Annotated in this window: 109 protein-coding genes, 1 tRNA gene and 1 pseudogene (2 of these 111 only partly in view); 68 read left to right on the forward strand and 43 right to left on the reverse strand. The window is 66.5% G+C overall.

Annotated features, from left to right (window positions below; all coding sequences use genetic code 11):
- Positions 1–113: the final stretch of a glutathione S-transferase gene (locus tag ACYAF3_RS17020; RefSeq protein WP_003100574.1), read on the forward strand. The gene continues 499 nt to the left of window position 1, outside the view; only the last 113 of its 612 coding nucleotides appear in the window; its start codon lies beyond the left edge, outside the window; the stop codon is at positions 111–113.
- Positions 114–188: 75 nt separating this feature from the next.
- Positions 189–428, forward strand: a pseudogene (locus tag ACYAF3_RS17025) (DUF2165 family protein); the annotation flags it as partial.
- 289 nt (positions 429–717) lie between these two features.
- On the opposite strand, the gene ACYAF3_RS17030 reads toward ACYAF3_RS17025, so the two are convergent.
- Complete coding sequence (locus ACYAF3_RS17030) at positions 718–1,068, reverse strand: CesT family type III secretion system chaperone (RefSeq protein ID WP_003111148.1); 351 nt, start codon at positions 1,066–1,068, stop codon at positions 718–720.
- A 187-nt stretch (positions 1,069–1,255) separates the two neighbouring features.
- Here ACYAF3_RS17030 and exoS point away from each other — a divergent pair, with 187 nt between their 5' ends.
- Positions 1,256–2,617 carry a T3SS effector bifunctional cytotoxin exoenzyme S gene (gene exoS / locus ACYAF3_RS17035; protein ID WP_003113791.1) on the forward strand — a complete coding sequence of 454 codons (1,362 nt, stop codon included), beginning with the start codon at positions 1,256–1,258 and terminating at the stop codon, positions 2,615–2,617.
- 89 nt (positions 2,618–2,706) lie between these two features.
- On the opposite strand, the gene rlmF is transcribed toward exoS, so the two are convergent.
- The 5 genes from rlmF to ACYAF3_RS17060 all read right to left on the reverse strand — a co-directional run bounded on the left by rlmF (position 2,707) and on the right by ACYAF3_RS17060 (position 8,508).
- Positions 2,707–3,717, reverse strand: coding sequence for a 23S rRNA (adenine(1618)-N(6))-methyltransferase RlmF (rlmF, locus tag ACYAF3_RS17040; RefSeq protein WP_003092887.1), 1,011 nt, complete (start codon positions 3,715–3,717; stop codon positions 2,707–2,709).
- 91 nt (positions 3,718–3,808) lie between these two features.
- A complete protein-coding gene (locus ACYAF3_RS17045) occupies positions 3,809–5,641 on the reverse strand; it encodes an SLC13 family permease (protein WP_023088091.1) in 1,833 nt (610 codons plus the stop codon).
- A gap of 118 nt (positions 5,642–5,759) precedes the next feature.
- Complete coding sequence (locus ACYAF3_RS17050) at positions 5,760–6,554, reverse strand: ABC transporter ATP-binding protein (RefSeq protein ID WP_003092883.1); 795 nt, start codon at positions 6,552–6,554, stop codon at positions 5,760–5,762.
- Positions 6,555–6,556: 2 nt separating this feature from the next.
- Positions 6,557–7,447 (reverse strand): ABC transporter permease, encoded by an 891-nt coding sequence (locus tag ACYAF3_RS17055; protein WP_003092881.1) that lies wholly within the window; start codon positions 7,445–7,447, stop codon positions 6,557–6,559.
- Positions 7,448–7,530: 83 nt separating this feature from the next.
- A complete protein-coding gene (locus ACYAF3_RS17060; protein WP_003092876.1) occupies positions 7,531–8,508 on the reverse strand; it encodes an ABC transporter substrate-binding protein in 978 nt (325 codons plus the stop codon).
- Positions 8,509–8,702: 194 nt separating this feature from the next.
- On the opposite strand from ACYAF3_RS17060, the gene ACYAF3_RS17065 reads away from it, so the two are divergent.
- A complete protein-coding gene (locus ACYAF3_RS17065) occupies positions 8,703–9,116 on the forward strand; it encodes a putative signal transducing protein (protein ID WP_009876983.1) in 414 nt (137 codons plus the stop codon).
- A 37-nt stretch (positions 9,117–9,153) separates the two neighbouring features.
- On the opposite strand, the gene ACYAF3_RS17070 is transcribed toward ACYAF3_RS17065, so the two are convergent.
- The 4 genes from ACYAF3_RS17070 to ACYAF3_RS17085 form a co-directional block, all read right to left on the reverse strand.
- Positions 9,154–12,006, reverse strand: coding sequence for a valine--tRNA ligase (locus tag ACYAF3_RS17070; protein WP_003092872.1), 2,853 nt, complete (start codon positions 12,004–12,006; stop codon positions 9,154–9,156).
- Positions 12,007–12,126: 120 nt separating this feature from the next.
- Complete coding sequence (locus ACYAF3_RS17075; RefSeq protein ID WP_003112023.1) at positions 12,127–12,495, reverse strand: hypothetical protein; 369 nt, start codon at positions 12,493–12,495, stop codon at positions 12,127–12,129.
- A gap of 11 nt (positions 12,496–12,506) precedes the next feature.
- The gene (holC, locus tag ACYAF3_RS17080; protein ID WP_003100593.1) at positions 12,507–12,935 is read right to left on the reverse strand and encodes a DNA polymerase III subunit chi; all 429 of its coding nucleotides are present in this window, start codon (positions 12,933–12,935) and stop codon (positions 12,507–12,509) included.
- The gene (locus tag ACYAF3_RS17085; RefSeq protein ID WP_009313447.1) at positions 12,932–14,419 is read right to left on the reverse strand and encodes a leucyl aminopeptidase; all 1,488 of its coding nucleotides are present in this window, start codon (positions 14,417–14,419) and stop codon (positions 12,932–12,934) included. Before ACYAF3_RS17085 ends, holC begins: the two co-directional genes overlap by 4 nt.
- Before the next feature lie 336 nt (positions 14,420–14,755).
- Between ACYAF3_RS17085 and ACYAF3_RS17090 the strand changes: the two genes are divergently transcribed.
- The 4 genes from ACYAF3_RS17090 to lptG all read left to right on the forward strand — a co-directional run bounded on the left by ACYAF3_RS17090 (position 14,756) and on the right by lptG (position 18,948).
- Positions 14,756–15,568, forward strand: coding sequence for an AraC family transcriptional regulator (locus ACYAF3_RS17090; RefSeq protein WP_003100594.1), 813 nt, complete (start codon positions 14,756–14,758; stop codon positions 15,566–15,568).
- Positions 15,569–15,651: 83 nt separating this feature from the next.
- Positions 15,652–16,575, forward strand: coding sequence for an alpha/beta hydrolase (locus tag ACYAF3_RS17095; RefSeq protein WP_121377835.1), 924 nt, complete (start codon positions 15,652–15,654; stop codon positions 16,573–16,575).
- A gap of 191 nt (positions 16,576–16,766) precedes the next feature.
- Positions 16,767–17,885: an LPS export ABC transporter permease LptF gene (gene lptF / locus ACYAF3_RS17100; protein ID WP_003092864.1), complete on the forward strand. Its 1,119-nt coding sequence runs from the start codon at positions 16,767–16,769 to the stop codon at positions 17,883–17,885.
- Positions 17,878–18,948: an LPS export ABC transporter permease LptG gene (lptG, locus tag ACYAF3_RS17105; protein ID WP_003100598.1), complete on the forward strand. Its 1,071-nt coding sequence runs from the start codon at positions 17,878–17,880 to the stop codon at positions 18,946–18,948. The genes lptF and lptG overlap by 8 nt, the downstream gene beginning before the upstream one ends.
- Positions 18,949–19,087: 139 nt before the next feature.
- Here the strand turns inward: lptG and ACYAF3_RS17110 are convergent, their stop codons facing one another.
- Positions 19,088–19,585, reverse strand: a complete 498-nt coding sequence (locus tag ACYAF3_RS17110; RefSeq protein ID WP_003110924.1) for an RDD family protein — start codon at positions 19,583–19,585, stop codon at positions 19,088–19,090.
- 129 nt (positions 19,586–19,714) lie between these two features.
- Between ACYAF3_RS17110 and ACYAF3_RS17115 the strand changes: the two genes are divergently transcribed.
- Positions 19,715–21,295 (forward strand): EAL domain-containing protein, encoded by a 1,581-nt coding sequence (locus ACYAF3_RS17115; protein WP_023088093.1) that lies wholly within the window; start codon positions 19,715–19,717, stop codon positions 21,293–21,295.
- A gap of 324 nt (positions 21,296–21,619) precedes the next feature.
- Here ACYAF3_RS17115 and ACYAF3_RS17120 read toward each other — a convergent pair.
- Positions 21,620–21,706: transfer RNA gene (locus tag ACYAF3_RS17120), tRNA-Leu, on the reverse strand.
- Positions 21,707–21,808: 102 nt separating this feature from the next.
- On the opposite strand from ACYAF3_RS17120, the gene queA reads away from it, so the two are divergent.
- From queA to ACYAF3_RS17150, 6 genes are all read left to right on the forward strand, one after another.
- The gene (gene queA, locus ACYAF3_RS17125; RefSeq protein ID WP_023088094.1) at positions 21,809–22,852 is read left to right on the forward strand and encodes a tRNA preQ1(34) S-adenosylmethionine ribosyltransferase-isomerase QueA; all 1,044 of its coding nucleotides are present in this window, start codon (positions 21,809–21,811) and stop codon (positions 22,850–22,852) included.
- A 12-nt stretch (positions 22,853–22,864) separates the two neighbouring features.
- The gene (gene tgt, locus ACYAF3_RS17130) at positions 22,865–23,983 is read left to right on the forward strand and encodes a tRNA guanosine(34) transglycosylase Tgt (protein WP_003100607.1); all 1,119 of its coding nucleotides are present in this window, start codon (positions 22,865–22,867) and stop codon (positions 23,981–23,983) included.
- A gap of 43 nt (positions 23,984–24,026) precedes the next feature.
- Positions 24,027–24,365 (forward strand): preprotein translocase subunit YajC, encoded by a 339-nt coding sequence (gene yajC, locus ACYAF3_RS17135; RefSeq protein ID WP_003092856.1) that lies wholly within the window; start codon positions 24,027–24,029, stop codon positions 24,363–24,365.
- Positions 24,366–24,424: 59 nt separating this feature from the next.
- Positions 24,425–26,287 carry a protein translocase subunit SecD gene (gene secD / locus ACYAF3_RS17140; protein WP_105579081.1) on the forward strand — a complete coding sequence of 621 codons (1,863 nt, stop codon included), beginning with the start codon at positions 24,425–24,427 and terminating at the stop codon, positions 26,285–26,287.
- A 10-nt stretch (positions 26,288–26,297) separates the two neighbouring features.
- On the forward strand, positions 26,298–27,218 hold the full coding sequence (gene secF / locus ACYAF3_RS17145) for a protein translocase subunit SecF (RefSeq protein WP_048520820.1): 921 nt from the start codon (positions 26,298–26,300) through the stop codon (positions 27,216–27,218).
- A gap of 183 nt (positions 27,219–27,401) precedes the next feature.
- Positions 27,402–27,950, forward strand: coding sequence for a glycine zipper 2TM domain-containing protein (locus tag ACYAF3_RS17150; protein ID WP_003092848.1), 549 nt, complete (start codon positions 27,402–27,404; stop codon positions 27,948–27,950).
- A gap of 104 nt (positions 27,951–28,054) precedes the next feature.
- Here the strand turns inward: ACYAF3_RS17150 and suhB are convergent, their stop codons facing one another.
- On the reverse strand, positions 28,055–28,870 hold the full coding sequence (suhB, locus tag ACYAF3_RS17155) for a type III secretion system regulator SuhB (RefSeq protein ID WP_003122098.1): 816 nt from the start codon (positions 28,868–28,870) through the stop codon (positions 28,055–28,057).
- Between the two features lie 151 nt (positions 28,871–29,021).
- Between suhB and trmJ the strand changes: the two genes are divergently transcribed.
- From trmJ to ACYAF3_RS17265, 22 genes are all read left to right on the forward strand, one after another.
- A complete protein-coding gene (trmJ, locus tag ACYAF3_RS17160; protein WP_003113799.1) occupies positions 29,022–29,795 on the forward strand; it encodes a tRNA (cytosine(32)/uridine(32)-2'-O)-methyltransferase TrmJ in 774 nt (257 codons plus the stop codon).
- Positions 29,795–30,571 carry a serine O-acetyltransferase gene (gene cysE / locus ACYAF3_RS17165; protein WP_003100615.1) on the forward strand — a complete coding sequence of 259 codons (777 nt, stop codon included), beginning with the start codon at positions 29,795–29,797 and terminating at the stop codon, positions 30,569–30,571. The genes trmJ and cysE overlap by 1 nt, the downstream gene beginning before the upstream one ends.
- 144 nt (positions 30,572–30,715) lie before the next feature.
- Positions 30,716–31,207 carry a Fe-S cluster assembly transcriptional regulator IscR gene (gene iscR / locus ACYAF3_RS17170; protein WP_003092836.1) on the forward strand — a complete coding sequence of 164 codons (492 nt, stop codon included), beginning with the start codon at positions 30,716–30,718 and terminating at the stop codon, positions 31,205–31,207.
- A 29-nt stretch (positions 31,208–31,236) separates the two neighbouring features.
- Positions 31,237–32,451 (forward strand): IscS subfamily cysteine desulfurase, encoded by a 1,215-nt coding sequence (locus ACYAF3_RS17175; RefSeq protein WP_003092832.1) that lies wholly within the window; start codon positions 31,237–31,239, stop codon positions 32,449–32,451.
- A 35-nt stretch (positions 32,452–32,486) separates the two neighbouring features.
- Positions 32,487–32,873 (forward strand): Fe-S cluster assembly scaffold IscU, encoded by a 387-nt coding sequence (gene iscU, locus ACYAF3_RS17180; protein ID WP_003092829.1) that lies wholly within the window; start codon positions 32,487–32,489, stop codon positions 32,871–32,873.
- 27 nt (positions 32,874–32,900) lie between these two features.
- Positions 32,901–33,224, forward strand: a complete 324-nt coding sequence (gene iscA / locus ACYAF3_RS17185; protein WP_003100617.1) for an iron-sulfur cluster assembly protein IscA — start codon at positions 32,901–32,903, stop codon at positions 33,222–33,224.
- A gap of 7 nt (positions 33,225–33,231) precedes the next feature.
- Entirely contained in the window at positions 33,232–33,753 is a 522-nt protein-coding gene (hscB, locus tag ACYAF3_RS17190; protein WP_003092824.1) for a co-chaperone HscB, read from the forward strand.
- A 42-nt stretch (positions 33,754–33,795) separates the two neighbouring features.
- The gene (gene hscA, locus ACYAF3_RS17195; RefSeq protein ID WP_012613648.1) at positions 33,796–35,655 is read left to right on the forward strand and encodes a Fe-S protein assembly chaperone HscA; all 1,860 of its coding nucleotides are present in this window, start codon (positions 33,796–33,798) and stop codon (positions 35,653–35,655) included.
- A gap of 6 nt (positions 35,656–35,661) precedes the next feature.
- Positions 35,662–36,000, forward strand: a complete 339-nt coding sequence (gene fdx / locus ACYAF3_RS17200) for an ISC system 2Fe-2S type ferredoxin (RefSeq protein WP_003092818.1) — start codon at positions 35,662–35,664, stop codon at positions 35,998–36,000.
- Positions 36,001–36,025: 25 nt separating this feature from the next.
- Positions 36,026–36,226, forward strand: coding sequence for a Fe-S cluster assembly protein IscX (gene iscX / locus ACYAF3_RS17205; protein WP_003092814.1), 201 nt, complete (start codon positions 36,026–36,028; stop codon positions 36,224–36,226).
- A gap of 243 nt (positions 36,227–36,469) precedes the next feature.
- A complete protein-coding gene (gene ndk, locus ACYAF3_RS17210) occupies positions 36,470–36,901 on the forward strand; it encodes a nucleoside-diphosphate kinase (RefSeq protein ID WP_003092811.1) in 432 nt (143 codons plus the stop codon).
- A 24-nt stretch (positions 36,902–36,925) separates the two neighbouring features.
- A complete protein-coding gene (gene rlmN, locus ACYAF3_RS17215) occupies positions 36,926–38,065 on the forward strand; it encodes a dual-specificity RNA methyltransferase RlmN (protein ID WP_003092809.1) in 1,140 nt (379 codons plus the stop codon).
- Between the two features lie 17 nt (positions 38,066–38,082).
- A complete protein-coding gene (gene pilF, locus ACYAF3_RS17220) occupies positions 38,083–38,841 on the forward strand; it encodes a type 4a pilus biogenesis protein PilF (RefSeq protein ID WP_003092804.1) in 759 nt (252 codons plus the stop codon).
- Entirely contained in the window at positions 38,838–39,881 is a 1,044-nt protein-coding gene (locus tag ACYAF3_RS17225; protein WP_003115257.1) for a RodZ domain-containing protein, read from the forward strand. The genes pilF and ACYAF3_RS17225 overlap by 4 nt, the downstream gene beginning before the upstream one ends.
- Complete coding sequence (gene ispG, locus ACYAF3_RS17230) at positions 39,878–40,993, forward strand: flavodoxin-dependent (E)-4-hydroxy-3-methylbut-2-enyl-diphosphate synthase (protein ID WP_003092800.1); 1,116 nt, start codon at positions 39,878–39,880, stop codon at positions 40,991–40,993. Before ACYAF3_RS17225 ends, ispG begins: the two co-directional genes overlap by 4 nt.
- A gap of 18 nt (positions 40,994–41,011) precedes the next feature.
- On the forward strand, positions 41,012–42,301 hold the full coding sequence (gene hisS / locus ACYAF3_RS17235) for a histidine--tRNA ligase (RefSeq protein WP_073654446.1): 1,290 nt from the start codon (positions 41,012–41,014) through the stop codon (positions 42,299–42,301).
- Between the two features lie 26 nt (positions 42,302–42,327).
- Positions 42,328–42,972 (forward strand): YfgM family protein, encoded by a 645-nt coding sequence (locus ACYAF3_RS17240; protein ID WP_003106650.1) that lies wholly within the window; start codon positions 42,328–42,330, stop codon positions 42,970–42,972.
- 1 nt (position 42,973) lies between these two features.
- The gene (gene bamB, locus ACYAF3_RS17245; RefSeq protein ID WP_003092789.1) at positions 42,974–44,116 is read left to right on the forward strand and encodes an outer membrane protein assembly factor BamB; all 1,143 of its coding nucleotides are present in this window, start codon (positions 42,974–42,976) and stop codon (positions 44,114–44,116) included.
- 77 nt (positions 44,117–44,193) lie between these two features.
- Entirely contained in the window at positions 44,194–45,675 is a 1,482-nt protein-coding gene (gene der, locus ACYAF3_RS17250) for a ribosome biogenesis GTPase Der (protein ID WP_003092786.1), read from the forward strand.
- 307 nt (positions 45,676–45,982) lie between these two features.
- Positions 45,983–47,131 carry a pyridoxal phosphate-dependent aminotransferase gene (locus ACYAF3_RS17255; protein ID WP_003106648.1) on the forward strand — a complete coding sequence of 383 codons (1,149 nt, stop codon included), beginning with the start codon at positions 45,983–45,985 and terminating at the stop codon, positions 47,129–47,131.
- Entirely contained in the window at positions 47,119–47,913 is a 795-nt protein-coding gene (locus tag ACYAF3_RS17260; RefSeq protein ID WP_003106646.1) for an amidohydrolase, read from the forward strand. The genes ACYAF3_RS17255 and ACYAF3_RS17260 overlap by 13 nt, the downstream gene beginning before the upstream one ends.
- A 133-nt stretch (positions 47,914–48,046) precedes the next feature.
- On the forward strand, positions 48,047–48,634 hold the full coding sequence (locus tag ACYAF3_RS17265; RefSeq protein ID WP_105579082.1) for a YidB family protein: 588 nt from the start codon (positions 48,047–48,049) through the stop codon (positions 48,632–48,634).
- Positions 48,635–48,721: 87 nt separating this feature from the next.
- Here the strand turns inward: ACYAF3_RS17265 and ACYAF3_RS17270 are convergent, their stop codons facing one another.
- Positions 48,722–49,672 (reverse strand): aldo/keto reductase, encoded by a 951-nt coding sequence (locus ACYAF3_RS17270; RefSeq protein WP_105579083.1) that lies wholly within the window; start codon positions 49,670–49,672, stop codon positions 48,722–48,724.
- Positions 49,673–49,852: 180 nt separating this feature from the next.
- Here ACYAF3_RS17270 and ACYAF3_RS17275 point away from each other — a divergent pair, with 180 nt between their 5' ends.
- Both ACYAF3_RS17275 and ACYAF3_RS17280 read left to right on the forward strand, forming a co-directional pair.
- Entirely contained in the window at positions 49,853–50,308 is a 456-nt protein-coding gene (locus ACYAF3_RS17275) for a hypothetical protein (protein WP_003107363.1), read from the forward strand.
- A 53-nt stretch (positions 50,309–50,361) separates the two neighbouring features.
- Positions 50,362–50,694 (forward strand): DUF5629 family protein, encoded by a 333-nt coding sequence (locus ACYAF3_RS17280; RefSeq protein ID WP_003092770.1) that lies wholly within the window; start codon positions 50,362–50,364, stop codon positions 50,692–50,694.
- A gap of 68 nt (positions 50,695–50,762) precedes the next feature.
- On the opposite strand, the gene leuA is transcribed toward ACYAF3_RS17280, so the two are convergent.
- Positions 50,763–52,433: a 2-isopropylmalate synthase gene (gene leuA, locus ACYAF3_RS17285; protein WP_003092766.1), complete on the reverse strand. Its 1,671-nt coding sequence runs from the start codon at positions 52,431–52,433 to the stop codon at positions 50,763–50,765.
- A 479-nt stretch (positions 52,434–52,912) separates the two neighbouring features.
- Between leuA and ACYAF3_RS17290 the strand changes: the two genes are divergently transcribed.
- From ACYAF3_RS17290 to ACYAF3_RS17300, 3 genes are all read left to right on the forward strand, one after another.
- Complete coding sequence (locus ACYAF3_RS17290) at positions 52,913–53,374, forward strand: DUF2946 domain-containing protein (RefSeq protein ID WP_003158780.1); 462 nt, start codon at positions 52,913–52,915, stop codon at positions 53,372–53,374.
- A gap of 120 nt (positions 53,375–53,494) precedes the next feature.
- On the forward strand, positions 53,495–55,666 hold the full coding sequence (locus ACYAF3_RS17295; RefSeq protein ID WP_017148415.1) for a TonB-dependent copper receptor: 2,172 nt from the start codon (positions 53,495–53,497) through the stop codon (positions 55,664–55,666).
- A 64-nt stretch (positions 55,667–55,730) separates the two neighbouring features.
- Entirely contained in the window at positions 55,731–57,146 is a 1,416-nt protein-coding gene (locus tag ACYAF3_RS17300) for a PepSY-associated TM helix domain-containing protein (protein WP_003105378.1), read from the forward strand.
- A gap of 17 nt (positions 57,147–57,163) precedes the next feature.
- Here the strand turns inward: ACYAF3_RS17300 and ACYAF3_RS17305 are convergent, their stop codons facing one another.
- Entirely contained in the window at positions 57,164–57,559 is a 396-nt protein-coding gene (locus ACYAF3_RS17305) for a DUF4345 domain-containing protein (RefSeq protein WP_004345627.1), read from the reverse strand.
- Between the two features lie 85 nt (positions 57,560–57,644).
- A complete protein-coding gene (locus tag ACYAF3_RS17310; RefSeq protein ID WP_003092745.1) occupies positions 57,645–58,493 on the reverse strand; it encodes a M23 family metallopeptidase in 849 nt (282 codons plus the stop codon).
- 171 nt (positions 58,494–58,664) lie between these two features.
- On the opposite strand from ACYAF3_RS17310, the gene ACYAF3_RS17315 reads away from it, so the two are divergent.
- The 3 genes from ACYAF3_RS17315 (at position 58,665) to ACYAF3_RS17325 (ending at position 60,289) form a co-directional block, all read left to right on the forward strand.
- Positions 58,665–59,054 carry a DUF2946 family protein gene (locus tag ACYAF3_RS17315; RefSeq protein ID WP_003105383.1) on the forward strand — a complete coding sequence of 130 codons (390 nt, stop codon included), beginning with the start codon at positions 58,665–58,667 and terminating at the stop codon, positions 59,052–59,054.
- 129 nt (positions 59,055–59,183) lie between these two features.
- Positions 59,184–59,660: a copper chaperone PCu(A)C gene (locus ACYAF3_RS17320; protein WP_003105385.1), complete on the forward strand. Its 477-nt coding sequence runs from the start codon at positions 59,184–59,186 to the stop codon at positions 59,658–59,660.
- A gap of 56 nt (positions 59,661–59,716) precedes the next feature.
- Positions 59,717–60,289: a putative natural product biosynthesis protein gene (locus tag ACYAF3_RS17325; RefSeq protein WP_003092738.1), complete on the forward strand. Its 573-nt coding sequence runs from the start codon at positions 59,717–59,719 to the stop codon at positions 60,287–60,289.
- 36 nt (positions 60,290–60,325) lie between these two features.
- On the opposite strand, the gene ACYAF3_RS17330 is transcribed toward ACYAF3_RS17325, so the two are convergent.
- Positions 60,326–60,955 (reverse strand): cysteine hydrolase family protein, encoded by a 630-nt coding sequence (locus ACYAF3_RS17330; RefSeq protein ID WP_003105389.1) that lies wholly within the window; start codon positions 60,953–60,955, stop codon positions 60,326–60,328.
- A gap of 120 nt (positions 60,956–61,075) precedes the next feature.
- On the opposite strand from ACYAF3_RS17330, the gene ACYAF3_RS17335 reads away from it, so the two are divergent.
- A complete protein-coding gene (locus ACYAF3_RS17335) occupies positions 61,076–62,029 on the forward strand; it encodes a GlxA family transcriptional regulator (protein ID WP_034082529.1) in 954 nt (317 codons plus the stop codon).
- Here the strand turns inward: ACYAF3_RS17335 and ACYAF3_RS17340 are convergent.
- From ACYAF3_RS17340 to ACYAF3_RS17370, 7 genes are all read right to left on the reverse strand, one after another.
- Complete coding sequence (locus ACYAF3_RS17340; protein WP_023083327.1) at positions 62,026–62,787, reverse strand: M15 family metallopeptidase; 762 nt, start codon at positions 62,785–62,787, stop codon at positions 62,026–62,028. The genes ACYAF3_RS17335 and ACYAF3_RS17340 overlap by 4 nt on opposite strands.
- Before the next feature lie 4 nt (positions 62,788–62,791).
- On the reverse strand, positions 62,792–64,072 hold the full coding sequence (locus ACYAF3_RS17345) for a TRAP transporter large permease (protein ID WP_003105394.1): 1,281 nt from the start codon (positions 64,070–64,072) through the stop codon (positions 62,792–62,794).
- A complete protein-coding gene (locus ACYAF3_RS17350; RefSeq protein ID WP_003162603.1) occupies positions 64,069–64,563 on the reverse strand; it encodes a TRAP transporter small permease in 495 nt (164 codons plus the stop codon). Before ACYAF3_RS17350 ends, ACYAF3_RS17345 begins: the two co-directional genes overlap by 4 nt.
- 73 nt (positions 64,564–64,636) lie before the next feature.
- The gene (locus ACYAF3_RS17355; RefSeq protein WP_003105399.1) at positions 64,637–65,677 is read right to left on the reverse strand and encodes a TRAP transporter substrate-binding protein; all 1,041 of its coding nucleotides are present in this window, start codon (positions 65,675–65,677) and stop codon (positions 64,637–64,639) included.
- Between the two features lie 151 nt (positions 65,678–65,828).
- Positions 65,829–66,764, reverse strand: a complete 936-nt coding sequence (locus ACYAF3_RS17360) for a LysR family transcriptional regulator (RefSeq protein ID WP_003092728.1) — start codon at positions 66,762–66,764, stop codon at positions 65,829–65,831.
- Positions 66,765–66,770: 6 nt separating this feature from the next.
- Entirely contained in the window at positions 66,771–68,150 is a 1,380-nt protein-coding gene (xseA, locus tag ACYAF3_RS17365) for an exodeoxyribonuclease VII large subunit (protein ID WP_003113813.1), read from the reverse strand.
- 36 nt (positions 68,151–68,186) lie between these two features.
- The gene (locus ACYAF3_RS17370) at positions 68,187–69,095 is read right to left on the reverse strand and encodes a LysR family transcriptional regulator (protein WP_128669554.1); all 909 of its coding nucleotides are present in this window, start codon (positions 69,093–69,095) and stop codon (positions 68,187–68,189) included.
- A 107-nt stretch (positions 69,096–69,202) separates the two neighbouring features.
- On the opposite strand from ACYAF3_RS17370, the gene ACYAF3_RS17375 reads away from it, so the two are divergent.
- Positions 69,203–69,985, forward strand: a complete 783-nt coding sequence (locus ACYAF3_RS17375; RefSeq protein WP_128669556.1) for a sulfite exporter TauE/SafE family protein — start codon at positions 69,203–69,205, stop codon at positions 69,983–69,985.
- Here ACYAF3_RS17375 and ACYAF3_RS17380 read toward each other — a convergent pair.
- From ACYAF3_RS17380 to ACYAF3_RS17395, 4 genes are all read right to left on the reverse strand, one after another.
- A complete protein-coding gene (locus tag ACYAF3_RS17380; RefSeq protein WP_003113816.1) occupies positions 69,970–71,112 on the reverse strand; it encodes a class II histone deacetylase in 1,143 nt (380 codons plus the stop codon). The genes ACYAF3_RS17375 and ACYAF3_RS17380 overlap by 16 nt on opposite strands.
- A gap of 29 nt (positions 71,113–71,141) precedes the next feature.
- The gene (locus tag ACYAF3_RS17385) at positions 71,142–72,299 is read right to left on the reverse strand and encodes an MFS transporter (protein ID WP_058153675.1); all 1,158 of its coding nucleotides are present in this window, start codon (positions 72,297–72,299) and stop codon (positions 71,142–71,144) included.
- A 12-nt stretch (positions 72,300–72,311) separates the two neighbouring features.
- The gene (locus ACYAF3_RS17390; RefSeq protein ID WP_003118318.1) at positions 72,312–73,208 is read right to left on the reverse strand and encodes a transporter; all 897 of its coding nucleotides are present in this window, start codon (positions 73,206–73,208) and stop codon (positions 72,312–72,314) included.
- Between the two features lie 134 nt (positions 73,209–73,342).
- The gene (locus tag ACYAF3_RS17395; protein ID WP_003119304.1) at positions 73,343–74,320 is read right to left on the reverse strand and encodes a helix-turn-helix transcriptional regulator; all 978 of its coding nucleotides are present in this window, start codon (positions 74,318–74,320) and stop codon (positions 73,343–73,345) included.
- A 263-nt stretch (positions 74,321–74,583) separates the two neighbouring features.
- Here ACYAF3_RS17395 and guaB point away from each other — a divergent pair, with 263 nt between their 5' ends.
- The 4 genes from guaB to tadA all read left to right on the forward strand — a co-directional run bounded on the left by guaB (position 74,584) and on the right by tadA (position 79,806).
- Positions 74,584–76,053 carry an IMP dehydrogenase gene (gene guaB / locus ACYAF3_RS17400; protein ID WP_003092702.1) on the forward strand — a complete coding sequence of 490 codons (1,470 nt, stop codon included), beginning with the start codon at positions 74,584–74,586 and terminating at the stop codon, positions 76,051–76,053.
- 79 nt (positions 76,054–76,132) lie between these two features.
- Positions 76,133–77,710 carry a glutamine-hydrolyzing GMP synthase gene (gene guaA, locus ACYAF3_RS17405; protein ID WP_003105901.1) on the forward strand — a complete coding sequence of 526 codons (1,578 nt, stop codon included), beginning with the start codon at positions 76,133–76,135 and terminating at the stop codon, positions 77,708–77,710.
- Between the two features lie 165 nt (positions 77,711–77,875).
- Entirely contained in the window at positions 77,876–79,267 is a 1,392-nt protein-coding gene (locus ACYAF3_RS17410) for a multicopper oxidase family protein (RefSeq protein ID WP_049243343.1), read from the forward strand.
- On the forward strand, positions 79,258–79,806 hold the full coding sequence (gene tadA, locus ACYAF3_RS17415) for a tRNA adenosine(34) deaminase TadA (RefSeq protein ID WP_003092697.1): 549 nt from the start codon (positions 79,258–79,260) through the stop codon (positions 79,804–79,806). The genes ACYAF3_RS17410 and tadA overlap by 10 nt, the downstream gene beginning before the upstream one ends.
- Before the next feature lie 86 nt (positions 79,807–79,892).
- On the opposite strand, the gene ACYAF3_RS17420 is transcribed toward tadA, so the two are convergent.
- A complete protein-coding gene (locus ACYAF3_RS17420) occupies positions 79,893–80,132 on the reverse strand; it encodes a hypothetical protein (RefSeq protein ID WP_152959661.1) in 240 nt (79 codons plus the stop codon).
- Positions 80,133–80,194: 62 nt separating this feature from the next.
- On the opposite strand from ACYAF3_RS17420, the gene ACYAF3_RS17425 reads away from it, so the two are divergent.
- Complete coding sequence (locus ACYAF3_RS17425; RefSeq protein WP_003105913.1) at positions 80,195–81,451, forward strand: aromatic amino acid transport family protein; 1,257 nt, start codon at positions 80,195–80,197, stop codon at positions 81,449–81,451.
- A 125-nt stretch (positions 81,452–81,576) separates the two neighbouring features.
- Positions 81,577–82,161: a DUF2239 family protein gene (locus ACYAF3_RS17430; protein ID WP_003113820.1), complete on the forward strand. Its 585-nt coding sequence runs from the start codon at positions 81,577–81,579 to the stop codon at positions 82,159–82,161.
- Between the two features lie 13 nt (positions 82,162–82,174).
- Here ACYAF3_RS17430 and mltF read toward each other — a convergent pair whose 3' ends face one another.
- On the reverse strand, positions 82,175–83,647 hold the full coding sequence (mltF, locus tag ACYAF3_RS17435; protein ID WP_003104806.1) for a membrane-bound lytic murein transglycosylase MltF: 1,473 nt from the start codon (positions 83,645–83,647) through the stop codon (positions 82,175–82,177).
- A 286-nt stretch (positions 83,648–83,933) separates the two neighbouring features.
- On the opposite strand from mltF, the gene purL reads away from it, so the two are divergent.
- The 4 genes from purL to ACYAF3_RS17455 all read left to right on the forward strand — a co-directional run bounded on the left by purL (position 83,934) and on the right by ACYAF3_RS17455 (position 89,855).
- Positions 83,934–87,830, forward strand: coding sequence for a phosphoribosylformylglycinamidine synthase (purL, locus tag ACYAF3_RS17440; RefSeq protein WP_003104809.1), 3,897 nt, complete (start codon positions 83,934–83,936; stop codon positions 87,828–87,830).
- A gap of 6 nt (positions 87,831–87,836) precedes the next feature.
- Positions 87,837–88,115 carry a CDGSH iron-sulfur domain-containing protein gene (locus ACYAF3_RS17445; RefSeq protein ID WP_003113822.1) on the forward strand — a complete coding sequence of 93 codons (279 nt, stop codon included), beginning with the start codon at positions 87,837–87,839 and terminating at the stop codon, positions 88,113–88,115.
- A 179-nt stretch (positions 88,116–88,294) separates the two neighbouring features.
- Entirely contained in the window at positions 88,295–88,612 is a 318-nt protein-coding gene (locus tag ACYAF3_RS17450; protein WP_003092679.1) for a YqfO family protein, read from the forward strand.
- Positions 88,613–88,838: 226 nt separating this feature from the next.
- The gene (locus ACYAF3_RS17455; RefSeq protein WP_128570011.1) at positions 88,839–89,855 is read left to right on the forward strand and encodes an IS110-like element ISPa11 family transposase; all 1,017 of its coding nucleotides are present in this window, start codon (positions 88,839–88,841) and stop codon (positions 89,853–89,855) included.
- 330 nt (positions 89,856–90,185) lie between these two features.
- Here the strand turns inward: ACYAF3_RS17455 and nagE are convergent, their stop codons facing one another.
- The 7 genes from nagE to ACYAF3_RS17490 form a co-directional block, all read right to left on the reverse strand.
- Positions 90,186–91,898, reverse strand: coding sequence for an N-acetylglucosamine-specific PTS transporter subunit IIBC (nagE, locus tag ACYAF3_RS17460; protein WP_003117449.1), 1,713 nt, complete (start codon positions 91,896–91,898; stop codon positions 90,186–90,188).
- A 24-nt stretch (positions 91,899–91,922) separates the two neighbouring features.
- Complete coding sequence (gene ptsP, locus ACYAF3_RS17465; protein ID WP_031688710.1) at positions 91,923–94,451, reverse strand: phosphoenolpyruvate--protein phosphotransferase; 2,529 nt, start codon at positions 94,449–94,451, stop codon at positions 91,923–91,925.
- A 16-nt stretch (positions 94,452–94,467) separates the two neighbouring features.
- Positions 94,468–95,490, reverse strand: coding sequence for an SIS domain-containing protein (locus ACYAF3_RS17470; protein WP_023085501.1), 1,023 nt, complete (start codon positions 95,488–95,490; stop codon positions 94,468–94,470).
- Positions 95,487–96,578, reverse strand: a complete 1,092-nt coding sequence (gene nagA / locus ACYAF3_RS17475) for an N-acetylglucosamine-6-phosphate deacetylase (RefSeq protein ID WP_030048687.1) — start codon at positions 96,576–96,578, stop codon at positions 95,487–95,489. The genes ACYAF3_RS17470 and nagA overlap by 4 nt, the downstream gene beginning before the upstream one ends.
- A gap of 16 nt (positions 96,579–96,594) precedes the next feature.
- On the reverse strand, positions 96,595–97,338 hold the full coding sequence (locus tag ACYAF3_RS17480) for a GntR family transcriptional regulator (protein WP_003117452.1): 744 nt from the start codon (positions 97,336–97,338) through the stop codon (positions 96,595–96,597).
- Positions 97,339–97,580: 242 nt separating this feature from the next.
- Entirely contained in the window at positions 97,581–98,081 is a 501-nt protein-coding gene (locus ACYAF3_RS17485; RefSeq protein ID WP_003092667.1) for a L,D-transpeptidase family protein, read from the reverse strand.
- 62 nt (positions 98,082–98,143) lie between these two features.
- On the reverse strand, positions 98,144–98,698 hold the full coding sequence (locus ACYAF3_RS17490) for an NUDIX hydrolase (protein WP_003092665.1): 555 nt from the start codon (positions 98,696–98,698) through the stop codon (positions 98,144–98,146).
- A gap of 140 nt (positions 98,699–98,838) precedes the next feature.
- On the opposite strand from ACYAF3_RS17490, the gene ACYAF3_RS17495 reads away from it, so the two are divergent.
- Genes ACYAF3_RS17495 through ACYAF3_RS17515 form a run of 5 tightly spaced genes read left to right on the forward strand, consistent with a single transcriptional unit; the run spans position 98,839 to position 102,173 of the window.
- A complete protein-coding gene (locus tag ACYAF3_RS17495; protein WP_031652511.1) occupies positions 98,839–99,450 on the forward strand; it encodes a CoA pyrophosphatase in 612 nt (203 codons plus the stop codon).
- A 37-nt stretch (positions 99,451–99,487) separates the two neighbouring features.
- Positions 99,488–100,012: a gamma carbonic anhydrase family protein gene (locus ACYAF3_RS17500; protein WP_003092662.1), complete on the forward strand. Its 525-nt coding sequence runs from the start codon at positions 99,488–99,490 to the stop codon at positions 100,010–100,012.
- Positions 100,009–100,203: a DUF1289 domain-containing protein gene (locus ACYAF3_RS17505; protein ID WP_003092660.1), complete on the forward strand. Its 195-nt coding sequence runs from the start codon at positions 100,009–100,011 to the stop codon at positions 100,201–100,203. The genes ACYAF3_RS17500 and ACYAF3_RS17505 overlap by 4 nt, the downstream gene beginning before the upstream one ends.
- 37 nt (positions 100,204–100,240) lie before the next feature.
- Positions 100,241–101,422 carry a formate-dependent phosphoribosylglycinamide formyltransferase gene (purT, locus tag ACYAF3_RS17510; RefSeq protein WP_003092658.1) on the forward strand — a complete coding sequence of 394 codons (1,182 nt, stop codon included), beginning with the start codon at positions 100,241–100,243 and terminating at the stop codon, positions 101,420–101,422.
- Between the two features lies 1 nt (position 101,423).
- On the forward strand, positions 101,424–102,173 hold the full coding sequence (locus tag ACYAF3_RS17515) for an SGNH/GDSL hydrolase family protein (protein WP_059317220.1): 750 nt from the start codon (positions 101,424–101,426) through the stop codon (positions 102,171–102,173).
- Between the two features lie 7 nt (positions 102,174–102,180).
- Here ACYAF3_RS17515 and ACYAF3_RS17520 read toward each other — a convergent pair whose 3' ends face one another.
- The 3 genes from ACYAF3_RS17520 to ACYAF3_RS17530 form a co-directional block, all read right to left on the reverse strand.
- Positions 102,181–103,494 (reverse strand): MFS transporter, encoded by a 1,314-nt coding sequence (locus ACYAF3_RS17520; protein WP_003113829.1) that lies wholly within the window; start codon positions 103,492–103,494, stop codon positions 102,181–102,183.
- 303 nt (positions 103,495–103,797) lie between these two features.
- Positions 103,798–105,090, reverse strand: coding sequence for an HlyC/CorC family transporter (locus ACYAF3_RS17525; protein WP_003111904.1), 1,293 nt, complete (start codon positions 105,088–105,090; stop codon positions 103,798–103,800).
- Positions 105,091–105,102: 12 nt separating this feature from the next.
- Positions 105,103–105,903 (reverse strand): cytochrome C assembly family protein, encoded by an 801-nt coding sequence (locus ACYAF3_RS17530; RefSeq protein WP_003092649.1) that lies wholly within the window; start codon positions 105,901–105,903, stop codon positions 105,103–105,105.
- A gap of 300 nt (positions 105,904–106,203) precedes the next feature.
- Here ACYAF3_RS17530 and ffh point away from each other — a divergent pair, with 300 nt between their 5' ends.
- From ffh to ACYAF3_RS17560, 6 genes are all read left to right on the forward strand, one after another.
- A complete protein-coding gene (ffh, locus tag ACYAF3_RS17535; RefSeq protein ID WP_003092645.1) occupies positions 106,204–107,577 on the forward strand; it encodes a signal recognition particle protein in 1,374 nt (457 codons plus the stop codon).
- Positions 107,578–107,786: 209 nt separating this feature from the next.
- Positions 107,787–108,038, forward strand: coding sequence for a 30S ribosomal protein S16 (gene rpsP, locus ACYAF3_RS17540; RefSeq protein WP_003092643.1), 252 nt, complete (start codon positions 107,787–107,789; stop codon positions 108,036–108,038).
- Positions 108,039–108,053: 15 nt separating this feature from the next.
- Positions 108,054–108,581 carry a ribosome maturation factor RimM gene (gene rimM, locus ACYAF3_RS17545; RefSeq protein WP_003092640.1) on the forward strand — a complete coding sequence of 176 codons (528 nt, stop codon included), beginning with the start codon at positions 108,054–108,056 and terminating at the stop codon, positions 108,579–108,581.
- Positions 108,582–108,587: 6 nt separating this feature from the next.
- Positions 108,588–109,346 carry a tRNA (guanosine(37)-N1)-methyltransferase TrmD gene (gene trmD, locus ACYAF3_RS17550; RefSeq protein WP_003119312.1) on the forward strand — a complete coding sequence of 253 codons (759 nt, stop codon included), beginning with the start codon at positions 108,588–108,590 and terminating at the stop codon, positions 109,344–109,346.
- A gap of 41 nt (positions 109,347–109,387) precedes the next feature.
- Positions 109,388–109,738: a 50S ribosomal protein L19 gene (gene rplS / locus ACYAF3_RS17555; protein WP_003092637.1), complete on the forward strand. Its 351-nt coding sequence runs from the start codon at positions 109,388–109,390 to the stop codon at positions 109,736–109,738.
- Positions 109,739–109,889: 151 nt separating this feature from the next.
- A complete protein-coding gene (locus tag ACYAF3_RS17560; RefSeq protein ID WP_003092635.1) occupies positions 109,890–110,315 on the forward strand; it encodes an acyl-CoA thioesterase in 426 nt (141 codons plus the stop codon).
- Between the two features lie 69 nt (positions 110,316–110,384).
- On the opposite strand, the gene ACYAF3_RS17565 is transcribed toward ACYAF3_RS17560, so the two are convergent.
- Together ACYAF3_RS17565 and ACYAF3_RS17570 are read right to left on the reverse strand one after the other, a co-directional pair.
- Positions 110,385–111,071 (reverse strand): hypothetical protein, encoded by a 687-nt coding sequence (locus ACYAF3_RS17565; protein ID WP_003092633.1) that lies wholly within the window; start codon positions 111,069–111,071, stop codon positions 110,385–110,387.
- A 112-nt stretch (positions 111,072–111,183) separates the two neighbouring features.
- A protein-coding gene (locus tag ACYAF3_RS17570) for a cation:proton antiporter (RefSeq protein ID WP_121377840.1) crosses the window boundary here: on the reverse strand, positions 111,184–111,559 show its 3' portion. It continues 1,460 nt past the right edge of the window; the window shows 376 of its 1,836 coding nt (coding positions 1,461–1,836); its start codon lies beyond the right edge, outside the window; it ends in the stop codon at positions 111,184–111,186.

Here is a 111,559-nt window from a genome sequence, read left to right on the forward strand (position 1 = left end):
TCAGCCAACTGGTGGTCGCGGAGCGGGTCGCCGCCAGCGAATACCCGGAACTGGCAAGCTATTCGGATTATGCGGAGGGGTTGCCGGTGTTCCTCGATACGCCGCCGGTCTGAGCCCGCGAGGCGCCAGGCTGGCGCCCCTCGAACGGCTCGATTCCGCCTGCGCCCGGCCTCGGTTCGCTGTAGGTCGCTGCCGTCGTCACGGCCCGGACCGGTTGTTGCGAACTGCTGTTCGGCGCCGGCCTGGAGGCGGCCCGGCCCTGGCTCAGCCTGGTCCTGAGCGCGGCCCTCGGCTTGCTCTTCGGCATGCTGCTGGGCGGGCTCTGGTTCGGCTACTGGATCCGCCAGGAGGGATTGCAACTGACCCACCTGCTGCTGGTGGTCTGGGTGCTGGCAAACTTCTTCGTGCTCAACGTCCGCTGGAACTGATGGGGACTGCCGGTACGAGGAGCAGGACGCGAGGACGGCGACAGTGGAGCGAGCCGGACGCCCGTCGATAGCGCGAAGTCGCATCTCGCTCCTGCCACCCGATCCCTCGGCTCCCCTCTGTTCGCACGCGCTGCATGGGCTGACGCAGTTGGAACTGCCCCCGGGCAGTGGCAGCCGGCTGCCTCGAGGGCAGGTGCTCCGGCTGGCTCGGCATGGTCACTGGAGTTCAGCCCCGGGTTCTTCGAGAAAAGCAGAACCTGCTGCATCGGCTCCTTTCGCCCGACTGGGCTCAGCGCAGCTCTTCGGCGGCGGCGACCAGTTGTTCGAGTTGATGGTGGATCTGGGCCCTGTCCAGCAACTGCAAGGGCTGGCGGTTCCAGAGCAGCCGTTCGCCGCTTTCGGGGTCGCGGCCCAGGATCGGCTTGCAAGGGTCCTGGCTGAACAGGTTCTGCTCGCTGGCCGTAGCGTCTCCTTGTCCTTCCAGGCGGGTGAACATCAACAGGTGATCGGTCGGATGTTCTGCCAGATGGCAGAGATGCGGGCCCACCTGCAGGCTGAGTACGCTCTCCTCGTCATTGGGCGTCGGGAGATCGAGAGCGAGAAAAAGCTGGTGGATGGCGGCGCGGTAGAGTGGATTCATGGCGTGTTCCGAGTCACTGGAGGCGGCTATTAGAGCAGTGCCAGCCCGGAGAGACTGTTAATCGTGGTTCTCTTTTTTTAGGTTTTGCCGCTGCCGATTCCAGTGAAAAAACGGCGGCCAATCCTGATAGGCGATGGGGTTTCCCGTTCCTAGACTGGCGGAGAAACATCAGGAGAAGGCAACCATCATGCATATTCAATCGCTTCAGCAGAGTCCGTCTTTCGCCGTCGAATTGCACCAGGCCGCCAGTGGGCGTTTGGGACAGATTGAGGCCCGCCAGGTCGCCACCCCCAGTGAAGCGCAGCAGTTGGCCCAGCGCCAGGACGCGCCGAAGGGTGAGGGGCTGCTCGCTCGCCTGGGCGCGGCGCTCGTGCGTCCCTTCGTGGCGATCATGGACTGGCTGGGCAAACTGTTGGGCTCCCACGCCCGCACCGGCCCGCAGCCCAGTCAGGACGCGCAGCCTGCGGTCATGTCCTCGGCCGTCGTGTTCAAGCAGATGGTGCTGCAGCAGGCATTGCCCATGACCTTGAAGGGACTCGACAAGGCGAGCGAGCTGGCGACCCTGACACCGGAAGGACTGGCCCGGGAGCACTCCCGCCTGGCCAGCGGAGATGGGGCGCTGCGTTCGCTGAGCACCGCCTTGGCCGGCATTCGTGCCGGCAGCCAGGTCGAGGAGTCCCGTATCCAGGCTGGCCGCCTGCTCGAACGGAGCATCGGCGGGATCGCGCTGCAGCAGTGGGGCACCACCGGCGGTGCCGCGAGTCAACTGGTGCTCGACGCAAGCCCGGAACTGCGGCGCGAAATCACCGACCAGTTGCATCAGGTAATGAGCGAGGTCGCACTGTTGCGCCAAGCGGTAGAGAGCGAGGTCAGCAGAGTATCGGCCGACAAGGCGCTGGCGGATGGCCTGGTGAAGCGGTTCGGGGCGGATGCGGAAAAGTACCTGGGCAGACAGCCTGGTGGCATCCACAGTGACGCCGAAGTGATGGCGCTTGGTCTCTACACCGGCATTCACTACGCGGACCTGAATCGCGCTCTGCGTCAGGGGCAGGAGCTGGATGCGGGACAAAAGCTGATCGACCAAGGTATGTCCGCGGCCTTCGAGAAGAGCGGACAGGCTGAACAGGTAGTGAAGACTTTCCGTGGCACCCGTGGCGGGGATGCCTTCAATGCGGTGGAAGAGGGCAAGGTTGGCCACGACGACGGCTATCTCTCCACCTCCCTGAACCCCGGTGTCGCGAGGAGCTTCGGGCAGGGCACGATATCCACCGTGTTCGGCAGGTCCGGAATCGATGTCAGCGGGATATCGAACTACAAGAATGAAAAAGAGATTCTCTATAACAAAGAGACCGACATGCGCGTGCTGCTGAGCGCCAGCGATGAGCAGGGAGTGACCCGCCGGGTCCTCGAAGAGGCGGCCCTGGGGGAGCAGAGTGGCCATAGCCAGGGACTGCTCGATGCTCTCGACCTGGCAAGCAAACCGGAACGTTCAGGCGAGGTCCAGGAACAGGATGTACGCCTGAGGATGCGTGGCCTTGATCTGGCCTGACCGGTCGTAAAAGAAAGACGTCACGAACGGACACCTTGGGGTGTCCGATTCTTGGCTCGGCAGCGGATCTGGGTGGAGAGGCGTGCTGGCTATTCGCCCAGTGGTTCCAGGAGGGCTGCTGTCCAACGCTCCTTGCGCCAGGCCCGGCGCTGCTTCTTGTCGAGGTAGGTCCAGGCGACGAAGCGGCTCTGCTTCTGTCCCTGGGCCATGTCCACCACGCGGATATCGCTGGCGCCCAACGTCTTCAGGCGCTCCTGGAGGTTCGGCAGGTTGCTCGCCTTGGATACCAGGGTGGTGAACCAGAACACCTGCGTGGCGAACGCCCGGCTTTCCTCGGCCATGCCGGCCAGGAAGGCCGCTTCGCCGCCCTCGCAGTACAGCTCGGCGCCCTGGCCGCCAAAGTTCAGTAGCGGCAGGGTACGGGTCGGGTCGAGCTTGCCGAGGTTCTTCCACTTGCGCCGGCTGCCGCGCGTGGCTTCGTCCAGCGAGGCGTGGAAGGGCGGGTTGCAGAGGGTCATGTCGAAGCGCTCATCGACGCCGATCAGGCCCTGGAATATCTGCCTGCGATCAGGCTGCCGGCGCAACTCGATGGCAGCGGCGAAGCGTGGGTTGGCGGCGAGGATCGCAGCGGCCGAGGCCAGCGATTGCGGGTCGATGTCGGCGCCGACGAAGCGCCAGCCGTATTCGTGGTGGCCGAGCAGCGGGTAGATGCAGTTGGCTCCGGTTCCGACGTCCAGCGCACGCAGGCCGGGACCGCGTGGAATCAGGCCATCGTGGCTGGCGCCGAGCAGGTCGGCCAGGTAGTGCAGGTAGTCGGCGCGACCGGGGATGGGCGGGCACAGGTAACCATCGGGTATATCCCACTCGCGTACGTCGTAGAACTGTTGCAGCAGCGCGCGGTTGAAGGCTTTCACCGCCGCCGGATCAGCGAAGTCGATGCTCTGCCTGCCGTACGGATTGAGGATGACGAAGCGCTCCAGTTCCGGGCTGCCGGCGATCAGGCGCGGAAAGTCGTAGCGTCCCAGGTGGCGATTGCGCGGGTGCAGCGGGCTGGCGCTCTTGCGCTCGGCGTCGGGATGCGGGCTGGTCGGGCGGGGCATGTTCTCGGTTTCCGTGACGGCGAGGCGGGCATTATTCACATCCGCCGGAGGCTGGCCAGTGTTTCTGCCGAGCGGCGCGCTCCTGGCCCGGTCACAATGGAAACAGCCACGGAATCACCAGCACGCAGACGAACATCACCAGCAGGGTAAATGGCACGCCGATCCGGACGAAGTCGCCGAAGCGGTATTGGCCAGGGCCCAGCACCAGGGTGTTCACCGGCGAGGAAATCGGCGTCATGAAGGCTGCCGAGGCCGCCACCGCCACCACCATGGCGAAGGGGTAGGGCGAGGCGCCGATCTGCTTGGCGGTGGCGATGGCGATCGGCGCCATCAGCACCGCGGTAGCGGTGTTGGAGATGAACAGGCCGATGGCCGCGGTGAGCAGGAACAGGCTGGCCAGCAGCACGCGCGGGCCGGCGTCGCCGAGGGCGTCGACCAGCAGCGAGACCACCAGGTCGATACCGCCGGTCTTCTGCAGGGCCAGGGCGAAGGGCAGCATGCCGACGATCAGGACCAGGCTTTGCCAATGGATGGCGCGGTAGGCGCCGTCCATGTCGATGCAACGGAACAGGCCCATCAACAGGCAGCCGACCAGTGCCGCGACCACGTTGGGCACCACCCCGCTGACCATCAGCGCCACCATCACGGCCAGGCTGAGCAGGGCGTGCGGCGCCTTGCTCAGGGCCGGCGCCACCTCGTCGATCTCCGCCGGCAGGCTGAGCACCAGGAAATCGCGGTTGCGTCCCTGCAACTGGCGGATCGCCTTCCAGGCGCCGATCACCAGCAGGGTATCGCCCAGGCGCAGCTTCTCTTCCAGCATGCCGTCGGTGAGCGCTTCGTGGTCGCGACGCAGGCCGACCACGTTGAGCCCGTACTGCGAACGGAAGCCCAGTTCCAGGACGCTCTTGCCGAGCAGGGTGGAGTCCGGCGGCAGAGTCACCTCGGCCATGCCGACCTCCCGCGACTGGTCGATGAAGTAGCTGGCGCGGAACGGCAGGCGCACCAGGTTCAGCTCGGCGCAGCGCCGGTCCATGTCCTCCGGAGGGGCGAAGACGTCCAGCAGCAACACGTCGCCCGCCTTCAGCTCGGTGCTGCCGCCGACCTTGACCACCTCGCTGTGGAACTTGCGTACCCGCTCCAGGCCGACCACGTTGGCGCCCAGGCGGGTGCGCAGTTGCAGTTCTTCCAGGGTGCTGCCGATCAACGGCGAGCCGAGCTGGACCTGCAGGCGCCGCTCGCGGCCGGCCAGGCGATAGTCGCGGATCAGGTCGCGCAGGGTCCGCCGTGCCTTCGGCGCGCCGACTTCCGCCGGGCTGGCGGCGTTCAGCCAGTTGCGCGTGAGCAGCATGTAGGCCACGCCGATGGCGAGCACCATCAGGCCTATCGGGGTGAAGGCGAAGAAGCCGAAGCCGGCATGACCCTCGCGCGCCAGCTCGCTGTTGACCACCATGTTCGGTGGCGTGGCGACCAGGGTCATCATGCCGCTGATCAGTCCGGCGAAGGCCAGCGGCATCATCAGCCGGCCCGGAGGGATCTTCAGCTTGGCGGCGATGCTCAGGACCACCGGGATGAAGATCGCCACCACCCCGGTGGAACTCATCACCGAGCCCAGCCCGGCCACCGCCAGCATCAGCAGTACCAGCAGGCGCGCTTCGCTGCTGCCGGCGCGGGCGATCAGCCAGTCGCCGACCTGGTAGGCCACCCCGGTACGCACCAGGCCTTCGCCGATCACGAACAGCGCGGCGATCAGTATCACGCTGGGATCGCTGAAGCCGGCCAGGGCTTCGTTGAGGGTAAGGGTTCCGCTGACGCTGAAGGCCATGATCACCAGCAGGGCGATCACGTCCAGGCGCAGGCGGTTGTGGATGAAGAGGACGACGGTGGTGGCGAGCAGGCCGACCACCCAGAGCAGTTCGAGGTTCATGCGGGCATCTGAGCGGGAGGATGCCTGCGAGTGTGGCAGACGGACGCGGATCGCGCCTTGATCTGCTGCAGGTCGACGGCGCCTCCCCGCTTCGCAGCGGAGAGGCGCCGTGGCTCTGTCAGCCGAGGAGGAGGGCGTCGTCGGCGAGCTTCTCGCCGCGCACCTTCTCGAACATTGCCAGCAGGTCCGGTACGTCGAGGCCCTTGCGTTGCTCGCCGGAGACGTCCAGCACCACCTGGCCCTGGTGCAGCATCACCGTGCGCTCGCCCACGTCCAGCGCCTGGCGCATGCTGTGGGTGACCATCATGGTGGTGAGTTTCTTCTCGGCGACGATCCGTGCGGTGAGATGCAGGACGAAGTCGGCGGTGCGCGGGTCGAGCGCCGCGGTGTGTTCGTCGAGCAACAGGATGCGCGACGGCTGCAGCGCCGCCATCAGCAGGCTGACGGCCTGGCGCTGGCCGCCGGAGAGCAGGCCGATGCGGTCGCCGAGGCGGTTCTCCAGGCCGAGGCCGAGGGTCGCCAGGCTTTCCCGGAAACCGTCGCGCATCGATGCCTGCACCGCCCTGCCGAGACCGCGACCGGCACCGCGACGCTGCGCCAGGGCCATGTTCTCCTCGATGGTGAGGTCCTCGCAGGTACCCGCCATGGGGTCCTGGAACACTCGCGCGACGCGGTTGGCGCGGGCCCAGACCGGCTTGCGGGTGACGTCTTCGTCGTCGATCAGGATCTGCCCGCTGTCGATCGGCAGGTCGCCGGATACCGCGTTGAGGAAGGTCGACTTGCCGGCGCCGTTGGAGCCGATCACGGTGACGAACTGGCCGGCCGGGATGTCCAGCGACAGGCCGCGCAGGGCGCGGGTCTCGATGGGGGTGCCGGGGTTGAAGGTGATCTTCAGGTTCTTCGCGCTGAGCATGGTCAGGCTCCCTTCTTGCCGAGCAGGCGTTTCTTCATCATCGGAATCACCAGGGCGACGGTGACCAGCACCGCGGTGACCAGGTTCAGGTCCTGGGCCTGCAAGCCGATGAAATCGCTGTTCAGCGCCAGGGCGATGAAGAAGCGGTAGACGATGGCGCCGAGGATCACCGCGAGGGTCGCCAGGATCAGCCGGCGCGAGGGCAGGATGCTCTCGCCGACGATCACCGCGGCCAGGCCGATGACGATGGTGCCGATACCCATGGAGATATCGGCGCCGCCCTGGGTCTGCGCGAACAGCGCGCCGGCCAACGCCACCAGCGCGTTGGAGATGGCCATGCCGAGCAGGATCATGCCGCCGGTGTTGACCCCCTGGGCACGGGCCATCCGCGGGTTGGAGCCGGTGGCGCGGATCGCCAGGCCTTTCTGGGTGGTGAAGAACCAGTCCAGCAGCAGCTTCGCGGCGATCACGATGAACACCAGCAGCAGCGGGCGGAACACGTAGTCGCTGAGCCATTCCGGCTGCAGCAGGGTGAACAATGTCGGCTCGGCGATCAGCGGTACGTTGGGCTTGCCCATGATGCGCAGGTTGATCGAGTAGAGCGCGATCATCATCAGGATGCTGGCGAGCAGGTCCATGATCTTCAGCTTGACGTTGAGCAGGCCGGTGGCCAGCCCGGCCAGTGCACCGGCGGCGGTGGCCGCCAGGGTCGCGCTGTACGGGTCCCAGCCAAGGGCGATGAGGGTCGCGCAGACCGCGCCGCCGAGCGGGAAGCTGCCGTCCACCGTGAGGTCGGGGAAGCGCAGCAGGCGGAAGGAGATGAACACGCCGAGTGCCACGAGGCTGAAGATCAGGCCGATCTCCAGGGCACCGAACAGGGAAAACAGAGACATGACTTCGTAACCGAGTGCGTGAAGGCAGGATTATCGTGCCGTCCGGCCACGGGCGGAACGCCCGCGGCCGGCGGCCGCTTTTTTTACTTGATGACTTCCGCGGCTGACTTGAGCAGTTCGTCGGACAGGGTCACGCCTTGCTTCTGCGCGGCCCCGGGATTGACGAACAGCTGCAGGTTGTCGCTGGTCTCCGGCTTGATCTCGCCCGGCTTCTCGCCCTTGAGGATGCGCACCACCATGCGGCCGGTCTGCTTGCCCATCTCCTTGTAGTTAATGCCGAGGGCGGCGATGGCGCCGCGCTTGACGCTGTCGGTGTCGGAGGCGATCAGCGGGATCTTCGCGTCGTTGCCGACCTTGACCAGCGCCTCGTAGGCGGACACCACGTTGTTGTCGGTGTTGGTGTAGATCGCGTCGACCTTGCCGACCAGGCTGCGCGCCGCCGAGCTGACGTCCACCGAACGCGGTGCCGAGGCTTCGACCAGGCTCAGGCCCATCTTCGGCAGCAGTTCCTTCAGCTCCTTGACCACCACCACGGAGTTGGCTTCGCCCGGGTTGTAGACCATGCCGATGCGCTTGGCGCCCGGCACCACTTTCTTGATCAGCTCGATCTGCTTGTCCAGCGCGAGCATGTCGGAAACCCCGGTGACGTTGGTGCCGGAGGCTTCCCAGCTCGGCGTCAGGTGCGCGCCGACCGGGTCGGTGACGGTGCTGAAGACGATCGGGATGCTCTTGGTCGCGGCCACCAGCGCCTGGGCCGATGGAGTGGCGATGCCGACGATCACGTCGGGCTTGTCGCCGATGAACTTGCGGGCGATCTGCGCGGCGGTGCCGGTGTTGCCCTGGGCGCTCTGGTACTGCCACTTGAGGTTCTTGCCGTCTTCGTAGCCGGCCTCCTGGAGGGCCTCCTTGACCCCGTCGCGAGCGGCGTCCAGCGCCGGGTGCTCGACGATGGCGGTCACGGCCACCGACTTCTGCTCTTCGGCGTTGGCGCCGAAGGACAGGGCCATGCCAAGGGCCAGGGCACTGAGGGGCAACCATTTATTCTTATAGGCCTGCATCATGCGGCGATCTCCTGATTGTATTGGCGCGCTGTAGCGAATTGTTCTGATTGGGCGGTGCGGGTACAGCGTGGCCGAAACATCGCATTTTTCGCGCAAGTCGTCAGCAGGTTTGATGTTTTTTCTTGCGGTGGGATTACCGCTGGGGGTGATCCGGGTAAGGTGTCGGCGTCGGACCGTGACCGAAAGGAGGCGACATGCTCACGACCATCGGCCGTTTTTCCCATCCCCTGGAGGCGCAGATCGCTCGCGCCCGCCTGGAGGCCGCTGGAATTCCGGCGTTCGTCGCCGACGAGCACACCATCAACATGCAGTGGCTGTACTCCAACGCACTGGGCGGCGTGCGCCTGCAAGTGCCCATGGTCTGTCGCGAAGACGCGGTGGCGCTGCTGGCCACCGATGAAAGCGAGGCGCTGCGGGCCGAGCAGGGCAGCAGCGAGTTCCAGTGCTTGCGTTGTGGCGGCGACCAGGTGGCCTGGAAGGTGGACGGCCGCCGCCTGGCCTTCCTTGGGATCCTGCTGCTCAACGTACCGCTGTGGCCGATCCGGCGTCGGTTGGTGTGCGAGGTCTGCGGTTTCCGCAGCGAAGTACCGATGCCTCTAAGCGAGTGAAAGCAAAACGCCCGCCTCTGGGAGGCGGGCGCTGGAGTTAGAGCGCGGCGATCTTCTGCCGTTGCTCGGCCAGCTTGGCCAGGGCCTGTTCGGCCTCGGCGAGCTTGGCGCGTTCCTTCTCGATCACGTCGGCCGGGGCCTTGGCGACGAAGCCTTCGTTGGACAGCTTGCCGCCGACGCGCTTGACCTCGCCTTCCAGGCGCTGGATCTCCTTGTCCAGGCGCCCCAGTTCGGCGCTCTTGTCGATCAGGCCGGCCATCGGCACCAATACTTCCATGTCGCCGACCAGGGCGGTGGCGGACATCGGCGCTTCCTCGCCGGCTTCCAGCACGCGGATGCTTTCCAGCTTGGCCAGTTTCATCAGCAGCGGCTCGTTGTCGGCCAGGCGGCGGTGGTCGCTGGGCGAGGCGTTCCTGAGGATGATGTCGATGCGCTTGGCCATGGAGATGTTCATCTCGCCGCGGATCTGCCGCACGCCGAGCATCAGCGCCTTGACCCACTCGATGTCGCCTTCGGCGGCGGCGTCGATCCTGCCTTCGTCGGCCACCGGCCAGGGTTGCAGCATCAGGGTCGGACCTTCCTTGCCGGCCTGGCCCTTGATGCGCTGCCAGATTTCCTCGGTGATGAACGGCATGAACGGGTGCGCCAGGCGCAGGGCCGTCTCCAGCACGCGGATCAGGGTGCGACGAGTGCCGCGCTGGCGCTCGATGGGGGCGTTCTCGTCCCACAGCACCGGCTTGACCAGCTCCAGGTACCAGGCGCAGTACTCGTCCCAGATGAACTCATAGAGGGCCTGGGCGGCCAGGTCGAAGCGGAAGGCGTCGAGCTGGCGGGTGACTTCCTGCTCGGTGCGCTGCAACTGGGAGATGATCCAGCGGTCGACCGAGGACAGCTCGACCGGCTCGCCGTTGACCCCGGTGTCCTGGCCATCGGTGTTCTCGATGACGAAGTTGGCGGCGTTCCAGATCTTGTTGCAGAAGTTGCGGAAGCCTTCGACGCGGCCCATGTCGAACTTGATGTCGCGGCCGGTGGAGGCCAGCGAGCAGAAGGTGAAGCGCAGGGCGTCGGTGCCGTAGCTGGCGATGCCTTCGGGGAATTCGGCGCGGGTCTGCTTGGCGATCTTCTCCGCCAGCTTCGGCTGCATCATGCCGCTGGTGCGCTTTTGCAGCAGGGTATCGAGGTCGATGCCGTCGACGATGTCCAGCGGGTCGAGCACGTTGCCCTTGGACTTGGACATCTTCTGGCCCTGGCCGTCGCGCACCAGGCCGTGGACATAGACGGTCTTGAACGGGATCTGCGGGGTGCCGTCGGGGTTCTTCACCAGGTGCATGGTGAGCATGATCATCCGCGCGACCCAGAAGAAGATGATGTCGAAGCCGGTGACCAGTACGTCGGTGGGGTGGAAGGTCTTGAGGAACTCGGTCTGCTGCGGCCAGCCGAGGGTGGAGAAGGTCCACAGGCCGGAGCTGAACCAGGTGTCGAGAACGTCTTCGTCCTGGCGCAACTCGACCTCGTTGCCGAGCTTGTGCTTGGTGCGCACCTCGACCTCGTCGCGGCCGACGTAGACGTTGCCGGCCTCGTCGTACCAGGCCGGGATGCGGTGGCCCCACCAGAGCTGGCGGCTGATGCACCAGTCCTGGATGTCGCGCATCCAGGAGAAGTACATGTTCTCGTACTGCTTGGGCACGAACTGGATACGGCCGTCTTCCACGGCGGCGATGGCGTCTTCGGCCAGCGGCTTGGTGCTGACGTACCACTGGTCGGTCAGCCAGGGCTCGATGACGGTGCCGGAGCGGTCGCCCTTCGGTACTTTCAGCGCGTGGTCGTCGACCTTCTCGAGCAAGCCCATGGCCTCGAACTCGGCGACGATGGCCTTGCGCGCGGCGAAGCGGTCCATGCCGGCGTAGCTCTGCGGCAGGCTGGGGTCGAGGTTCGGGTTGACGCTGCCGTCGAGGTGGAACACCTGGGCCTGGGCCAGCACCGCGGCGTTCTTGTCGAAGATGTTGATCAGCGGCAGGTCGTGGCGCTTGCCCACTTCGTAGTCGTTGAAGTCGTGGGCCGGGGTGATCTTCACGCAGCCGGTGCCGAATTCGCGGTCGACGTACTCGTCGGCGATGATCGGGATGTGCCGGCCGACGATCGGCAGTTCGGCGAACTGGCCGATCAGCTTGGCGTAGCGCTCGTCTTCCGGGTGCACCGCGACCGCGGCGTCGCCCAGCAGGGTTTCCGGACGGGTGGTGGCGACCACCAGGTAATCCAGGCCTTCGCTGGTCTTCGCGCCGTTCACCAGCGGGTAGCGCAGGTGCCAGAGGTGGCCCTTCTCGTCGTGGTTTTCCACTTCCAGGTCGGAAATCGCGGTGTGCAGCTTGGTGTCCCAGTTCACCAGGCGTTTGCCGCGGTAGATCAGGCCGTCTTCATGCAGGCGCACGAAGGCTTCCTTGACCGCTTCGGAGAGGCCGTCGTCCATGGTGAAGCGCTCGCGCGACCAGTCCACCGAGGAGCCCAGGCGACGAATCTGCCGGGTGATGTTGCCGCCGGACTGTTCCTTCCATTCCCAGACTTTCTCCAGGAACTTCTCCCGGCCGAGGTCGTGGCGGCTCACGCCCTGGGCGCCGAGCTGGCGCTCGACCACCATCTGGGTGGCGATGCCGGCGTGATCGGTGCCCGGCTGCCACAGGGTGTTGCGGCCCTGCATGCGGCGGTAGCGGATCAGCGCGTCCATGATCGCGTTGTTGAAGCCATGGCCCATGTGCAGGCTGCCGGTCACGTTCGGCGGCGGGATCATGATGGTGTAGGGCTGGCCTTCGCCGCTCGGAGCGAAGTAGTCGTTGGACTCCCAGGTCTCGTACCAGGAAGTCTCGATGGCGTGCGGCTGGTAAGTCTTGTCCATGCGAAAGGGGACCAAAGCTGAATATGGCTGGGGAAAATGCGAAGAAAGTCCGGGAGTATAGCGGGGATGGCAGCCCGGGGGTAAGGCCGCGGGCCGCGGCGGGCGCCCGCCGCGTCCGGATCAGCCGTTGCGTTGGCCGAGCAGGCGACCCAGGCGGGCTTGCAGGCGGCGGCGCAGTTCGGCTTCGATCTGCGGGGCGAAGTCGTCGATGACTTCCTGCAGGATCAGTTCGGCGGACGCTCGCAACTCGTCGTCCAGGCGCTCCTGTTCGGCGGGCGCCAGCCCTGCCGTGGTGGCTGCCGCGGCCTGCGGCTCTGGCGCGCGCGGGGCGGTACCGGGGGAGACGACGTCGGAGAGCAGGGGAATGTTGTCCGGCTCGAAGGATTCGGTCAGCAAGGGCGGCTCGTTCCGTTCGTAGAGCAGGTCGTGGATCGACTCCAGGTCATCGAGCAACTGCTCCGGGGGTTGTGTCGGTTTGTGGCTGTCCATGGTCGTGCACTTCAGATACGCGGCAGGCGATGGTCCTGTAGAGGATAGCCCTGCTCCCGGTAGAAGCGGAATTTATCCCGTGCCGCCTGGCGGATCGCCGGCTCCTCGACCACCAGTTCGGCCACCCGCGAAAAGTTCGGGACGAAGCCGGGGGCCTCGAGGGTCAGGTTGATCAGCAGGTCGCGATGGTTCCCTGGGGGCTCGCCCAGGCCCAGGGCGACGGGCGCCTCGGCGTCTTCCTCGGCCAGGCTGTGAGGAATGAAGGCCTCGCCGCGGAAGCTCCACAGGCGGCCGTCCAACTCGCTGCGCTGTGCCTCGTCGGCGCAATGCAGGTAGACCTGCATGCCCTGCCGCCAGGCCTTCTCGGCCAGGCGGCAGGCGACCTGCAGGCGCGCCGACGGATCGGCGCTGGGGATCACGTAGAAATCGACCCGGGTCACTTGGCCCGTTCCAGCAGGTACTGGGTCAACAACGGAACCGGGCGGCCGGTGGCGCCTTTGTCCTTGCCGCCGCTGATCCAGGCGGTGCCGGCGATGTCCAGGTGCGCCCAGTGGTATTTCTTGGCGAAGCGCGAGAGGAAGCAGCCGGCGGTGATGGTGCCGGCCTTCGGCCCCCCGATGTTGGCGATGTCGGCGAACGGGCTGTCCAGCTGTTCCTGGTATTCGTCGAACAGCGGCAATTGCCAGGCGCGGTCGTCGGCGAACTCGCCGGCCTTGAGCAGTTGCCTGACCAGCGCTTCGTTGTTGCCCATAAGGCCCGAGGTGTTGCTGCCCAGGGCGACGATGCAGGCGCCGGTGAGGGTGGCGATGTCGATCACCGACTGAGGCTTGAAGCGCTCGGCGTAGGTCAGTGCGTCGCACAGCACCAGGCGCCCTTCGGCGTCGGTGTTGAGGATCTCGACGGTCTGCCCGCTCATGGTGGTGACGATGTCGCCCGGACGGGTGGCTCCGCCGCTGGGCATGTTCTCGGCGCAGGCGAGCAGGCCGACCAGGTTGATCGGCAACTGCAGTTCGAGCACCGCGCGGAAGGTGCCGAAGACGCTGGCGGCGCCGCACATGTCGAACTTCATCTCGTCCATGCCCTGGCCCGGCTTGAGGCTGATGCCGCCGGTGTCGAAGGTGATGCCCTTGCCGACCAGCACGTGCGGGGCCTGGTCTTTCTTCGCGCCGTTGTATTGCAGGACGATCAGCCGCGGCGGCTGGTCGCTGCCCTGGGCGACGGCGAGGAACGAGCCCATGCCCAGCTCGCGCAGTTTCTTCTCGTCGAGGACCTCGACCTTCAGGCCCTTGAACTCCTTGGCCAGGCCCTTGGCCTGCTCGCCGAGGAACGTCGGATGGCAGACGTTCGGCGGCAGGTTGCCGAGATCGCGGGTCAGGGCCATGCCATTGGCGATGGCCTGAGCTTCCTTGCTGCCTTGCTCGACGGCGGCGCTGTCGGCCTTGTCGGCGAGCAGGGTCAGCTTCTTCAGTTTCAGCGGCTCGGCTTTCTGGCTCTTGTAGCGATCGAACACGTACAGGCCATCGGCCAGGGTTTCCACCAGCAGACGCGCCTTCGCGTGGGCATCGCGGCCTTTCACCGCGAGATCGCCGAGGGCCAGCGCGGCATCGGCGCCGGCCAGGCCCTTGAGGGTCGACAGCACGGCGGAGGCCAGCTTGCGGTACTGGCGGTCGCCCAGTTCGCGCTCCTTGCCGGCGCCGACCAGCAGCACGCGCTCGGCCTTGAGATTGGGCAGGCTCTGCAGGAGCAGGGTCTGGCCGACCTTGCCGGCCAGGTCGCCACGCTTGAGCACTGCGCTGATGGCGCCGCCGGTGGCGTCGTCGACCGCCTTGGCGCTGGCGCCGAGCTTGCGGCCTTCGCCTACGGCGAGCACCAGGGTGGCGGTTTTCAGGGTTTCCGGGCGTACGCTTTTAACAAGGAATTCCATGGAAGAGGTCCCCAATACAGACAGTCGGGATGGCGCAAGGGGCGGCATCCGTTAGCGGTAAGCGATTGTTCCAAGCACGATTCGTCCCGAGGACTGACGGTCGCCGCCGGGGCGGTGACGCAGGCAGCGACAGCTTAGTCGTTGCGGCGGGGGTCGTTCCATGCCGAGGATGGCAACCGAGGTTCTACAGCGCCGGAGCCGGGTTGGCGGTGCCTCCCGGCCGTTGCCGCACATGGTCGCACAACTGCGGCGTGTCTGGCACGACTGTGTACGCATGGGAACCCGCGGCCATGCCGCGTCCCTATAATGAACGTTTCGTTCCGCAGGAGTCGCACCGTGCCCGCCAGCAAACCAGTCGCGGATCCCGCCCGGAGTACCGATCCGCGCGATTACCAGCGAGTCGGCCGGCCGCTCGGGGTCATGGCCAAGACCTTCCCGGCGGGTTTCGTGGTCGCCGAGCACCGGCACGAGCGGGCGCAGTTGATCCATGCCCTGTCGGGCGTGATCGAACTGCATGTCGGTCGCACGCTATGGCTGGTCCCGCCGCAGCGCGCGGTATGGATGCCGGCGGGGATGGCGCACGCGATGCTGGCGCGCGGCGAGGTCCGCTTGCACACTGTCTATGTCCGGCCGCAGTCCTGCCCGCCGGAATTCCCCCGGGTGCCGCGCGGAGTGATGGTCAGCCCATTGTTGCGCGAGTTGATCGTGCGCGCCGCCGGCCTGCCGTTGTTGTACGACGAGCGCGGCCGGGAGGGGCGGTTGATGGCGGTGCTGCTGGACGAACTGGAGTGGTCGCGGGAACAGCCCCTGGCCTTGCCCGACCCCGCGGACCGACGCCTGGGAAGAGTCTGCCAGGCGCTGCTGGAGAACCCGGCCGACCCTCGCGGGCTGGAGGAGTGGGCGCGCTACGTGGGGGCGTCCTCGCGGACCCTGGCACGGCTGTTTCTCTCCGAACTGGGAGTGACCTTCGTCCATTGGCGCCACCAGGTGCGCCTGGCCGCCGCCCTGCCACGCCTGGCGGCTGGCGAAGCGGTGGCGCGGATCGCCGTGGATCTCGGCTACCAGACGCCCAGCGCATTCAGTGCCATGTTCCGACGCCTGACCGGGAGCACGCCGAGCCGCTACTTCGCCTTGTCCGATTCGGCGTAGCCTTCGTCCGTTGGCGGGCGGCGCCGACGCGGCAGGATTCCTATGCTGGGCCCGTTTCCAGACGACTGCCCCGGGAGGCAAGCATGCAACGACTGAACGTGGAATTCTGCTCCGAGGGTGTCGCCCTGCGCGGCTGGCTGTATTTGCCGGAAGCGCGTGCCGAGCGGCCGGCGATCGTCATGACGCACGGTTTTTCCGGGGTGAAGGAGCAGTACCTGGACCGTTACGCCGAGGTATTCGCCGCCGCCGGCTTCGTCGTGCTCCTCTACGATCATCCGAACTTCGGCGACAGCGACGGCGAGCCGCGCCAGGAAATCGATCCGGTGATCCAGCGTCGCGGCTATCGCGACGCGATCACCTGGTTGGGCGCCCAGGCACGGGTCGACGCGAGGCGCATCGGCATCTGGGGAACCAGCTACAGCGGCGGACATGTGCTGGAAGTGGCCGCACTGGATCGGCGGGTGAAATGCGTGGTGGCGCAGGTGCCGACCGTCAGCGGCCATGCCTCGGCGTTGCGCCGGACCCGCGCCGAGCAGTTGCCGGCATTGCTGGCAAGCTTCGACGCGGACCGCCAGCGGCGCTTCGAGGGCTTGCCGCCGGCGCTGTTGCCGGCGGTCGCCGCGAGCCCCGACGAGCCTTGCGCGATGGCCGGCGCGGACGCCCACCGGTTCTTCACCGACAGCGCGGCGCTGGCACCGAACTGGTGCAACCGGGTGACCCTGCGTAGCGCCGAGCTGGCGCGAGAGAACGAGCCGGGCATTCACATTGGGCGGATCAGCCCCACGCCGCTGCTGATGATCGTTGCCGACCGGGACCTGCTTACGCCCACGGACCTTTGCCTGGAGGCCTACCAGCGGGCGTTGCCGCCCAAGCGGCTGCTGATGCTCGCCGGCGGCCATTTCACGCCGTACATCGAGCATTTCGACGCCACCAGCCAGGCTGCGGCAGACTGGTTCGTCCGTCATCTCGGAGAGGGCGGCGAGCAGCCAGCGACAGTCGTCGAATAAATCGGCAAGCGCTGAACGAGCGTTCGCCTCGACGGTCTATCGGGCTCTTGGTTCGGCCTGCGCAGTGACAGGCCCGCCGAATCGCAGGATAATGCCGGCTATTTTCTCCGCGCCATGCCGCCATGGCCGGAAACGCGTGATGACGGGGCCGACGGGCCCCGTCAGAGCCTGGCAACCCAGGAGTGTCCGGATTGATCGTTTTCCGTTATTTGTCCCGTGAAGTGCTGGTCACCATGAGCGCCGTCAGCGCCGTGCTGCTGGTGATCATCATGAGTGGCCGTTTCATCAAGTACCTGGCGCAAGCGGCGCAGGGGTTGCTCGACCCCGGTTCGCTGTTCCTGATCATGGCGTTCCGGATTCCCGGCTTCCTGCAGCTGATCCTGCCGCTTGGCCTGTTCCTCGGCATCCTGCTGGCCTACGGGCGACTCTATCTGGAAAGCGAGATGACCGTGCTCTCGGCGACCGGCATGAGCCAGAAGCGCCTGCTCGGCTATACCATGGCGCCGGCGCTGCTGGTGGCGATCCTGGTGGCCTGGCTGAGCCTGTTCCTGGCGCCCCAGGGCATCAACCAGTTCGCCCTGCTGTTGAACAAGCAGGATACCCTGACCGAGTTCGACACCCTGGTCCCGGGCCGTTTCCAGGCAATGCGCGACGGTACCCGGGTGACCTATACCGAGGAACTGTCGAAGGATCGCGGCGAACTGGCCGGCATCTTCATTTCGCAGAAGGACCTCAACAGTAGCAACCAGGAACGCGGCATCTCCATCCTGGTGGCGGAGAAGGGCACCCAGAACATCCAGGCGGATGGCAGCCGTTACCTGATCCTGCACAACGGCTACCGCTACGACGGCAATCCCGGGCAGGCCAACTACCGGGCGATCCAGTACGACACCTATGGCGTGATGCTGCCCAAGCCCGAGGCCAGCAGCGAGGTGAGCGAGCGTGACGCGGTGCCCACCGCCGACCTGTTCGGCAGCGACAACCCACGCTACCAGGCCGAATTGCAGTGGCGCCTGTCGACCCCGCTGCTGGTGTTCGTGGTGACCCTGTTGGCGGTGCCGCTGTCGCGGGTCAACCCACGCCAGGGGCGCTTCCTCAAGCTGCTGCCGGCGATCCTCCTTTATATGGGCTACCTGGCCCTGCTGATCGCTGTCCGTGGCCAGTTGGACAAAGGCAAGATCCCCATGGCCATCGGCCTGTGGTGGGTCCACGGACTATTCCTGGCGATCGGTCTTCTTCTGTTCTATTGGGAACCCTTGCGCCTGAAGCTGGCGTCCTCCCGTGCCGGTCGCGAGGTGGCGCATGGTTAAGCTCGATCGTTACATCGGTGTCACCGTCTTCGTCGCGATCCTCGCGGTGCTCGGGGTGATCCTCGGCCTGGCGCTGCTGTTCGCCTTCATCGACGAACTCAACGACATCAGCGCCAGCTACGGCATTGGCGATGCCCTGCGCTTCATCTTCCTCACCGCGCCACGGCGCGCCTACGACATGCTGCCGATGGCGGCGCTGATCGGCTGCCTGGTCGGCCTCGGCACCCTGGCCAGCAACAGCGAACTGACCATCATGCGCGCGGCCGGGGTATCCCTGTCGCGGATCGTCTGGGCGGTGATGAAACCGATGCTGGTGCTGATGCTGGCCGGCATCCTGGTTGGCGAGTACGTCGCGCCCTGGACCGAGAACATCGCCCAGAGCGGCCGCGCCCTGGCCCAGGGCGGCGGCGATTCGCAAAGCTCCAAGCGCGGTCTGTGGCATCGCCAGGGGCGCGAGTACATCCACATCAACGCGGTGCAGCCCAATGGCGTGCTGTACGGCGTGACCCGCTACCACTTCGACGAGCAGCGTGGCCTGGAATCGGCCAGTTTCGCCAAGCGCGCGCGCTTCGAGAACGGCCAGTGGCAACTGGAAGAAGTGACCACCACGTTTCTTTACATGAAGGAAGTCAAGCATACGGTGGTCATGAATTCGCTGACCGAGCCCTGGGACGTGCAGCTCAGCCCGCAACTGCTGAACACTGTGGTGATGGAGCCCGAGGCGCTGTCTATCAGCGGTCTCTGGCAGTACATCCACTATCTCGCCGGCCAGGGCCTGAACAATAACCGCTACTGGCTGGCGTTCTGGACCAAGGTCCTGCAACCGCTGGTGACCGCCGCGCTGGTGCTGATGGCGATTTCCTTCATCTTCGGTCCGTTGCGCTCGGTGACCCTGGGCCAGCGGATCTTCACCGGCGTGCTGGTGGGCTTCGTCTTCCGCATCGCCCAGGACCTGCTCGGACCCTCCAGCCTGGTGTTCGACTTCCCCCCGCTGCTGGCGGTGGTGATCCCCGCCTCGATCTGCGCACTGGCGGGTGTCTGGCTGCTACGCCGGGCGGGCTGACAGGCCCGGCAGGCCGGGTATGAAAAAAGGCCACCTTCGGGTGGCCTTTGTATTTCCTTTTCGCGTCGGGCGGGGATCCAGCGGCCTGGCCGCCGGCGCGACGAAGGCGAAAACAGCGCGTTCTGCGGACCTGTTTCGCTCACTTCTTGTGAGTGTTCTTCGGCAGCCTGACCACCTGGCTCTCCGAATAGCGGTCGTGCCAGGTACGCTTGTCCTTGTCCCAGAGCATCCAGAGGAAGCCGAGGCCGAGGCACAGCCAGGAGGCGATGGCGATCATGAAGCGCAGCAGCGCCTGGAGCAGGCTGATGGCGCTGCCGTCGCGGTTCTGCACGCGCAGTCCCCAGACCTGCATGCCCAGGGTCTGGCCGTTGTGGGTCCAGAATTTGGCGAAGAAGCCGAACAGGGCGAACACCAGCAGGGTCGAGAGCAGCGGGTCGCCGATCAGCGCGCCGCGGTCGGCCAGTTCGCGCAGATGGTCGCTGCCGTAGATCAGTCGAAGGATGCCTTGCTGGTAGACCAGGGTGACCACCATCATCAGCGCCACGCAGAGCAGGAAGTCATAGAACATCGCCGCCAGGCGGCGGACCAGACCGGCAGGGGCATAGTCGCCCTGGGGAGAAAGCATGTGTTTCGGCATCGGCGTGTTCCGTGCGGGGCAAAACCGGGGATTATACGTCCATCCGCAGCTTGCGCCGCCCACCCGGGCAACGCTTTTCCCCGGCTGTTCTAGTCTTTGCGCAGACCCCAATCATTACGAGTCTTTTCTATGCCGATTCCGGTGAAGCGAGCCAGGAGAAAGGCGCTCCGGCTGTCGTTGTCCGTGCTGGTCGGGGTGATGCCCATTCTCCTGGGTCTGCTCATCCTCTACTGGCAGGCCGAGCGAAGCCTCCAGGAAACGTCCGAGCAGGCAGCCGGGAATGCGGTGCGGCAGTTCGAACGGATGCTCGACAACGCCGCGCTGGCTGCGCGCAAGGTCATGCCGGTGGCGGGGCGCTCCTGTCCCGAGGCCGAACTGGCGCTGCGCGAGCAAGTGGCGACCATGCCGTTCGTGCGCTCGGTCAATTTGACGCGCGACAATACGATCTATTGCACGTCGTTGTTCGGCGGCTTCGACGAGCCGGTGCGGATCGAGAACTATGTCGACGGGCGCCTCTGGCTTATGCCCGGCAACCAGGTCACGCCGGACGCCGCGCTGCTGGTCCTGCGGGACTCCGACGGCAAGCGCGGGGTATTGGCGGCGATCGACGGGCGCTATTTGAGCTACGTGCTGGACCTCGTCGACCGACGCAGCCGCCAGGTGCTGGTGGTCGGTCCCAATTGGCTGGATGCCGAGGGCCGCACCCACCGCGACGCGCCGCCCACCTATGAGGTCGCCGCCGTATCGCTCGCTTCGCAGCGTTATCCGTTGCGGGTGCTGTCGGGCTTCCCCGAGGGTGAGGAGTGGCGATCGATCCGCTCGCAGAACCCGGCGATGTTCGGCCTGCTACTGTTCTTCGGACTGCTGGCCGGCACTCTGTGCTACTGGCTATCCAGGCGGGTCGCCTCGCCCAGCAGCGAACTGCGCCGGGCCCTGGAGGCCAACGAGTTCATTCCCTACTACCAGCCGCTGAGTCCCGGCCAGGGCGGACGCTGGATAGGCGTCGAGGTGCTCATGCGCTGGCGTCATCCGCGTGAGGGACTGATCCGGCCCGACCTGTTCATACCTTTCGCCGAGCGCTCGGGACTGATCGTACCGATGACGCGCGCGCTGATGCGCCAGGTCGCGGAAGACCTGGGCGGGCATGCCGGGAAGCTGGAGCCAGGCTTCCACATCGGTTTCAACATCAGTGCCACCCATTGCCACGAACTGGCCTTGGTGGACGACTGTCGCGAGCTGTTGGCGGCGTTTCCGCCCGGGCACATCACCCTGGTCCTGGAACTGACCGAGCGCGAGCTGATCGAGTCGAGCGAAGTCACCGACCGCCTGTTCGACGAATTGCATGCCCTGGGAGTGAAGATCGCCATCGACGATTTCGGCACTGGACATTCCAGCCTGGCCTACCTGCGCAAGTTCCAGGTGGACTGCCTGAAGATCGACCAGAGCTTCGTCGCCCGCATCGGCATCGATACTCTTTCCGGGCATATTCTCGACAGCATCGTCGAGCTGTCCGCCAAGCTCGACCTGGATATCGTCGCCGAAGGCGTGGAGACCCCCGAGCAGCGTGACTACCTAGCCGCCCGCGGGGTGGATTACCTGCAGGGCTACCTGATCGGCCGGCCGATGCCGCTGGAGAGTCTGCTTTCCAGCCTGACTGTGCAGGAAGGGCAGGGGGCTTCCGTCGTCGCACTGCCGGCGGACGGAGGCTAGCGGCTGAAAGTCCCGCGCCAGGGGCGAGCTGCCAGCTTATTCGTCACGGATGAGCAAAAGACCCGCAGACCGAACAGGTGCAAACCGCCCCTGGCGCGACAAGAAGCCCGCATCCGCGGGGCTTCTTTTTGGCGTCGGCTGTGGTAGATTTTTTTCGCCGAGCTGGGAAGACAGCAGCTCGGGTAAAAGGCAGCGTCTCGACTCCAGCGCTGCCTTTTTTTATTTGCAGGCCGGATCAGCCAGATCGCGGACAACAAAAAACCGGCGCGAAGGCCGGTTTCTCTGCTGTCCTGTGCTCCCCTGGAAACGCTTGGGAAGTCAGGATGGTGCCTCGGGAGAGACTCGAACTCTCACTCTGTCGCCAGAAACGGATTTTGAATCCGCCGCGTCTACCGATTCCGCCACCGAGGCAATGGCGGCGCAGTATAGGGAGGCGCCTACCGTTGGTCAATCGGGTTCGTGGCGGGGAAAACACATTTCCGGTAAGCTACGCGGCCTTTCGAGAGTCTCCCCATGCGTGTCGCCGATTTTCATTTCGACTTGCCCGAGGCCCTGATCGCCCGTCATCCCCTGCCTGAACGCCGCGCAAGCCGCCTGTTGGCGCTGGATGGCCCGACGGGAACCCTCGCCCACAGACAATTCGCCGATCTCCTGGACTACCTGCGTCCGGGCGACCTGATGGTGTTCAACAATACCCGGGTGATCCCGGCGCGCCTGTTCGGCCAGAAGGAGTCCGGTGGCAAGCTGGAGGTCCTGGTCGAGCGCGTGCTCGACCAGCACCGGGTGCTTGCCCACATACGCGCCAGCAAGGCGCCCAAGCCCGGTATGCGGATCCTCGTCGAAGGCGGTGGCAGCGCGGAGATGCTGCAACGCCACGACGCCCTGTTCGAACTCGCTTTCGCCGAGCCTGTGCTGCCTTTGCTGGAGCGGGTCGGGCACATGCCGTTGCCTCCCTATATCGACCGACCGGACGATGCGGCCGACCGCGAGCGCTACCAGACCGTCTACGCCCAGCGCGCCGGTGCGGTGGCGGCCCCGACCGCCGGCCTGCACTTCGATGAGGCGCTGCTCGAGGCGATCCGCGCGAAGGGGGTGGATACCGCCTTCGTTACCCTGCATGTCGGCGCCGGTACCTTCCAGCCGGTGCGTGTCGAGCGTATCGAGGACCATGTGATGCACCGCGAATGGCTGGAGGTCGGCCAGGACGTGGTGGACGCGGTTTCCGCCTGCCGGGCCCGCGGCGGCCGGGTAGTCGCCGTCGGCACCACCAGCGTGCGCTCGCTGGAAAGCGCGGCACGCGACGGTGAGCTGAAGCCGTTCAGCGGCGACACCGACATCTTCATCTTCCCGGGCCGGCCGTTCCATGTGGTCGATGCCCTGGTCACCAACTTCCACCTGCCCGAATCCACCCTGCTGATGCTGGTCTCGGCCTTCGCCGGCTACCCGGAGACCATGGCCGCCTACGCCGCGGCGGTGGCGCAGGGCTATCGCTTCTTCAGTTACGGTGATGCCATGTTCATCACCCGCAATCCCGCGCCCCGCGGACCCGAGGACTGATCCATGAGCTTCATGAACTTCGAGCTGCTGGCGACCGACGGCAAGGCCCGTCGCGGCCGCCTGACCTTCCCCCGCGGCGTGGTCGAGACCCCGGCCTTCATGCCGGTGGGCACCTACGGCACGGTGAAGGGCATGTTGCCGCGCGACATCGAGGACATCGGCGCGCAGATCATCCTCGGCAACACCTTCCATCTCTGGTTGCGCCCGGGCACCGAGGTGATCCAGCGCCACGGCGACCTGCACGACTTCATGCAGTGGAAAGGCCCGATCCTCACCGATTCCGGCGGTTTCCAGGTGTTCAGCCTGGGAGCCATGCGCAAGATCAAGGAGGAGGGCGTGACCTTCGCCTCGCCGGTGGACGGCGCCAAGGTCTTCATGGGGCCGGAGGAGTCCATGGCGGTGCAACGCGCCCTGGGCTCGGACATCGTGATGATCTTCGACGAGTGCACGCCGTACCCGGCCGACCATGACGTCGCCAAGCGCTCCATGGAGCTGTCGCTGCGCTGGGCCAAGCGCTCGAAGATCGCCCATGGCGATAGCCCGTCGGCGCTGTTCGGCATCGTCCAGGGCGGTATGCACGAGGACCTGCGCCTGCGCTCGCTGGATGGCTTGCAGGAGATCGGCTTCGACGGCCTGGCCATCGGTGGTTTGTCGGTGGGCGAGCCGAAGGAAGAGATGATCCGCGTGCTCGATTTCCTGCCGCCGCAGATGCCGGCCGACAAGCCGCGCTACCTGATGGGCGTGGGCAAGCCGGAAGACCTGGTGGAAGGCGTGCGCCGCGGCGTGGACATGTTCGACTGTGTGATGCCGACGCGCAATGCGCGCAACGGCCACCTGTTCGTCGACAGCGGGGTGATCAAGATCCGCAACTCGGTACACAAGCACGACGACTCCACGCTCGACCCGACCTGCGACTGTTACACCTGCAAACATTTTTCCCGCGCCTATCTGCACCACTTGGACAAGTGCGGGGAAATGCTCGGTAGCATGCTCAATACCATCCACAACTTGCGGCATTATCAGCGGGTTATGGCTGGTTTGCGCGAGGCAATCCAACAGGGTACATTGGCCGCCTTTGTCGATGCCTTCTATGCCAAGCGCGGCCTTCCCACGCCGCCGCTGGATGCCTGACTTTCCTTTATCCAACTCTATTGCTTTGTGACAGGAGTGCTACATGAGCTTTCTAATTCCCGCTGCCTACGCCGACGCAGCCGCTCCGGCAGCCGCTGGCCCGGCCGGCACCGGTTTCGAGTGGGTCTTCCTGGTTGGTTTCCTGGTCATCTTCTACCTGATGATCTGGCGTCCCCAGGCCAAGCGCGCCAAGGAACACAAGAACCTGCTGGGCAACCTGCAAAAAGGTGACGAAGTCGTCACTTCCGGCGGTATCGCCGGCAAGGTGACCAAGGTCGCCGACGATTTCGTCGTCGTCGAGGTCTCCGACAACGTCGAGCTGAAGTTCCAGAAGGCCGCGATTGCCGCGACCCTGCCGAAAGGCACCCTGAAAGCGATCTGATTTTCACCTAAACACATGACGGGGCGCGCAAGGCGCCCCGCGTCATAACGGGCGGTGTCATGCTCAACAAGTATCCTCTGTGGAAATATCTGCTGATCCTGGCGGTCCTCGCCGTCGGGTTCATCTATTCCGCACCCAACCTCTACCCGGACGACCCGGCGGTGCAGATCAGCGGCGCCAACACGGCGCTGCAGGTCACCCAGGCCGACGTCGACCGCGCTGCCAAGGCGCTGACCGACGCCGGTATCGCGGTGAAGGCCGACAGCCTGTCGAAGAAGGGCGGCCTGATCCGCCTGGTCAAGCAGGACGACCAGCTTCCCGCCAAGGAAGTGGTGCGCCGGACCCTGGGCGACGACTACGTGGTGGCGCTGAACCTGGCCCAGACCACTCCCGAGTGGCTGCGCAAGCTGGGCGGCAGCCCAATGAAGCTCGGCCTGGACCTGTCCGGCGGCGTGCACTTCCTGCTGGAAGTGGACATGGACAAGGCGGTCGATGCCCGCCTGAAGGTCTATGAAAGCGAAGTGAAGAGCCTGCTGCGCAAGGAGCGCGTGCGCTACCGCAGCCTGCCGATCCAGGATCGCGCGATCCAGCTCGGCTTCACCGACAGCGAATTCCTGGACAAGGCGCGCAGCCTGATCGCCAAGGACTTCCGCGATTTCGAGGTCGTGCCCGAAGAGCGCAACGGCCTGCAGGTCCTGCGTGTCGCCCTGACCCAGGCCAAACTGGCGGAAATCCGCGAGTACTCCATCAAGCAGAACCTCACCACCGTCCGCAACCGGGTCAACGAGCTGGGCGTATCCGAGCCGCTGGTGCAGCGCCAGGGCGCCAATCGCATCGTGGTCGAGCTGCCGGGCGTGCAGGACACCGCGGAAGCCAAGCGAATCCTCGGCAAGACCGCCAACCTCGAATTCCGCCTGGCCGCCGAGCCGGACGCCCTGAAGTCCGCCACCGAGACCTTCGAGTTCCGCGAGCCGCGCCGTCCGCCGGTGCCGCTGGAGCGCGGGGTGATCATCACCGGCGACCAGGTCACCGACGCCAGCGCCAGTTTCGACGAGAACGGCCGCCCGCAGGTGAACATCCGCCTGGATGGCCACGGCGGCGAGCTGATGAACCGCGCCACCCGCAACAACGTCGGCCGCAGCATGGCGGTGGTGTTCATCGAGCAGAAGCCGGTGACCCGCTACACCAAGCAGATGGTCGATGGCGTCGAGAAGGAGGTCGCGGTTCCGGCGTTCAAGGAAGAGAAGCAGATCATCAGTCTGGCGACCATCCAGTCGCCGCTGGGCAACCAGTTCCGCATCACCGGCCTCGATGGCCCGGGCGAGTCCTCCGAACTGGCCCTGCTGCTGCGTGCCGGCGGCCTGGCTGCACCGATGTACTTCGCCGAAGAACGCACCATCGGCCCGAGCCTGGGGGCGGACAACATCGCCAAGGGTGTCGATGCGTCGCTCTGGGGCATGCTCTTCGTATCGCTGTTCATCATCGTCATCTACCGTTTCTTCGGCGTGATCGCCACCGTTGCGCTGGCCTTCAACATGGTCATGCTGGTAGCGCTGATGTCGATCCTCGGCGCGACCCTGACCCTGCCGGGCATCGCCGGTATCGTGCTGACCATGGGCATGGCGGTGGACGCCAACGTGCTGATCTTCTCGCGGATACGCGAGGAGCTGGCCAATGGCATGTCGGTCCAGAGGGCGATCCACGAAGGCTTCAACCGTGCCTTCACCGCGATCCTCGACGCCAACCTGACCTCGCTGCTGGTCGGCGGCATCCTCTACGCCATGGGCACCGGCCCGGTGAAAGGATTTGCCGTGACCATGTCGCTCGGCATCATCACCTCGATGTTCACGGCCATCATGGTCACCCGCGCAATGGTCAACCTGATCTTCGGCGGGCGTGACTTCAAGAAGCTGTGGATCTAAGGGGACTGAGATGAATATCAAGATCGGTACCATCAACTTCATGGGCATCCGCAACATCGCGTTTGCCGTCACCCTGATCCTGACCGTCATCGCCCTGGGCAGCTGGTTCACCAAGGGCATCAACTTCGGCCTCGACTTCACCGGCGGTACGCTGATCGAGCTGACCTACGAACAACCGGCCGATCTCGGCAAGGTGCGTGGTCAACTGGTCGGCGCCGGCTACGAGGACGCCGTGGTGCAGAGCTTCGGCGACGCCCGCGACGTGCTGGTGCGGATGCCCAGCGAGGACCCGGAACTGGGCAAGAAGGTCGCTACCGCCTTGCAGCAGGCCGATGCCGGCAACCCGGCGAACCTGAAGCGGGTCGAGTACGTCGGCCCGCAGGTGGGTGAAGAACTGCGCGACCAGGGCGGCCTCGGCATGCTCCTGGCGCTGGGCGGCATCCTGCTGTACGTCGGCTTCCGCTTCCAGTGGAAGTTCGCCCTCGGTGCGATCCTCTCGCTGGTGCACGATGCGATCATCGTGATGGGCGTGCTGTCGTTCTTCCAGGTGACCTTCGACCTGACCGTCCTCGCCGCTGTGCTGGCGGTGGTCGGTTACTCGCTGAACGACACCATCGTGATCTTCGACCGGGTGCGCGAGAACTTCCGCGTGCTGCGCAAGGCCGATCTGGTCGAGAACCTGAACATCTCCACCAGCCAGACCCTGTTGCGTACCATCGCCACCTCGGTTTCCACGCTGCTGGCCATCGCCGCGCTGCTGTTCTTCGGCGGCGACAATCTGTTCGGTTTCTCCATCGCCCTGTTCGTCGGTGTAATGGCGGGTACCTACTCGTCGATCTACATCGCCAACGTGGTATTGATCTGGCTGAACCTGACCAGCGAGGACCTGATCCCGCCGCAGGCCAAGGACACCGTCGACGATCGCCCCTGAGGCGCTCTGGTTCGGCACTCCGGCGCCTGCCGGTCACTCGAGGACTCCCGCTTTTGGCGGGAGTTTTCGTATCTGCGCCAACGAAACGTTTGTCGGGAGCCTGGAACTTGGTGGTTTTTGCCCAGTCCTAGGCAAGGCAAAGGGCGAACATAGCCCGCATTGGATGAAAGCCAGGAGGTACATGTGAACAAGTCGATGCTCGTCGGGGCCGTTCTGGGTGCCGTAGGCGTGACCGCAGGTGGCGCGGTAGCCACCTATAGCCTGGTGGATCGCGGTCCCGACTACGCCGAGGTCGTCGCTGTCCAGCCGGTCAAGGAAACCATCAAGACGCCGCGCCAGGTCTGCAAGGACGTGGCCGTGACCCGCCAGCGTCCGGTCAAGGACCAGCACCAGATCGCCGGTACCGCCATCGGTGCGGTGGTCGGCGGCTTGCTGGGCAACCAGATCGGCGGCGGTACCGGCAAGAAGATCGCCACCGTGGCCGGCGCCGTCGGCGGCGGCTACGCCGGCAACAAGGTGCAGGAAGGCATGCAGGAGCGTGACACCTACACCACCACCGAAACCCGCTGCAGCACCGTGCACGACAGCAGCGAGAAGGTCGTCGGCTATGACGTGAAGTACATGCTCGACGGCAAGGCCGGGCAGATCCGCATGGAGCGCGATCCGGGCAGCCAGATCCCGGTCGACAAGAATGGCCGGCTGATCCTCAGCCAGGGCGAAACGCTGCGCTGAGCCTGACTGTCGCAATGATGCACAAGGGCGCCCGCGGGCGCCCTTGTGCATTTTCATGGAGATGAAAAACCCGGCGCCAGGCCGGGTTCTTCGTCAGCGGCGGATCAGCGCTTCAGCGACGGCGGCAGGTGCGGCTGGATGGTGGTCAGCAGTGCCTTGAAGCATTTGGTGTTGCCGGCGACGATGTGACCCTTCTCGAGGAATTCGTGGCTGCCGGTGAAGTCGCTCACCAGGCCGCCGGCTTCCTGTACCAGCAGGGCGCCTGCCGCCATGTCCCATTCGGACAGGCCGAATTCCCAGAAGGCATCGTAGCGTCCGGCGGCGACGTAGGCCAGGTCCAGACTGGCGGCGCCGGCGCGGCGGATGCCGGCGGTCTGGCCGACCAGGCTGCGGAACATGTTCAGGTAGTTGTCGAGATTGTCGATCTGGTTGTCGCGGAACGGGAACCCGGTGCCGAGCAGGGCGCCTTCCAGGCTCTTGCGGCCGCTGACGCGCAGGCGGCGACCGTTGAGGGCGGCGCCGCGACCGCGGCTGGCGGTGAATTCTTCCTGGCGTACCGGGTCGAGGACCACGGCGTGCTCCAGGCGGCCCTTGTACTTGCAGGCGATGCTCACGGCGAAGTGCGGTACGCCATGGATGAAGTTGGTGGTGCCGTCCAGCGGATCGATCACCCAGAGGTAATCGGCGCCCTCGCCGCTGCCTTCGATGAAGCCGCCTTCCTCGCCCATGATCGCGTGAGTCGGATAGGCCTTGCGCAGCGCGGCGATGATGGTCTGCTCGGCGGCGCGATCGACTTCGGTCACGTAGTCCTTGGCATCCTTCTCGTTGACCGAGATGACATCCAGGCGTTCGATGGAGCGGAAAATCAGTTCACCGGCGCTGCGAGCGGCGCGCAGGGCGATATTCAGCATAGGCTGCATGGAGAGGTCACCTGGGTCGTTAAAGAAAGCCGGCCATTCTAGCAGAAACCGATGGCGTTTGAAGGGCGACCTGTCGGCCGCATGGTATAAAGCTGACCTCTGCTGTAGGATTTCACACCCTTCAGTAACTTGGCGTTGGAGAGCATCGGCGTTGCTCGACCGTATTCGTGTGGTGTTGGTCAACACCAGTCATCCCGGCAACATCGGCGGGGCGGCCCGTGCCATGAAGAACATGGGCCTGTCGCAACTGGTGCTGGTGCAGCCGGAAAGCTTTCCCCACGGCGACGCGGTGGCGCGGGCTTCCGGCGCCACCGACATCCTCGACGCCGCAAGGGTGGTGGACACCCTGGAAGAGGCCCTGATCGGCTGCAGCGTGGTGCTCGGCACCAGCGCCCGCGACCGGCGGATTCCCTGGCCGCTGCTGGATCCGCGCGAGTGCGCGACGACCTGCCTGGAGCACCTGGAGGCGAATGGCGAGGTGGCCCTGGTATTCGGGCGCGAATATGCGGGTTTGACCAACGAAGAATTGCAGCGCTGCCAGTTCCATGTGCATATCCCCTCCGATCCCGAGTTCGGCTCGCTGAACCTGGCGGCCGCGGTCCAGGTGCTCACCTACGAGGTGCGCATGGCGTGGCTGGCGGCCCAGGGCAAGCCGACCAAGATGGAAAAGTTCGAGTCCACCTCGATGCTCAACACCGAGCTGGTGACGGCCGACGAGCTGGAACTCTATTACGCGCATCTGGAGAGGACGCTGATCGATATCGGCTTCCTCGATCCGGAGAAGCCGCGCCACCTGATGTCGCGGTTGCGGCGCCTGTATGGGCGCAGCGCGATCAGCAAGCTGGAAATGAATATCCTGCGCGGGATCCTGACCGAAACCCAGAAGGTGGCCCGAGGCCTGTCCTACAAGCGGAGTGACGACTGATGTTCGAACGTGTGCGTGAAGATATCCAAAGCGTATTCCACCGTGATCCGGCGGCTCGCAACGCACTCGAGGTCCTCACCTGTTATCCGGGCCTGCACGCCGTCTGGCTGCATCGGCTGGCCCACGGCTTGTGGACGTCCGGCTGGAAGTGGCTGGCGCGCCTGGTGTCCAATTTCGGCCGCTGGATGACCGGCATCGAGATCCACCCGGGGGCCAGGATCGGCCGGCGCTTCTTCATCGACCACGGCATGGGCATCGTCATCGGCGAAACCGCCGAGATCGGCGACGACGTCACCCTCTATCAGGGTGTTACCCTGGGCGGCACCACCTGGAACAAGGGCAAGCGCCACCCCACCCTCGGCAACAACGTAGTGGTCGGTGCCGGTGCCAAGGTGCTCGGCCCGTTCACCGTCGGCGAGGGCGCCAAGGTCGGCTCCAACGCCGTGGTGACCAAGGAAGTCCCGCCGGGTGCCACCGTGGTCGGCATTCCCGGGCGGATCATCATGCGCGAGGACTCCGAGCAGCAGGCCAAGCGCCAGGCGATGGCGGAGAAGCTCGGCTTCGATGCCTATGGGGTCAGCCAGGACATGCCGGACCCGGTGGCGCGTGCCATTGGTCAGTTGCTCGATCACCTGCAGGCCGTCGACGGCCGGCTCGAGGGCATGTGCCAGGCGCTCACCGCCCTGGGTAGCGACTATTGCGCGAAGGACCTGCCGGTATTGCGCGAGGAAGATTTCGCCGGAGTCAAGGATGAGGACGGCAATCCGGCCGCGTAATGCGCGGCCGGCGGCTTTCTGCTAGCATGTAGCGCCCTGAATTTGCCTAATCCTGAGTAATTTGATCGGTCTTATAGTTGACCTAATTACTCGGATAAGAGCATAATCCGCGTCAACCCCGAATGATCCCGATGGGAAAAGCCCATGCGTCTGACCACCAAAGGCCGCTACGCCGTAACCGCCATGCTCGACCTGGCGCTGCATGCTCAGCAAGGTCCGGTCTCGCTGGCCGATATCTCCGAACGCCAAGGCATTTCCCTGTCCTATCTCGAACAGCTGTTCGCCAAGTTGCGCCGTGGCAACCTGGTGACCAGCGTGCGCGGCCCGGGCGGCGGCTACCAGCTGTCCCGCCATATGTCGGGCATCCATGTGGCGCAGGTGATCGACGCGGTCAACGAATCCGTCGATGCGACCCGCTGCCAGGGGCAGGGCGATTGCCACTCCGGCGATACCTGTCTGACCCACCACCTGTGGTGCGACCTCAGTTTGCAGATCCATGAGTTCCTCAGCGGCATCAGCCTGGCCGATCTGGTCAGCCGCCAGGAGGTCCAGGAGGTCGCGCTGCGCCAGGACGAACGCCGTTGCTCAGGCAAGACGCCTCGTCTCGACAAGATTGAAGCGTCCGCCATCGACTGAGCAGGGCGCCAGCCTGTAGGAGTTACCTGATGAAATTGCCGATCTACCTCGATTACTCCGCGACCACTCCCGTCGATCCCCGCGTCGCCCAGAAAATGAGCGAATGCCTGCTGATGGACGGCAACTTCGGCAACCCGGCTTCGCGTTCCCACGTGTTCGGCTGGAAAGCCGAAGAAGCCGTGGAAAACGCCCGTCGCCAGGTGGCCGAACTGGTCAACGCCGATCCCCGCGAGATCGTCTGGACCTCCGGCGCCACCGAGTCCGACAACCTGGCGATCAAGGGCGTCGCGCACTTCTACTCGGGCAAGGGCAAGCACATCATCACCTCGAAGATCGAGCACAAGGCGGTCCTCGACACCTGCCGCCAGCTGGAGCGCGAAGGTTTCGAAGTGACCTACCTGGAGCCGGGCGAAGATGGCCTGATCACTCCTGCTCTGGTCGAGGCGGCGCTGCGTGACGACACCATCCTGGTCTCGGTCATGCACGTGAACAACGAGATCGGCACCGTCAACGACATCGCCGCCATCGGCGAGCTGACCCGCTCCCGCGGCGTGCTGTTCCACGTCGACGCCGCACAGTCGACCGGCAAGGTCGAGATCGACCTGGACAAGCTCAAGGTCGACCTGATGTCCTTCTCCGCGCACAAGACCTACGGCCCGAAAGGCATTGGCGCGCTCTACGTCCGGCGCAAGCCGCGCGTCCGCATCGAGGGTCAGATGCACGGTGGCGGCCATGAGCGCGGCATGCGTTCCGGCACCCTGGCCACCCACCAGATCGTCGGCATGGGCGAGGCGTTCCGCATCGCCAAGGAAGAAATGGCCCAGGAGAACGCCCGCGTGCTGGCGCTCCGCGACCGCTTCTTCGCGCAGATCGACGGCCTGGAAGAGCTCTACATCAACGGCAGCATGACCTCCCGCGTCCCGCACAACCTCAACGTCAGCTTCAACTACGTCGAGGGCGAGTCGCTGATCATGGCGCTCAAGGACCTCGCGGTCTCCTCCGGTTCGGCCTGTACCTCGGCGTCCCTGGAACCGTCCTACGTATTGCGCGCCCTGGGCCGCAACGACGAACTGGCGCATAGCTCCATCCGCTTCACCTTCGGTCGCTTCACCACCGAGGAAGAGATCGACTATGCCGCGAAGAAGGTGGTCGAGGCCGTTTCCAAGCTGCGCGAACTGTCGCCGCTGTGGGATATGTACAAAGAGGGCGTCGACCTGTCCCAGGTCGAATGGCAGGCGCACTGAGCGCCTCGTGCCCCGGAAAAACGTGAGGATTAGCCATGGCATATAGCGAAAAGGTCATCGACCACTACGAAAACCCGCGCAACGTCGGCAAGCTCGACGCTGCCGATCCCAACGTCGGCACCGGCATGGTCGGCGCGCCGGCCTGCGGCGACGTGATGCGCCTGCAGATCAAGGTCAACGAGCAGGGCGTGATCGAAGACGCCAAGTTCAAGACCTACGGTTGCGGTTCCGCGATCGCCTCCAGCTCCCTCGCCACCGAGTGGATGAAGGGCAAGACCCTGGACGAGGCGGAAACCATCAAGAACACCACCATCGCCGAAGAGCTGGCCCTGCCGCCGGTGAAGATCCACTGCTCCGTTCTCGCCGAAGACGCCATCAAGGCCGCCGTTCGCGACTACAAGCAGAAGAAGGGTTTGCTCTAAGCCGCTCGTGACGAGTAAGGAGTTGCAATGGCCATCAGCATGACCGAAGCCGCCGCCAAACACGTGCAGCGCTCCCTCGAGGGGCGCGGCAAGGGCGAGGGTATCCGTCTTGGCGTGCGCACCACTGGCTGTTCCGGGCTTGCCTATGTCCTCGAATTCGTCGATGAACTGGCGGCCGAGGACCTGGTCTTCGAGAGCCATGGCGTGAAGGTCATCATCGACCCGAAAAGCCTGGTCTATCTCGATGGCACCGAGCTGGACTTCACTCGCGAAGGGCTCAACGAAGGCTTCAAGTTCAACAATCCCAACGTTCGTGGCGAATGCGGCTGCGGCGAAAGCTTCAACGTCTGAGGCCGGCGTGGGTAAACCCTGTCATTTCGCCCAGTTCGACCTGCAACCGGCTTTCCTGGTCGATCTCGACGAGCTCGGCCAGCGCTATCGCGAGTTGGTGCGCAGCGTCCATCCCGACCGTTTCGCCGACGCTCCCGAGCGCGAGCAGCGTCTCGCCCTGGAACGCGCGGCGCAACTGAACGAGGCCTACCAGACCCTGAAGAGCGCTCCGCGCCGGGCCCTGTACCTGTTGACCCTGAGTGGTCACGAGTTGCCCTTGGAGGCTACGGTGCAGGATCCGGAGTTTCTCCTGCAGCAGATGCAGCTGCGCGAGGAGCTGGAGGAGTTGCAGGACAGCGCCGACCTGGCCGGCGTGGCGACTTTCAAGCGTCGGCTCAAGGCCGCCCAGGCCGAGCTGGAGCGTGAGTTCGCCGCGTGCTGGGACGATGCGCAGCGCCGCGAAGAGGCCGAACGCCTGGTCCGTCGCATGCAGTTCCTCGACAAGCTCGCGCAGGAAGTGCGCCAGCTGGAAGAGCGACTCGACGATTAATCCCTGCGGCCCCCGGGCCGCACCCCATAGTTAAGACAGAGCATGGCCCTACTGCAGATCGCCGAGCCCGGTCAGAGTCCCAAGCCCCATGAGCGTCGCCTGGCGGTTGGGATCGACCTGGGTACCACCAATTCGCTGGTCGCCGCGGTGCGTAGCGGCGTCGCCGAGCCCTTGCCGGATGCGCAGGGGCGCCTGATCCTGCCTTCCGCGGTGCGTTATCACGCCGAGCGGGCGGAAGTGGGCGAGAGCGCCCGCGCGGCCGCCGCGGAGGATCCCTTCAATACCGTCATTTCGGTCAAGCGCCTGATGGGGCGCGGCCTGGAGGACGTCAAGCAACTGGGCGAGCAATTGCCCTACCGCTTCCGCCAGGGCGAGTCGCACATGCCCTTCATCGAGACCGTACAGGGGTTGAAGAGTCCTGTGGAAGTCTCGGCGGACATCCTGCGTGAGCTGCGCCAGCGCGCCGAAACCACCCTCGGTGGCGAGCTGGTGGGTGCGGTGATCACTGTGCCGGCCTATTTCGACGACGCCCAGCGCCAGGCTACCAAGGATGCCGCGCGCCTGGCCGGACTGAACGTCCTGCGCCTGCTCAACGAGCCGACCGCCGCCGCCGTGGCCTACGGCCTGGACAAGGGCGCGGAAGGCCTGGTGGCCATCTATGACCTGGGTGGTGGAACCTTCGACATTTCCATCCTGCGCCTGACCCGCGGTGTCTTCGAAGTCCTGGCCACCGGCGGCGATACGGCCCTGGGCGGCGACGACTTCGACCATGCCATCGCTGGCTGGGTGATCGAGGAGGCTGGCCTTTCTGCCGATCTGGACCCGGGCAGCCAGCGGCAGTTGCTGCAAATCGCCTGTGCGGCCAAGGAGCGTCTTACCGACGAGGCGTCGGTCCGGGTCGCCTACGGCGACTGGAGCGGCGAGCTGAGCCGGGCGACGCTCGACGAGTTGATCGAGCCGTTCGTCGCTCGCAGCCTGAAGTCCTGCCGCCGAGCGGTGCGCGACTCCGGTGTCGATCTGGAAGAAATCCGCTCGGTGGTGATGGTCGGTGGCTCGACCCGCGTGCCCCGTGTGCGCACGGCGGTTGGCGAGTTGTTCGGCTGCGAGCCGCTGACCGATATCGATCCGGACCAGGTGGTCGCCATCGGCGCGGCCATCCAGGCCGATGCCCTGGCCGGCAACAAGCGCGGCGAGGAATTGCTGCTGCTGGACGTCATTCCGCTGTCGCTCGGCCTGGAAACCATGGGCGGGCTGATGGAGAAGGTGATTCCGCGCAATACCACCATCCCGGTGGCGCGCGCCCAGGAGTTCACCACCTACAAGGACGGCCAGACGGCCATGATGATCCACGTGCTGCAGGGCGAGCGCGAGCTGGTGAAGGATTGTCGTTCGCTGGCGCGCTTCGAGCTGCGCGGCATTCCGCCGATGGTGGCGGGCGCGGCGAAAATCCGGGTGACCTTCCAGGTCGACGCCGACGGCTTGCTCGGCGTGTCCGCACGCGAACTGAGTTCCGGCGTCGAGGCCAGCATCCAGGTCAAGCCGTCCTATGGGCTGACCGACGGCGAGATCGCGCGGATGCTCAAGGACTCCTTCGACTACGCCGGCGACGACAAGGCTGCCCGCGCCCTGCGCGAACAGCAGGTCGAGGCGCAGCGGCTGCTGGAGGCCGTGCAGTCGGCGCTGGACGTCGACGGCGAGCGGCTCCTGGACGAAGAGGAGCGCCTGGCCATCGCGGCGCAGATGGACACCTTGCGTGAACTGGCCGGTGGTAGCGACACCGCGGCCATCGAGAACCAGATCAAGCGCCTGTCCCAGGTGACCGACGCTTTCGCCGCGCGGCGGATGGACGCGACCGTCAAGGCCGCGCTCTCCGGCCGCCGGCTCAACGAAATCGAGGAATAAGCGAAGATGCCGCAGATCGTGATTCTGCCCCATGCCGACCACTGCCCCGAGGGGGCGGTATTCGAGGCGAAGCCCGGCGAAACCATCCTGGATGCCGCGTTGCGCAATGGCATCGAGATCGAGCATGCCTGTGAGAAATCCTGCGCCTGCACGACCTGCCACGTAATCGTCCGCGAAGGCCTCGATTCCATGGAGCCGTCCGACGAACTCGAAGACGACATGCTGGACAAGGCCTGGGGCCTGGAGCCCGATTCGCGGCTATCCTGCCAGGCAGTGGTGGCCGACGAAGACCTGGTGGTCGAGATTCCCAAGTACACCATCAACCAGGTGTCGGAAGGCCACTGAGCCCGGCGGTAGAGAGGAGCGTGCAATGAGCCTGAAATGGACCGATGTGCTGGAAATCGCCATCCAGCTCGACGAAAGCAAGCCGGAGGTCGATCCGCGATATGTCAACTTCGTCGATCTGCGGCGCTGGGTGGTGGAACTTCCAGAGTTCTCCGACGATCCTCAGCGTAGCGGGGAGAAAGTCCTGGAGGCCATCCAGGCCGCCTGGATCGAGGAACGGGACTAGCCATAGGCCCGCCCTACGCATTTGCCGGGAACCCGCGTATAATTCGCGGGTTTTATTTTAGGTAAGGCCTGAAATCGCCCGCGGGCGCATTCCAGGCTAGGCGCGCCGGGCCCGATGCCAGGCGCAGCCACGCTGATTCCGGCCCTTTCGGGCCGTTTTCGTCAGCGTCCTGAACGAATCACGGCGTCCCGCCCCGCTGGCGGGGCCGCCCATGCTAGACAACCTTGTTTCGGAGTTTTACCAATGGCACTGCAACGCACCCTGTCCATCATCAAGCCGGACGCCGTTTCCAAGAACGTGATCGGCGAAATCCTGACCCGCTTCGAGAAAGCCGGCCTGCGCGTCGTCGCCGCTAAAATGGTTCAGCTGTCCGAGCGTGAAGCCGGTGGCTTCTATGCCGAGCACAAAGAGCGTCCGTTCTTCAAGGACCTGGTTTCCTTCATGACTTCCGGTCCGGTTGTAGTCCAGGTCCTGGAAGGCGAGGACGCCATCGCCAAGAACCGCGAGCTGATGGGCGCCACCGATCCGAAGAAAGCCGACGCCGGTACCATCCGCGCCGACTTCGCCGTCTCCATCGACGAGAACGCCGTCCACGGTTCCGATTCCGAAGCTTCCGCCGCTCGCGAGATCGCCTACTTCTTCGCGGCTACCGAAGTCTGCGAGCGCATTCGCTGATCGAGCGTGGGTGAGGGTGAAACCATGACAACGACCACCGCCGGCAAGGTGAACCTGCTGGGCCTGACCCAGCCGCAGCTGGAACAGTTCTTCGAGTCCATCGGCGAGAAGCGTTTCCGGGCCGGCCAGGTCATGAAGTGGATTCACCACTTTGGCGTCGACGATTTCGACGCCATGACCAACGTCGGCAAGGCCTTGCGCGAAAAGCTCAAGGCCTCAGCCGAGATACGCGGTCCCGAGATCGTCAGCCAGGATATTTCCGCCGACGGCACCCGCAAGTGGGTGGTCCGGGTGGCGTCCGGCAGTTGCGTCGAGACCGTGTACATCCCCCAGGGCGGACGCGGCACCCTGTGCGTGTCCTCCCAGGCGGGCTGCGCCCTGGATTGCAGTTTCTGCTCCACCGGCAAGCAGGGTTTCAACAGCGACCTCACCGCCGCCGAGGTGATCGGCCAGGTGTGGATCGCCAACAAGTCGTTCGGTACCGTTCCGGCCAAGATCGACCGCGCCATCACCAATGTCGTGATGATGGGCATGGGCGAGCCGCTGCTGAACTTCGACAACGTGGTCGCCGCCATGAACATCATGATGGACGACCTCGGCTACGGTATTTCCAAGCGCAAGGTGACCCTGTCCACCTCCGGCGTGGTGCCGATGATCGACAAGCTCGGCGAGGTGATCGACGTGTCCCTGGCCCTGTCGCTGCACGCACCGAACGACGAGTTGCGCAACAAGCTGGTGCCGATCAACAAGAAATATCCGCTGGGCATGCTGCTGGATGCCTGCCGCCGGTATATTTCCCGGCTCGGCGAGAAGCGCGTGCTGACCGTCGAATACACCCTGCTCAAGGATGTCAACGATCAGCCCGAGCATGCTGAGCAGATGATCGCATTGCTGAAAGACACGCCTTGCAAGATCAACCTGATTCCGTTTAATCCATTCCCGCACTCCGGCTACGAGCGCCCGAGCAACAATGCCATCCGGCGTTTCCAGGACATGTTGCACAAGGGCGGCTTCAACGTGACCGTGCGTACCACCCGCGGCGACGACATCGACGCGGCCTGTGGCCAACTGGTTGGTCAGGTCATGGATCGTACCCGCCGGAGCGAACGTTATATTGCCGTGCGCCAACTGGCCGAGTCCGAGTCGGCGGCGAATCGAAATTGAGTGAGAGGAGGGTTCCGATGACTGTACGCGCCGCGCTGGTGTTCCTGTTGGCAGTTGGGCTGACAGGCTGCGTGACGAGCGGAGATCAGAATCCCCTGAAAACCGACAAGGGCCGTGACGAGGCGCGCGACGCCTATATCCAGCTTGGCCTCGGCTATCTCCAGCGGGGGAACACCGAGCAGGCCAAGGTGCCGCTGCGCAAGGCCCTCGAGATCGACCCTTCCAGCGCCGACGCGCACGCCGCGCTGGCGGTGGTGTTCCAGACCGAGATGGAGCCCAAGCTGGCCGACGAGGAGTACCGCAAGGCGCTCGCCAGCGATAGCCGCAATGCCCGGGTACTGAACAACTACGGCGGTTTCCTCTACGAGCAGAAGCGCTACGAGGAGGCCTACCAGCGTCTCCTGGAGGCCAGCCAGGACACCCTCTATCCCGAGCGCTCGCGGGTCTTCGAGAACCTCGGCCTGGTTTCGCTGCAAATGAAGAAACCGGCCCAGGCCAAGGAGTACTTCGAGAAATCCCTGCGTCTGAACCGTAACCAGCCCAGCGTCGCGCTGGAGATGGCCGACCTGCTCTACAAGGAGCGCGAGTACGTGCCGGCTCGCCAGTACTATGATCTCTTTGCCCAGGGCGGCGGGCAGAACGCCCGCAGTCTGTTGCTGGGCATTCGTCTCGCGAAGGTCTTCGAAGACCGCGACACGGCCGCCAGCTATGGCCTGCAGTTGAAACGCCTGTACCCAGGCTCTCCCGAATATCAGGAATTCCAGGCGGAAAAATGATGAAAGCGCCGCAGCCCGAAGTCGTAGCCACCGCTTCCCGTCAGAACCCCGGGGAAACCCTGCGCCAGGCGCGCGAGCAGAAGGGCCTGTCGCTGTCGCAGGTGGCCGGGCAACTGAACCTGACCGAGAATTCGCTGCGTCAGCTGGAAAACGGCGCGTTCGACAAGCTGCCGGGACACACCTTCTCGCGCGGTTACATCCGCGCCTACGCCAAGCTCATGGGCCTCGACCAGGCCGAGCTGGTCAACAGCTTCGACCATTTCACCGGCACCAATGCCAGCGGCAGCACCGTACAGAGCCTGGGACGGGTCGCCGAGCCGGTGCGCCTGTCGCGCAACGTGCTGCGTATCGTCAGTCTGTTACTGCTCGCCCTGCTGATCGGCTTCGGCTACTTCTGGTGGCAGGAGCATTCCGCGCGCACGCCGGAAACCGCCGGTCTGAGCCTTGAGCATGTCGAAGTGGAAAGCGCCGACGGCACCACCGAGATCCATACCCTGGACGAGCCTGAAGACCAGGCGGTGATCGAAGCGCAGAAGGAAGGCGAGCAAGCGCCCGCCGAGGTTTCTCCGGAAGTCGCTGCCCAGGCCGAGGGAGCGCCGCCGGTGGCGAGCGAGGGCGCGCAGGTTCCCGCCGCTCCGGCCCAGGGCACCCCCGCCGCACCCCAGCAGCCCGTTACCGCCGCGCCTGCCGGCACGGCTCCCGCTCCCGGTACTGCTCCAGCCGTTCCAGCGACGGCCAGTCCGGCCGCCCCGCCAGCGCCGAGCGAACCTGCCGCCGCGCCCGTGGTGGCTGGCGAGGGCCAGGGGGTGGTCAAGGTACAGTTCGTCGCCGATTGCTGGACCCAGGTCACCGACGCCAACGGCAAGGTCCTGGTCAGCGCGCTGAAGCGCAAGGGCGACAGCCTGGAACTGGCCGGCAAGGCCCCGCTGGAGCTGCGCCTCGGTTTCGCTCGCGGCGCCCAGGTCAGCTACAACGGCCAGCCGGTGGACGTGACCCCCTTCGTCCGCGGCGAAACGGCCCGTCTGAAGGTAGGACAATGAGCATTCATAGCGCTTCTCCGATCATTCGCCGCAAGTCTCGGAAAATCTGGGTCGGCAACGTCCCGGTGGGCGGCGATGCGCCGATCGCCGTGCAGAGCATGACCAACACCGAGACCTGCGACGTCGCTGCCACCGTCGCGCAGATCCGCCGCCTGGAAGATGCCGGCGCGGACATCGTGCGGGTTTCCGTCCCCGACATGGACGCCGCCGAGGCATTCGGCAAGATCAAGCAGCAGGTCAACGTGCCGCTGGTCGCCGACATCCACTTCGACTATCGCATCGCCCTGCGCGTCGCCGAGCTGGGAGTGGACTGCCTGCGCATCAATCCGGGCAACATCGGTCGCGAGGACCGGGTCAAGGCCGTGGTCGATGCCGCGCGCGAGCGCAACATCCCGATCCGTATCGGCGTCAATGCCGGTTCGCTGGAAAAGGACCTGCAGAAGAAATACGGCGAACCGACCCCGGAAGCCCTGCTCGAATCGGCCATGCGCCACGTCGATCATCTCGACAAGCTGGACTTCCAGAACTTCAAGGTCAGCGTCAAGGCCTCCGACGTCTTCATGGCCGTCGCCGCCTATCGCCTGCTGGCCAGGCAGATCGAGCAACCCCTGCACCTGGGCATCACCGAGGCCGGCGGCCTGCGCTCCGGCACGGTGAAGTCGGCGGTGGGGCTGGGCATGCTCCTGGCCGAGGGAATCGGCGACACCATCCGGATTTCCCTGGCTGCCGATCCGGTCGAGGAGATCAAGGTCGGTTTCGACATCCTCAAGTCCCTGCACCTGCGCTCCCGTGGCATCAACTTCATCGCCTGCCCGAGCTGTTCGCGGCAGAACTTCGACGTGGTGAAGACCATGAACGAGCTGGAAGGGCGCCTGGAGGACCTGCTGGTGCCGATGGACGTGGCCGTGATCGGTTGCGTCGTCAACGGTCCGGGCGAAGCCAAGGAGGCCCATGTCGGCCTCACCGGCGGCACTCCGAACCTGGTGTATATCGACGGCAAGCCGTCGCAGAAACTGACCAACGACAACCTGGTGGACGAGCTGGAACGGCTGATCCGCCAGAAGGCGGCCGAGAAGGCCGAAGCCGATGCGAGCCTGATCGCCCGCGGCTGACCCGTTTAAGGACCCTACGTGAGCAAGTCCCTGCAAGCCATTCGTGGCATGAACGACATCCTGCCGGAGCAGACTCCGGCCTGGCGCTATCTGGAACGCACCTTCGCCGGCCTGCTGGACGGCTACGGCTACAGCGAGATCCGCCTGCCCATCCTCGAGTTCACCGAACTCTTCGCCCGCGGCATCGGCGAAGGTACCGACGTGGTCGACAAGGAGATGTACACCTTCCTCGACCGCAACGGCGAATCCCTGACCATGCGTCCGGAAGGTACCGCCGGTTGCGTGCGCGCCGTGCTGGAGCACGGCCTGAGCGGCGGTGGCCAGGTGCAGAAGCTCTGGTACACCGGGCCGATGTTCCGTTACGAGAAACCGCAGAAAGGTCGCTACCGGCAGTTCCACCAGATCGGCGTGGAAGTCTTCAACCTGCCCGGTCCGGACATCGACGCCGAGTTGATCATCCTCACCTGGCGCCTGTGGCAGAAGCTCGGCATGGCCGACGCGGTGACCCTGCAGCTCAACACCCTCGGCTCCAGCGAGGCCCGCGCACGCTATCGCGAGGCCCTGGTGGCCCATCTGCAGGAGCGCTTCGAGCAACTCGACGAAGACAGCCAGCGGCGCATGACCACCAATCCGCTGCGAATCCTCGACAGCAAGGTGGAGAGCACCCAGGCGTTGCTGGTTGGCGCGCCGACCCTGCACGACTATCTCGACGAAGAATCGATCGCCCACTTCGAGGGTCTCAAGGCCCGCCTGGATGCTGTCGGACTGCGCTACGAAATTAACCAGAAGCTGGTGCGCGGCCTGGATTATTACTGCCGCACGGCTTTCGAGTGGGTCACCGACAAGCTTGGCGCCCAGGGCACCGTTTGCGGCGGTGGCCGCTACGACGGGCTGGTCAGCCAGTTCGGCGGCAAGCCGACCCCGGGTGTCGGTTTCGCCATGGGCGTGGAACGCCTGGTGCTGCTGCTGGAAACCTTGGGGGTGATCCCCGCCGAACTGAACCGTCCGGCCGACCTCTACGTCTGCGCCTTCGGCGAACCGGCCGAGCTGGCCGCCCTGACCCTGGCCGAACAGTTGCGCAGCGCCATTCCCGGCATACGCCTGCTGGTCAACGCCGGCGCCGGTAGCTTCAAGAGCCAGTTCAAGAAGGCCGACAAGAGCGGCGCGCGCTTTGCCCTGATCCTCGGGGAGGACGAGGTGGCCAATCGCGTGGTAGGTTTCAAGCCCCTGCGTGACGAGGGCGAGCAACAAAGCATTGCCTGGGATGCTCTGCCCGAGCACCTGGCAGCCTGTCTGGCACAGGCTTGAGAACATAAAGAATAGGAGTGATTGGGGTGACATCGCGTACCGAAGACGAAGACCTGGCGCAGATCAAGGACTGGTGGCAGCGCAACGGCAAGCCCCTGGTCACCGGCGGCATCCTCGCGCTGGCAGTGGTATTCGGCTGGCAGGCCTGGCAGAAGTACCAGACCAACCAGGCGCAGGGCGCCTCGATCGTCTACCAGCAACTGATCGAAACCGCGCTGAATCCGGCCGGCCAGCCGGATCCGGCGAAGGTGGCGGAGCTGGCTGGCAAGCTGAAGAGCGAGTTCGGCGGCACCCATTATGCCCAGTACGGCAGCCTGTTCGTGGCCAAGGTCGCGGTCGACAGCGGCAAGCTGGATGACGCCGTTGCCGAGCTGAAGGCGGTCATGGACAAGCCGGCCGACGCCACCCTCGGCGAACTGGCGCGGCAGCGCCTGGCCCGGGTCCTGGCGGCCCAGGGCAAGGTCGAGGAAGGCCTGAAGCTGCTCGATGGCGATGCCGACAAGGCCTACGTCTCGACCCGCGAGGAGCTCAGGGGCGACCTGCTGGTGCAGCTCAAGCGCACCGACGAGGCGCGCGCGGCCTACGAGAAAGCCAAGCAGTCGCTGCCCGAAGACGGTGCCGGCGATGCCCTGCAGATCAAGCTCGACGACCTGTCCAAGGGAGAGGCCTGAGATGGTGCAATGGAAACACGCGGCGCTGCTCGCCCTGGCCCTGGCGGTCGTGGGTTGCAGCAGCAACAGCAAGAAGGAACTCCCGCCCGCCGAACTGACCGACTTCAAAGAGGAAGTCGTGTTGAGCAAGCAGTGGAGCCGCTCGGTCGGTGATGGTCAGGGCGACCTGTACAACCTGCTCGAACCGGCCGTCGATGGTTCCACCATCTACGCCGCGTCCGCCGAAGGGCGGGTGATGGCGATCCAGCGCGAGACCGGCGACGTGCTCTGGAAGAAGGACCTCGAGCGTCCGGTTTCCGGCGGTGTCGGCGTTGGCTACGGCCTGGTGCTGGTGGGTACCCTGCGCGGTGACGTGATCGCCCTCGACGAAGCCACCGGCAAGAAGAAGTGGACCAAGCGAGTCAACAGCGAAGTGCTGTCGGCGCCGGCCACCAATGGCGACGTGGTGGTGGTGCAGACCCAGGACGACAAGCTGATCGGCCTCGATGCGGCCAGCGGCGACCAGCGCTGGATCTACGAAAGCACCGTGCCGGTGCTGACCCTGCGCGGCACCGGCGCGCCGCTGATTGCCGGCAACATGGCCCTGGCTGGCCTGGCCAGCGGCAAGGTAGTGGCGGTCGACGTACAGCGCGGCCTGCCGATCTGGGAGCAGCGGGTAGCGATTCCCCAGGGGCGTTCCGAACTGGATCGCGTGGTGGACATCGACGGCGGCCTCCTGCTGTCCGGCGACACCCTCTACGTGGTCAGCTACCAGGGCCGTGCCGCGGCGCTGGACGTGAACAGCGGCCGCCTGCTCTGGCAGCGCGAAGCGTCGAGCTACGTCGGCGTCGCCGAAGGCTTCGGCAATATCTACGTCAGCCAGGCCAGCGGTTCGGTGGAAGGCCTGGACTCGCGCGGTGCCTCTTCGCTGTGGAACAACGACGCCCTGGCGCGTCGCCAACTGTCGGCTCCGGCGGTGTTCTCCAGCAACGTGGTGGTCGGCGACCTGGAAGGCTACGTGCATCTGCTGAGCCAGGTGGACGGTCGCTTCGTCGGTCGCGAGCGGGTCGACAGCGATGGCGTGCGGGTTCGTCCGCTGGTGGTCGGGAGCTGGATGTACGTGTTCGGCAACGGTGGCAAGCTCGTCGCCTACACCATCCGCTAGACTGGGTTTCAAGTGTCCGGCCGCTGCCGTCCGACGTCAGCGGCCTTTGTGTTTTCTGAATTCTCGTGGAGAGCCGCATGGTTCCCGTTATTGCCCTGGTGGGTCGCCCGAACGTCGGCAAGTCCACTCTGTTCAACCGCCTGACCAAGTCGCGCGACGCCATCGTGGCGGAGTACGCAGGCCTGACTCGCGATCGCCAGTACGGCGAGGCGCGCTGGCAGGGCCGCACCTATATCGTCATCGATACCGGAGGCATCTCCGGCGATGAGGAAGGCATCGATGCGAAAATGGCCGAGCAATCGTTGCAGGCCATCGAGGAGGCGGATGCCGTCCTGTTCCTGGTCGATTCGCGCGCCGGCATGACCGCCGCCGACCAGATGATCGCCGAGCACCTGCGCAAGCGGAACAAGCGCAGCTTCCTGATCGCCAACAAGGTCGACACCATCGATCCCGATCTCGCTCGCGCCGAGTTCAGCCCGCTGGGCCTGGGCGATGCGCTGCCGATCGCCGCCGCCCACGGTCGCGGCATCAACCATATGCTGCAGGAAGCCCTGGGGATCTTCCCCAAGGACAACGCGGAGGAAGAGGGCGAGGGCGAGCCGGCGAGCGAAGAGGTCGCCGAAGGCGAGGAACCGACCCGGATTCCCGGTCCCAGCGAGAAGGACGGGATCAAGATTGCCATCATCGGCCGGCCCAACGTGGGCAAGTCGACCCTGGTCAACCGCATGCTCGGCGAAGAGCGGGTGATCGTCTACGACCAGGCCGGCACCACCCGCGACAGCATCTACATCCCGTTCGAGCGCAACGAGGAGAAGTACACCCTGATCGACACCGCTGGCGTGCGGCGTCGCGGCAAGATCTTCGAGGCGGTGGAAAAGTTCTCGGTGGTGAAGACCCTCCAGGCGATCCAGGACGCCAACGTGGTGATCTTCGTCATGGACGCCCGCGAAGGGGTGGTCGAGCACGACCTCAACCTGCTCGGTTTCGTCCTCGAGACCGGCCGTGCCCTGGTCATCGCCCTGAACAAGTGGGATGGCATGGAGGCGGCCGAGCGTGACTACGTGAAGACCGAACTGGAGCGGCGCCTGCTGTTCGTCGACTTCGCCGACATCCATTTCATTTCGGCCCTGCATGGCACCGGCGTCGGCCATCTCTACAAGTCGGTCCAGGAGTCCTTCCGTTCGGCGGTGACCCGCTGGCCGACCAGCCGCCTGACCAGCATCCTCGAGGACGCCGTGCAGGTGCACCAGCCGCCGATGGTCAACGGTCGCCGGATCAAGCTGCGCTACGCCCACCTGGGCGGCGCCAATCCGCCGCTGATCGTGATCCACGGCAACCAGGTGGACGCGGTGCCGAAGGCCTATACCCGCTACCTGGAGAAGACCTACCGGCGGGTATTGAAGCTGGTCGGTACGCCGATCCGCATCGAGTACAAGGGCGGCGAGAACCCCTACGAGGGCAAGAAGAACTCGCTCACCGCGCGCCAGGTCAACAAGAAGCGCCGGCTGATGTCGCACCACAAGAAAGCCGAGAAGAAGAAGAAGGACAAGCGCCGCTGAGGGTGGCGTTTCCTTCGTCGAAAGGCCCGGCAGGTATCCCTGTCGGGCCTTTTTCATTGGCCGCGGCTGTAGCCCGCGGGACGAACCAGGCCGCCGGCGTTGACCGCCGATTCCCTGTCGTGGCGACGAATGATCGCGAGGTGGTTATTCGTCCTGCGCCATCGCCTGGCGCATATTCCCCTCTGACCTGAAGCGGTCACGGTTTTTTCTAAGGCGTGCCCCTGCAGCGTCGCTCCCGGATCGGCTATCCTGCCCTGCCACCCGTCTGGCCGGGCTGTCGTCCGGCGAGTCTCTGCAGGAAGTCCCGATGATTCAGAGCAAGCTGCCGAATGTCGGCACCACCATCTTCACCCGCATGTCGCAACTGGCCGCCGAGTGTGGCGCGATCAACCTCTCCCAGGGCTTTCCCGATTTCGACGGCCCGCCGGAGTTGCGCGAGGCGGTAGGCAGGCATATCGCCGCCGGGCACAACCAGTACGCGCCGATGACCGGCTTGCCGGCCCTGCGCGAGCAGGTGGCGAAGAAGATCGAGCAGTTCTATGGACGCCGGGTGAGCGCCGACAGCGAGGTGACCATCACGCCGGGGGCGACCGAGGCGATCTTCAGCGCGATCCAGGCGCTGGTCCATCCGGGCGACGAAGTGGTGGTACTCGACCCGTCCTACGACAGCTACGAACCCTCCGTGCAACTCGCCGGCGGGCGTTGCGTGCACGTGCCGCTGGCGCTGCCGGACTTCTCCATCGACTGGCAGCGCATGGCCGAGGCCATCGGGCCGCGTACCCGGCTGGTCATCATCAATACCCCGCACAACCCCAGCGGCGCGCTGATCAGCCGCGAGGAACTGGACCGCCTGGCCGCGCTGATCCGCGACCGGGATATCTATCTGATCAGCGACGAGGTCTACGAGCACCTGGTGTTCGACGGTGTCGCCCATACCAGCGTGCTGTCCCACGACGAGTTGTATCCGCGTTCCTTCGTGGTCAGTTCGTTCGGCAAGACCTACCACGTCACTGGCTGGAAGACCGGCTACGTGGTCGCGCCGCCGGCGCTCAGCGCGGAGCTGCGCAAGGTTCACCAGTACGTCAACTTCTGTGGCGTCACGCCGCTGCAATGGGCATTGGCGGACTACATGGCCGGCCATCCGGAGCACTTGCGGCAATTGCCCGGCTTCTACCAGGCCAAGCGCGACCTGTTCTGCGACCTGCTGCTGGACTCTCGCTTCCGTTTTACCCGTGCGCCGGGCACCTACTTCCAGTGCGTGGACTATTCGGCCATCCGTCCGGACCTGGACGACGTGGCCATGGCCGAGTGGCTGACCCGCGAACACGGAGTGGCGGCGATCCCGGTTTCGGTGTTTTATGAAAAGGCTCCGGACGCCATGCGGCTGGTCCGGTTCTGTTACGCCAAACGCGAGGAGACGCTGCGTCAGGCAGCGGAAAAGCTATGCGCGATCTGACGGTTCTGCCGGACCTGGACATCGCCCTGGTCCAATCCTCCCTGGTCTGGCACGACGCCCAGGCCAACCGCGAGCATTTCGCCGCCCTGCTGGAGAGCGCCGCCGGTGCCGACCTGGTGGTCCTCCCGGAGATGTTCACCACGGGTTTCAGCATGGCTTCGGCCGAGCAGGCCGAGCCCGAACTGGGGCCGACCCATGCCTGGCTGCTGGAGCAGGCCCGGCGCCTTGGCGCGGTGGTCACCGGCAGCCTGATCGTCCAGCTCGCCGACGGCAGCCATCGCAACCGCCTGCTCTGGGCGCGTCCGGACGGCGAGATGCTGCACTACGACAAGCGCCATCTGTTCCGCATGGCCGGCGAACACGAGCACTACAGTCCCGGCGAACGCCAGGAACTGTTCGAACTCAAGGGCTGGCGGGTGCGCCCGCTGATCTGCTACGACCTGCGTTTCCCGGTGTGGAGCCGCGACCCGCACGACACCGACCTGTTGCTCTACACCGCCAACTGGCCCGCGCCTCGTCGACAGCACTGGAACCGCCTGCTGCCGGCGCGGGCGATCGAGAACCTTTGCTACGTGGTGGCGGTGAACCGTATCGGCGAAGACGGCAACGCCTTGCGCTACGCTGGGGATAGCCAGGTCCTGGACTTCCAGGGCGACAGCCTGTTCAACGCGGCGGACGCCGACGGCGTGTTCCGCGTCCGGCTGGACGCGGCGGCACTGGCGGCCTATCGCCAGCGTTTCCCGGCCTACATGGACGCGGATCGCTTCGAAATCCATCCTTGAGTGCCGGAACGTCCGCTTCCGGTCGATGTCCGAGGCCATGACCCGGCGCTGCGCATGATGGCGCAGTGCCGGGAATGGAGTTACCCGTATCCCGCGGCGCCGCGCCGTGGGCATCAGATCAGGAGGAAGACCAATGGGACTGCTCGATTCGATTCTCGGTTCGGCGCTGGGTGGCTCTGAAGGACAGGGAGGTGCTCGCGATCCGAAAGTGGCCCTGTTGATCGGGCTGGTGACCATGCTGATGTCGCGCCAGGGCGGTGCGGCACAGGGCGGTGGCGATGGCGGTGGTCTGCTCGGTTCGCTGGGCAGCATCCTTGGTGGTGCCGGCGGCGGGGCCGCGAGCGGCGGGCTGGGTGGCGTCCTCGTCGATCTGCTCGGTGGCGCCGCGGGCGGTGCCGGGCAGGCGGCGCCGGGCGTGGAGGCCGGCTCACTGGGCGGACTCGGCGGGTTGTTCCAGATGCTCCAGAACGCAGGCTTGGGCGATGCCCTGAATTCCTGGATCGGCGGTGGGCCGAACCAGTCGGTGTCGGCGGCGGACATTTCCCGGGTCTTCGGCGACGGTCAATTGCAGCAACTGGCGGACTCCGCCGGAGTCAGCCAGGGCGAGGCGGCCGAACACCTGAGCAGCCTGCTGCCGGAATTGGTCAACAAGCTGACGCCGGACGGCCAGGCGCCGCAGGGCGACCTGGACATCGGTTCGCTGCTGGCGCGCTTCAGCTAAGGCTTTCCCGTCGATGCGGAGCGGATAGCCGCGATACGGTTATCCGCTCCACTCAACGGGGCGAGGCCGCCCTCGACGGCAGGTCGGTCAATAGGCGCTGGCGCTGTCCAGGCGGTGGATCGCCTGTTCGTCGAGCTTCAGGTGGGTGGCGTCGATCAGGTCGTCGAGCTGTTCCAGGCTGGTGGCGCTGGCGATCGGCGCGGTCACCGTCGGACGAGCGATGAGCCAGGCCAGGGCGACCTGGGTCGGGTTGGCGTTGTACTGCTCGGCCACTTCGTCGAGCGCCGCGAGGATGGCCACGCCGCGCTCGTTGAGATAACCCTTCACCTTCTCTCCCCGGGCTCGCCCGGCGGTGTCGGCCTGGTTGCGGTACTTGCCGCTGAGGAAGCCGCTGGCCAGCGAGTAGTAGCTGATCACCCCGATACCGAGTTCTTCCACCGTCGGCTCCAGGTTGGTCTCGTAGTCGGCGCGATCGTACAGGTTGTATTCGGGTTGCAGGCTCTGGTAGCTCGGCAGGTTAAGCCGGGCGCTGACCTGGCGTGCTTCGAGGAGGCGCCGGGCGTCGTAGTTGGAGGCGCCGATGACCCGTACCTTGCCTTTCTTGATCAGTTCGCCATAGGTGGAAAGGGTTTCCTCCAGGTCGGTGTGGGGATCGTCGGTGTGCGACTGGTAGAGGTCCAGGTAGTCGGTCTGCAGGCGTCGTAGCGAGCGCTCCAGGGCCTGCTCGATATAGGCGGCGGAGAGACCTTTGTGGCCATTGCCCATGTCCATCCCGACCTTGCTGGCGATCACCATGCGGTCGCGTTTGCCGGTGCGTTTCAGCCACTTGCCGATGAGGGTTTCCGACTCGCCGCCCTGGTGCCCGGGAACCCAGCGCGAATATACGTCGGCGGTGTCGATGCAGTTCAGGCCGGCGTCGAGCAGGGCGTCCAGCAGCCTGAAGGAGGTGCTTTCGTCGGCAGTCCAGCCGAAGACGTTGCCGCCGAATACCAGTGCCGGTATCTCCAGGCCGGAGTTGCCGAGTTTGCGTGTGGTCATGCGTCATCCCTCCTGAGTGCGGTCCTGTGTGGGCGCTTTCGTTCGCACGTCTTGCTGTGACTCCCGGCGGGCGCGGAATGTTCAGCCGGCGCGCAGCGTCCTATAGACTCTGCCGGTTGCCGGGATTTTCCAATGCCGGCCCTGGTAAAGCTTCAGTAAATATCCGCAGGGAGCACACGCATGAACAGCGACACCGAGAATCCGTTCCGCCCACCGGAGGCCCGCCTGGACGAGCCTGACGCCACCCATGGCGAGCCGCTGTACAGGCTTTCCGCGATCGGTCTGGGTACCTTCATCGGCACGCCCCTGGCCGGTGCCTTCCTCGCGGCGGTGAATCTCCGTCGCCTGGGACGGGCGCAGGAAGTCGGGAAAACCTGGCTGGTCGGCCTCTGCCTGTTTGTCCTGCTGCCAGTTCTGGGCGCGATACTGCCGGAGAACATCCCCTCGATCGGCTTCACGGTGGCGCAGATATTCGGCATGGTCTACTACGCCAAATCAGCCTTCGGTCCGGCCCTGGACAGCCACAAGGCAGCGGGCGGAGCGTTCATTTCCAACTGGCGGGCGGCGGGGATCGGCCTGCTGTTCATGTTGGTGGTCCTGTCGGTAGCGATCCCGGTGGTGATGCTGGTGGTGTGAGGGGCAGCCCGCGCTTTGCCTTATCATGAGTTCTTTATCCGCGATGACTGGCCATGACTACACAACGCTACCTGCTCGATGAACTGGAAACCGCCGACATGCTCGAGATCGACGGTCTGCACGCCTGGCGCTTCGAACTCAACGAGAACCTGCTGGACCAGGCGGACCTGGCGGCGGAAGCCGACCAGCCGTTCGCCAGCGAAGACTGGGTGCTGGCGGTGGAAAGCCTGGATGGACGCACCCGTCGCGAGTGGCGTTTTTCCTACAACGCGGTGATGGAAGCCGAGCCCCAGGCCGATGGCGAGTCCTGGCGCCTGACCACAGGGGAGGGGGCGTACCAGCTCCGTTGCCTGGGAGCGGTCAGCGCCAGCGGCGAGGATGAGTGAAGCGATTCAGCTGAAAGATCCCATGAAAAAAGGGAGCCGCCTGGCTCCCTTTTTCCCTTCCGTGCCGGTCAGGCCGCCTTGGCCTCGGCCTGGGTCACCGCGCGGTTCAGCGCGCTGAACAGGGCGCGGAAGCTGGCGGTGGTAATGTTCTCGTCGATGCCGATGCCGTGCAGCGGGCGCTGGCCCTCCAGGCGGATCTCGATATAGGCCGCGGCCTTGGCATTGGCGCCGGCGCCGATGGCGTGCTCATGGTAGTCCATGATTTCCGCCTTGACCGGCAGGGCGGCCACCAAGGCTTCCAGCGGTCCCTTGCCGATCCCGCGCCAGTGCTGCTTCTCGCCGTCGAAGGAGACTTCCAGGTCGACGGCGCTGGTGCCGTTCTCTTCCTGCAGGCGATGGCTGGCGAGGACGTAGGGCGAGGTCGCCTTGAGGTATTCGTTTTCCAGCAGCGAGTAGATCTGTTGTGCGGTCATTTCCAGGCCGAGACGGTCGGTCTCGCCTTGCACTACCTGGCTGAACTCGATCTGCATGCGCCGCGGCAGGCTGATGCCGTACTCCTGTTCGAGCAGGAAGGTGATGCCGCCCTTGCCGGACTGGCTGTTGACCCGGATCACCGCTTCGTAGTCGCGGCCGATGTCGGCCGGATCGATCGGCAGGTACGGCACTTCCCAGATCGCGTCTTCCTTCTGCTGGGCGAAGCCCTTGCGAATGGCATCCTGGTGCGAGCCGGAGAAAGCGGTATGGACCAGGTCGCCGACATATGGATGGCGCGGGTGGACCGGCAACTGGTTGCACTCTTCGACCACCTTGCGCACCGCGTCGATGTCGGAGAAGTCCAGTTGCGGATGCAGGCCCTGGGTGTACATGTTCAAGGCCAGGGTCACCAGGTCGACGTTGCCGGTGCGCTCGCCGTTGCCGAACAGGCAACCTTCGACGCGGTCGGCGCCGGCCATCAGGCCCAGCTCGGTGGCGGCCACGCCGGTGCCACGGTCGTTGTGGGTGTGCAGGCTGATGATCACGCTGTCACGCTTGTCGACGTGGCGGCCGAACCATTCGATCTGGTCGGCGTAGACGTTCGGCGTGGCGCACTCCACGGTGGCCGGCAGGTTGAGGATGATCTTGTTGTCCGGGGTCGGTTGCCAGACGTCGATCACCGCGTTGCAGACCTCCACCGAGAACTCCAGCTCGGTAGAGCTGAAGATTTCCGGCGAGTACTGGAACGACCACTGGGTATCCGGTTGCTCGGCGGCCAGCTTCTTGATCAGTTTCGCGGCGTTGGTGGCGATGTCCACGACGCCCTGCTTGTCCTGGTTGAAGACGATGCGGCGGAACGACGGGGCGGTGGCGTTGTAGACGTGGACGATGGCCTTCTTCGCCCCGCGCAGGGATTCGAAGGTGCGGGTGATCAGGTCTTCGCGGGCCTGGGTCAGCACCTGGATGGTGACGTCGTCCGGGATGTGGTTGCCTTCGATCAACTCGCGGACGAAGTTGAAGTCGGTATCGGAAGCCGACGGGAAGGCCACTTCGATCTGCTTCAGGCCGACCTGCACCAGGGTCTTGAAGAATCGCATCTTCTTCGCCGCGTCCATCGGTTCGATCAGCGACTGGTTGCCGTCGCGCAGGTCGGAACTGCACCAGATCGGCACCTCGGTGATGGTCTTCGACGGCCAGGTGCGGTCGGGCAGATTGATGGCCGGGAATGGGCGGTATTTCTGCGAAGGGTCTTTCAACATGCTCATGGGGCTAATCCTTTGGAGTCGGTTCCTGGGCCGGCGGGGCCAGGCGAACGCAGTGACGAGATGAAGAGAAGCGTCGCTCAGCCACGCAGTCGCGGGCTGACCAGGCACAGGCAGGCGTGTTGGCGGAGCAGGATGAGGGTGTGTGGTGTTTTCATGCGTACCACACTAGTGAGACTGCATTTGAATGGCAAGCATTAAAGGAAAATTAGTAGAATTTCCCATTTGTGCGGCTTTTGTGGGTTTTTATTCTTTCTCGGCGGTGAAAGCTTGTCCTCGATTGCGCCGCCGGCACGCTCTCCGCAACGGAAAATTCTGCGGCCCCATGCCGCAGAAGAGCCAGCCGCCCTTGTGCGATCATTTCGTTCCCCGTGCCTGGGGCGTATAACGACAGGCGCATTCTTCTTTTCGGCATGACCCGGCGCGAGCGGCCATCCGGCCCGCTACGCGGTGGTCTTCATTCAAGACGGCGGGAGTCGCAGGTGGCGACCACTCTGAAACGACAAGGCATCGGTGCATGGCTGGCTCTGTTCGCCATGCTGATGATCTTCGTCGGGCCGCTGATCTCCCAGTCGATGCCGATGGACCACCCGATGCCGATGGGCGTGGGGATGGGCCACGAAGGCATGTCCCACGAGAACATGGACCATGGCGACATGGCCCATGCCGGCTGTTCCGATACCCAGCGCTCCGTCGTCCATGCCGGCATGCCGGGGATGGGCGGCGAGGAAGGCAATCGCCTGGCCAGCGACGTGCTCTGGGAGAAGTGCGGTTATTGCAGCCTGTTGTTCCACAGCCCGCCGCTCACCGAAGACGCCTGCCTGGCGCTGTTCTCCGTTCCCTTCGCGACGGCGCCCGCCGTCGCTTTCCTGAACGAGGCGTTCGTCGCCTCGCCGGTGTTTCCCGGCGCCCGTACCCGTGCGCCGCCGTTCCTGATCGCCTGACCTCTTTCAATCCGATAGCCGCCGCTTCCTGGGGGCACCGGCGCGTCTTCGCCGCGCCGGTGACGCGAGCCTGGCCGCGTGCCTGCTCGCCGTGGGGGCGGGGCGGAAGTCACATAGATCATGGAAAAACGTATGTCTACTCAACAACGAGCGGCCGGCAACGCCTGCCCGACCGCCGCTTTCAGCTTCGACCCTGCCCGTCTCGCACAACGCCGCCGCTGGGCGGGAGCCTTCGCCGCTCTGTGCGGCCTGGCCCTGTCTCCGTCGGCGCTCCTGGCCGAGGAACACTCACAGTACCAGGATCACGCCGTGGAGCTGGCGCCGAGCGTGGTCACCGGAGTCGCCCAGAGTTCGCCGCTGACCATCGTCACCAATCCCAAGGAGCCGCGCCAACCGGTGCCGGCCAGCGATGGGGCCGACTACCTGAAGACCATTCCCGGCTTCGCGGTGATCCGCAACGGCGGCAGCAACGGCGACCCGGTGCTGCGCGGGATGTTCGGTTCGCGCCTGAACATCCTCACCAACGGCGGCATGATGCTCGGTGCCTGTCCGAACCGGATGGACGCGCCGACCTCCTACATCTCGCCGGAAACCTACGACAAGCTCACCGTGATCAAGGGCCCGCAGACGGTGCTCTGGGGGCCGGGCGCGTCGGCCGGGACGATCCTCTTCGAGCGTGAGCCGGAGCGCTTCGGCGAACTCGGCTCGCGGGTCAACGCCAGCCTGCTGGCCGGCTCCAATGGCCGCTTCGACAAGGTGCTGGACGCCGCCGCCGGCAACCGGCTCGGCTACCTGCGCTTCACCGGCAACCACGCGCAGTCCGACGATTACGAGGACGGCGCCGGGAATACCGTGCCGTCGCGCTGGAAGAAGTGGAACGGCGACGTCGCGGTCGGCTGGACCCCCGACGAGGACACCCTGATCGAACTCACCGCCGGCAAGGGCGACGGCGAGGCACGCTACGCCGGGCGCGGCATGGACGGCTCGCAGTTCAAGCGCGAGAGCCTGGGCCTGCGCTTCGTCAAATCGAACGTCAGCGATGTGCTGGAGAAGGTCGAGGCACAGGTCTACTACAACTACGCCGACCACATCATGGACAACTTCCGCCTGCGCACTCCCGACCCATCCAGCATGATGCCCATGCCGATGGCGTCCCAGGTGGACCGACGCACCCTCGGCGGTCGCCTGGCGGCCACCTGGCGCTGGGACGACTTCAAGCTGGTCACCGGGGTCGACGCCATGCGCAACGAGCACCGCGCGCGCGGCTCCAAGTACGACATGATGACCGACTACTACACCGACGCCGACCAGTTCCCCTGGAGCAAGGACGCGGTGTTCCACAACTACGGGGCCTTCGGCGAACTGACCTGGTTCGCCGCCGAGCGCGACCGGCTGATCGGCGGGTTGCGCCTGGACCGCGCCTCGGTCAAGGACTACCGGCAGACCCTGAAGTCCGGGCACATGGGCCACGCCATGGCCAACCCGACGGCCAACGACACCCGCGCCGATACCCTGCCCAGCGGCTTCGTGCGCTACGAGCACGACCTCGCCGACTCGCCGACCACCCTCTACGCCGGCCTCGGCCATGCCGAGCGCTTCCCCGACTACTGGGAGCTGTTCTCGCCCAAGCGCGGGCCGAACGGGTCGGTCAACGCCTTCGACAAGATCAAGCCGGAAAAGACCACCCAGCTCGACTTCGGCCTCCAATACAACGGCGACAAGCTGCAGGCCTGGGCCTCCGGCTACGTCGGGGTGGTCCAGGACTTCATCCTGTTCAGCTATCGCGAGGGCATGATGGGTTCCTCGACCCAGGCGACCAACGTCGACGCGCGGATCATGGGCGGCGAGCTGGGCGCTTCCTACCAGCTCACCGGCAACTGGAAGACCGACGCCAGCCTGGCCTATGCCTGGGGCAAGAACAGCTCGGACGACCGCGCGCTGCCGCAGATCCCGCCGCTGGAAGCGCGCTTCGGCCTGACCTACGAGGAAGGCGACTGGAGTGCCGGCAGCCTGTGGCGGGTGGTCGCGCCGCAGAATCGCATCGCCAGGGACCAGGGCAACGTGGTCGGCAAGGACTTCGACAAGAGCGCCGGCTTCGGCGTCTTCTCGCTCAACGGCGCCTACCGGGTGACTCGCAACGTCAAGCTGAGCGCCGGTGTCGATAACCTGTTCGACAAGGATTACACCGAGCACCTGAACAAGGCCGGCGACGCCGGCTTCGGTTTCTCCGCCAACGAAACGGTTCCAGAGCCGGGCCGGACCTTCTGGACCAAGGTCGACTTCAGCTTCTGAACCTTCAACGAGGCCCCGTCCAGCGGGGCCCGCCTTGCCTGTGTGCGCTCCGATGAGGTGATCCATGCAATCGAACGAAAAGAACGGCCGTGACTTCTACGCGCTGGCCTGGCGCTGGCATTTCTACGCTGGCCTGTTCGTCGCGCCCTTCATGATCCTGCTGGCGCTGACCGGAATCGTCTACCTGTTCAAGCCGCAACTGGATGCGCTGCTCTATCCGCAACTGCTGCGGGTCGAGGCCGGTGCGCAGATGCGCAGCGCCGACCAGTTGCTCGCCGGGGTGCGCCAGGCGCACCCGCAGGCCGCCGTCAGCCAGTACCTGCCGCCGAGCGAGGCGGGGCGCAGCGCGCAATTCGTGATTGGCGAAGAGGGCAGGCAATGGAACCTCTTCGTCGATCCCTACAGCGGGCGCGAACTCGGCCGCCAGGATGCGCAGCTGAATCTCCAGGCGGTGGCCCGGGCACTGCATGGCGAGCTGATGGTCGGGACCGTCGGCGACCGGCTGATCGAGCTGGCCGCCGGCTGGGGCATCGTCCTGGTGGTCTCCGGTCTCTACCTATGGTGGCCGCGCGGGCGGGCGGCGAGCGCGCTGTTCTGGCCGCGCCTGCACCTGCGCGGACGACCGCTGTGGCGCGAGCTACATGTGCTCGCCGGTTTCTGGGGCAGCCTGCTGTTGCTGTTCATGCTGCTCAGCGGGATGACCTGGACCGGCTACTGGGGCAAGCAGTTCGCCGATGTCTGGAACCGTTTCCCGGCGGCGATGTGGAACGATGTGCCGACCTCCGACATGCAGGCCGGTAGCCTCAACAGCGCGTCGCGCCAGCAGGTGCCCTGGCCGCTGGAGAACACTCCGCTGCCGCGCTCGCAGCCGCCGGCGGCCGACGCCCATGCCGAGCATCGCGGGCATTCCGCCCAGGCCGGGCACGCGATGCCGATGGACATGCCGATGCCGGCGGGCATCCCTCTGCAAAGGGTGGTGGATATCGCCCGCGAGCGCGGCGTGGCGGCGGGCTACGGGATCGCCCTGCCGAGCGGGATGGAGGGGGTCTACACGATTTCCGTGTTCCCCGACGATCCGCGCCACGACGCCACCCTGCACATCGACCAGTACAGCGGCAAGGTTCTCGCCGACGTGCGTTGGCAGGACTACAACGCGGTGGCGAGGAGCGTGCAGATGGGCGTCGTGCTGCACGAAGGCAAGCTCTTCGGCCTCGGCAACCAGTTGCTGATGCTCGCGGTCTGCCTGGCGATCCTGCTCAGCTCGGCGAGCGGCCTGTGGATCTGGTGGAAGCGCAAGCCGGCCGGACGCCTTGGCGTGCCGCCGCTGCGCCACGAGCTGCCGCGCTGGAAGAGCGGCATCGCCATCATGCTGGCGCTGGGCGTGGCCTTCCCGTTGGTGGGGGCCTCGCTCCTGCTGGTCTGGGCGCTGGACTGGCTGGTGCTGTCGCGGCTGCCGGCGGTTCGCCGGGTCCTGGCTTGAGACCTGCTGCCCGGCGCTCAGTCGAGGTCGAGCTGGCGGGTCTTCCAGAGTGCCGCCAGCAACAGCACGCAGAGCAGCGCCTCGGTGCCGAGCCAGAGGAAGGTGGTTAGCGCCGGCGAGGCGTCGATCAGCACACCGTAGAGGCGCGCCGCGCCGCCGCTGGCGATCACCGCCAGGGCGGCGAGCAGGCCGAGCACCAGGTAGCGGGGGCGCAGGGCGGCATAGCCGAGCAGCAGCCCGATGCCGAAGCTGGTGCCGCCGTAGCTGGCGCGCAGGTCGGTGAGGGCGGCGGGGGTGAGCGGTTCGCCGCTGGTGAGCAGGGAGGCGAGCGGGCCGGGGAAGAAGACGAAGCCCAGGCCGAGGACCACGAACAGTGTCGAGCACAGCCAGAGCAGGCGAAGCGGGTGAGTCATGCGGTGTCTCCCTTGGTCATGAAAGGGGTGCATCGACGCGCCCCCTGTTCCTTCTGACCTCAGCCGGCGCCGCGTTGCTCACTTCTCAGGGCTGGAAGGCACCGATGAAGATCGCCGGGTCGACTCGCGCGTCGTTCAGGCTGACGTTCCAGTGCATGTGCGGTCCGGTGGCCCTGCCGGTGGCGCCGACCTTGCCGAGTACGCCGCCGCGCGGCACCTGCTGGCCGAGCTTCACGTCGATCTTCGACAGGTGGCAGAACATGCTGATGAAGCCCTGGCCATGGTCGACGAACACCGTCTTGCCATTGAAGAAGTAGTCGCCGATGAGGATCACCTTGCCGGCCGCCGGCGCCTTGATCGGCGTACCGGCCGGTACCGCGAAGTCTAGACCGGAATGCGGGTTGCGCTCTTCGCCGTTGAAGAAGCGGCGCAGGCCGAAGGGGCTGGAGAGCGGACCGTCGACCGGCTTGTCGAGCATCAGGTTGCTGGGCAGGCCGGGACTGAAGCGGCGGTAGGCGGCGGTCTGCTCGGCGAGTTCGCGTTCGATGCGCTTGAGGTCTTCCGGCAGCGGATTGACCTGGCGCTTGTTCTTCAGGGTGATGCGCTGCTCGCGGTAGTGCTTGCTGCCGACGCTGAAGCGTTCCTCGTGGTTGCCGGTCGCCGCCCGCACTTCCAGCTTCTGCGGGCCGGGCTTGGTGCTCAGCGGGATGCCGACCACGGCGATCCAGCGGCGGCCTTCCTCGCGCACCACCAGCACCGGCTTGCCCTGGTAGAAGGCCCGCGGCGGCGGGCCTTCCTCGCCGAGGTCGACCACCGCCACCCCGCCGGGCACCGGCTTGTTCAGCAGGCGCATGATGAAGCTGTCGGCCTGGGCGGGCAGGGCGCAGAAAGCGGCGAGCAACAGCGTGGAAACGAAGGCTAGGGTGCGGGGCATCGGCTTCTCGACTCGTCGGGCGTCAAAGCCGTCTATGCTGGCGGAAGAGCGCGGCGGGGGAAAGCCCGCAAGGGTTGCAAACGTTTTCACCTGCGGCACTCTGTCGCGCCCGGCGTTTTTACTTTTGCCCCGCGCTCAGGCATAAAGGGCCCATTCTCCGGAGAACCGACGATGCCCCTGTCACGGCGCCCCGTGGCCTGGCTGGCCAGCCTGGCCGTGCTGATGAACCTGTTCGTGGTGCCGCTTTCGCAGGCGCTGACGACGCAGGAGCGCGCCTCGTTGCTGCTCGGCGGCTTCTGCAGCACCTCGTCCGATTCGCTGCTGCGCCTGAAGCTGGGTGCCGCGCTCAAGGACATCGATCTTCCCGACGACCACGAAAGCCTGGCCCCGCACCTCTGCTGCTGCGCCGGCGCCGCCGGCACGCCCGGACTGGTCGCCTCCTGGCCGGCATTGCCACTGGCGCCGCTGGCCAGCCCGGCCCGTAACGCCTTCTCCGCCACCGACCTGCCTCCCCTGCGCTATTGGCGCCTCGCCAATCCGCGCGCTTCTCCTGTCGCCTGACTCCTCCCCCGCGCCTTCGACAACCTGGACCTTCGGGTCGGGGCAGGTCGCGGCGCAATACCCTAGCTTCCCCCCTGGAATCGCCGGTCCGACGGAAAAAGACCGGTCATACGCTACTGGAGAGTCACCATGCGCACATCCTTCTTTGCTGCCGCGGCCCTGCTGGCCGTTTCCGCTTTCGCCCAGGCCCACGAGTACAACGCCGGCCAGCTGCACATCGAGCATCCCTGGGCGCTGGCCCTGCCGCCGACCTCGCCGAACGGCGCGGCCTACTTCGTGGTGCAGAACCACGGCAAGGAAAACGACACCCTGCTTGGCGCCGACACGCCGCGCGCGGCTTCCGCCGAGGTGCACGAGCATGTGCACAAGAACGGCATGATGAGCATGCAGAAAGTCGACAGCGTCGACGTCGCACCAGGCAAGGACCTGCGCTTCGCTCCCGGCGGCTACCACCTGATGCTGATGGGCCTGAAGCAGCCACTGGTGGCCGGCGAGCGCTTCCCGCTGACGCTGCATTTCCGCAAGGCCGGCGACGTGCCGGTGGAAATCGTCGTCGAGTCCAAGGCGCCGGCCGAACAGGGCGGGCACGAGCAGCACGGCCACTGAGCGCTGTGTCGAGCAGGGGCGCCCGGCGCCCCGCCTTTGCGTGCGAGGTTCAGAGCATGAACAGCAACAGATATCCCTTGCCGGCGCAGACCGGCCTGGTGGTGGCTCCCGGCCTGCCGCCGAAGAACTCCACCCTGCGTCCGGACCAGCTCAACAAGCGCCTGAGCAGCGCCTGGCACCATCTCTACGACCTTTGCCCGGAACTGCTGAAGATCGATCCGCCGGATGGCCTGACCATCCTCCGCGGTTTCCTGCAATGGGCGGCCGAGCAGAAGGCCGCCTGGAACTGGGCGATGCACCTGCGCCTGTACTGCTGGCTGTTGCAGTCGCCGTTCGGCGCCAAGGTGACCGACGAGCATCTGGAGGTGCTGATGGACGCCTCCGCCGCGCGCTGGACGGTGGACGACACCAGCGCCAACCGCGGCATCCTCCTGGCCAGCCAGGGCGGTGCGCACATCACCCAGGACTGGAAGGCGCCGCAGGCCGGCGCCGGCACGCGTGTGCCGCTGGAGCGCCTGGACCTGCCGGCGCCGAACTGGACATTCGCCTATTGCGCGGTGCCCGACCCGCGGCTGCGCGAGTTCCCGGGCTGGAAGCCGTTGCCGGCGCGCGGCTCGCTGGTCGGCTGAGCGCTCGCCGCCCCGCGTGGGGGGGGCGGCGCCGTTTCAGCGGTTGGCCAGGGCTCGCTGGTTGGAGTCGTAGATGTTGTCGCGTTCCGGAACGTGCCGGCCGGCGAGGCTTTCCAGCCACTCCTCGGTGCTGAGCACGGCGGCGAAGGAGGACTGCAGGACGATGCCGAAGATCCGGTGGATCTCTTCCGCGCTGGCCTGGCCGGCGCGGTTGCGGTAGGGCACCGAGCCGCTGGCGTCGTGCAGGTATTCCACCTGCCAGCCTTCGTGGATCGCCTGGCGGATGGTCGAGTCGTCGCAGTGCTGGGTCATGTAGCCGACCACGGCGAGGGTGTCGATGTCGCGCTCGCGCAGCCAGTCGGCCAGCCCGGTGCCGACGAAGGAACTGGCCAGTTGCTTTTCCACCTTGTGCTGGTAGGGCCGCGAGGCGACCACCTCGTGCAGCTCGGCCTGCCGGCTGCCGCGCGCGAACAACGGCGAGTCCGCCGGTGCCAGGTGCTGCACCACGACGATCGGGATGCCCGCCGCGTGGGCGGCATCCATGGCGGCGCCGATGCGTTCCAGCGACGATTGGATGGCGGGAAATTCGATACGCAGGTTGCCGCTGACGTATTCGTTCTGTACGTCGATGACCAGCAAGGCGCGTTTGGGTTGACGTGCGGACATGGCGTTTCCTCCTGAGTGGGTGAGGCAGATTCTGGTCCCGGCGCGGCGTAGCGAGTGAGTGGCCTGAGAGACAACTTTCGCTAGAATCGGGCCAACCCGCTCATACCCACCGAGGTGCGCATGTCCCGCCAGTCCGTGGCCGTGGTGGCCTTCGACCGCATCAGTCCGTTCCACCTGTCGGTGCCCTGCCTGGTGTTCGGCCAGGAGTGCTACGACCCCTGCGCGCAGGCCTTCGACCTGCGTGTCTGCACCGCCGAGCCGGGCCGGCTGCGAACCACGGTGGGGTTCACCATCGAGGCCGAGGCCGGGCTGGAAGCGCTGGCCGAGGCGCAGACCGTGATCGTGCCGAGCTGGCGCGATCCACACGAGCGTCCGCCACAAGCGCTGCTGGATGCGTTGATCGCGGCCCGTGCACGCGGTGCGCAACTGGTGGGCTTGTGCCTGGGGGCCTTCGTGCTGGCCGAGGCCGGGTTGCTCGACGGTCGCCGCGCCACCACCCACTGGATGTGGGCGGAGGATTTCGCCGGGCGCTTCCCTGCGGTGCGGGTGGAGCCCGACGTGCTGTACATCGAGGACGACAGCCTGCTGACCTCGGCAGGCACCGTCGCCGGCATCGACTGCTGTCTGCACCTGGTCCGCCAGCGGCTCGGTGCGCAGACTACCAATCACCTGGCCCGGCGCCTGGTGGTGGCGCCGCATCGACAGGGCGGCCAGGCCCAGTTCATCGAGCAGCCGCTGCCGGACAGTGCCCAGGACGGCCGTCTCGGCGAGCTGCTGGTGTGGCTGCGGCAGAACCTCGACCAGGCGCACAGCCTGGACAGCCTGGCACAGCGGGTGCTGATGAGCCGGCGGACCTTCACCCGGCATTTCCGCCAGCTCACCGGCACCACCGTCAGCCAGTGGCTGCAGGCCGAACGCCTGGCCCTGGCCCAGCGCCTGCTGGAAACCACCGAGCATTCGGTGCAGGCGATCGCCGGGCTGGCCGGCTTCGGTTCGGCGGTGTCGTTGCGCCAGCAGTTCTCCGCCGCGTTCGGCCTGCCGCCGCTGGGCTACCGGCGCGCCTTCGCCTCCTAGTCCGCCGGAGGGCGCTTCTGCAACTGCTGGCGCCAGAGCGCGTCCATCGCCTGCAACTGCACCGGGCCGAACAGCGCCTGCGTCGCGCCGGTGTGCCAGGCCCAGAGCTGGTCGCCGAAATCGTAGTGCCACCATTCGCTGGGCAGGTTGCTGAAACCGGCGTCGAGCATCGCGTGATAGAGCAGGCGACGGTGATCGCGGACGCGTCGCTGGCGCGTGTCGGGCTCCGCCAGGCGTTCGAAGTAGGCGGTGTAGGAGGCCGGCACGGCTTCGTCGAAGGCGCTGCCCATGTCCAGCCAGCGGCCCTGGGCGTCGCACAGGGTGACGTCCACCGCGCCGCCGGTGAGATGCGGGCTGGGCGCCTCGCGGCTGCTGCTCGGCGGCGAGACGAACTGGCGGGTGAGCCGTTCCAGCTCGGCCTCGCCGGCCCGTGGGTAGTGCGCGGCCAGGGCGCTGGACAGGCTGTCGTAGAGATACTGCTGCACGGCGAACGGCCGCCAGGCGTCCAGCACCACCAGGCGCACGCCGCCGGGGAGGGCGGCGGCGACCCGCAGGAGACGCTCGAAGACCTCGCCGCGAGCGTGGCACTCCGGGATCGCGTGAGGAATTCCGAGCTTGTGGTAGGCCGGCCAGACGCTGAAGTCGCGGCTCAGCCCGAGCGCCTCCAGCGGCGTGCCGGCATCGACGATGGGGATGCCGGCCACGGCGTGCCAGTCGGGCTCCGGGAGAACGGGGATGGCTTGGGTGAAGTCGGTCATGGCGTCAATTGAGCAGGCGTGGCAGCCACAGGGTCAGGGAGGGGAACAGGATCAGCAGCGACAGCACCCCCAGGGCCACGAGGATGAACGGCCAGATACCCTTGAACATTTCCAGGATATCGAGGCGGCTGATGGTCGCCACGATGAACAGGCAGGCGCCCATTGGCGGGGTGATCAGGGCGATGGTGATGTTCAGGGTGAAGATCAGCCCCAGGTGCACCGGATCCACGCCGGCGGCCAGCGCCACCGGAGCGACTATCGGCGTCAGCAGCATCAGTACCGAGACTTCTTCCATGAGCATGCCGCAGACGAAGATCACCGCGCTGATGATGAACAGCATCAGGGTCGGCGAGTGGCCGAACGGCTCCAGCAACTGGGCGAACTCGCTGGCGACCTGGGCGTAGTTGAGCAACCAGTTGACCACCGAAGCGGCGGCGATGATCACGTAGATGCTGGCGGTCAGGCGTACCGTCTCGCGCAGCGAGTTCCACAGCCCGACCAGGCTCAGTTGGCGCTGGAGCAGACCGACCAGCGCCACGTAGAGAGCGATCAAGGCGCCCGACTCGGTGGGCGTGACCAGTCCCAGGACGATTCCGGCGACGATGATCACCGGCGCGATCAGCGCGGTCAGGGCGCCGGACAGCGCCGCCAGGATCTCGCCCCAGGCCGGCGCCGCATGGCGCGCCTGCAGCCCGTTGCGGTAGGCGTACACCGCGTTCAGCAGCATGAAGGCGGCGGCCAGCAGCAGGCCGGGAATCACCCCGGCGAGGAACAGCTCGCCCACCGAGGTGTTGGTCAGCGAGGAATAGAGGATCATGAAGATGCTCGGCGGGATGATCGGACCGATCAGCGAGCTGCCTGCGGTCAGCCCGGCGGCGAAGCGCCGCGAGTAGCCTTCCTTTTCCATGGCCGGCACCAGCAGGGTGCTGAGTGCCGAAGCGTCGGCCGCGGCGGACCCGTTGACCCCGGCGAAGAACACCCCGGCGACCACGTTGACGTGGCCGAGGCCGCCGCGGAAGTGGCCGACCAGGGCGTTGGCCAGGCGCATCAGGCGCGGGGTCATGCCGGAATGGTTCATCAGGTTGCCGGCCAGCACGAACAGCGGGATCGCCATCAGCGAGAAGATGTCCATGCCGCCGAAGAAGCGCTGCGGCAGGGTGTTGGCGAACAGCGCCGGGTCGACGAAGAGGAACCCCACCAGCGCGGTGAGCAGCAGGCAGAGGAACAGCGGCAGGCCGAGCAGGAGGTTGACCACGAAGGCTGCGATCATGGCGATGGCCATCATGCCTGCGACCCTCCCTCGACGGTGGTGCTGGCCGGCTGCCGCGGCCAGGGCCCCTGGAGCAACAGCATGAGGGTCAGCAGGCCGAAGCCGAGCGGCAGGCTGAGCAACGGCCAGGTGCGGCTGATGCCCAGGCCGAGGCTGCGGAAGCGCCCGGCGTTCAGCGCGTAGCGGGTGCTGACCCAGGCGGCGAAGGCGAAGAAGGCCAGCGCCAGCAGCCACTGGTAGAGCCTGAGGGCCTGCGCCAGGCGCGGCGGCAGGCGTTGTTCCAACAGGTTGACGCGCATGTGCCCGCCTTCCATCCATACCGCGCCGAGCGCCAGCATTACTGCGCCGATGATGAGGTAGCGGGCCAGTTCGTCCATCCAGATCGGCGAGCTGCCGAGCAGGTAGCGGGCGAACACGCCGTAGATGAGCAGGACCAGGTCGAGCAGCAACAGCAGCGTGGCGAGGTTCAGCAACGCGGCGCGCATGCCCTTGAGCAATGACGGCATGGGAGGCACTCCGGAAAGTCGGACAGGCGCGCCCGGCCGACGGCAGCGGCCGTCGGGGGGCAACGCGCGAAGGTCAGGGGGCGGTGGCGAGACCGGCGTCGCGGAAGGCCATCTCGGTCCAGCGCGGCTCGATGTCCTGGGTCTTCAGCCAGGCCAGGTAGGACGGCTGGCCTTTCTCGCGGAAGGCGGCGAGGTCATCGGCGGACGGCTGGATGATCTGCATGCCCTTTTCCTTGAGGAACGCCAGGTCGCGCTCCTGCTGGGCAGCGACCGCCTCGCGGTTCAGCCGGGTGGCTTCGGCGGCGGCGTCGAGCAGGGCCTGGCGCTCCTTTGCCGGGAGGCTGGCGAGCAGATCGCCGTTGGCCACCAGGAACTGGTCGGAGTACTGGATGTTGGCCAGGGTCAGGTACTTCTGCACCTGGTAGAGGCTGCCGAGGATGATGTAGGAGGTCGGGTTCATCTGGCCGTCGGCGACGCCGGTGCGCAGGCCCATGTACAACTCGGTCCAGGGGATCGGCGTGCCGGAGGCGCCGAAGGCTTCGTAGAGCGCCACCTGGCTGGGATCCATGGCGCGGAAGCGCAGGCCCTGGAAGTCCGCCGGGCCGTGGATCGGCTTCTTGCCGTTGGTGAAGTTGAGGAAGCCGCCTTCCTCGACCACCGCCAGCAGCTCGGTGCCGGTGCGCTCGCGGAAGGCCTCGCGGGCGGCCTGCCAGTAGCTGCCGCTGTCGAAGAAGGCGTGGGCCGCGGCGGCATCCTTGAACATGAAGGGCGTGGCGCTGACGTAGATCTCCGGGAACAGCGGGGCGATCCCGGCGAAGGAGGCGATGTTCAGGCCGGGGCCGGTCATCACCTGTTCCATGCGCTGCTCCTCTTCGCCGAGCATGCTGTTGGGGTAGAGCTTGAACTGCAGTTCGCCGCCGCTCTTTTCCTCGGCCAGGCGCTTGAGGTTGCTGGCGAACAGGTGCACCAGGTTCTTCTCGCTGTCGGCGGCGCCGTTATAGCTCAGGTTGAGGGTGGTGGCGGCCTGGGCGAGGCTGCCGCCCAGGCCCAGGGCGGCGGCCAGCAGTCCGGCGGCGAAGCGGCGGGCGAGGCCGCGGCGCGGATTCGTGTGCATGTTGTTTTCCTTATGGCAGTCCGAACGGTCGAGGGATCGGCGGCACTTCTTGTCGGGGCGCGGGGCCGGGTGCTCGCACGAAAGCGAAGCAACGCTAGCCGTTGTCTCGTTGACTATTCAAGTCCGGACGTGATGCGAAAAAGGCAACGCCTCAGCGCTGCGAGAGCCCGGGCGCGTCGCCACTGAAGAAGCGCATGCCGCGGCGCAGGTGTTCCAGGCAGGCGATCGCCGCCACGGTCAGCTCGCGGCCCTTGTGGCTGACGATCCGCGCGCGGGCGTCGCGCAGCGCCGGGTGGGCCAGCGGCAGGCAACGGATATGCCCGGCCTCGATCTCGTGGCTGACCGTCAACTCCGGCATGAAGGCCACGCCGATGCCGGACTTGACGAAATTGGTCAGCACCGCCACCGAGTTGGTGCGCAGCTTCGGCCTTAGCTCGATGCGCTCCAGTTGGGCGGCGATCACCGCCAGTTGGCCCATGCCGGTGCTGTTGTGGATCAACGCCAGCGACTCGTTGCGCAGCGCGCGCATCGGCACCGCTCCGCGGTGTCCGGCGAGGGCATGGTTGGCGGGGATGATCAGGTCGAGGGGCTGGCGGGTGTCGACGTGCACGTCCAGTTCGCCGTCCTCGACCGGGGCGTAGACCAGGGCCAGGTCGACGGCGTCTTCCTTGACCAGCGCCACGCCTTCGTTGGCCCCGGCCATGCGGACCTCCAGCTCGATGCCGGGGTAGCGCAGGATGAAGCTCTGCAATGGCTGGGAGATCAGGTCGGCGATGAAGCCCTCGCCGACCGCCAGGCGCACCTTGCCCTGGCGCAGCCCCTGCAGGGCCGACAGACGCGACAGCACGCCCTCTTCGTTGGCCCGTTGCTGGCGGTAGTGCGCCACCAGCAGTTCGCCGGCCTCGGTAGGCGCCACGCCCTGCGGGGTGCGTTGCAGGAGGCGCACGCCGAGATGTTCCTCCAGGCTGGCGAGCTGCCGGCTGATGGCCGAGGGGTCGATGTTCAGGTGCTGGGCGGCGCGGCGAAGAGAACCGTGGTGGATCACCTCGTTGAGGTAGGCCAGGGCCCGTTGGCTGAGGCGGATCATCGCGGCTCAGTCCAGCAGCGACAGGGTCACCGGCGTCCGGTGGTTGTCCTCGACCCGCACCTCCAGTTCGCCTTCCGCCAGGCGCGCCTTCAGGCGCTGTCCCGGCTGGGTCTGGCCGGCATCGCGGATCGCCCGGCCACGCTCGTCGAGGAGGATGCTGTAGCCGCGGCCCAGGGTCGCCAGCGGGCTGACCACGTTGAGCGTCTGCGCCAGTCCTTCGAGGCGCTGACGACGATCCTTCAGTACCTCACGGGCGGCGCGCGGCAGGCGCGCGGCGAGGCTGTCGAGCTTCTGCCGGAGCAGCGCCAGGGTGCGGCCCGGATGCTGTGCGGCGAGACGCGTCTCCAGGCGGACCAGGCGTTCGTGGCGGACCGCCAGCTGGCGCTCGAAGGCACGGCGCAGGCGCATGTCCAGGTCGTCCAGGCGCTGTGCCTGCTGGCGCAGGCGTTCGCCGGGATGGCGCAGGCGGCGGGCGACGCCTTCCAGGCGCAGGCGTTCGCGCAGCAACTGGTCGCGCATGCGCAGCACCAGGCGCCGGCGCAGGCCGTCGAGACGCTGCTGCAGGTCGCCGGCGTTGGGCGCCAGCAGTTCGGCGGCGGCCGAAGGCGTCGGCGCGCGCACGTCGGCGACGAAGTCGCTGATCGATACGTCGGTCTCGTGGCCGACCGCGCTGACGATCGGCGTGGCGCAGGCCGCCACGGCGCGCGCCACCGCTTCTTCGTTGAAGCACCAGAGGTCTTCCAGGGAACCGCCGCCACGGGCCAGGATCAGCGCGTCGAAGCCCTGCCGGTCGGCCAGTTGTAGCGCGCGGACGATCTGCGCGACGGCCTCGCGGCCCTGCACTGCGGTGGGCACCAGGGTCAGCTCGACCTGCGGTGCGCGGCGGCGAAACACGCTGATGATGTCGCGGATCACCGCCCCGCTGGGCGAACTGACGATACCGATGCGGCGCGGATGGGCGGGCAGCGGACGCTTGCGTTCGCTGGCGAACAGGCCTTCGCCGGCGAGTTTTTCTTTCAATGCCTCGAAGGCCAGGCGCAGGGCGCCGTCGCCGGCCGGCTCGACGGTATCGGCGATCAACTGGTAGTCGCCGCGTCCCTCGAACAGCGAGATCTTCCCGCGCACCTTTACCGCCAGCCCGTCGCGCAAGGCCTGGCGTACGCGCAGGGCGTTCTGCCGGAACAGCGCGCAGCGGATCTGCGCGTTGCTGTCCTTGAGGGTGAAGTAGACATGGCCGGAGGCCGGCCGGGCGAGGTTGGACAGCTCGCCCTCGACCCAGACCTGCGGGAACACGTCTTCCAGCAGCAGGCGGGCGCGCTGGTTCAGTTGGCTGACGGTCAGCACCTCGCGATCGAGGCCGAGCCGTTGGAAGGGATCGTTACGCATGGGCGGCATGATAAGGCGGCGCACCGGGATGTGCGATCAATCCTTGGCTTCGTTCGGCAGATTCTCCAGGAAATATTCGACGAAGCCTTCCACCAGGGGACTATCGTCGCGTCGCCAGGCCAGCGCCACCTCGCTGTATGCCTCGGCCTCGGCCAGAGACATGAAGCGCACGGCGGGCGGTGCGATGGCGCGCATCGAGGCGGGCACCAGGGCGACGCCGAAGCCGGCCTCGATCAGTTGCAACTGGCTGGTTTTGCGCGACAGCGCGCGCGCCGGGCGTGGGTAGAAACCGGCGCCGAGGCAGAGTTCGGCGGCGCGATAGCTGAGGCCGCCGCGTTGCAGGTGGGGAATGGAGACGAAGGTTTCTCCGGCCAGGGCGGCCAGGGCCACGGGGGCTTCACGGCGGGCCAGCGGATGGTCGGCGGCGAGAGCCAGGAGCAACGGCTCGCGGTACAGGGCGCGCAGGTGCAGCCGGGGATGCTGGCGCAGCACCGGCAGGCGCAGCAGGCCAAGGTCCAGGCGTCCTTCGGCGAGATCGGCGAGTTGCTGCTCGGAGGATTGCTGGGTCAGTTCCAGGCGGACGCCGCTCTGCGCCGCGAGGTAGCCGCGCAGCGCCGCTTGCAGGCCGCCCACCAGCGGCACCGAGCTGGAGTGCCCCAGGCGCAGCAGGCCATGGCCGCCTTCGCCGACCTCGCGAGCCAGGCGCCGGGCGGCCTCCAGGTCGTCGAGCAGGCGCTGCGCGCGTGGCAGGAAGGCGCGACCGGCCGGCGTCAGCTCGACCTGGCGCGGACCGCGGCGGAGCAGTGGGGTGCCGATGCTGTCCTCCAGTTCGCGCACCTGCCGGCTGAGCGCCGACTGGGCGACGAACAGGCGTTCGGCGGCACGGCTGAAGCCGCCGGACTCGACGATTTCGACGAAGTAATGGAGTTGCCGCAAAGAGATCATCGGAAGATTCCCCATGCCTTTTCGAGATGGCTACAGGGCTCGGATTGTATTGGCTGGCGCGCCGTTGCGCTCGCTAGAGTGCGCAGGTCGTCGTTCCGGGAGTCGCCATGTACTCGCTCGATCCGTCAGTCCTGTTCGCCGCCCTGCCGTTCAGCCTATGGCAATGGCTGCTGGTCGAACTGGCCATCGTCCTCGCCTATGTGGTGTTCGGCATCGCCGGCTTCGGCACCGCGCTGGTCGCCGGCCCGTTGCTGGCCGGGGTGCTGCCGCTGTCGCAGATCATTCCGCTGCTGGTCCTGCTGGATTTCAGCGCGTCGTTCGGCAACTGGCTGCCGGCGCGGCGGCAGATCGCCATCACTGAGCTCAAGCGTCTGCTGCCCTGCATGTTGCTGGGCTGTGCGCTGGGGGCGTACGGACTTCTGGCGCTACGCGCGGAGCTGCTGATGCTGGCCCTCGGCGTGTTCGTCAGTCTCTATGCGCTCTACGCGCTGTTCCTCCAGCCACGCGGCCAGCCGCGCTGGCGGGCGACCTGGGCGTTGCCCTTCGGTGTCTTCGGCGGGCTGTTCGGCGCGTTGTTCGGCAGCGGCGGCTTCCTTTATTCGCTGTACCTGAACGGACGCCTGGCGAGCAAGGAGCAGATGCGCGCCACCCAGAGCGCGCTGATCGGTTGTAGCACCTTCGTCCGCCTGGGGCTGTTCCTGCTCGCCGGGCTGTATGCCGCGCGCGAGCCCTGGCTGCTCGCCGCCTGCCTGCTGCCGGGCATGGCGCTGGGCCTGTGGATCGGCCGTCGGGTGACCCTGCGTCTGTCGCGTGAAGCCTTCGTCCGCCTGGTCACCTGGCTGGTGCTGTGCAGCGGCCTGGCGCTGGTCGGGCGCTACCTGGCCGCTTGAAGCGGCTGCGCCGGGCACAGGCCGAACTGTGCGGCCAGCTCTTCGAGGCGCTGGCGCTGGAAGTCGCGGAACGCCGCGTTGGGCTGCTGCAACTCGATGAAGTCGCGCAGCGGGTCGCGCACCGCGCTGCGCACGCCGCTGAGTTCTTCGATCACAGCCAAGCCGCAGAACGGCACGTAGGCTTCCGAGTAGCCGCCTTCGTGGACCACCACCAGGCGTCCGCCGGCATGCCGCTCGGCCGCGTCGCGGACCATCGCGGTCATCGCCCGGAAGCTGTCGCTGTGCAGTTGCATGCGTGCCAGCGGGTCCACCGCGTTGGCGTCGAAGCCACTGGCGACCACGATCAATTGCGGGCGGAAGCGCTCCAGCGCCGGCAACACGATGCGTTGCATGGCCTGCATGTAGGCGTCGTGACCGCCGCCGGGAAGCAGCGGCACGTTGAGGTTGAAGCCACGACCGCGATCCTCGCCGATGTCTTCGGCGCCGCTGTAGCCAGGCGGGAAGCAGCCGTCCTGGTGCAGGGAAATGCTCAACACGTCGTCGCGCCGGTAGTAGATCGCCTGGGTGCCGTTGCCGTGGTGCACGTCCCAGTCCAGCACCGCGACCCGCTCGACGCCGTGGCGCGCTTTGGCCGCCTCGATGGCCACGGCGATGTTGGCGAAGAAACAGAAGCCCATCGCCTGGTCCGGCAGGCAGTGGTGACCCGGCGGCCGCGACAGCGAGTAGGCGTTGTCCGCCTCGCCGGCGAGCACCGCGTCCAGCGCGGCGATGGCCAGGCCGGCGGAGAGCCGGGCGATCTCGTAGCTGCCCGGGCCGATCGGCGCGTCCTGGCCGAGGCTGCCGCCGCCGGCGTCGCTCAACGCCTTGAAGCGTTCCAGATAGTGCGCCGGATGCACGCGCAGCAGGTCCTCGTCGCTCGCCGGCGGTGCGCTGCGCAGTTGCAGGCGGGCGGTCAGGCCGGACACGTCGAGCAGGCTTTTCAGCCGGCGCTTGGTTTCCGGTGATTCGGCGTGTCCGGCGGCGGCAGGCGGTTGCACCCAGCCGCCGACCGGCAGGGTCAGCGCGTGCGGGCCGGCGGCGTGCCAGAGGCAGAGTTCGTCGAAGAAGAAAGCGGTACGTCGGGTCATGGCGGGTATCCGTGGTTCGGGAAAGGGTTTCAGCGTGGCCGGCAGGCCAGGGCCAGCAGCAGCGAGAGGGCGGCTAGGCCGGCGGCGATCGGCAGCAGCGGGAGGAAACCGCCGCTGTCTTCGATGAGTCGTCCTGCCAGCGCCGGGCCGATGGCCAGCCCGCCGCCGATGACCAGGTTGGAGGCGTTCATCAGGCGGCCGGAGCGGTCCAGGTCGGCGAGGCAGGCGAGGATGAACGGCAGGGCGAAGGTCCAGGTGAACTTGAACAGCAGCGCGGCCAGGGCGAAGCGCGCCAGCGGCGGCTGGCCGATCAGCAGGAGGATCGCCGCGGCCATCGCCATGTAGCCGCCGAGCAGCATCAGGTCGCGCGGCAGGCGGTTGCCGATGAAGGAGGCGCAGGCCGCCCCGGCGATGCCCATCAGGGTGGCGACGGCGAGTACCTCGCCGCTGGCGCCGGCACCGATCCCCGCGCCTTCGGCGATGGCGCCGATGAAGGTCCAGACGCCGCTGAGGCTGATATAGAAGGTGAGCACGGCGAGGATACCCAGCCCGACCCGCAGTCGCGAGTGAACCGCGCCGGTACTGGCGCGGGCTTCCGCTGGCGGGCTGCCACTGGGGAAGGCCCGCGACAACGGCAGGGCGAGGCCCATCAGGCCGGCCAGCAACAGGTAGCAGGCGGCCAGGCCGAAGCGTTCGAACAGCGCCGGCAGCAGTGCCAGGCCGACGGCGCCGACCACCAGTTGGCCCATCACCCAGAGCCCGTAGACCCGGCTCGGGGTGGCGGTGCTGGCGGCGCTGGACAGGCAGAGGATCATCAGCGAGCCGCCGGCGAGGGCGCTGCAGAAACGCAGGGCGAGCAGCAGCGGGTAGCTGCCGGCCAGCGCCGAGGCCAGGTTGGCGGCGATGAACAGCAGGCCGGCGAGCAGCGCCGCGTGGCGCCAATCGACGCGTTTCAGCCAATGGAAGGCCGGCAGCGTCGCCAGGCTCATGGCGCCCAGCTCCACCGAAAACAGGTCGCCGACCCGCGCCGGGCTCAGTTGCCACTGGGTCGCCAGTTGCGCGGCGACGGCGGGGGCGGTCATCAGGATGGTCGGGGTGATCGCGGCGAACACCACGATGGCCGCGAGCAGCGCGAGGTTGCCGGACGCCGGAGAGGCGCTGGCGAGAGTCTTGTCGGAAGCGCTCATGGCTGCGCCTCCTCAGAACACATGGACCAGGCGCAACAGGGCCTGGCTGCCATGGAAAGCATTGTCGGTGGCGACGTTGCGCGAGAGACCGAACATCAGGCTGTTGCGCCGGTCCAGCCAGTGGCCTAGCTCGAAGCCGAGTTGGGTGTAGCGCTGGTGGGTGTCGTCGAGGGTATGGCCCTGCAGCTTCAGTTCGCCGCCATCGGCGTGCACCAGCTTGAGGGCGCCGTAGGTGCTCTGGCTGAAGTCGTAGGAGGCGAAGGCTTGCAGGCGATAGAGCGGTTTCTGTTCCAGGTCGCTGCCGAAGTAGTCGTCGTTCTTCGCGTAGAACTGCGCTTCCAGGTTGGCTTCCAGCACCCAGTCGCGGCCGATGCCCTGGGTGTAGTTGTAGACGAAGGTGGCGCCCCAGCGGTTGGCGCCGGGCGAGACATCGGGGTTCTTCGCGTGGTACTCGCCCAGCGGCAGGGTGATCAGGGTCAGCAGGCCGCTGTAGCGGCGCCGTTCCGGGTCGTTGACGAAAAACAGGGTGCCGCCGACCTGGGGATCGCCGAAACCGGTCTCGCCGGTATGCCCGACGCTGCCGGGCAGGCGCGCATCGATGTCGACGAAGGGAATGATGAACTGCGGCGTGCAGAGAGTGCCGCAGATGTCGCTGAAGAACACCTGGCGGTAGGCCACCGCGTTGGTCTTCAGTTCGGCCTTGCCGTTGCGATCGGCCGGCCCGTGGAACTCATGGGCGCGGGTCGCCGGCAGGTAGAGTACGCCGAGCGTGGTGCCCGCCGGGGCGCCGAAGAAGTCGCGGGCGTTGAGGTCGGCGGCGCCGGCCTCGGCGCCCAGCAGGAGCTGGATGCCGAACAGCGCGAGGGCGCTGGCGGTCGGTGCGGCCATCGAGGCGGTGCGGTGGGTCATGTGTCGGTCTCCCCGGTCGTTGTGTGCCCGGCGTTCGTCGCGCCGGTGGTGGTTGCGCCTTTTCGCAGGCGAAAGGGCGCCCATGCCGCCCTTGACGGGGCGGTCGAAGCGGTGATGGCAGGGGTGGAGGGCTGTCAGCCAGGCGGGAACTGGTGCAGCAGGTGGGCGATGCTCGCCTTGTCGTTGACGCCGAGCTTGGAATAGATGGTGCGTATGTGATGGCGCACGGTGTTCGGCGCCAGGCCGAGGTCGCGGGCGATCTGCTTGTAGGTCTTGCCTTCGCTGAACAGCAGGGCGACGTCGCCTTCGCGATTGCTCAACTGTTCGATCGCGCTCGGTTGCCGCGCGGTGAGCAGGTAGAGGTCGCCGACCTGCCGCGAGTCGATCACCAGGCGCGCATCGCGATAGCCCTGCGGGCTGGTTTCCTCCGGCAACTGCGGACCGGTCCAGCCCGGCCAGGCGCCGAGCAGCAGGTCGACGAAGCCGCGTTCGGCGCAATGCAGCACGCCGTAGCGGTCGCATACCGCCATGGCCAGAGCCTGGCGTTCGAGGGATTCGCGCAGGGCCACCAGGGTACGGATCTGGTTGGCCGAGACGGCCGCGGCCAGGTGCGCCGAGAGTTGCCCGAGGAGCAGCTTCTCCTGGTCCGCGAAGGGCGGGCCGCCAGGCGTGCGATAGAGGGCGACATGGTCGCTGAGGCGGGTGATCGGATCGACGTGGATCACGCAGAGCAGCTCACCGATGTCGTGACGCGCGCCAAGCCAGCGCAGCCCGGCGGTGGCCTGCATGTCAACGGCCACGGCGGTGCCCGGGCGGGCGTGTACCAGGCCGACGGTGATGTCGTCGTGGCTGATCGATTTCCAGTCCTCGACATAGTGCTCTTCGAGGTTGAACAGGTGTGCGCTGTGCTCCACCGGCACACCGTCGATCAGCGCCGCGCGGCCCCACCAGGCACGCTGGAACGGCACCAGTTGCTGCAGACGTTCCAGCGCGGTGCGATGGAAACGCTCCAGGGTCTTGTCGCGCGCCAGCCGGTTGATGTCCAGCACGGCGGCGCCGAACGCCGCGAGCAAGGCTGCGGATGACGAATGCGGGTCAGTGCTCCCTTTCATTCTCTCCCCCGTCCCACTTTTATAGTTCTTGGAATCGGCGTCCCGCCGCCTGGGCGGTCGCTGGGTGACGTACGCAGTATCCGGCCATCCGCCGCCGCGCTGCCATCCTGCAAATGCGGGATAGGACAGGCGGAACGGGGCCTGGCGGGCGCCTTGCAAGATATTTGCCCATTCGCCGTTTTCGGCGATCAACTGCGTTGAGCGGAAGCCCGTGGCTGGGTATAATGTCGCGCTTCCATTTTTCCCGTCTGGGAGCGCCCGCCATGCTGCGAATCAGTCAAGAAGCCCTGACTTTCGACGACGTCCTTCTGATCCCCGGTTATTCCGAAGTCCTGCCCAAGGACGTGAGTTTGAAAACTCGCCTGACCCGCGGCATCGAACTGAACATCCCGCTGGTATCCGCCGCGATGGATACCGTGACCGAAGCCCGCCTGGCCATCGCCATGGCCCAGGAAGGCGGCATCGGCATCATCCACAAGAACATGGGCATCGAGCAGCAGGCCGCGGAAGTCCGCAAGGTCAAGAAGCACGAAACGGCCATCGTCCGCGACCCGGTCACCGTGACCCCCTCGACCAAGATCATCGAACTGCTGCAGATGGCCCGCGAGTACGGCTTCTCCGGTTTCCCGGTGGTGGAGCAGGGCGAGCTGGTCGGTATCGTCACCGGTCGCGACCTGCGGGTGAAGCCGAACGCCGGCGATACCGTCGCCGCGATCATGACCCCGAAGGACAAGCTGGTCACCGCCCGCGAAGGCACCCCGCTGGAAGAGATGAAGGCCAAGCTCTACGAGAACCGCATCGAGAAGATGCTGGTGGTCGACGAGAACTTCTACCTGCGTGGCCTGGTGACCTTCCGTGACATCGAGAAGGCCAAGACCTACCCGCTGGCGTCCAAGGACGAGCAGGGCCGCCTGCGCGTCGGCGCCGCCGTCGGCACCGGCGCCGATACCGGCGAGCGCGTTGCCGCGCTGGTCGCCGCCGGGGTCGACGTGGTGGTGGTGGACACCGCCCACGGCCACTCCAAGGGCGTGATCGAGCGTGTGCGCTGGGTCAAGCAGACCTTCCCGGACGTCCAGGTGATCGGCGGCAACATCGCCACCGCCGAGGCCGCCAAGGCCCTCGCCGAAGCTGGCGCCGACGCGGTCAAGGTCGGCATCGGCCCGGGCTCGATCTGCACCACCCGCATCGTCGCCGGTGTCGGCGTGCCGCAGATCTCCGCCATCGCCAACGTCGCCGCCGCCCTCGAAGGCACCGGCGTACCGCTGATCGCCGACGGCGGCATCCGCTTCTCCGGCGACCTGGCCAAGGCCATGGTCGCCGGCGCCTACTGTGTGATGATGGGCTCGATGTTCGCCGGTACCGAGGAAGCGCCGGGCGAGATCGAGCTGTTCCAGGGCCGTTCCTACAAGTCCTACCGCGGCATGGGTTCGCTGGGCGCCATGTCCGGCTCCCAGGGCTCGTCCGACCGCTACTTCCAGGACGCCTCCGCCGGCGCCGAGAAGCTGGTGCCGGAAGGCATCGAGGGTCGCGTGCCGTACAAGGGTGCCCTGTCCGCCATCGTCCACCAGCTGATGGGCGGCCTGCGCGCCGCCATGGGCTACACCGGCAGCGCCGACATCCAGCAGATGCGCACGCAGCCGCAGTTCGTCCGGATCACCGGCGCGGGCATGGCCGAGTCCCATGTCCACGACGTCCAGATCACCAAGGAAGCCCCCAACTACCGGGTTGGTTGAGGCTGATTGAAATGAGTGCTGCACGGGGCTGTTCGATTCAGCCCCGTGTCGTTTTCGAATTCCGTAGCGAGAGATGGCCATGTCCCAAGACATTCACGCCCACCGTATCCTGATCCTCGATTTCGGCTCCCAGTACACCCAACTGATCGCCCGCCGCGTGCGCGAGATCGGCGTGTATTGCGAAATCCATCCCTTCGACATGAGCAACGAGGCGATCATCGCCTTCGCGCCACGCGGCATCATCCTCGCCGGTGGCCCCGAGTCGGTACACGAAGCCGACAGCCCGCGCGCGCCGCAGGCGGTGTTCGACCTGAAGGTGCCGCTGTTCGGCATCTGCTACGGCATGCAGACCATGGCCGAGCAGATGGGCGGCAAGGTGCAGGGCTCCGACCTGCGCGAGTTCGGCTACGCCCGCGTCGACGTGGTCGGCAAGGCGCGCCTGCTGGACGGCATCGAGGACCACGTGGACGACGACGGCGTGCTCGGCCTCGACGTGTGGATGAGCCACGGCGACAAGGTCACCGAGATGCCGGCCGGCTTCCACATCCTGGCCAGCACCCCGAGCTGCCCGATCGCCGCCATGGCCGACGATGCCCGCGCCTACTACGGCGTGCAATTCCACCCGGAAGTCACCCACACCAAGCAGGGCCTGCGCATTCTCTCGCGCTTCGTCCTCGACATCTGCGGTTGCGCCGCGCTGTGGACCCCCTCGAACATCGTCGACGACGCCATCGCCACCGTGCGCGCCCAGGTCGGTTCCTCCAAGGTCCTGCTAGGCCTCTCCGGCGGCGTGGACTCCTCGGTGGTCGCCGCGCTGTTGCACAAGGCCATCGGCGACCAACTGACCTGCGTGTTCGTCGACAACGGCCTGCTGCGCCTGCACGAAGGCGACCAGGTGATGGCCATGTTCGCCGAGAACATGGGCGTGAAGGTGATCCGCGCCAACGCCGAGGACAAGTTCCTCGGCCGCCTGGCCGGCGTCGCCGACCCGGAAGAGAAGCGCAAGATCATCGGCCGCACCTTCATCGAAGTCTTCGACGAAGAAGCCACCAAGCTGCAGGACGTGAAGTTCCTCGCCCAGGGCACCATCTACCCCGACGTGATCGAGTCGGCCGGCGCCAAGACCGGCAAGGCCCACGTGATCAAGTCGCACCACAACGTCGGCGGCCTGCCGGAGGACATGCAGTTCGAACTGGTCGAGCCGCTGCGCGAACTGTTCAAGGACGAAGTGCGCAAGATCGGCCTGGAGCTGGGCCTGCCCTACGACATGGTCTACCGCCACCCGTTCCCCGGCCCGGGCCTGGGCGTGCGCATCCTCGGCGAGGTGAAGAAGGAGTACGCCGACCTGCTGCGCCAGGCCGACCACATCTTCATCGAGGAACTGCGCGCCTTCGACTGGTACCACAAGACCAGCCAGGCGTTCGTGGTGTTCCAGCCAGTGAAATCGGTCGGCGTGGTCGGCGACGGCCGTCGCTACGCCTGGGTCGTCGCCCTGCGCGCGGTGGAGACCATCGACTTCATGACCGCGCGCTGGGCGCACCTGCCCTACGAACTGTTGGAGAAGGTCTCGAACCGCATCATCAACGAGATCGCCGGTATCTCCCGGGTCACCTACGACGTGTCGAGCAAGCCGCCGGCGACTATCGAGTGGGAATGATCGGCTCGCGCCGATGAGAGGAAAGGGCAGCTTCGGCTGCCCTTTTCGTTTGCTCCGGATCAGCAAAGAGGCGGTTGCACGGAGCGATGGCTCGCCTTCGCGGCTGGGAAATGAGAAAATCTATCATTTCCCAGCCGCAGTAGTACCCGCGAAGGTGAAGGCTCCATGACATTTACCCGTAGACAAGTGCTCGGCGGCCTCGCCGGGCTGGCGGTGGTCGGCCTCGGCGCCGGCGGCGCGCGCCTCTGGCTGGCGCGTCCGCAGGTGGCGCAGGAGTACGACTACGAACTGATCGCCGCGCCGCTGGACCTGGAGGTCGTCCCGGGCTTCAGCAGTCCGGCGCTGGCCTATGGCGGCCAGTGCCCCGGCGTGGAGTTGCGGGCGAAGCAGGGCGAGTGGCTGCGGGTGCGCTTCACCAACAGGCTGGACGAACCGACCACCATCCACTGGCACGGCATCCGCCTGCCGATCGAGATGGACGGCGTACCGTACATTTCCCAGCCGCCGGTGCAGCCGGGCGAGAGCTTCATCTACCAGTTCAAGACCCAGGACGCCGGCAGCTACTGGTACCACCCGCACCTGATGAGCAGCGAGCAGCTCGGCCGCGGACTGGTCGGCCCGCTGATCATCGAGGAGCGCGAACCCACCGGGTTCCGCCACGAGAAGGTTCTCTGCCTGAAGACCTGGCACGTGGACGAGCAGGGCGCCTTCACCCCCTTCAGCGTGCCGCGCCAGGCCGCGCGCGAAGGCACCCGCGGGCGCTATTCGACGATCAACGGCAAGCATGTGCCGACCATCGACCTGCCGGCCGGGCAGATCGTCCGGGTGCGCCTGCTGAACGTCGACAACACCGTCACCTACCGTCTCAACCTGCCCAACGGCGAGGCGAGGATCTATGCCATCGATGGCCATCCGGTGGAACCACGCGGCTTCGAGGGGCAGTACTGGATCGGTCCCGGGATGCGCCTGGAGCTGGCGCTGAAGGTGCCGGAAGCGGGCACCGAGCTGTCCCTGCGCGACGGGCCGGTACGCCTGGCGACGATCCGCAGCGTGGCCAGCGCCGAGGCACCTGCCGGCGACTGGCCGAAGCCGTTGCCGGCGAATCCGGTGAGCGAACCGGACCTGGCCAATGCCGAGAAGATCGGTTTCCGTTTCGAGTGGGTCGGGGCCATGTCCGATACCAGCGGCAAGAATCCCTATCCGTCGTTCTGGCAGATCAACGGCAAGGCCTGGGAAGGCGGCGAGGAGCACAAGCACAACGCGCCGCCGCTGGCCAAGCTCAAGGAAGGCCAGAGCTACATCTTCGAGCTGCGCAACATGGCGCAGTACCAGCACCCGATCCACCTGCATGGGATGGCCTTCAAGGTGCTGGATTCGGATCGCCGGGACATCATCCCGTACTTCACCGACACCTACCTGCTGGGCAAGAACGAGACTGCCCGCGTGGCGCTGGTGGCGGACAATCCGGGCCTGTGGATGTTCCACTGCCACGTCATCGACCATATGGAGACCGGCCTGATGGGGACCATCGCGGTCGGCGAGGCCTGGTGCGGGTGACTAAGCTGATCAGCAACGGCAAGGGCTACCCGACGGTAAAAGGCGTGCGTCCGATCATCGATCGCAGCCGGGACCCGCATTTCATGCGCGAGGCCCTGGCAGAGGCGGAAAAGGCCGCGGCCCTCGGCGAAGTGCCGGTGGGCGCGGTCCTGGTGCGCGAGGGCGAGATCATCGGGCGGGGCTTCAACCGGCCGATCAGTAGCCACGATCCCAGTGCCCACGCCGAAATGCTGGCGATCCGCATGGCAGCGGCGGAGGCGGGCAACTACCGGCTGCCAGGCAGCACCCTGTATGTGACCCTGGAACCCTGCAGCATGTGTTCCGGACTGCTGGTGCACGCACGCATCCAGCGCCTGGTGTACGGCACGGTCGAGCCCAAGTCGGGCGCAGTGGAAAGCCGTGGGCGATTCTTCGAGCAGGAGCATCTCAACCATAGGGTCATGGTCGAGGGTGGCGTGCTGGCGGAAGAATGCAGCCAGGCGCTCTCGGCGTTCTTCCGCGCGCGGCGCGAAGCGGCGAAGAAGCCTCGCGAAGACTGACGGATGTTTCTCTTTTCGAACGCTCCGGCTGAAACGTTAAAGCACGTCCTTGCCCCTTCCTCTCCTTCAAAAGCCATCTGCATCAATTATTTATCCGGATATTTCGGACGATCGGCATAGGCGTAAAGTCGTAGTCGTCGCGCGCTTCCTTCGTCGAATTGTGTGATATTTTGCACGGCCGCTTGAGCAAGCGGCCCGCAGGCAATGGCTTCAGGTGAGAGCGAGCCCGCCTGCGGATACCCCCGCCGGACCGCGCAGCCGAAAAGCGCGGCCGGTCCGGAGGCGTCCGCGATTCCCGGCCCTGCATTGTCCTCGAAGAAGGCCATCGGTACGGCGGTCCTGGCCGCCTCCCGCACAATGCCAATTCGAAATGCAGGGAGTTGTTGTCATGAGTGATACCCGGGTCCAGCAGTATCAGGATCACGCCGGGGCGGAAGCCGTCGATTCCTCGGGACTGGAGGTCAAGCGCCTGACGTTCCTCGAGGCGGTGGCGATGATCGTCGGAACCAACATCGGCGCAGGCGTGCTGTCCATGGCCTACGCCAGCCGCAAGGCCGGCTTCATGCCATTGCTGCTCTGGCTGGCGGTGGCCGGCCTGTTCACCACCATTTCCATGCTCTACGTCTCGGAAACCGCCCTGCGCACGCGCACCCACAACCAGTTGAGCGGCCTTGCCCAGCGCTATGTCGGCTCCTTCGGCGCCTGGGCGATCTTCCTGTCCGTAGCGGTCAACAGCATCGGCGCGCTGATCGCCTACATGAGCGGCAGCGGCAAGATCCTCAGCGCCTTCTTCGGTATCAGCCCGGCCCTGGGCAGCGTGCTGTTCTTCATTCCGGCCGCCGGCGTGCTGTACCTGGGGCTGAGCGCCATCGGCAAGGGCGAGAAGTTCATCAGCATCGGCATGGTCAGCATGATCCTGATCCTGGTGGCGGCCACCCTGCTCAACGACAATACCGAGTTCGCCCGTCTGCTCGACGGCGACTGGATCTACATGGTGCCGGTATTCAACATCGCGGTGTTCTGCTTCTCCGCCCAGTACATCGTCCCGGAGATGGCCCGTGGTTTCAGCCACGCCCCGGAGCGCCTGCCGAAGGCGGTGATCACCGGGATGCTGACCACCTTCGTCCTGCTCAGCATCGTGCCGCTCTCGGTGATCGCCCTGACCGGCCTGGAGAACCAGTCCGAAGTCGCCACCCTGGCCTGGGGCAAGGCGCTCGGCGAATGGGCCTTCTTCACCGCCAACACCTTCGCCCTGTGCGCCATGCTGACGTCCTACTGGGGCCTGGGCGGTAGCTTCCTGACCAACATCTTCGACAAGTTCCACAAGCTCGGTCCGGAGAACCGGCCGAAGACCCGCCTGCTGGTGCTGGCGATCGTCGCGCTGCCGCCGTTCGTCCTGGCCTACAGCGGGCTGGTCGGCTTCGTCAACGCGTTGTACTTCGCCGGGGCCTTCAGCGGGGTGATTCTCTCGATCATGCCGATCCTGATGCTGCGCTCGGCGCGTAGGAACGGCGACTTCGAGCCGGCCTGGAAATGCGGCTGGATCGCCCATCCGGCGATCCAGGCGGTGATCGTGACGATCTACCTGGCCAGCGCCGCCTACGCCATTTGCAGCGCCATGAACCTGCTGCCGGCCGGCTGGTAGGTCATCGCTGCCGGAAGAGGCCGCCATAGGGCGGCCTTTTTCATGGGATTTATTTTATCCGGATAATATTGTTGCTCTATTTATATCCGGGTATTATTCGGGCGTTCCATCCATGGGAGCCTGTCATGGCCAATGATCCATACATCCAATCCTTCACCTGCTTCGACGGCACGCGCCGGCTGCTGACGGCGGCGCTGCCGGAGGTCGCGCTGGCCTTGAAGCAAGCGGTCGCCGGCGGTGCAGCCGGACCGCTGCTGGTATTCGACAATGCCACTGGGCGCTCCGTCGATCTCGATATCCGTGGTTCCAGCGAGGACCTGCTGGCGCGCCTGGTCGTCGCAGGCGAGCGGCAACCGGCGGAGGAGGCCGCGCCGCGCGGGCGCGGGCGGCCGAAGCTGGGCGTGGTGGCGCGCGAGGTGACCTTGTTGCCGCGCCACTGGGAATGGCTCGCCGCGCAGCCCGGGGGCGCCTCGGTGGCGCTGCGCAAGCTGGTCGAGGAGGCGCGCCGCAGCCAGTCCGGGCGTGCGCGGCAGGCGCAGGAGCGCGCCTACCATTTCATGAATGCGATGGCCGGCGACCTGCCGGGCTTCGAGGAGGCGACGCGTGCGCTGTTCGCCGGGGATCGCGAGGGCTTCGCCGAGCGGATCGCCGGCTGGCCGACCGATGTGCGCGAGCACGCCGCCTGGCTGGCAAGCGACGGAGAATCCTGAGGGGAGGGGGCGGCTAGAGTTTCTCGTCGCCGCTGTCTTCTTCCGGGCGCGTCTTGTTCACGCCGGGCAGGTGCAACCCGCTCTCGGCGATCTGGCTGCCTTCCATCTGCGGCTGGGTCACCCAGGTGAGGATGTCGTAGTAGCGCCGCACGTTCTGTACGAAGTGCACGGTCTCGCCGCCGCGCGCATAGCCGTAGCGGGTCTTGGCGTACCACTGCTTCTGCGCCAGGCGCGGCAGCATCTTCTTCACGTCCAGCCACTTGTTCGGGTTGAGGCCTTCCTTCTCGGCCATCTTGCGCGCGTCTTCCAGGTGCGCGCCGCCGATGTTGTAGGCGGCCAGGGCGAACCAGCTGCGGTCCGGTTCCTTGATGCTCTCGGGCAGTTCGCTGCGGATCTGCACGAAATACTTGCTGCCGCCCTGGATGCTCTGCTTCGGGTCGAGCCGGTTGGACACGCCCATCGCCTGGGCGGTCCGGTTGGTCAGCATCATCAGGCCGCGCACGCCGGTCTTGGAGGTGGCGCCGGGCTGCCACAGCGATTCCTGGTAGCCGATGGCGGCGAGCAGGCGCCAGTCGGTATCCAGCTGCTTGCCGCTCTGCTTGAAGTGGCTTTCGTAGCGCGGCAGGCGTTGCTGCAGGTGCTGGGCGAAGGTGTAGGCGCCGACGTAGCCGAGTACGTCGACATGCCCGTAGTAACGGTCCTTCAGGCGTTGCAGCAGGCCTTCCTTCTTGGCCTGGTCGAGGAACGCGTTGACCTCGTTCATCAGGCTGTCGTCGTCGCCCCCCGGCAAGGCCCAGGCCAGCCCGCGGGCTTCGCCGAAGTCGAAGGCGACGCGGACGTTGGGGAAGTACACCTGGTTCATCGCCAGTTCGTTGGAGTCGACCAGGGTCAGGTCGATGTCGCCGACGTCGACCATGCGCAACAGGTCGACCACTTCGACAGCATCGGATTCTTCGTACTTCAGTTCGGGATACTGCTTCTTCAGCTCGGCGAGCTGCTCCGCGTGGCTGCTGCCCTTAAGCACCATGATGCGCTTGCCGACCAGGTCTTCCGGGCGGGTCGGGCGCTGCTGGCCGTTGCGGTAGATGATCTGCGGGGTGACGTCGAGGTAGGTGTGCGAGTAGCGCACGCTGGCGTCGTCTTCGCGTCCCGGGGTCAGGCCGGCCGCGGCGAGCGCCGGGCCGCCCTCGCGGGAAAGCTGGGCATAGAGGTCGTCGAGGTTGTCGGCGGTCTCGATCTTCAGCTCGACGCCGAGGCGCTCGGCGAAGCGCTTGGCCAGTTCGTATTCGAAGCCGGTTTCGCCGTTGCGGTCCTGGAAGTAGGTGGCCGGGCTGTTGCGGGTGATCACGCGCAGTACGCCCTCCTTCTGCACGCGCTCCAGGGCGGTAGGGGCTTTCGCCTCGCTACAGCCCGCAAGCAGCAGAAAGATGCCGGTCGCCAACAGCCAGGCGGCGCAACGTAAGCGGTACGCGGTCAGGGCAAACATCGGCGCAGTATACGCAAAGGCGAGACGGCGCCATATCTCGACAGCCGGGACCTTCTCTGCTATCGCCGGGATACCGTTCGTCCGCCGTTTCGCTTGCCCCGTCGCAGAGCGCTGCGGCGCCGTTCTCGAAGTGCTTCGAAGCGGGCCGCCGCGGATCCGATGGAGGGCTATGCGATAGCCATCGGCGCGGGTGCCGCCGGGCGGTGCTTTACGGTAGAATGCACGGCCTCTGCGGGCCGGCCCGGCCGGCCCCCACACCTTCCCGTCTCCAGAGGCTGTTCCGACAATGCTGATCCTGCGCGGCGCTCCCGCCCTTTCCGCTTTCCGCCACGGCAAACTGCTTGAGCAACTGACCCAGCACGTACCTGCCGTTACCGGGCTGTACGCTGAGTTCGCGCATTTCGCCGACGTCACCGGCGCGCTCACCGCCGACGAGGAGCAGGTGCTGGCGCGGCTGCTGAAATACGGCCCGAGCGTGCCGGTGCAGGAGCCCAGCGGACGGCTGTTCCTGGTGGTGCCGCGCTTCGGCACCATCTCGCCGTGGTCGAGCAAGGCCTCCGACATCGCCCGCAACTGCGGCCTGGCGAAGATCGACCGGCTGGAGCGCGGCATTGCCTACTATGTGCAGGGCGAACTGTCCGAGAGCGACGCCCAGCAGGTCGCCGCCCGCCTGCATGACCGCATGACCCAACTGGTGCTGGACCGCCTGGAAGGCGCCGCCGAGCTGTTCAGCCATGCGCAGCCCCGCCCGCTCACCGCCGTCGACGTGCTTGGCGGCGGTCGCGCCGCGCTGGAGAAGGCCAACGTCGAGTTGGGCCTGGCCCTGGCCGAGGACGAGATCGACTACCTGCTGAAGAGCTTCGGCGAACTGGGGCGCAACCCGCACGACGTCGAGCTGATGATGTTCGCCCAGGCCAACTCCGAGCATTGCCGGCACAAGATCTTCAATGCCAGTTGGGACATCGACGGGCAGGCCCAGGACAAGAGCCTGTTCGGCATGATCAAGAACACCTACGAGATGAACCGCGAAGGCGTGCTGTCCGCATACAAGGACAACGCCGCGGTCATCGTCGGCCATGTCGCCGGGCGTTTCTTCCCCGATCCGCAGACCCGCGAATACGCCGCCAGCCGCGAGCCGGTGCAGATCCTGATGAAGGTGGAGACCCACAACCACCCGACCGCCATCGCGCCGTTCCCCGGTGCCTCCACCGGTTCCGGCGGCGAGATCCGCGACGAGGGCGCCACCGGCCGCGGCGCCAAGCCGAAGGCCGGCCTGACCGGCTTCACCGTGTCCAACCTGCAGATCCCCGGTTTCGAACAGCCCTGGGAAGTGCCCTACGGCAAGCCCGAGCGCATCGTCACCGCGCTGGACATCATGATCGAGGGCCCGCTGGGCGGCGCCGCGTTCAACAACGAGTTCGGCCGTCCGGCGCTGACCGGCTACTTCCGTACCTTCGAGCAGAAGATCGCTACCCCTCACGGCGAGGAAGTGCGCGGCTACCACAAGCCGATCATGCTCGCCGGCGGCATGGGCAACATTCGCGACGAACACGTGCAGAAGGGCGAGATCAGCGTCGGCGCCAAGCTCATCGTCCTTGGCGGCCCGGCCATGCTGATCGGCCTGGGCGGCGGCGCCGCCTCTTCGATGGCCACCGGCGCCAGCTCCGCCGACCTCGACTTCGCCTCGGTGCAGCGCGACAACCCGGAAATGGAGCGACGTTGCCAGGAAGTGATCGACCGCTGCTGGCAGCTCGGCGAGCGCAACCCGATCAGCTTCATCCATGACGTCGGTGCCGGCGGCCTGTCCAACGCCCTGCCGGAACTGATCAACGACGGCGGCCGCGGCGGTCGCTTCGAGCTGCGCGCGGTGCCCAACGACGAGCCGGGCATGAGCCCGCTGGAAATCTGGTGCAACGAGTCGCAGGAGCGCTACGTGCTGTCGGTGGACGCCGCCGACTTCGAGACCTTCAAGGCCATCTGCGAGCGCGAGCGCTGCCCGTTCGCGGTGGTCGGCGAGGCCATCGAGCAGCGCCAACTGACCGTCGCCGACAGCCATTTCGACAACAAGCCGGTGGACATGCCGCTGGAAGTCCTGCTCGGCAAGGCGCCGCGCATGCACCGCGCGGTTACCCGCGAGGCCGAGCTGGGCGACGATTTCGACGCCGCCGGGCTGGAGCTGCAGGAAAGCGTCGAGCGCGTCCTGCGCCATCCCGCCGTGGCCAGCAAGAGCTTCCTGATCACCATCGGCGACCGCACCATCACCGGGCTGGTGGCCCGCGACCAGATGGTCGGGCCCTGGCAGGTGCCGGTGGCCGACTGCGCCGTCACCGCCACCAGCTTCGACGTCTACACCGGCGAGGCCATGGCGATGGGCGAACGTACCCCGCTGGCGCTGCTGGACGCCCCGGCTTCCGGACGCATGGCCATCGGCGAGACGGTCACCAACCTGGCTGCCGCGCGTATCGGCAAGCTGTCCGACATCAAGCTTTCCGCCAACTGGATGGCCGCCGCCGGCCACCCCGGCGAGGACGCGCGCCTGTATGACACGGTCAAGGCCGTGGGCATGGAACTGTGCCCGGAACTGGGCATCACCATCCCGGTGGGCAAGGACTCGATGTCCATGAAGACCCGCTGGCAGGACAATGGCGAGGACAAGAGCGTCACTTCTCCGGTCTCGCTGATCGTCACCGGCTTCGCCCCGGTCGCCGACGTGCGCCAGAGCCTGACCCCGCAACTGCGCCTGGACAAGGGCGAGACCGACCTGATCCTGATCGATCTCGGCCGCGGCAAGAACCGTCTCGGCGGCTCGATCCTGGCCCAGGTCCACGGCAAGCTCGGCCGCGCCGTGCCGGACGTCGACGACGCCGAGGACCTGAAAGCCTTCTTCGCGGTGATCCAGGGACTCAATGCCGACGGCCATATCCTCGCCTACCACGACCGTTCCGACGGCGGCCTGATCACCAGCGTGCTGGAGATGGCCTTCGCCGGTCACTGCGGCGTCGAGCTGAACCTCGATGCCCTGGCCGATAGCCGCGAAGAGCTGGCGGCCGTGTTGTTCAGCGAGGAACTGGGCGCGGTGATCCAGGTTCGCGAGGGCGCCACTCCGGAAGTCCTCGCGCAGTTCAGCGCCGCCGGTCTCGACGACTGCGTGGCGGTGATCGGCCAGCCGGTCAACGGCTACGAGATCAACCTGAACTACAACGGCGAGACCGTCTACAGCGCCCAGCGCCGCATCCTGCAACGCATCTGGAGCGAGACCAGCTACCAGATCCAGCGTCTGCGCGACAACGCCGACTGCGCCGAGCAGGAGTTCGACGCGCTGCTGGACGAAGACAACCCCGGGCTGTCGATCAAGCTCAGCTACGACGTCAACGACGACATCGCCGCGCCCTACATCAAGAAGGGCGTGCGGCCGAAAGTGGCGATCCTCCGCGAGCAGGGCGTCAACGGCCAGGTGGAGATGGCCGCGGCGTTCGACCGCGCCGGCTTCGCCGCGATCGACGTGCACATGAGCGACATCCTCGCCGGGCGGGTCGACCTGGACGCCTTCAAGGGCCTGGTGGCCTGCGGTGGCTTCTCCTACGGCGACGTGCTCGGCGCCGGCGAGGGCTGGGCCAAGTCGATCCTCTTCAACGCCCGCGCCCGCGACGGCTTCCAGGCGTTCTTCGCGCGCAAGGACAGCTTCGCCCTCGGCGTCTGCAACGGCTGCCAGATGATGTCCAACCTGCACGAGCTGATTCCCGGCACCGAGTTCTGGCCGCACTTCGTACGCAACCGTTCCGAGCAGTTCGAGGCGCGGGTGGCGATGGTCCAGGTGCAGGAGTCGTCGTCGATCTTCCTGCAGGGCATGGCCGGTTCGCGCCTGCCGATCGCCATCGCCCATGGCGAAGGCCATGCGGAGTTCGAGTCGGAGGAAGCGTTGCTCGAGGCCGACCTTTCCGGCTGCGTGTCGCTGCGTTTCGTCGACAACCACGGCAAGGTCACCGAAGCCTACCCGGCCAACCCCAACGGGTCGCCGCGCGGCATCACCGGGCTGAGCAGCCGCGACGGCCGGGTCACCATCATGATGCCGCACCCCGAGCGGGTGTTCCGCGCCGTGCAGAATTCCTGGCGTCCGGACGACTGGCAGGAAGACGGCGGCTGGCTGCGCATGTTCCGCAACGCCCGGGTCTGGGTGGACTGATCCGGCATGGCGGGCGATGCGGACTCCAACTCGTCGCCCGACCTTCTTCCCGAGGTTCGCCGGGTCTCTCCCGGCGACACCTTGCGGCTCTGTACCTGCGGGGCTTCGGCTTCGCTTCCCGATTGTCCCGCCGACTGCCGCAACGGCCTGACGCTCCACGCGACCCGCGAGCGCCTGTTGCTGTTGTGCCGCTGCGGGCGCTCCGCCGACCTGCCGTATTGCGACGGCAGCCATGCGCCTTCCGCCTCCGGGCTGAAGGCCAGGTGGCGGCGTTTCCGCGGCTGAGCGTAAATCTGTGAACGCCCGCACGAAGGTGTTGTGACGAGCGAACAAATGTTGCGCTTATCTGTCGTAAAGGCAGCGTCAAATATTCATCATGTCAAGGCAAAGTGCCATTATTTGGCGTCGGCAGTCGCACAACCACCGACCGCCTCGTGCAGCATTCGATTCGTGCGGAGAAAACGATGTACAAGCTGTGTTTCTATGTGCCTGAGAGCCATCTGGATGTCGTCAAGCAAGCGGTGTTCGCCGCGGGTGGCGGGCGCATCGGGGCGTACGACAGTTGCTGCTGGCAGTCCCTTGGCCAGGGCCAGTTCCGGCCCCTGGACGGTAGCCAACCCTACCTGGGCCAGGTCGGCCAGGTCGAGCACGTGGCGGAGTGGAAAGTGGAGCTGGTGGTGGCCGACGAGCTCATCCACGCCAGCGTCAAGGCGCTGAAGGCGGCGCATCCCTATGAGACCCCGGCCTACGAAGTCTGGCGACTGACCGACATGGTCTTCTGAGTTTTCCTCGGACAAGCAAGAAGGGCGGCCAGTTGCCGCCCTTTTCGTTATCCGCCTCACGGGGAGAGCCCGACCCGGGGCTGTGGCGTGGCGCGAACAACCGCTTCGCGATTATCGAACCCGAACGGGGGAGCTGTGGCGTAGGGCAATGAAATGGACTCCTCCCTCCTACGGCGTCAAGCGCCAGACTAATGGTGCAGCCACAAGTCCCGGAGGGGGAGTCAGCATGAACCTTAGTCGCATTGGTCTGGATCTGGCAAAACAAGTATTCCAGGTGCACGGCGTTGATCGTCACGAGCATGTGGTATGTCGTCGCCAACTCAAGCGGGCACAGGTGCGGGATTTCTTTCGCCAACTGCCGCCGTGCCTGGTGGCGATGGAGGCCTGCGGCAGTGCGCACTACTGGGCGCGCGAGTTGCGGGAGCTGGGCCACACGGTACGCCTGATCGCACCGCAGTTCGTCAAACCCTACGTCAAGGGTGACAAGCACGATGCACACGACGCCGAGGCGATCTGCGAAGCCGCCAGTCGTCCGAGCATGCGCTATGTCCCGGTGAAGAGCGCAGAGCAGCAGGCCGTGCAGTCGGTGCATCGGGTGCGCAGTCGTCTAGTGCGGGCCCGCACGGCGTTGTGCAATGAGGTGCGTGGCTTGCTGGGTGAGTTCGGGCTGATCGCGACGCGACGTGGGCGAGCGGCGACGATGGCCTTGCTCGAAACGGTCACGGCTACCGAACCGGCGCCCTTGCCGGCCCCGATGGGCGAGCTGTTGCGTGAATTGAAAGATGAATTGCAGACGCTGGAGGCGCGCATCGCTCGACTGGAGCGACAGATTCAGGCTCACGTACGTGGCGATGCCCGCATCCAGCGCCTGCTGGCGGTGGATGGCATCGGCCCGATCAGCGCCAGCGCCGTGGCGGCATCCGCCGGTGATGCACGGCAATTCCGCACGGGCCGCCAGTTTGCGGCCTGGCTGGGCCTGGTGCCACGGCAGCACTCCACGGGCGGGCAGCAGCGCTTGGGCAACATCAGCAAGCGCGGCGATACCTACTTGCGGACCTTGCTCATCCATGGCGCCCGTGCAGTCGTGCGCTGTTGCGCCAACAAGACCGATGCCCGCAGCCGCTGGCTGCAAGGTCTGCTGCAACGGCGTCCTGCCAATGTCGTCGCCGTTGCCCTGGCCAACAAGAATGCCCGGATCCTTTGGGCCTTACTCAGCCGGGAGACATGCTACCGGCCCGGTTGAGCGTTCCTGCCACACCGTAGTTGAAACATCCACCACGATTGCTCAGTGAATGACAATGATGACGAACCGGTCGAACCGGCCTGCATGAAACCTGGTTTATACGTGGGCTCCCTGCTGCAGTGAAGCAAAGCCGTTAGGGCGATCAGGTATGTAGGCGCGCATTTCATCAGGGCTCGGGAGTTGCAACACCACTCCATGAAGCCGGATATACGGATGCAGTCGTACACAGGTTTGAAATCAAGACAAACACTGGCAAACCGGGAGGAGTCCATATACGAATAACCGCTTGGCGGTTATCCGCCGATTGGCCGAGGTCCAGCCCTCCTGCCGTCAGCGCCGCAGTAGCGGTTGCAGGGCCTGGCTCAGGGCCGCGGCGCGGGGGCCCACCAGGATATGGCAGATGCCGCCGGCGAGGGAGCTTACGCCCTGTCCGCCGAGACGACGCAGTTGCTCGGTGGCCAGCTTGCGTTCGTCCGCCACGCTGACCCGCAGGCGGGTCAGTGCGACGTCCCGTACCTCGCGCAGGTTGCCGGCGCCGCCGAGGGCGCCGAGCCAGGCCTGGGCTTCGGCGGCGTCGACGGTGGCCTGCATCGACACCACCTCTTCGGCTGCGTTCGGACTGCCCAGCGGCGGTACGGCTTCGCCCGGTTGCGTATCGAAGGGCAGGGCGCGGCGGATCTCGTCGGCGATGCTGTCGGCCTGTGGGCCGACCACCACCTGCAGGCTGCCGGCCTTGCCCGGACGTACCACGGCCATCGCACCGAGGGCCTTGAGCTGGGCGTCCGAGGCCTTGTCGCGGTCGACCAGGCGCAGACGCAGGCGCGTGGTGCAGGCGTCCACCACTTCGAGGTTGGCTGCGCCACCCAGGGCGCGGATGAATGCCGGGGCGCGCTCGGCTTCGGCGTTGTCGCCCGATTCGCTGCTCGCGTCGTCTTCGCGGCCCGGGGTCTTCAGGTTGAAGCGGCGGATGCAGAAGTCGAACACCAGGTAATAGATGCCGGCATAGAGCAGGCCCAGCGGCCAGAGCATCCAGCCGTGGGTGGAACGGCCCCAGCCCAGGGCGAGGTCGATGGCGCCACCGGAGAAGGTGAAGCCGAGGCGGATGTCGAGCAGGTCGGTGAGGGCCATGGACAGGCCGGTGAGCAGCGCATGCAGCAGGTAGAGCAGCGGCGCGAGGAACATGAAGGCGAACTCCACCGGCTCGGTGACGCCGGTGAGGAAGGCGGTCAAGGCCATCGACAGGAGCAGCCCGCCGATCAGCTTGCGCCGCTCCGGACGGGCGTTGCGGTACATCGCCAGGCAGGCGGCGGGCAGGCCGAACATCATCACCGGGAACATCCCGGCCATGAACTGGCCGCCCTTCGGGTCGCCGGCGAAATAGCGCGCCAGGTCACCGGTGACGACGCGCCCGGTTTCCGGGTCGGTGAAGCTGCCGAAGACGAACCACACCAGGTTGTTGAGGATGTGGTGCAACCCGGTGACGATCAGCAGGCGGTTCAGCACGCCGAAGGCGAAGGCGCCGAAGCTGCCGCTTTCCAGCATGAGTTGGCCGAGGCCGTTGATGCCCTGTTGCAGCGGTGGCCAGATCACCCCGAACAGCAGGCCCAGGCAGACCGCGCTGATCCCGGTGGCGATCGGCACGAAGCGGCGGCCGCCGAAGAACGCCAGGTATTCCGGCAGCTTCACGTCCTTGAAGCGGTTATACAGGGCGCCCGCCACCAGGCCGCTGATGATGCCGGAGAGCACGCCCATGTCGATGCCCGGATCGATCACCTTGAGCACCGAGATCATCACCAGGTAGCCGATGGCGCCGGCGAGGCCGGCGGTGCCATTGTTGTCGCGAGCGAAACCGACGGCGATGCCGATGGCGAAGATCAGCGCCAGGTTGGCGAAGATCGCCTTGCCGGCGTCGTGGACCAGCGGAATGTCGAGCAGGTCGACGTCGCCCAGGCGCAGCAGCAGGCCGGCGATCGGCAGGATCGCGATCGGCAGCATCAGGGCGCGGCCCAGGCGTTGCAGGCTTTCGATCAGGAACGGGGGCATGGCGGTGGTCTCCGATTGTTCTTGTCAGGCCAGCGGCCAGTGTTGCAGGCAGGCGTCGCGCACCGCCCGGGCGCTGCCCAGGTCCAGTAGCGCCTGGGCGTGGCGGCGGCATTCAGCGGCGTCGAGCTGGCGCACCCGGGTCTTGATCTCGCCGACCAGGTTCGGCCCGACGGACAATTCCTCGACCCCGAGGCCGACCAGTACCGGTGTCGCCAGCGGGTCCGAGGCCAGCGCACCGCAGACGCCGACCCAGCGGCCGTGGCGGGCTGCTCCGGCGCAGGTCTGGGCGATCAGCCGCAGCAGCGCCGGGTGCAGGGCGTCGATGCGGTCGGCCAGGCCGGCGTGGCAACGGTCCATGGCCAGGGCGTACTGCGACAGGTCGTTGGTGCCGATGGAGAGGAAGTCGGCGTGTTCGGCCAGTTGATCGGCGAGCAGGGCGGCGGAGGGCACTTCGATCATCACCCCGAGTTCGGGCAGGCGCTCGATCCCCAACTGCGTGGCCAGCTCGCCGAGGCGGCGACGGATGGCGCGCAGTTCGTCGACCTCGCTGACCATCGGCAGCAGTATCCGGCAGCGTTCCAGTGGTTCGACCCTCAGCAGCGCGCGCAACTGCTGGTCGAGCAGCTCCGGGCGCGCCTGGCCGAGGCGGATGCCGCGCAGGCCCAGTGCTGGGTTTTCTTCCACCGGCAGCGGCAGGTAGTCGAGGTGCTTGTCGCCGCCGACATCGATGGTGCGGATGATCACCTTGCGCTGGCCCATGGCGTCCAGGACCTCCTGGTAGGCGTTGCGCTGCTCCTCTTCGTCGGGCGCGGCGCGGCGCTCGAGGAAGAGAAACTCGGTGCGTAGCAGGCCGACCCCGTCGGCGCCGTTGGCGAAGGCTTCGGCGGCCTCGCGCGGCGAGGCGACGTTGGCGCCGATCTCGATGCGCCGGCCGTCGCGGGTGAGCGCCTCGCGCTGCGCATCGGCCTGCTGGCGGCGGTGTTGTTCCTCGCGCTGCGCCACTTGCAAGGCGACCTGCTCCAGGCGTCGAGCGTCGGGGCTGAGTTCCAGCCGGCCCTGGCCGGCGTCCAGTACTACCTGCCGGCCTTCCTCCAGCTCCAGCAGCCCGGCGCCGAGCGCCACCAGGCACGGCAGGCCCTTGCTACGGGCGAGGATGGCCACGTGGGAGGTGGCGCCGCCTTCGGCCATGCACAGGCCAGCCGCGCCGGCATCCACCAGCGGAGCGAGGTCGGAGGGGGTGATCTCCCGGGCGGCGACGATGGCCCCAGCAGGCACCCGCAACGGTGCGGTGTCGCCGAGCAGCACCCGCAGCACGCGTTTTTCCAGGTCGCGCAGGTCGTTGGCGCGCTCGGCCAGCAGCAGGTTGCCCAGCGCCTGGAGAATCTCGCACTGGGCCTGAATCGCCCGGTGCCAGGCGTGGGCGGCGCCGACGCCCTGGTCGATCAGCATGTCGGCGGCGTCCAGCAGACCCGGGTCTTCCAGCAGCGCGAGATGCGCGGAAAAGATCGCCGCTTCGTTCTCGTCGCCGCCGAGCCTGGCCTGCTGCAGGCTCCCCTGTACGTCGTCGCGCACCCGTTGCAGGGCCTGGTCCAGGGCGAGGTGCTGTTCCTCGGGACGATGCCGGCCGTCATCCGCCGGCAGGCTGATGGCGCCGAGCCGCGCCAGGGGACCGCTGGCCAGGCCGGGCGAAGCGCAGACGCCGGCCAGGATACCGGCGACAGCCGCAGGTCGCGCCGGCTCGCCCGGGGCGATAGCGCGCGGGGCATCCTTCGGAGCCCCCGCGGTGGCGCTGGCGAGGGCCGCGAGCAGGGCGCCGAGGGCCGCCTCGCTGTCTTCGCCGCGACAGATCACCTCTACCTCGTCCTGTTCGGCGACCCCCAGGCCCATGATGCCGACCAGGCTGTCGACGCTGGCCACCTGCCCGGCGAAGTGCAGTTCGGCCTGGCTGGAAAAGCCCTGCGCGGTCTTCCGTAGCAGCGCTGCCGGGCGTGCGTGCAGACCGCCATGATGGGCGACCCGCGCCCGCCCGCGGACCTGGCGCTGCGCGGAGCCTTCGCCAGGCGCGGGATTGGCCGGACGTTGCTCGGCCTTCTCCGGACTCAGTTGCAGGAGCGGCGCGCCGACCTCCACCGGGTTGGTGGTCAGCGGGCGTACCTGGAAGCCGTCGCCGTTGGTCAGGATCATCACCGTGATCAGACTGCGGCTACCGCGGGCGACGCGGTCCAGGTCGAAGCGCAGCAGCGGCTGGCCCTCGATCACCCGCGCACCTTCCTCGACCAGCGCCTCGAAGCCTTCGCCTTGCAGCTGTACGGTGTCGAGGCCGACGTGCAGCAGCAGCTCGGCACCGTTGTCGGCGCGCAGGCTGAGCGCGTGGCGGGTTCGCGCCAAGTGGCTGACCAGCCCGGCGCAGGGCGCGTGCAGGCAGTCGTTGAGCGGGTCGATGGCGATGCCTTCGCCCAGGGTGCCGCTGGAAAACACCGGGTCGGGTACTCGGTTGAGCGGCATCACGGGGCCGCTCAGGGGCGCTTTGAGGGCGAGATTCTTGTTGTTCATGGGCGCGCGCTCAGGCTCAGTGGGTTCGGGTGACTTTGCTCAGGTGCCGTGGCTGGTCCGGGTCCATGCCGCGGGCTTCGGCCAGGCCGGCGGCCATGACGTAGAAACTCTGGATCGCCAGGATCGGATCGAGCGCCGGATGCGCGGCGCGCTGCAGCGGCAGGTCGCGTTCGGCGATGTCGTCCGGGGCGGCGAGCAATACCTGCGCACCGCGCTGGCGCATATCCTCGGCGAGCGCCAGCAGGCCTTCCTGCTCCGGGCCGCGGGGAGCGAACACCAGCAGCGGATAGCGCTCCTCGACCAGCGCCATCGGTCCATGGCGGACCTCGGCGCTGCTGAAGGCCTCGGCCTGGATCGCCGAGGTTTCCTTGAATTTCAGCGCGGCCTCCTGGGCGATGGCGTAGCCGGCGCCGCGACCGATCACCATCAGCCGCTGGCAGTCGCGCAGGGCCTCGATGGCCGGCGACCAGTCGAGCCTGGCGGCCTGCTCCAGCCCGGCCGCCAGGCCCTGGCCTGCGGCCAGCAGGGCATTGTCGCGCTGCCAGTGGGCGAGCAGGCGAGCGCTGGCGCTGAGCGTGGCGATGAAGCTCTTGGTCGCTGCGACGCTGCGCTCGCTGCCGGCGCAGAGCGGCACGACGAATTCGCTGGCGGCTTCCAGCGGCGAATCCTCGGCATTCACCAGGGCGATGCCCAGGGCGCCGCGTTCGCGCAGGATGCGCAGGCTGTCCACGAGATCGGGGCTCTGCCCGGACTGCGAGAAAGCGAAGACGGCCTGCCCGGCGACACGCAGTGGCGAGCGGTTCAGGGTCACTACCGACATGGGCAGCGAGGCCACCGGCAAGCCGGCGTGCTGCATGGCCAGGTAGGCGAAGTAGCTGGCGGCATGGTCGGAGCTGCCGCGCGCGACAGTCAGTGCCAGGTTCGGATCGACCTCCCGCAGACGCTGGCCAAGCGCCGGCAGGCAAGCGTCGAGCACGGCCAGTTGACGGCTCGCCACCGTGGCGGCGGAGAGCGCTTCCTCGAGCATCAGCGAAGTCATTCGAGTTCTCCTTCCACCATCACGGCGTCGAGTTCCAGGGAGCGATCCAGGCGCACCACATCGGCCCAGGCTGCGGGCGCCAGGCGGCCGCGCTCGGTGAGGCCGAGGTAATCGGCGGGGAATTGCGAAAGGCGTTGCGAGGCTTCGGCCAGGGGCAGGCCGATCTTCACCAGGTTGCGCAGCGCCTGGTCCATGGTCAGGGTGCTGCCGGCCAGAGTGCCGTCGGGCAGGCGCACGCCGCCCAGGCACTTGGTCACCGTGTGGCTGCCGAGCTTGTACTGGCCGTCGGGCATGCCGGCGGCGGCGGTGGAGTCGGTCACGCAGTACAGGCACGGGATCGAACGCAGGGCCACCCTGATGGCGCCGGGATGGACATGCAGCAGGTCGGGGATCAGCTCGGCGTAGCGTGCGTGGGCCAGGGCCGCGCCGACGATACCCGGTTCGCGGTGGTGCAGGCCGGTCATCGCGTTGTAGAGGTGGGTGAAGCTGCTGGCGCCGGCTTCCAGTGCGGCCACGCCATCCTCGTAGCTGCCCAGGGTATGGCCGATCTGCAGGCGCACGCCGCGCTCGGCGAGGGCGCGGATCAGCGGCCGGTGTCCGGCGATCTCGGGGGCGATGGTGATCACCCGGATCGGCGCGCGGCGCAGGTAGTCCTCGACTTCCTCGAGCACCGCGGCATGGGCGAAGTTGGGCTGCGCGCCGAGCTTGCCGGAGTTGATGTAGGGGCCTTCCAGGTGCACGCCGAGTATCCGTGAACCGCCCTCCAGCGAGCGGCGGCAGTAAGCGCCGAGCTGGCTGAGGATGTCGGCGATCTCCTCGCGCGGTGCGGTCATGGTGGTGGCCAGCAGCGAGGTCGTGCCGAAGCGCCGGTGGGTGCGGGCGATGGTGGCGAAGGCGTCGCCGCCTTCCATGATGTCGCGGCCGCCGCCGCCGTGCACATGCAGGTCGATGAAGCCTGGCAGCAGGTACGGATCGGCGTTGCCGGCCGGATCGCAGGGCTCGCCTTCGATCCGCTGGATACGCCCGTCCTGGATGTGCAGGCGGCCGAGGACCCAGCCTTGCGGGGTGAGAATGTTGCCTTCGAGCATGGCGGCTCCGTGTCGGTCAGCGTCGCAGTTCGGCGACGAAGTCGTAGTAGTCGTTGCGGCAGTAGGTGTCGGTCAGCTCGATCGGGGTGTTGTCCTCGAGGTAGCCGATCCGGGTCATCAGCAGCATCGCGGTGCCCGGCGCGATGCCGACCAGCGCGGCATCGGACGCGGAGGCGTTGATCGCGCGCACGTGCTGGAGGGCGCGGACCACTGGGCGACCGATGCCGTCCAGGTATTCGTAGAGGGAATCGCCGACCGCTGTCGGGTCCGGCAGCAGGCGCGCCGGCAGGGTGCTGTTCTCGATCGCCATCACTGTGCCGTCGGCCTTGCGCAGGCGCTTCATGCGCGTGACCTTCTCGGTCGGCGAGAGGCCGAGGCGGATCAGTTCGTCGTGGGTGGGCAGGGCGATGCCGCGCTCCAGCCAGGTGGAGCCGGGGGTGAAGCCTTTCAGGCGGAGCATCTCGCTGAAGCTGGAGAGACGCGACAACGGTTGTTCGAGACGCGGCGTAATGAAGGTGCCGGAGCCCTGGTTGCGGCGGATCAGGCCCTGCTCGAAGAGTACTTCGAGGGCCTTGCGCGCGGTGACGCGGGAAATGTTCAGGGTTTCGCTGAGGTTGCGTTCGGAGGGCAGCGCTTCCTCCGCTTTCCACTGGCCGGCATGGATCGCGCTCTCGAGATTGCGCGCCAGCTGCAGATAGAGGGGGGTGGGTTGCGCCTCGTCGGGACGCAGGGCCAGGAGCAGGTCGTGGGCTGTCTTCATGAGAGGTTCCGATGCGGATTGTGTTGTTGTCGCCCGGTAATGCTGGGAAAACTAATACCACTTGAATACCACGTCAATGCCAGTTGTGCGTCGCGCACGCGTCAGCCAGCCGTCCCGTCGATTGACTCGGCCTGAGTAAGGGATGCAAGGGTTTGACGGATAAAAGAAAACGCCGCCGGAAAATCTCGCGGCGGCGTTCCTGGCGTGGCTGACGGCTGACGAGTGGTATCAGCCTGGTTCTGTCAGGGGCGGATCTCGATCAGCGTGCCGTCTTTCACCACGCTCCAGACTTCGCGCATGTCGGTGTTGTTCATGGCGATACAGCCATTGGTCCAGTCCAGGGTGGAGAAGTACCACTCCGGGTATTCGTCATCCAGCGGGGTGCCGTGGATCATGATCATGCCACCGGCCGGCAGGCCCTTTTCCCGGGCCTTGGCCACGTCGCGGGCGTTGGGGTAGGAAATGTGCATGGAGAGGTTGTAGTTGTTGCTGGTCTTGCGCCAGTCGATCCAGTAGAAGCCTTCCGGGGTGCGGTTGTCGCCTTCGGCCAGCTTCGGGCCGGTCGGGCGCTTGCCCAGCGAGACACGGTAGCTTTTCAGGACGTTGCCTTTGTTGAGGAGCAGCAGTTTTCGCTCGGACTTGAGCACCAGGACCTTGTCCACCTTGCCTTCCAGGCTCGGCGCGGCATTGGCCTGGGTCAGACTGGCGAAGGTCAAGCACAGCAAAGCAAGCAACCAGCGCATGGAAGTGAAATCCCCGATGTTCCCTTGAGCCGCAACGGCGGCGGTGTTCGAGTGTTTGGCGTTCAGTCTTTCTTATAGGAAGCCAGCATAGGTGCAATGGCTTCGTTGCGCACCGGGAAGCAGCCTTCGCGGCGGTCGCTGAAGTAGCATTCTAAGGTACGGCCGATGGTCGGAAAAGCCAGCTCCGACCAGGGAATCTCCGCTTCGTCGAAAAGCCGCACCTCCAGGCTTTCATCGCCGGCGGAGAAATCCAGGTCGAGCAGCTCGGCGCGGAAGAACAGGTAGACCTGGCTGATGTGCGGCAGGTCGAAAAGGGTATAGAGCTGCAGGTCGCCGATCCGCGCGTTGGCTTCTTCCTCTGTCTCGCGGGCCGCCGCCTGGGCGAGGGTCTCGCCGTTCTCCATGAAGCCGGCCGGCAGCGTCCAGTAGCCCAGGCGCGGCGCAATGGCGCGACGGCAGAGCAGGACCTGGCCGTCCCACACCGGCAGGCTGCCGGCGACGATACGCGGGTTCTGGTAGTGCACGGTGTGGCAGGCGTCGCAGACGTAGCGCAGGCGGTTGTCGCCGTCCGGGATGCGCTGGACCACCGTGGCGCCGCACAGGCTGCAGAATTTCATGCCAGGTTCTTCTTCGGGGAAAGGCCTATCTTGCTCGGCTGGCCGGGAGGCGACAAGGCCCCGTGCGGGAGGGGTGGGCTGGCCGGGGCTTTCGTGCCATGATCTCGGGGAAACGACAAGACCTCGGAAACCCCGGCAGTATGAACTGCACGCTCGACCAGCTGCGCCAACGCATCGAGGCGCACCGCCCCCGCCAACTGGATACCGACCAGCGCTTCCCCCAAGCGGCCGTGCTGGTGCCCATCACCCGCAGCGACGATCCGGAGCTGGTGCTGACCCTGCGCGCCGCCGGTTTGTCCACCCATGGCGGCGAGGTCGCCTTCCCCGGCGGGCGGCGCGACCCGGAAGACGCCGACCTGGTGCGCACCGCCCTGCGCGAGGCGGAGGAGGAGATCGCCTTGCCGCCGGGCCTGGTGGAAGTGGTCGGGCCGCTGAGCACCCTGGTCTCGCGGCATGGCATCGAGGTCACTCCCTATGTCGCCTTCATTCCCGACTTCGTCGAGTACCAGCCCAACGACGGCGAGATCGCCGCGGTGTTCAACGTGCCGCTGAGTTTCTTTCGCGACGACCCGCGCGAGGTCACCCACCGCATCGACTACTTCGGCCGCAGCTGGTACGTGCCCAGCTATCGCTTCGGCGAGTTCAAGATCTGGGGCCTGACGGCCATCATGGTGGTGGAGCTGGTCAACCTGCTGTACGACGACCCCATCGACCTGCACACGCCGCCGGCTTCGTTCATCAAACTGAGTTGACCGACGGGGCGCAGACCCCGGCCATGAGGAGATCGCGATGAAATACCGCCTGGGCGATGCCCGCGTCGAAACCCATCCCGACAGCTGGATCGCGCCCAGCGCAGCGGTGATCGGCAAGGTTCGCCTGGATGCCGGCGCCAGCGTCTGGTTTGGCGCGGTGCTGCGCGGCGACAACGAGCTGATCCATATCGGCGAGCACAGCAACGTCCAGGACGGCTCGGTGATGCACACCGACATGGGCTATCCGCTGACCCTCGGCAAGGGCGTCACCGTCGGCCACAACGCCATGCTGCATGGTTGCAGCGTGGGCGACTACAGCCTGGTGGGGATCAACGCGGTGATCCTCAATGGGGCGAAGATCGGCAAGTACTGCATCATCGGCGCCAACGCGCTGATTCCCGAGGGCAAGGAGATTCCCGACGGCTCGCTGGTGATGGGCTCGCCGGGCAAGGTAGTGCGCGAGCTGAGCGAGCCGCAGAAGAAGATGCTCGAGGCCAGCGCCGCCCACTATGTGCACAATGCCCGCCGTTACGCCCGCGACCTCGTCGAGGACCCGGCGTGAACGAGCGACCGGTGGCTTCGCCCTGCGTGCATGTCTGCGCGCTGGACGAGCAGGACATCTGCATCGGCTGCCAGCGCACGGCGGCCGAGATCACCCGCTGGGGCCTGATGAGCAACGACGAGCGCCGCGAGGTGCTCGGTCGCTGTTTCGAGCGCGCCAAGGCGCAAGGGCTGGTCAGCGGTTCCGCCTGAAGCGGATTCCGTTTTCTTTCATTTCCGAGGTTCTTCCATGACCCGTATCGGTACCCCCCTGTCGCCGAGCGCGACCCGCGTCCTTCTCTGTGGCTCCGGCGAGCTGGGCAAGGAAGTCGCCATCGAGCTGCAACGCCTGGGTTGCGAAGTGATCGCCGTCGATCGCTATGGCAACGCGCCGGCCATGCAGGTGGCACATCGCAGCCACGTGATCAGCATGCTCGACGGCGCCGCCCTGCGCGCGGTGATCGAGCAGGAGAAGCCGCACTACATCGTGCCCGAGATCGAGGCCATCGCCACCGCGACCCTGGTCGAGCTGGAAGCCGAAGGCTACACCGTGGTGCCCACCGCCCGCGCCGCGCAACTGACCATGAACCGCGAGGGTATCCGCCGGCTGGCTGCCGAGGAGCTCGGCTTGCCGACCTCGCCCTATCACTTCGCCGATACCTTCGAGGACTACCGCCGTGGCGTCGAGCGCGTCGGCTACCCCTGCGTGGTGAAGCCGATCATGAGTTCGTCGGGCAAGGGCCAGAGCGTCCTGAAAGGCCCCGACGACCTGCAGGCGGCCTGGGACTATGCCCAGGAAGGCGGGCGCGCCGGCAAGGGCCGGGTGATCGTCGAGGGCTTCATCGATTTCGACTACGAAATCACCCTGCTCACCGTGCGCCACGTCGACGGCACCACTTTCTGCGCGCCGATCGGTCACCGCCAGGTCAAGGGCGACTACCACGAGTCCTGGCAGCCGCAGGCGATGAGCGCGCAGGCCCTGGCCGAGTCCGAGCGGGTCGCCCGGGCAGTGACCGAGGCCCTCGGCGGACGCGGGCTGTTCGGCGTCGAACTGTTCGTCAAGGGCGACCAGGTGTGGTTCAGCGAGGTGTCGCCGCGTCCGCACGATACCGGCCTGGTGACCCTGATTTCCCAGGATCTTTCCGAGTTCGCGCTGCACGCGCGGGCGATCCTCGGCCTGCCGATCCCGGTGATCCGCCAGCTCGGCCCGTCGGCCTCGGCGGTGATCCTGGTGGAAGGCAAGTCCCGGCAGGTCGCTTTCGCCAACCTCGGCGCCGCGCTGAGCGAGGCGGATACGGCGCTACGCCTGTTCGGCAAGCCGGAAGTGGATGGCCAGCGGCGGATGGGCGTGGCCCTGGCGCGCGACGAGTCGATCGACGCCGCCCGCGCCAAGGCGACCCGGGCCGCCCAGGCGGTTCGCGTCGAACTCTGAGATGCGCCGGCTGGCAACGCTGGCCTGGTGGGCGGCGGCTCTGCCGTTGCTGCCGCTGGCGGTGCCGCTGGCTATCCGCACCCGCCGCCGAGCCTTGCGCCTGGCGCCCGCGGCGGGACCTCGCGAAGGGCTGGTCGGTGGGGCCGGTGCCGAAGAGCCGCTGCGCTTGCTGTTGTTCGGTGAGTCGACAGTGGCCGGGGTCGGCGCCAGTTGCCTGGACTACGCCCTGGCCGGCCGCCTGGCCGCGGCGCTGGGCGAGCGTCTGCGCCGCCCGGTGGCCTGGCAGGCGCTGGGCGAGAACGGCATCACCAGCGGCGAGGCGCGCGAACGCCTGCTACCGCAGGTGGCGGGACGTTTCTTCGACCAGGTGATCCTGGTCTTCGGCGTCAATGACACCACCAGCCTGCGCTCCCTCGAACGCTGGCGCGCCGACTGCGCGGCCCTGATCGACGGCTTCCAGGCGGCCGGCGCGCAGGTGACTTGCACCGCGGTGCCGCCGCTGCGGCATTTTTCCGCCTTGCCCGGGTTGCTGCGGGCCCTGCTGGGGTGGCGCGGGCGGCTGCTCGACGAGGCGCTGCGCGATCTCGCTGGCGCGACCGGCGCCGGCTACTGCCCGATCTCGCTGGACCTGCTTCCGGGCTACCTGGCCATCGACGGCTTTCATCCGTCGCAGCTGGGCTACCAGGTCTGGGCCGGGGCCCTCGCCGACTGGTTGGCGGCGAGGGAGAAGGGCGGCGTCGCGGTAGCCTGAGCGAGACTCAGGACACTGCGCCGAGGTCGTTGTCGCGGGTTTCCTTCAGGCACAGCACCGCCAGCAGGCTGAGCAGCGCCGCTGCGGAGACGTAGCCGCCGACCCAGCCCAGGCCGCCGATGCCGACCAGCTTCTGGGCGATATAGGGCGCCACCGAGGCGCCGAGAATGCCGCCCAGGTTGTAGGCCGCCGACGCGCCGGTGTAGCGCACGTGGGTGGGGAATATTTCCGGCAGCAGCGCGCCCATCGGGGCGAAGGTGACCCCCATCAGGAACAGCTCGATGCAGAGGAACAGGGCGACGCTGAACGTCGAGCCCTGGCTGAGCAGCGGCTCCATGGCGAAGCCGGAGGCGATCGCCGCCAGGCTGCCGAGCAGCAGTACCGGCTTGCGTCCGAAGCGGTCGCTGAGCCAGGCCGACAGCGGCGTGGCGGCGGCCATGAAGAGCACCGCGAGGCACAGCAGACCAAGGAACTCCTCGCGGCTGAAGCCGAGGCTGGCCACCCCGTAGCTCAGCGAGAACACCGTGGAGATATAGAACAGCGCATAACACACCACCATCGCCAGGGCGCCGAGCAGGGTCGGCCGCCAGTGCTGGGCGAACAGCTCGGCGATCGGCAGGCGGACCCTCTCGTGCTTGGCCATGGCCTTGGCGAACACCGGGGTTTCCGCCAGCTTCAGGCGTACGTAGAGGCCGACCACAACCAGCGCCGCGCTGAGCAGGAACGGGATCCGCCAGCCCCACTCACGGAACTGCTCCTCGCTGAGCAGCATCGCCAGGGCCAGGAACAGGCCGTTGGCGGCGAGGAAGCCGATCGACGGGCCGAGCTGGGGAAACATGCCGAACCAGGCGCGCTTGCCGGCCGGCGCGTTCTCCGTGGCCAGCAGCGCGGCGCCGCCCCACTCGCCGCCGAGGCCGAGGCCCTGGCCGAAGCGCAGCACGCAGAGCAGCAACGGCGCCCAGTAGCCGATGCTGTCGTAGCCGGGGAGGACGCCGATCAGGGTGGTGGACACCCCCATCAGCAGCAGCGAGGCGACCAGGGTTGACTTGCGCCCGATGCGGTCGCCGAAGTGGCCGAACAGCGCCGAGCCCAGCGGACGGGCGAGGAAGGCGATGCCGAAGGTGAGGAAGGCGCTGAGCATCTGCGCGGTGCCGGATGTCTGCGGGAAGAATACCGGACCGATCACCAGGGCGGCGGCAGTGGCATAGACGTAGAAATCGTAGAACTCGATGGCGGTGCCGATGAAGCTGGCGACTGCGACCCGGGTGGTCGAGTTGGCCGGTTCCGGAGCGGCGTCGGCGGCGAGGGTGGCGGCGGTCATGGTGGGAAGGTCCCTGGCAGTCGGGGCACGACGGAGTGCTTCCGTGCGGCCGGATGGTTATGGCCAGTGCGCCGATGCGGCGGCGCGGCGCCCGGGTGGGGCGGACGAGATCGGTCGCGCAGGGAGGATGGGGCTGCGCGCCGTGCGCCGGCTGGTACCGTCGGCATCGGGGCCGGGCGGGCAGGCGGGACTGGCGGGTGACTGGCCGGGGCTCGGGCTGCGGGTAGCGGCGGAACCGGCGGCAGGGCTGGATAAGCTGGGGTCGATTATAGAGCGCCGCGGGGCCGGTTCGGCAATCCCGGATCAGACGCTGGCGTCGCTTTCGACCAGCGGGGTCAGCGCGCGGGGATGCCAGGCGCGCACGCTTTTCACACGGTTTTCCGCCGACTGCTGGATTTCCAGGCAGTAGGGGCCGATGCGCAGGCACACCGCGCAATCGGGGATCTGCTCCAGGGCTTCGGTGACCAGGCCGTTGAGGGTCTTCGGGCCGTCGCAGGGCAATTGCCAGCCAAGCGACTTGTTCAGCTCGCGCAGGTTGGCGCTGCCGTCGATGACGAAGCTGCCGTCCTCCTGGGCCTGGATATCCGGGTTGTCGAGGCTGTCGAGGTCGTTGAAGTCGCCGACGATCTCTTCGAGGATGTCCTCCAGCGTGACGATGCCGATCACCTCGCCATATTCGTCGACCACCACGCCGATACGGCGCTTCTCCTTCTGGAAGTTCACCAACTGGGTCGACAGCGGCGTGCTTTCCGGCACGAAATACGGCTCCATGCAGGCCTGGCGGAGATTCTCCTTGGTCAGGCGGCCCTGGGTCAGCAGGCGCGCGATCTGGCGCATGTGCACGACCCCTTCGATCTGGTTGACGTCGTCGCGGTAGACCGGCAGGCGGGTGTGGCTGGTGGTGCGCAACTGCTCGACGATGACCTCGAGTTCGTCGTCGAGGTCGATGCCTTCGATTTCGTTGCGCGGGATCATCAGGTCGTTGACCGTGACCTTCTCCAGGTCCAGCAGGCCGAGCAGCATGTCATGTCGGTTGACCTCGCTGGCCTGGGGGTTGTCGGCCGGATGCAGGGCCTCTTCGTCGCGGCTGCGTCCGCTGTCGTCCTGTTCCGCCGCGGCGACGCCGAGCAGGCGCAGCAGCGCGTTGCTCAGCAGGGTCAGTAGCCACAGCAGGGGCCAGCACAGGCGCTGCAGGATCAGGAGCGGCAGGCTGAGCGGCAGGGCGACGCGTTCCGAGCGAAGGGCGCCGTAGCGGCGCGGCAGCAGGGCGCCGAACAGCAGCAGGAGCAGGGTCATGCCGGGGATGGCGACGGCCAGGCCGATGACGCCCCAGTGGCGCAGCGCGGCCCAACTGGCCAGGGCGGCGGCGCTGACGTTGACCAGGGTGCGGCCGAACAACAGGGTGCCGCGCAGGCGGTCGTCGTGCAGCAGCAGCCAACTGCTGCGCCGGGCCCCGCGCAGGCCTTGCTTGGCCTGCAGGCGCAGGCGGTAACGGTCGAGGTTGAGCAGGGCGGTCTCGACGCAGGAGAAGAACGCCGAGCAGGCGACCAAGAGAACCAGCAGGCCGACCAGGTACCCGGGGTGCAGCTCATCCATGAAGGAGGCCCATCAGATGTGCAGGATGAATTCCCGCACCAGCTTGCTGCCGAAGTACGCCAACATCAACAGGCAGAAACCGGCCAGGGTCCAGCGGATCGCCTTGTGGCCCCGCCAGCCGAGCTGGTGGCGACCCCAGAGGAGCACGGCGAAGACCACCCAGGCGAAGCAGGACAGGATGGTCTTGTGCGCCAGGTGCTGGGCGAACAGGTTGTCGACGAACAGCCATCCGGACAGCAGCGACAGCGAAAGCAGCGACCAGCCGCCCCAGAGGAAGCCGAACAGCAGGCTTTCCATGGTTTGCAGGGGCGGGAAGTTGCGGATCAGCCCGGACGGATGCTTGTGCTTGAGGCGGTAGTCCTGGAGCAGCAGCAAGAGCGCCTGGAACACCGCGATGGTGAGCAGGCCGTAGGCCAGGATCGAGAGCAGGATGTGGGCCAGGATGCCCGGCTGTTCGTTGATCGGCTCGACGGTGCCGTGGGGGATGAGTACCGCCAGCAGGGTGGTGAGGGCGCCCAGCGGGAATAGAAGGAGGAGCAGGTTCTCCACCGGTATCCGCAAGGTCGCCAGCAGGGTCAGGAGAATTACCGCGGCGGCGATCAGGCTGGCGGCGTTGAAGAAGTCCAGCACCAGGCCGGCCGGGGTCAGCAATTGCTGGTAGAGGCTGAAGGCGTGGGCGACCAGTGCCAGGAGTCCGAACAGGAGCAGCAGGGGTTTGCCCGGCGCGGTGCGCTTGGACACACAGGCACCCTGGTAGGCGGCGGTGCCGAGATAGAGAACAGCAGCGATGAGGCTGGGCAGCAGGGGATGCATAAGTCCTTGTAATCGCGGGCCCGAAAGGAAGGGAGTTTGGCATAGATCGAGCGTCGCGAGAAAGCCGTTGCGAACAGTTCTCTCGTACCTGTGGCCGGGTTGGCGGGCCGCCTGCCGCGGGCGCCGCGACCTCCTGGCCCGGCAGTCGCTTCGGCAAAGACGGAACGCATCGGCAAATCAAGGACTTGAGGCTGGCCTCCGGTCGTCGCCGGACACACACTCCGTCTTTCATCGCGTGTCCCGCGACGCGCTCTTGGTTATAATCCGCCGCTTGCCGCAACCCCCGTGGAAGGATCGCGCATGTTCGAAAACCTTACAGACCGCCTCTCGCAGACGCTTCGCCATGTCACCGGCAAGGCCAAGCTGACCGAGGACAACATCAAGGACACTCTGCGCGAAGTGCGCATGGCCCTGCTCGAGGCCGACGTGGCCCTGCCGGTGGTCAAGGACTTCGTCAACAAGGTCAAGGAGCGCGCCGTCGGCACCGAGGTCTCGAAGAGCCTGACCCCGGGACAGGCGTTCGTGAAGATCGTCCGCGCCGAACTCGAGGAGTTGATGGGGGCGGCCAACGAGGACCTGGCGCTGAGCGTCGCGCCGCCGGCGGTGATCCTGATGGCCGGCCTGCAGGGCGCGGGCAAGACCACCACCGCGGGCAAGCTGGCGCGCTTCCTTAAGGAACGCAAGAAGAAGTCGGTGATGGTGGTTTCCGCCGACGTCTACCGTCCCGCCGCGATCAAGCAGCTGGAAACCCTGGCGGGCGAGGTCGGCGTAACCTTCTTCCCTTCCGACGTCAGCCAGAAGCCGGTGGCCATCGCCGAGGCGGCGATCCGCGAGGCGAGGCTGAAGTTCATCGACGTGGTGATCGTCGATACCGCAGGCCGCCTGCACATCGATGCCGACATGATGGACGAGATCAAGCAGGTGCACGCGGCGATCAAGCCGGCGGAAACCCTGTTCGTGGTCGATGCCATGACCGGCCAGGACGCCGCCAACACCGCCAAGGCCTTCAATGACGCCTTGCCGCTGACCGGCGTGGTCCTGACCAAGGTCGACGGCGACGCGCGTGGCGGTGCCGCGCTCTCGGTGCGGGCCATCACCGGCAAGCCGATCAAGTTCCTCGGCATGGGCGAGAAGAGCGAAGCGCTCGATCCGTTCCATCCCGACCGCGTGGCCTCGCGCATCCTCGGCATGGGCGACGTGCTCAGCCTGATCGAACAGGCCGAGCAGAACCTCGACCGCGACAAGGCCGAGAAGCTGGCGAAGAAGATCAAGAAGGGCAAGGGCTTCGACCTGGAAGACTTCCGCGACCAGTTGCAACAGATGAAGAACATGGGCGGCCTCGGCGGGCTCATGGACAAGCTGCCGATGCTCGGCGGGGTCAACCTGGCGCAGATGGGCAATGCCCAGGGTGCTGCGGAGAAACAGTTCAAGCAGATGGAGGCGATCATCAACTCGATGACGCCCGGCGAACGGCGCGATCCGGAAATGATCAGCGGCTCGCGCAAGCGCCGCATCGCCCTTGGCTCCGGTACCCAGGTGCAGGACGTCGGCCGGCTGATCAAGCAGCACAAGCAGATGCAGAAGATGATGAAGAAGGTCACCGCCAAGGGCGGCATGGCCAAGATGATGCGAGGCATGGGCAGCATGTTCCCGGGGGGCATGCCCAAGCTTTGATCGGACGCGCGGCCGCTGGCCACGCCGACGGTTTCGCGCCGTCGGCCGGCGGGCGGACCGTGTGCTTCCCGCGCTCTCCGCGCCGGCCGATGGGTGGCCGAAAAAGAGATTTGCAAATTCCCCGATAATCCTTAGAATATGCGGCCTTTCGGGCCGTGGGCCCAGCGTGCATTCATTTTGCAAGCACCGACTACAGGAACGAAGTTCACATGGTAACCATCCGTCTTGCTCGTGGCGGCTCCAAAAAGCGCCCCTTCTACCACCTGACCGTGACCAACAGCCGCAATGCGCGCGATGGTCGCTTCGTCGAGCGCATCGGTTTCTTCAACCCGGTTGCGACTGGTGGCGAAGTGCGTCTGTCCGTCGACCAGGAGCGTGCTACCTACTGGCTCGGCCAGGGTGCACAGCCGTCTGAGCGCGTTGCTCAGCTGCTCAAGGACGCTGCCAAGGCAAACGCCTAAGCCGTCATGAGTGAAATGCCGACACCCGCCGACGACCTGGTCGTGATCGGCAAGATCGTTTCGGTGTACGGCATCCGCGGTGAGGTGAAGGTGTATTCCTTTACCGACCCGTTGGACAACCTGCTGGACTATCGCCGCTGGACGCTCCGGCGCGACGGCGAGATTCGGCAGGCCGAGCTGGTCAGGGGGCGCCTGCATGGCAAGGTCCTGGCCGCCAAGCTCAAGGGGCTCGACGATCGCGAAGAGGCCCGCACCTTCACCGGTTACGAGATCTGCATCCCGCGTAGCGAGTTGCCCTCTCTCGAGGAAGGTGAGTACTACTGGCACCAGCTGGAAGGCCTGAAGGTGATCGACCAGGGCGGGCAGTTGCTCGGCGTGATCGACCATCTGCTGGAAACCGGTGCCAACGATGTCATGGTGGTCAAGCCCTGCGCGGGCAGCCTGGACGACCGCGAGCGCCTGTTGCCCTACACCGGGCAGTGCGTGCTGTCGATCGACCTGGCCGCTGGCGAGATGCGGGTGGACTGGGACGCGGACTTCTGATCATCCATGGACAAGCGTTTGTGGGTGGGCGTCGTCAGCATCTTTCCGGAGATGTTCCGCGCGATCAGTGACTATGGCATCACCAGCCGTGCGGTAAAGCAGGGGTTGCTCACGCTGACCTGCTGGAATCCACGGGACTACACCGAGGACCGCCACCAGACGGTGGACGACCGGCCCTTCGGCGGTGGCCCTGGCATGGTGATGAAGATCAAGCCTCTGGAGGGCGCGCTGGCGGATGCAAGGCAAGCCGCCGGGGGCAGGAAGGCGAAGGTGATCTACCTTTCGCCGCAAGGCCGCCAGCTGACGCAGGCGGGCGTACGCGAACTGGCCGAAGAGGAAGCGTTGATCCTCATCGCCGGGCGCTACGAAGGCATCGACGAGCGCTTCATCGAAGAGCACGTCGATGAAGAATGGTCGATCGGCGATTATGTCCTGTCCGGCGGTGAGTTGCCGGCCATGGTGCTGGTCGATGCAGTGACGCGGTTGCTGCCCGGTGCATTGGGTCATGCAGATTCCGCCGAGGAGGACTCCTTCACGGATGGCCTGCTCGACTGCCCGCACTACACCCGACCCGAGGTGTACGCGGACAAACGTGTTCCTGAAGTGTTGCTCAGTGGCAACCATGAACACATCCGGCGTTGGCGTTTGCAGCAGGCCCTTGGGCGGACCTGGGAACGACGCGCCGATCTTCTGGATAGCCGCTCGCTTTCTGGAGAAGAGCAGAAGCTGCTGGCGGAATACATCCGTCAGCGGGACGATAGTTAACGTATCGATGGCTGGCCGATTGCCGGTCTTAGGAGCACAGCATGACCAACAAGATCATTCAGCAGATCGAAGCTGAACAGATGAACAAAGAGATCCCGGCGTTCGCCCCCGGCGACACCGTGATCGTCCAGGTCAAGGTGAAGGAAGGCGACCGTCAGCGTCTGCAGGCCTTCGAAGGCGTCGTCATCGCCAAGCGCAACCGTGGCCTGAACAGCGCCTTCACCGTGCGCAAGATCTCCAACGGCGTGGGCGTGGAACGTACCTTCCAGACCTACAGCCCGATCGTCGACAGCCTGAGCGTCAAGCGTCGCGGCGACGTGCGCAAGGCCAAGCTGTACTACCTCCGCGCCCTGTCCGGCAAGGCCGCGCGCATCAAGGAAAAACTGGTCTAATCCGGTTCTTCTCCGAGAAAAGCAGCCCGAGGGCTGCTTTTTTCATGTCTGGCGTTCGCCTTTCCGGCGGCGCTTCCTACTGCCCACGGCAGCGCATAACCAGTACAACATCCGCGGCACCCAGGCAGCCACTCCATCCGGTATTCGTGGCATGACCCCCAGAGAGCAAGAAATCCTGCGTCGCACCGAGCTTTCCGAAACCCGTGTGACCAAGGCGGTATTCCCGCCCACCACCAATCACCACAACACCCTGTTCGGCGGGACTGCGCTGGCCTGGATGGACGAGGTCTCGTTCATCACCGCGACCCGTTTCTGCCGCCTGCCGCTGGTGACCGTCTCCACCGATCGCATCGACTTCAACCACCCGATCCCGGCGGGCTCGATCGTCGAACTGGTCGGCCGGGTGGTCAAGGTCGGCAACACCAGCCTCAAGGTGGAGGTCGAGGTGTACCTGGAAAGCATGTACGCCGACGGTCGCGAGAAGGCCATACACGGCCTGTTCAGCTTCGTCGCCATCGACGACGAAAAGCGGCCGGTTCCGGTCCTGCCGGGGTTCCCGGCCAGCCAGGCGGCTTGAGCCAGGCGGAAAGAAGGCACTCACGGGTGCCTTTTCCATATCCCCGGACGATTCGGCCCTGGGTTGGGATCAGGGCCGCAGGCTGATCTTCAGGGAAGCCTGGGACAGGTCGATCTGTTGCAGGCTGACACTGCCGAACGTCTGCTCGCGCGGCGCGCCGGCAATGCGGATATTGTCGAAGCGCACCTCGCCGATACTGCTCGGCAGGCGCAGGTTGACCGAGCCGTCGGGGTTGAGCGTGCTTTGCGTCTTGCCGGTTTCGTAGCGAACGTCGCTCATCGAGGTTTCCGCCTCCAGGCTGTCGAGCACCGGCATCACCAGCTTCGCCAGTTGCTTCACCGCGGCCAGGCCGTCGCCGCCCTCGGCCTTCAGGAACAGGCCCTCGAGGCTTTCGTTGAGGCCCTGGGCGTTGACGTTGCTCATCTCGACGTCGGTCAGCGGACGCAGGTTCTTCGGCAATTCCTGGCGGCTCATGGCCGCTGGCGGCTGCATGCGCTGGATGTCGGCGCTGGCCATCTGGAACGGACTGAGCAGGGCGGCGACCAGGGTCGCGGCCAGGCGCAGGTTGGTCTGCTTCTTCAGCGCCTTCTTCAGTTGCCGTTCGCTCAGCAGGCCCTGCTCGATCAGGGTTTCGCCCAGGCGCTTGTGGTTGCTCAACTGCGCCTGGATCGCGGCGTCCAGTTGGGCGGCGCTAATCAGCCCCTTGTTGATCAGGATCTGGCCCAGGCGGGAATGTTGTTGATTGGACATGGTCATGGCCTGATGAAAAAAGAGGATGATGGCTAGATGCAATCATCCTCTTCGTGGGCTTCGTTTGTCACCCAACCTTGGATAGGGTGACGACGGTCTTTCGTCGGTTCGTTGAAGTCTAGTCGGCGATTTCCGTGGCCTGCGACTTGCTGACTGACGGTTCCGCCTCGATCAGCGACAGCAGCGTCCAGCCGGTGCCCGGCGCCAGCGTGGACTGTGGCGTGGCGACGTGCATCCTGCCGTTCGGATCGCGGGCGAACAGCAGGATCGCGGACTCGCCGTGCAGCGCCTGGTAGTCGTTCCAGCCGAAGGTGTCGGTGAGCAGGGTGGTGCGGATTTCGGCGCCGCGCGACAGCAGGCTGGCGAACTGCGCGTAGGTCAGCGGTCGCTGGCCAAGTGGGCGGCCACGGTGTTCGTCGCTGGAGCGGTGCTTGTCGGTACGCTTGGCTTCCTGGCTGGTCGGCAGGCCGAACAGCTGGCGATGGCCGAACTCG

This window comes from Pseudomonas sp. TZ252, assembly GCF_056110345.1.

Coding starts and splice junctions, on each gene's coding strand:
- ACYAF3_RS17030 (WP_003111148.1), bottom strand. CDS start 1,068: ATGAATCCACTCTACCGCGCCGCCATCCACCAGCTTTTTCTCGCTCTC.
- exoS (WP_003113791.1), top strand. CDS start 1,256: ATGCATATTCAATCGCTTCAGCAGAGTCCGTCTTTCGCCGTCGAATTG.
- rlmF (WP_003092887.1), bottom strand. CDS start 3,717: ATGCCCCGCCCGACCAGCCCGCATCCCGACGCCGAGCGCAAGAGCGCC.
- ACYAF3_RS17045 (WP_023088091.1), bottom strand. CDS start 5,641: ATGAACCTCGAACTGCTCTGGGTGGTCGGCCTGCTCGCCACCACCGTC.
- ACYAF3_RS17050 (WP_003092883.1), bottom strand. CDS start 6,554: ATGCTCAGCGCGAAGAACCTGAAGATCACCTTCAACCCCGGCACCCCC.
- ACYAF3_RS17055 (WP_003092881.1), bottom strand. CDS start 7,447: ATGTCTCTGTTTTCCCTGTTCGGTGCCCTGGAGATCGGCCTGATCTTC.
- ACYAF3_RS17060 (WP_003092876.1), bottom strand. CDS start 8,508: ATGATGCAGGCCTATAAGAATAAATGGTTGCCCCTCAGTGCCCTGGCC.
- ACYAF3_RS17065 (WP_009876983.1), top strand. CDS start 8,703: ATGCTCACGACCATCGGCCGTTTTTCCCATCCCCTGGAGGCGCAGATC.
- ACYAF3_RS17070 (WP_003092872.1), bottom strand. CDS start 12,006: ATGGACAAGACTTACCAGCCGCACGCCATCGAGACTTCCTGGTACGAG.
- ACYAF3_RS17075 (WP_003112023.1), bottom strand. CDS start 12,495: ATGGACAGCCACAAACCGACACAACCCCCGGAGCAGTTGCTCGATGAC.
- ACYAF3_RS17085 (WP_009313447.1), bottom strand. CDS start 14,419: ATGGAATTCCTTGTTAAAAGCGTACGCCCGGAAACCCTGAAAACCGCC.
- ACYAF3_RS17095 (WP_121377835.1), top strand. CDS start 15,652: ATGCAACGACTGAACGTGGAATTCTGCTCCGAGGGTGTCGCCCTGCGC.
- lptG (WP_003100598.1), top strand. CDS start 17,878: ATGGTTAAGCTCGATCGTTACATCGGTGTCACCGTCTTCGTCGCGATC.
- ACYAF3_RS17110 (WP_003110924.1), bottom strand. CDS start 19,585: ATGCCGAAACACATGCTTTCTCCCCAGGGCGACTATGCCCCTGCCGGT.
- ACYAF3_RS17115 (WP_023088093.1), top strand. CDS start 19,715: ATGCCGATTCCGGTGAAGCGAGCCAGGAGAAAGGCGCTCCGGCTGTCG.
- queA (WP_023088094.1), top strand. CDS start 21,809: ATGCGTGTCGCCGATTTTCATTTCGACTTGCCCGAGGCCCTGATCGCC.
- tgt (WP_003100607.1), top strand. CDS start 22,865: ATGAACTTCGAGCTGCTGGCGACCGACGGCAAGGCCCGTCGCGGCCGC.
- yajC (WP_003092856.1), top strand. CDS start 24,027: ATGAGCTTTCTAATTCCCGCTGCCTACGCCGACGCAGCCGCTCCGGCA.
- secD (WP_105579081.1), top strand. CDS start 24,425: ATGCTCAACAAGTATCCTCTGTGGAAATATCTGCTGATCCTGGCGGTC.
- secF (WP_048520820.1), top strand. CDS start 26,298: ATGAATATCAAGATCGGTACCATCAACTTCATGGGCATCCGCAACATC.
- suhB (WP_003122098.1), bottom strand. CDS start 28,870: ATGCAGCCTATGCTGAATATCGCCCTGCGCGCCGCTCGCAGCGCCGGT.
- cysE (WP_003100615.1), top strand. CDS start 29,795: ATGTTCGAACGTGTGCGTGAAGATATCCAAAGCGTATTCCACCGTGAT.
- iscR (WP_003092836.1), top strand. CDS start 30,716: ATGCGTCTGACCACCAAAGGCCGCTACGCCGTAACCGCCATGCTCGAC.
- ACYAF3_RS17175 (WP_003092832.1), top strand. CDS start 31,237: ATGAAATTGCCGATCTACCTCGATTACTCCGCGACCACTCCCGTCGAT.
- iscU (WP_003092829.1), top strand. CDS start 32,487: ATGGCATATAGCGAAAAGGTCATCGACCACTACGAAAACCCGCGCAAC.
- iscA (WP_003100617.1), top strand. CDS start 32,901: ATGGCCATCAGCATGACCGAAGCCGCCGCCAAACACGTGCAGCGCTCC.
- hscA (WP_012613648.1), top strand. CDS start 33,796: ATGGCCCTACTGCAGATCGCCGAGCCCGGTCAGAGTCCCAAGCCCCAT.
- fdx (WP_003092818.1), top strand. CDS start 35,662: ATGCCGCAGATCGTGATTCTGCCCCATGCCGACCACTGCCCCGAGGGG.
- iscX (WP_003092814.1), top strand. CDS start 36,026: ATGAGCCTGAAATGGACCGATGTGCTGGAAATCGCCATCCAGCTCGAC.
- ndk (WP_003092811.1), top strand. CDS start 36,470: ATGGCACTGCAACGCACCCTGTCCATCATCAAGCCGGACGCCGTTTCC.
- rlmN (WP_003092809.1), top strand. CDS start 36,926: ATGACAACGACCACCGCCGGCAAGGTGAACCTGCTGGGCCTGACCCAG.
- pilF (WP_003092804.1), top strand. CDS start 38,083: ATGACTGTACGCGCCGCGCTGGTGTTCCTGTTGGCAGTTGGGCTGACA.
- ACYAF3_RS17225 (WP_003115257.1), top strand. CDS start 38,838: ATGATGAAAGCGCCGCAGCCCGAAGTCGTAGCCACCGCTTCCCGTCAG.
- ispG (WP_003092800.1), top strand. CDS start 39,878: ATGAGCATTCATAGCGCTTCTCCGATCATTCGCCGCAAGTCTCGGAAA.
- bamB (WP_003092789.1), top strand. CDS start 42,974: ATGGTGCAATGGAAACACGCGGCGCTGCTCGCCCTGGCCCTGGCGGTC.
- der (WP_003092786.1), top strand. CDS start 44,194: ATGGTTCCCGTTATTGCCCTGGTGGGTCGCCCGAACGTCGGCAAGTCC.
- ACYAF3_RS17255 (WP_003106648.1), top strand. CDS start 45,983: ATGATTCAGAGCAAGCTGCCGAATGTCGGCACCACCATCTTCACCCGC.
- ACYAF3_RS17260 (WP_003106646.1), top strand. CDS start 47,119: ATGCGCGATCTGACGGTTCTGCCGGACCTGGACATCGCCCTGGTCCAA.
- ACYAF3_RS17265 (WP_105579082.1), top strand. CDS start 48,047: ATGGGACTGCTCGATTCGATTCTCGGTTCGGCGCTGGGTGGCTCTGAA.
- ACYAF3_RS17270 (WP_105579083.1), bottom strand. CDS start 49,672: ATGACCACACGCAAACTCGGCAACTCCGGCCTGGAGATACCGGCACTG.
- ACYAF3_RS17275 (WP_003107363.1), top strand. CDS start 49,853: ATGAACAGCGACACCGAGAATCCGTTCCGCCCACCGGAGGCCCGCCTG.
- ACYAF3_RS17280 (WP_003092770.1), top strand. CDS start 50,362: ATGACTACACAACGCTACCTGCTCGATGAACTGGAAACCGCCGACATG.
- leuA (WP_003092766.1), bottom strand. CDS start 52,433: ATGAGCATGTTGAAAGACCCTTCGCAGAAATACCGCCCATTCCCGGCC.
- ACYAF3_RS17295 (WP_017148415.1), top strand. CDS start 53,495: ATGGAAAAACGTATGTCTACTCAACAACGAGCGGCCGGCAACGCCTGC.
- ACYAF3_RS17300 (WP_003105378.1), top strand. CDS start 55,731: ATGCAATCGAACGAAAAGAACGGCCGTGACTTCTACGCGCTGGCCTGG.
- ACYAF3_RS17305 (WP_004345627.1), bottom strand. CDS start 57,559: ATGACTCACCCGCTTCGCCTGCTCTGGCTGTGCTCGACACTGTTCGTG.
- ACYAF3_RS17310 (WP_003092745.1), bottom strand. CDS start 58,493: ATGCCCCGCACCCTAGCCTTCGTTTCCACGCTGTTGCTCGCCGCTTTC.
- ACYAF3_RS17315 (WP_003105383.1), top strand. CDS start 58,665: ATGCCCCTGTCACGGCGCCCCGTGGCCTGGCTGGCCAGCCTGGCCGTG.
- ACYAF3_RS17320 (WP_003105385.1), top strand. CDS start 59,184: ATGCGCACATCCTTCTTTGCTGCCGCGGCCCTGCTGGCCGTTTCCGCT.
- ACYAF3_RS17325 (WP_003092738.1), top strand. CDS start 59,717: ATGAACAGCAACAGATATCCCTTGCCGGCGCAGACCGGCCTGGTGGTG.
- ACYAF3_RS17330 (WP_003105389.1), bottom strand. CDS start 60,955: ATGTCCGCACGTCAACCCAAACGCGCCTTGCTGGTCATCGACGTACAG.
- ACYAF3_RS17335 (WP_034082529.1), top strand. CDS start 61,076: ATGTCCCGCCAGTCCGTGGCCGTGGTGGCCTTCGACCGCATCAGTCCG.
- ACYAF3_RS17340 (WP_023083327.1), bottom strand. CDS start 62,787: ATGACCGACTTCACCCAAGCCATCCCCGTTCTCCCGGAGCCCGACTGG.
- ACYAF3_RS17345 (WP_003105394.1), bottom strand. CDS start 64,072: ATGATGGCCATCGCCATGATCGCAGCCTTCGTGGTCAACCTCCTGCTC.
- ACYAF3_RS17350 (WP_003162603.1), bottom strand. CDS start 64,563: ATGCCGTCATTGCTCAAGGGCATGCGCGCCGCGTTGCTGAACCTCGCC.
- ACYAF3_RS17355 (WP_003105399.1), bottom strand. CDS start 65,677: ATGCACACGAATCCGCGCCGCGGCCTCGCCCGCCGCTTCGCCGCCGGA.
- ACYAF3_RS17360 (WP_003092728.1), bottom strand. CDS start 66,764: ATGATCCGCCTCAGCCAACGGGCCCTGGCCTACCTCAACGAGGTGATC.
- xseA (WP_003113813.1), bottom strand. CDS start 68,150: ATGCGTAACGATCCCTTCCAACGGCTCGGCCTCGATCGCGAGGTGCTG.
- ACYAF3_RS17370 (WP_128669554.1), bottom strand. CDS start 69,095: ATGATCTCTTTGCGGCAACTCCATTACTTCGTCGAAATCGTCGAGTCC.
- ACYAF3_RS17375 (WP_128669556.1), top strand. CDS start 69,203: ATGTACTCGCTCGATCCGTCAGTCCTGTTCGCCGCCCTGCCGTTCAGC.
- ACYAF3_RS17380 (WP_003113816.1), bottom strand. CDS start 71,112: ATGACCCGACGTACCGCTTTCTTCTTCGACGAACTCTGCCTCTGGCAC.
- ACYAF3_RS17385 (WP_058153675.1), bottom strand. CDS start 72,299: ATGAGCGCTTCCGACAAGACTCTCGCCAGCGCCTCTCCGGCGTCCGGC.
- ACYAF3_RS17390 (WP_003118318.1), bottom strand. CDS start 73,208: ATGACCCACCGCACCGCCTCGATGGCCGCACCGACCGCCAGCGCCCTC.
- ACYAF3_RS17395 (WP_003119304.1), bottom strand. CDS start 74,320: ATGAAAGGGAGCACTGACCCGCATTCGTCATCCGCAGCCTTGCTCGCG.
- guaB (WP_003092702.1), top strand. CDS start 74,584: ATGCTGCGAATCAGTCAAGAAGCCCTGACTTTCGACGACGTCCTTCTG.
- guaA (WP_003105901.1), top strand. CDS start 76,133: ATGTCCCAAGACATTCACGCCCACCGTATCCTGATCCTCGATTTCGGC.
- ACYAF3_RS17410 (WP_049243343.1), top strand. CDS start 77,876: ATGACATTTACCCGTAGACAAGTGCTCGGCGGCCTCGCCGGGCTGGCG.
- ACYAF3_RS17420 (WP_152959661.1), bottom strand. CDS start 80,132: ATGGCCTTCTTCGAGGACAATGCAGGGCCGGGAATCGCGGACGCCTCC.
- ACYAF3_RS17425 (WP_003105913.1), top strand. CDS start 80,195: ATGAGTGATACCCGGGTCCAGCAGTATCAGGATCACGCCGGGGCGGAA.
- ACYAF3_RS17430 (WP_003113820.1), top strand. CDS start 81,577: ATGGCCAATGATCCATACATCCAATCCTTCACCTGCTTCGACGGCACG.
- mltF (WP_003104806.1), bottom strand. CDS start 83,647: ATGTTTGCCCTGACCGCGTACCGCTTACGTTGCGCCGCCTGGCTGTTG.
- purL (WP_003104809.1), top strand. CDS start 83,934: ATGCTGATCCTGCGCGGCGCTCCCGCCCTTTCCGCTTTCCGCCACGGC.
- ACYAF3_RS17445 (WP_003113822.1), top strand. CDS start 87,837: ATGGCGGGCGATGCGGACTCCAACTCGTCGCCCGACCTTCTTCCCGAG.
- ACYAF3_RS17450 (WP_003092679.1), top strand. CDS start 88,295: ATGTACAAGCTGTGTTTCTATGTGCCTGAGAGCCATCTGGATGTCGTC.
- ACYAF3_RS17455 (WP_128570011.1), top strand. CDS start 88,839: ATGAACCTTAGTCGCATTGGTCTGGATCTGGCAAAACAAGTATTCCAG.
- nagE (WP_003117449.1), bottom strand. CDS start 91,898: ATGCCCCCGTTCCTGATCGAAAGCCTGCAACGCCTGGGCCGCGCCCTG.
- ptsP (WP_031688710.1), bottom strand. CDS start 94,451: ATGAACAACAAGAATCTCGCCCTCAAAGCGCCCCTGAGCGGCCCCGTG.
- ACYAF3_RS17470 (WP_023085501.1), bottom strand. CDS start 95,490: ATGACTTCGCTGATGCTCGAGGAAGCGCTCTCCGCCGCCACGGTGGCG.
- nagA (WP_030048687.1), bottom strand. CDS start 96,578: ATGCTCGAAGGCAACATTCTCACCCCGCAAGGCTGGGTCCTCGGCCGC.
- ACYAF3_RS17480 (WP_003117452.1), bottom strand. CDS start 97,338: ATGAAGACAGCCCACGACCTGCTCCTGGCCCTGCGTCCCGACGAGGCG.
- ACYAF3_RS17485 (WP_003092667.1), bottom strand. CDS start 98,081: ATGCGCTGGTTGCTTGCTTTGCTGTGCTTGACCTTCGCCAGTCTGACC.
- ACYAF3_RS17490 (WP_003092665.1), bottom strand. CDS start 98,698: ATGAAATTCTGCAGCCTGTGCGGCGCCACGGTGGTCCAGCGCATCCCG.
- ACYAF3_RS17495 (WP_031652511.1), top strand. CDS start 98,839: ATGAACTGCACGCTCGACCAGCTGCGCCAACGCATCGAGGCGCACCGC.
- ACYAF3_RS17500 (WP_003092662.1), top strand. CDS start 99,488: ATGAAATACCGCCTGGGCGATGCCCGCGTCGAAACCCATCCCGACAGC.
- purT (WP_003092658.1), top strand. CDS start 100,241: ATGACCCGTATCGGTACCCCCCTGTCGCCGAGCGCGACCCGCGTCCTT.
- ACYAF3_RS17515 (WP_059317220.1), top strand. CDS start 101,424: ATGCGCCGGCTGGCAACGCTGGCCTGGTGGGCGGCGGCTCTGCCGTTG.
- ACYAF3_RS17520 (WP_003113829.1), bottom strand. CDS start 103,494: ATGACCGCCGCCACCCTCGCCGCCGACGCCGCTCCGGAACCGGCCAAC.
- ACYAF3_RS17525 (WP_003111904.1), bottom strand. CDS start 105,090: ATGGATGAGCTGCACCCCGGGTACCTGGTCGGCCTGCTGGTTCTCTTG.
- ACYAF3_RS17530 (WP_003092649.1), bottom strand. CDS start 105,903: ATGCATCCCCTGCTGCCCAGCCTCATCGCTGCTGTTCTCTATCTCGGC.
- ffh (WP_003092645.1), top strand. CDS start 106,204: ATGTTCGAAAACCTTACAGACCGCCTCTCGCAGACGCTTCGCCATGTC.
- rpsP (WP_003092643.1), top strand. CDS start 107,787: ATGGTAACCATCCGTCTTGCTCGTGGCGGCTCCAAAAAGCGCCCCTTC.
- rimM (WP_003092640.1), top strand. CDS start 108,054: ATGCCGACACCCGCCGACGACCTGGTCGTGATCGGCAAGATCGTTTCG.
- trmD (WP_003119312.1), top strand. CDS start 108,588: ATGGACAAGCGTTTGTGGGTGGGCGTCGTCAGCATCTTTCCGGAGATG.
- rplS (WP_003092637.1), top strand. CDS start 109,388: ATGACCAACAAGATCATTCAGCAGATCGAAGCTGAACAGATGAACAAA.
- ACYAF3_RS17560 (WP_003092635.1), top strand. CDS start 109,890: ATGACCCCCAGAGAGCAAGAAATCCTGCGTCGCACCGAGCTTTCCGAA.
- ACYAF3_RS17565 (WP_003092633.1), bottom strand. CDS start 111,071: ATGACCATGTCCAATCAACAACATTCCCGCCTGGGCCAGATCCTGATC.